This is a genomic window from Micromonospora sp. MH99, from assembly GCF_021442385.1.
GTDB lineage: Bacteria > Actinomycetota > Actinomycetes > Mycobacteriales > Micromonosporaceae > Micromonospora.
Window position 1 is genome coordinate 115,071 of record NZ_MUZA01000002.1, and the last position, 100,454, is coordinate 215,524.

Consider the following 100,454-nt stretch of genomic DNA (forward strand, 5'->3'; position numbering starts at 1 on the left):
GCTCACCTCGTACACCTTCATCGGCGTCGGATGGCTCCTGCACACGGTCTGGGACGTGCTGCACCACAGGCGCGGCACCCCGATCATCGCGTCGCTGCACGACTCGTCGTTCGGCTGCGCGCTCTGCGACCCGGTGATCGCGCTCTGGTGCTGCACCGGCGGCCTGTCGGTCCGAGACCTGTACGACCGGGTCGCGCGGCGCCCGGCCGGCACGCGCCCACCGGTCACCGCACAGCCCTGACTGGTTGAATTTCGCCATGCACACGGTGGCCGTGCTCGCCCTCGACAGCGTCGTCCCGTTCGACCTGTCCACCCCGATGGAGGTCTTCCAGCGCACCCGCCTGCCCGACGGCAGCGCCGGCTACCGCGTCCTCGTCTGCGCCGCCACACCGACGGTCACCGCGGGCGCGTTCAGCATCGCGGTGCCGTGGGGCCTGGACGTCCTGGCCGACGCCGACACCGTGATCGTGCCGGGTGTCTCCGACCCCGGCGCGGCGACGCCTCCCGCGGTCCTCGACTCGCTGCGCGCGGCCGCCGCGAACGGCGCCCGGATCGCCTCGATCTGCGGCGGCGCGTTCACCCTCGCCGCCACCGGCCTGCTCGACGGACACCGTGCCACGACGCACTGGGTCGCCACCGACCAGCTCGCCGCTCAGCATCCGCGGGTGCGGGTCGACCCCAACGTGCTCTACGTGGACAGCGGCCAGTTCCTGACCTCCGCCGGCGCCGCCGCAGGGCTCGACCTGTGCCTGCATCTGGTCCGCCGCGACCACGGCGCAGCCGTCGCCGCCGAGGTGGCGAGGTTGTCCGTCATGCCGCTGGAACGCGCGGGCGGACAGGCGCAGTTCATCACGCACGAACCACCGGCCCCCGAGGGGGCGACCCTGGAACCGCTGCTGGCCTGGATGCGCGACAACTCCCGGCGTGAGCTGACCCTCGCCGACATCGCCCGCCATGCCGGGATGAGTACCCGGACGTTGAACCGGCGGTTCCGCGACCAGACCGGGACCACGCCTCTGCGATGGCTGCACCGGGTCCGCGTCCACCGGGCGCAGCACCTCCTGGAGACCACCGCCCAACCCGTCGACCGGGTGGCGACGCAGGTCGGGTTCGGCTCCACCACCGCCTTTCGGGACCGCTTCAAGCGAATCACCGGCACCAGCCCGCAGGCGTACCGGCGTAGCTTTCGCGGTGGCTGACGGCGGCGCGCGGGATGGTCGAGGGTGCGCGAGAGACGAAAAAGACCCCGGCCTGGCAGAGATCTGCCACGTCGGGGTCTAGCTCGTTGGTGCGCCGCCAGGGACTCGAACCCCGAACCCGCGGATTAAGAGTCCGCTGCTCTGCCAGTTGAGCTAGCGGCGCTCGATCGGCAACGGAGAGAACATTAGCACCCCGCCAACCCGGGCTCCAATCCGGTTACCCGGCTCCCCCCTTCGGTCGAGCTTATTGGGCATATGGCCACAAACCGGCCGTCAGCCCCGGGACGGGGGCGTGGGTCGCGGCACTGATACGGCACGATGTCCGCCAGGTACGCGAGAACAGAGGTGGGGATGGCACGGTTCACGCGAGCCGGGGCGGTGGTGGGCGCTCTGACCCTGGCGGCGTCGCTGGCACTGACCGGGTGCGGCGACGAGCAGAAGAAGCCGGAATTCGTCGGCGGTACGTCGACAGACGCAAGTGCCGTACCCGAATCGGCCGCTCCGTCGACATCGGGCGCGTCGAGCGCGCCCAGCGGGCCGTCGCTGACGCTGAGCCCGGCCAACGGCACGAAGAACAAGCCCGTGAGCACGGAGATCAGCGCCAAGCTCCCGGACGGCGGCAAGGTGGCCTCGGTCACCCTGACCGCGGCCGGCGGGGGCTCGGTGGAGGGCAAGCTGCGCACCGACGGCTCCGCCTGGGTGCCGTCGGCTCCCCTGAAGTACGGCACCAACTACACCGCGACGGTGACGGCCACCGGGTCCGACGGCACGACGAGCCAGGGCACCAGCACCTTCACCACGATGGCCAAGCCGAAGTCGACAATCGGGTCGGGCCTCTACCTCTTCGACGACAAGAGCTACGGGGTCGCCATGCCGGTGGTCACCGAGTTCCACCCGGGCATCCCGAAGAAGGACCGGGCCGCCGTCCAGAAGCGGATGTTCGTCAAGACCGATCCGCCGCAGCCGGGCGCCTGGCACTGGGTCGACAACGGCACCCAGGCCTACTACCGCGCACCGGAGTACTGGCAGCCGGGCACCACCATCACCGTGCGGATCGCGCTGGCCGGCGTGCCGCTGAGCAACGGCAAGTACGGTGACATCGACCGCAAGGCCACCGCCAAGATCGGCCGGTCGTTCGTGATGAAGGTCGACAACGCCACGAAGAAGATGTCGGTGTACGAGAACGGTGCGCTGTCCCGGACCATCCCGGTGAGCCTGGGCAAGAAGAGCACCCCGTCGTCGAGCGGCACGATGGTCGTGATGGAGAAGAAGGAGTCCACGGTCTTCGACACCCGCGACGATCCGGACCCGGCCAACCGCTACGTCACCGAGATCGACTTCGCTCAGCGGCTCACCTGGGGTGGCGAGTACATCCACGCCGCGCCCTGGTCGGAGCATGTGCAGGGGCGGTCCAACGTCTCGCACGGCTGCGTGAACGTGTCGATGGCGAACGCCAGGTGGCTGTTCGACAAGACGCGGATCGGTGATCCGATCACGATCAAGGGCACCGAGCGCAAGGTCGTCGCCGGCAACGGCTGGACGGCGTGGAGCCTGAGCTGGTCGGAGTTCGTGAAGGGCAGCGCTCTGCCGGTGCCCAAGGGTGGCTCCGGCCCGATGCTCTGAGGGTTCGACTCCTGCGCGCCGGCCCCTGCCGTTGGCACGGGCCGGCGCGTACCCTTGCACTGCCCGCGCCGCGACGACGGCGGCGGCGACCCCTCAGTCCCCCGCAAAGGCGAGCCCGAATCACGAAACGCCGGATAGTAACAAAAATCCGGCATCCTGATCGGCGTGTTCCGGTTCACCCTCGGCAACCGGGGCCGGTTCTGGCGCGTCATTAGGAGACGATGGGTCAGGGACCACGACTGTGAGGACATCATGCGAGCTAGCCAGGACCAGCTGATCCGGCCCCGTGGGCGACGCCGCGTGCTCGCGGCGGGGCTGCTCGCCGTGGCGCTGGCCTTCACCTCCGCCTGCACCGACAGCGACGGCGGTAAGCCGTCGTCGTGGCAGGGCGGCGACGAGAGCCCGGCGCCCAAGGCCGCAGCCACCATCAGTGAGCCGGCGGCGGACGCCAAGGACGTGCCGGCGTCCACCAGCATCACCTTCAGCACGAAGGACGCCGAGGAGACCACTGTCGACCTCAAGGACGCGGCCGGCAAGGCGGTCGAGGGCACCCTCGCCAAGGATGGCAAGACGTGGCTTCCGAACGGGGCGCTGGAGTACGGCACCAGCTACACCGCCACGGTCACCGCCACCGGCGACGACGGCCGGCCGGCCACGGCGACCAGCAGCTTCACCACGATGGCCAAGCCCGACAAGCAGGTACGGGTGAGCAGCTTCCTCGGCGACAACCAGGTGGTCGGCGTCGGGATGCCGCTGATCGTGAAGTTCAGCCGTGCCGTCCCGGAGGACTACCGCGACGACGTCCAGCGCCGGATGACGGTGACCTCGACGCCGGCCCAGGAGGGCATCTGGCACTGGGTCAGCCCCACCGAGATCCGGTACCGGCCGAAGGAGTTCTGGAAGGCGAACACAAAGGTCTCCTACCGCGTTCAGGCCGGTGGCCTGCCGATGGGTGACGGCTACTACGGCCGCTCGGACCTCTCCGTGGACGTCAAGATCGGCTCATCGCTGATCATGACCGTGGACAACAAGACCAAGCGGATGACGGTGACCCGCAACGGCTCGGTGATCAAGACCATCCCGGTCAGCCTGGGCAAGAAGAGCACCCCCTCGTCCAGCGGGACGATGGTCGTGATCGAGAAACTGCGCAAGACCGTGTTCGACACGATGGAGGAGCTGGGCCCCGAGGAGGGCTACCGCACCAAGATTGACTTCGCGCAGCGACTCACCTGGGGTGGCGAGTTCATCCACGCGGCCCCCTGGTCCGAGGGGCAGCAGGGCAGCGTCAACGTCTCGCACGGCTGCGTGAACGTGTCGATGGCCAACGGCGACTGGCTATTCAAGAACACCCAGATCGGCGACCCGATCACGGTCAAGGGCACCGAGCGCAAGCTCCAGAACGGCAACGGCTGGACCGACTGGAACATGAGCTGGGACGAGTACGTCAAGGGCAGCGCCCTGCCGTACGAGCCGCCGGCCGACCCGGACGCCACGCCGACCCCGGACGGCGCCGGCACCCCGTCCGCCACGCCGACCGCCTGAGCCAGCCGTCCGAATCGACCCGAGTTCCAGGAAACCGGGGTATCCGACAAGCCCGGATACCCCGGTTTCCTGGAACGGGAGATGTACCAGCCAGTCCCGAAAACGACTCAGGCCCCCTCCGAGGAGGGGGCCTGACATGTGGGGTGACTGATGGGAATTGAACCCACGACAACCGGGACCACAACCCGGTGCTCTGCCAACTGAGCTACAGCCACCACGCCTCCGACGCCCGGTCGATCGCCCCGGGCGGGGTGCGGACCAATAATAGCCACACCACCGCTCACGGCGTCCAGCGGGTTCCCCGCCGACCGCGCGGCCCCGCTCTAGAGCTCGGCGGCGATGCCCTTGGCGGTCTCGACGTCCGGGCCGGGAAGCGGAACGAAGATGGTGCGCCGGTAGTACTCCAGCTCCCGGATGCTCTCGCGGATGTCGGCGAGCGCCCGGTGCGCCAGGCCCTTCTGCGGCTGACCGAAGTACACCCGGGGGTACCAGCGGCGGCAGAGTTCCTTGATCGACGACACGTCGATCATGCGGTAGTGCAGGTGCGCGTCGAGGCGGGGCATGTCCCGGGCGATGAAGCCACGGTCGGTGGCGATCGAGTTGCCGCACAGTGGCGCGGTGCGCGGGTCCTTGACGAAGGTGCTGACGTACTCCAGCACCCGGTCCTCGGCCTCGGCCAGGGTGACCGCCGAGCGGCGGACCTCCTCGGTGAGGCCGGACTTGGCGTGCATGGTCTGGACGATCTCCGGCATCGCCTCCAACGCGGCCTCGTCGGCGTGGATCACCACGTCGACACCATCACCCAGCACATTGAGGTCGGGGTCGGTGACCAGTGCCGCGACCTCGATCAGCTTGTCACTGCCAAGGTCCAACCCGGTCATCTCACAGTCGATCCAGACGAGGAGATCAGCCACCGGGACAGCCTACGCGCAGCCCACGCCCCACGGCTGCGCGCTCTCGGCCGGACGGACCGCTAGGGTTTCTCAGGTGCCAGTCAAACCCGTCGCACCGCCCGCCGTCACCGACGACGATCCCGGCGGCCGTACGGTCCGTCGGCTGGTCGCGATCGTGGCGCTGATCGCCGTGCTGCCGGCGCTCTACCTGCCCGGCCTGGTGCACAACTTCTTCGACCTGAAGATCTACATGTCGGCGATGGACTGGTGGACGGCCGGCCACCCGCTCTACGACTACGTCCAGCCGGACCGGGTGCAGGGTGAGCTGTACTTCACGTACCCACCGTTCAGCGCGCTGCTGCTGTGGCCGTTCGGGCTGATCCGGCTCGGCGCCACCGTGGTGATCTTCACGGTGCTCACTCTGGTGGCCGTGGTGGTGACCACCCGGTGGCTGGTGACGCCGGTGATCGCCCGGCACCACCTGCCGCGAACGTTCACCCTGACCGTGGCCGTCCTGCTGGTGCTGGCGGTGGAGAGCACCCGGGAGACGATCACGTTCGGGCAGATCAACATGCTGCTGGTCGTGCTGATCCTGGCCGACCTGCTGTTCGCCGTACCGCAGGCACGGCGCTGGGCGGGGGTCGGCGTGGGGCTGGCGACGGCGCTCAAGCTCTTCCCGGGCATCTTCATCGTGTACCTGCTGGCCACCCGACGGTGGCGGGCCGCCGCGGTGGCGAGCGCGACGGCGGCGGCGGCGACGCTGCTCGCGGCGGCGGTCGCGCCCCGGGACTCGTGGCGGTTCTGGACGCAGGAGCTGTGGGACAACGACCGGGTGGGTCGCACCGACTACACCGGCAACCAGTCGCTCTTCGGGCTGCTCAGCCGGTTCACCGCGCCGGAGAAGCCGGACCGGTTGCTGTGGCTGCTGGTGGTCGCGGTGGTGGCCGCTTACGGCCTGTGGCGGGCTGCCCGCGCCGCGCGTGCCGGTGACGCGCTGACCGGCCTGACCCTTACCGGCCTGGTCGGCGCTCTGGTCAGCCCGATCACCTGGACCCACCACATCTACTGGTTCGTGCCGGCGGTGGTGGTGCTCGCCGACGCCGCGTTGAGCGCGAACCGGCCGGAGGAGTTCCGTCGACGGCGGTGGCTCGCCGGGCTCGCCGTGGGCACCGCCGCGTTGATCATTTACGGTGTGGTGTCGTTCCACGACTGGGGGGTCGCGCCGGTCCGCACCGACGACCCGGTGGACTTCGTGGCGCGCAACGGCTATGTGCTGCTCAGCCTGCTGCTGCTGGTGGTCCTGCCGGTCCGCGTGGCCCGCCCGGTCCGGACTGTGGAAAAGTCGCACCAAATGGACACAACTCCCCAGTAGCGACCATCGGCGCTAATCTGGACTCACCTACCTCAAGCGTCGCTCGGGTAGCACCGATCCCCCGGTGAGAGTGGCCCTCCGCGTCGGCAGCGCGGAGGGCCACTCGCCGCTTCAGTCCGTCGGCATCGGCCGTGCCGTGGGTTCGGCGCCGGCGGGCGGCCACGCCAGGCTCAACGCCACCTCCGGCGGGCGGGGCAGCCGGGCCGGCACGTCCAGGTCGGCGAGGGTGACCGGCCGGGTCGGTTCGGCGCCGGACGCCGACCGGGGCCACCCGGCCGCGCCGGAGCCGACCGGGGCGAGCTGTCGCACCGCCGGCAACGGCGGGGCCGCACCGGAATTCCGGGAACTCAGGCCGCTGAGCGACGTGACCCCGAGCCGGCCGGCGAGCACCGGCACCTGGTCCGGTTCGACAACGAAGACCACCTCCCGCGGACGCGGCGGACGCAGCAGGAGCAGCACCGCGCACGCCACCAGCAGCACCCCCACCGCCAGCAGACCCCAGGTGACCGGACCGACCCAACCCGCGCTCAGTTCGGCGCGCAGATCCAGGCTCAGGTCGGCGCGGCCGTCCGGGCGCATCACCACCAGGCTCATCGACTCGCCGCTCAGCTCGTCGGCGCTCCACTGGAGGGTGCCGACACCCTCGCGTACCCAGAACGGGCGGCCGAGCGGGGTGACGGCCGCGCCGGCGGGCGGGGCCGCCGCCGGGACCGCCGGGTCCGTGCGGACCGGCAGCGGACCTCGGGCCAACGCCACCCGGCGGACCGAGGCGTACGGCACCGACTCCAGCCACCGACGCACCTCGGCGGTGGGCGCCAGCCCCACGAAGGCCGGGCCGTCGGGGGTACGGGCGTCGAGCCGGAGGCGGGTCTGCGCGGCGCGCGTGAAGGGCGCCTCCCGCCGCAGCAACCGGTCGAGGTCGGTGACCACTACCGCGTGGCCGGGGGTGCGGACCGTCTCGAACCGGGCGGTGAAGGTCCCACCGGGGTCGGCGTGCCGGGTGACGAGCCACAGCCCGCCGCCGGCGAACAGCGCCGGGATCCCGATGACCAACAGCAGCATTCCGGTGATCACCCGCACGAACCGCATTCGCAGCGTCCCCCTCCGTAGCCAGATACCCGGCCGACCTTACCGACGTAGACCGGCTGATCAGGGGATATCGACGGCACGGCCGGCTTCGGTCCGGCGAAAGCACGCTGGCCCGCCGGAATCCGGCGGGCCAGTGGTGAGCGACGGGTCAGGACTTCGCGACCGGGCTCCGGCGGGTCCGGGCGAACGCGAGACCGCCGAGCACCAGGCCGGCCAGGCCGGCGACGAGGCCGGCGATGCCGAGGCCGATCGCGGTGCCGTCGCTCTCGTCATCGTCATCGTCGTCGTCGGCCGCGGCGACTGCCGTAGCGGCCGGGGCGGCCGACGCCGACGGCCCCGCGGTGGTGAGGGTGAGCACCGGGGCGGGCTTCTCCGGCTCCTCGCCGCCCGGCTGCGGCTCGTCGATCCACCGCGAGATGTTGCCGTCCGAGTACGTCTGGAGGGTCTTGAAGACCATCGACTCGACCTTCGGCAGCGGCCCCATGGAGACGCCGAACTCCTGGAACTGGCCCGGCTTGACCGCCGCGTCACCGGTAGCCGTCCAGGTGATCTTGGAGACCGCCTCGGTGAGCTGGCTGCCGTGCACGTCGATCGGCGGGTCCACCTTGCGCTTCTCCGTCGTCACCGTCCAACCGGGCACCGGGATGGTCGACACCGAGCCGATCGGCGCGTTCTCCGGCAGCACGACCTCCAGCTTGGTGGTCGACGCGGTGTCACTCTCGTTGGGCACCCGGAACGCCACCCGGGCGTAGCCGCCCTGGGTCGCCTCCTTCGGATTCACCGTGACGTGGGCGGACGCCGGCCCGGCGAAGCCGAGCACGGCGGTGGCGACGGCGGTGAACGCCAGGGCGGCAGCGGCGGTTGCGGTACGCCGGAGACGGGTCATGGGCTTGGGGAACCTCTCTAACGGATCGGCACGGTGGCGGTCACCGTGGCCTGGTCGATGTCGGACGTACGAACGGTGATCTTCAACTGCCAGTCGCCGGCGGCCGGCAGGCTGATGTCGCCGTAGGAGTGGTTGTCGGTGAGCGGCAGCAGCGGCAGCTCGATCGGCTCGATCCCGGCCGAGGGCAGCGCGGCGGTCGCCCGCCACTCCGCCACCGGCTGCGGCTGGTTGTCCTTGGTGTACGCGTACAGGTGCACCGAGTTGTTGCCCCGCTCGGCCGGGTCCAGCTCGACCTGGAGGGTGAACAGCGAGCTGGTCAGCGTGGTGGAGAAGAGCCCGGCCTGGGTGCCGGACGGCCCGGCCACGGCGGTGCGGGCGGGCGTGGTCTGCACCAGCGTCGCCGACAGCCCCAGCACCACCACGGTGACTGCCAACTCCACCAGGACCGCCCGGCGCACCGGCGTCGGTCGCTGGGCCGCCGTGCGTCGACGGACCAACTGCCGGGAGTACGCGGCCACGGCGATCACGATCGCGAACAGCCCGATCTTGGCGAGCAGCAGACGCCCGTACGTGGTGGTGAACAGGGCGTCCGGCGTGGCCACCTCGATCAGCGCCTGGACGGTGCCCGCCAGCAGCAGGGCCGACACGGCGAGCGCCGCCCAGCGTGACCAGATCGGCAGGATCGCGCCCAACTCCCGCTCGTCGGCCTGGCGCAGCAGGAAGACGGCGAGCATCAGCAGGCCGCCCAGCCAGACCGCCATGCTGCCCAGGTGCACCGCGTCGACCACCACGGAGACCGCCGGCGCCGGGGAGGCCGCCGGGTGCCCGGCCAGCGGCCAGGTCAGCAGGGCCGCCCCACCGAGCACGGCCAGGATGATCGCGTCGGCCCGGCCGGCCGGGCGGGCCAGCAGCGGCCGCAGCAGGAACGCCGAGGCCGCCAGTAGGCCGAGTCGGACCAGGTGGGCGGCGCCGAAGGCACTGCCGAACACGCTGCCGAACCCCTCGCCGGTCACCTCGAAGAGGCCGCCACCGGCGGTGTAGGGCACCTGCAACCACAGGTCGGCCAGGGTGGCCACGGCCACCAGAGAGAGACCGACCCAGGCCAGCCGGGTGGGACCCCGGCGGGAGAGCCGGCGCGGCCACAGCGCGGCGAGCACCAGCGCCGGCCCGACCAGCAGCACCAGACCGGCGTAGCCGAGGAAGCGGGCCACCTTCACGGCGTTCTCCACCACCGGGTCGGCGCGGCTGTCGTTGCCGGAATCGACAGGCGGCGTGGAGGGGGCGCCCACCGAGTAGGTGAACGCGCCGGAGACCGGGTGGCTGTCGGCGGAGATCACCCGGAAGGTCACCAGGTAGGTGCCGCGCTGACCGGCCGGGTCCACCGGGATGGTGACGACGCCGCCCTCGAAGGACGGCTCGCCCCGGTCGGCCCGGGCGCCGTCCGGCGCGATGACCCGGATCTTGTCGGGCACCTTGCGGACCGACTCGCTGAACGTGAGCACCACCTCGGCCGGCCCGCTCGACACCACCGACGAGGCGGCCGGGCTGCTGCTCGACAGCACCGCGTGGGCGCTGGCCGGGGTGGCGGGCGCGATCAACAGGGCGACGACGGTGACCAGGAGGCCGGCGGCGGCGGCCAGCCGGGCGATCCAGCGGCGGGGTGCGACAGTCATGCCGGCCATGGTCGCCGACGGACCTGGATGTCGGCGACCCGAGGCGGGGGATCGGCTCACCTGTGGCCAGCCGCCAGCGCCGCGCACGAGAGGTCGCGTGTCATGAGCAGGTAGTCGGCTGGCGGCGGGGAAAAGTTCCCGACGTGGCGCAGACCATCCAAGGGCCGAAGGACCCTGACGTCACACCCGGCGGCGCGTAACCTGGTTTGTCGTGATCCCCGTCCCGCGTGACTCCGGTGCCGCCGGTGCGACAGGTGACGTCGCCCGGGACCCGGCGACCGAGTCGGCCCTGAGCGCGCGCGACGGCGACCCCGCGGCCCAGGCCGTGTTCGTCCGGCTGACCCAGGCCGAGGTGTGGCGCTTCGCGGCCGCCCTGGTGGGCCCGGAGAGCGCCGACGACCTCACCCAGGAGACGTACCTGCGGGCCTTTCGGGCCCTGCCGGCGTTCGAGGGCCGGTCCAGTGTCCGCACGTGGCTGCTCGGCATCGCCCGGCGGGCCTGCGCCGACCACCTGCGGACGGTGATCCGGCGTCGCCGTCTCGACGAGCGGCTGGCCGCGAACGCGTACACCGACCGGCCGCATCCCGACCCGGCCGGGCAGCTCGGCGTCGCCGACCTCGTGCGTCGGCTGAGCCCCGAGCGACGTGCGGCGTTCGTGCTCACCCAACTGCTCGGCCTGTCGTACGCCGAGGCCGCCGACGTCGAGGGCGTTCCGGTGGGCACCATCCGCTCCCGGGTCGCCCGGGCCCGCGACGAGCTGGTCGAGGCCGTCGGCGACGCCCTCACCGGTTGAGTCCGGAACTTCCGGCGCAGACGGGACGACAAATGAACGTGACCGCACCCCCCATCCGGGCCGGCAGTTGGGCGGCCCTCCGCCCCTGGCTCAGCACGGCCGCCCGCCTCGGCCTCGCCGCCGTGTGGTTGGTCGCCGGGGCGTCGAAGGTCGGTGACCTGGCCGCCTCCGGCCGGGCCGTGAACGCCTACCAGGTGCTGCCGTACGACGTGGCGACAGTGGTCGGCGCCGCGCTGCCGTTCGTCGAGCTGGCCTTGGGCGTGCTGCTGCTGCTCGGTCTGGCCACCCGGCTCAGCGCGGGTATCTCCGTCGCGCTGCTGCTGGTCTTCATCGCGGGGATCTCCTCGGCCTGGACGCGTGGCCTGGCCATCGACTGCGGCTGCTTCGGCAGCGGCGGGCAGCTCGCCGAGGGACAGGCCCCGAGTTACCTCCCGGAGATCCTGCGGGACCTGGGATTCTTGGTGTTGGCCGGATTTCTGGTGATCTGGCCGCGTACGCCCGTCTCGGTGGACGGGTGGCTGTCCGCCGAACCGGCCGTGGAGGACGAGGATGAGTAGTCGCAAGGGGCAGCGGGACGCGGCTCGGGTCGTCCGCGAGCAACTGGCCCGCGAACGACGACGCCGCCGCACGCTCTGGGTCTCCGCCGCCGCCGTCGCGGTGCTGGTCATCGCCGGTCTGATCGGCTGGAGCGTGTGGTCCAGCCAGCGCTCGGACGACTTCACCACCCCGCCCGGCGCCAACGAGCCCGGCACCGGCATCGTCGTCGGCGGCGGGCCGGTCACCGTCGACGTCTACGAGGACTTCCTCTGCCCGGTCTGCAAGCAGTTCGAGCAGAGCACCGGGGCGACGCTGGAGCAGCTCGTGTCCGAGAACAAGGCGAAGGTGGTCTACCACCCGGTCGCGTTCCTCAACCGCTTCTCCACCACCGAGTACTCCACGCGCTCCTCGGCCGCCTCCGGGTGCGCGGCGGCCGGCGGCAAGTTCCACGAGTACGCCAAGGCGCTCTTCGCCAAGCAGCCGCCCGAGGGCAGCGCCGGGCTCAGCGACGACGAGCTGATCGACATCGGCGTCGGCGTGGGACTGGACCGCGGCTCATTCGGCGGCTGCGTGTCCGATGGCACGTACAAGACGTGGACCGAGCACGTCACCGAGGAGGCCAGCCGCAGCGACGTCACCGGCACGCCCACCGTCCTGGTCAACGGCCAGCCACTCGCCGACCGCAGCCCGCAGGGCCTCACCGCTGCCGTGGCGGCGGCCGGCAAGTGATCCGTACCCTGCTGGCGCGCGCCACCCTGATCGCCGCCACCGCCTGCGCGGCGACAGTGCTCACCGCGGCGCCCGCCGCCGCGCACGGCGCGGACGCCCCGGACGGCTCCGACTACCGCACCCGCGTCACCGGCGTCACGCCGGCCCGGCCCGGCCTGACGGTACGGGTGATCGAGGCGGGCGCCCGACTGGAGCTGACCAACCGCACCGGCCGGGCCATCGAGGTGATCGGCTACTCCGGCGAGCCGTACCTGCGGGTCGGTCCGGACGGCGTGTACGAGAACAGCCGGTCCCCCGCCACCTACCTCAACCGCACCCTCGCCGGGGACACGGCGCTGCCAGCCGACGCCGACCCGGCCGCCCCGCCGTCCTGGCGACGCGTCGACGACGGGGTCAGCGTGCGCTGGCACGACCAGAGGGCCCTGTGGCAGGAGTCGGCACCACCGGACGTGGCACGCGCCGCGCCCGAGCGTGAGCACCGGGTCCGGGACTGGACGATCCCGCTGCGCGACGGCGCCGACCCCGCGCAGATAGCCGGCACGCTGGACTGGGTGCCACCGCCGGACGCGTACACCTGGTGGGCGGTGACCATCGTCGGCCTGCTCGCGGTGGGCGCGCTCGGCCTGCTCGCCGCCGCCCCCACGGCCGGCGCCCGGGCGCTGTCCGCGGTGGGCGCGCTGCTGGTCGTCGGCGGCGCGGTCGCCGTGCTCTACCCCGTGGGGCGGGAGCTGGACGCTGGCGCCCAAGGCGTCGGCGGGGTGCTCGCCGGGCTGCTGGGCGGTCAGGTCTGGGCACTGCTCACCGGTCTGGGCGCGCTCGCCGCCGGTGCCTACGCGCTGGCCCGCCGCCCGGCGGCCGACTTCGCGGTGGCGCTGGCCGGCGCCTGCCTGGCCCTCTTCGCGGGCGTGGCGAACGCCGCGGTGTTCGCCCGGTCGGTCGCCCCGGTGCCGTGGTCACCCGAGGTCGCCCGCGCCATGGTGGCCGCAGTCCTGATCACCGGCGCCGGCGCGACAGCCGCCGGAGTCCTCCGCCTGCACGCCGCCTCCCGCGCCGCAGCCTTAACTGCCCCCGGCAAGTGATCAGCGCGCGACTCTCCCACCAGACGAGGATGTGCGGGTCGCCCTTTGCTCTGCTTCAACCCACGCAACACTTACGCGCCGTAGGTGTTGCCTCGGTTGAAGCAGAGCAAAGCGGGCGACGGGGGGTCGGGCCCCCGTCCGCGGCTGCGGGGCTACGCCGGCGGGGTGAAGCCGTAGGGGAGTTCCAGGCGGTGGCGGGCCAGCAGGGGCTCGTTGCTCAGCAGGTCGTGGGTGGGTGCGTCGGCGACGATCCGGCCGGCGTCCAGGATCACCGAGCGTTCGCACAGCTCCGCCGCGTACGGCAGGTCGTGCGTGACCATCAGCAGGGTCACCGGCAGGTTGCGCAGGATCTCCGCCAGCTCACGCCGGGCCGCCGGGTCCAGGTTCGACGAGGGCTCGTCAAGCACCAGGATCTCCGGGTGCATGGCCAGCACGGTGGCCACCGCCACCCGTCGGCGCTGCCCGAACGAGAGGTGCTGCGGTGCCCGGGCCCGATGCTCGCTCATCCCGACGGCGGCCAGCGCCTCGTCCACCTGGGCGGCCAGCTCCGCGCCGCGCAGGCCCAGGTTGGCCGGCCCGAACGCCACATCCTCCGCCACCGTGGGCAGAAAGAGCTGGTCGTCCGGGTCCTGGAAGACGATGCCCACCCGGCGACGCACCTCGGCAAGGGTCGCCCGGTCCGGCGTGACGGTCAGCCCGCCGACGCTCACGCTGCCCTCGGTCGGGGTGAGGATGCCGTTGAGGTGCAGCACCAGTGTCGTCTTACCGGCGCCGTTGGGCCCGAGCAGCGCCACCCGGTCACCGCGCGGCACCGTCAGGTCCACCCCGTGCAGGGCCACGTGACCGTCCGGGTACGCGTACCGGACGCCACGAACGTCCAGCGAGAGGGCGGTCTGCACGACACCGATCATGTCAGCACGACGGCGGTCGCGGCGATGGAGGCCGCCACCACCGGCACGGTCGCCGCGACCAGCCACTGACCTGCGGTCGCCGCGCCGTCGCCCTGCCACACCGCGGGCATCCGCCCCGTGTAGCCCCGCGACAGCATCGCCAGGTAGACCCGCTCGCCGCGCTCGAAGGCGCGCAGGAACAGCGCCCCGATGCCGGCGGCGAAACCGCGCAGCTGCCACAGGAAGCGGGGATCGTCACCCCGCGAGATCCGCGCCACCCGCATCCGCCGCGCCTCGCCGACCAGCACGTCGAGATAGCGAAGCATGAACGTGGCGATCTGGGTGAGCACCTGCGGGCAGCGCAGCCGGTCCAACCCGACGATCAGGTCCCGGGTGGTGGTGGTCGCCGCGAGCAACAGCGAGGCGAGGACACCGAGACTGCCCTTGGCCAGGATGTTCCACGCCCCGTGCAGGCCGTCCTCGGACAGCCGCAGCCCCAGCACCTCGACCCGCTCGCCGGCACCCAGGAACGGCAGCGCCACCGCGAACAGCACGAACGGCAGCTCGATCAGCGCGCGACTGAGCAGCCAGCGCGGCCCCACCCGGGCCAGCGCCGCCACCCCGGCCACCAGCAGGGCGTACGCGCCGAAGGCCCAGAACGCCTCGCGCGGGGTGGCCACCACGGCGATCGTGAAGACCACCATCGCCACGATCTTGACCTCGGGCGGGAGCCGGTGCACCGGCGAGGTCGACTCGCGGTACAACACATGCCCGTGACCGGCACCCATCCGCGTACCTCCTGCTCAGCCGGCCGCGCCGGTGCGGCGCCCGGCGTCACTGGCGGTGACCGGGTCGCCGGTCGCGTCGGTAGTGGTCGCAGCGTCCGCCGTCGCGTCGCGGGTGGCCGGGCCGTCGCCGGTGGTGGACGTGGTGCCTCGCCGCCGCAGCAGCCAGAAGCCGCCGACGCCGATCGCGAAGGTCACCAGCACCCCGAGCACCCCGGAGAGGCCTGTCGAGACGAAGCTGTTCTCGATGCCCCGCACGCCGTAGTCGGCGAGCGGGCTGTCCCCCAGCTCGTGCTCGCGGGCCTGCTGCGCCGGGCAGCTGCCACCGACGATGTTGTCGTCGGCGTCGACGGTGCAGCCCTTGAGCAGGGAGGAGTCCAGGCCGTCCGGGTGCGACGAGGCGTAGTTGCTCACGACACCGGCGAGCAGCAGGGCGACCAGCAGACCGCCGGCCAGGAACGCCCAGGAACGGTTCTTCATCGGACACCTCCGGAGACCGGGACGGCGGGGCTGGCGGGGGTGGGCAGCGCGCGCAGCGCGTACACCAGGTCGGGGCGCACCTTCGCGACGGTAAGCACTGTGGTCGCGGTGATCAGGCCCTCGCCGATGCCGATCAGCAGGTGTACGCCGGCCATCGTGCCGGCCAGGCCGGCGAGGTTGCCGCCCAGGTCGGTGGTGCCGCCCAGCCAGTACTCGACGACGAAGCCCTGGGACGCGACCACCACGCTGACCAGCGCCGCGACGAACGCCGTGACGGCCAGGCCCGCCCGCGTGCGGGGCAGCACCCGCAACAGCACGGCGATCAGCAGGTACGCCGCGGCGGTGCCGAGCAGCGCCATGTTGGTGATGTTCAGGCCGAGCATCGCCACACCGCCGTCGCCGAAGATCAGCGCCTGCACGACGAGCACCACTGCCACGCACAGCGCGCCGACCCACGGCCCGACCAGCATCGCGGCGAGCGCGCCACCGAGCAGGTGACCGCTCACACCGGCCGTGAAGATCGGAAAGTTGAGCATCTGGACGGCGAAGATGAACGCCGCGACCAGCCCGGCCATCGGGGCGAGCCGGTCGTCCAGGTCCCGCCGGCCGCGCAGGACGCATCCGGTGAGCGCGGCGAGCGCCAGCGCCGCGAAGACCGCCGCGACGGGGCCGTCGATGATCCCGTTCGAGATGTGCATCGCCAGTGTTTCCACGCGACCTCCCACGCGTCAGCGGACCCGTCCGGGACCGGCCGGGTCAGCCTATTTCCTAGGAGTTGTTGTTGCCAGACTCTGGCAACAACGGATGGTCTTGATCACCTTTGGCGGGCCCCGACGTCGCGCGCCGGCCACTTCCCGTTCGCTTTGGCCGGCTCCGAGATCTTGGACAGTTTCCGTCGGCAGCTGACGGAAACTGTCCAAGATCTGCTCATGCCCCTGCCAGAGGAGGGCGTGCCGCCGACGCCGGCACCGGTACGCACGGCGGTAGGGTCGGGTCATGACCGCGCCCGACCGCCTCTCCCCCGGTGACCCCGCGCCCGAGTTCACCCTCCCCACCGACACCGGCGACCAGCTCTCCCTGGCCGACCTGCGGGGCCGCAAGGTCGTCCTGTACGCCTACCCGGCGGCGATGACCCCCGGCTGCACCAAGCAGGCGTGCGACTTTCGCGACTCGCTCGCCTCGCTCCAGGCGGCCGGCTACGAGGTGGTCGGCATCTCCCCGGACAAGCCGGAGAAGCTGGCGAAGTTCCGCGACCGCGACGCCATCACCTTCGCACTGGTGTCGGACGTGGACAGGTCGGTGCTCACCGCGTACGGGGCGTACGGCGAGAAGCAGCTGTACGGCAAGACCGTCACCGGCGTGATCCGCTCGACCTTCGTCATCGACGCCGACGGCAAGATCGAACGGGCGCTCTACAACGTCAAGGCCACCGGGCACGTCGCCAAGCTCCGCCGCGACCTCGGCCTGGACTGAACTGGCGCACGCTCAAAGCGCGGGGTGAGTCACGGCACGACCTTCACCATCCTGAGGAAGGCCGGGCTCAACACCGTCGAAGCCAGACGCTCTAGACTTTGCGATTACGCGGGAGTGGCGGAACGGCAGACGCGCAGGTCTTAGGAACCTGTATCCGGAAGGATGTGGGGGTTCGAATCCCCTCTCCCGCACCGATCAACAAACACCGCGTGCCGCGGGAGCTGACTGTCGGCCGCGTCACGATCACAGGCAGGGAGCCTGGCCACCGGGTCAGGATGGGCGCCGTGAGTCTGCGCTTCGTCCTTGATCCCGAGCTGACCCCACGGCTGCGCGCCGACATCGTCGCCCTGTGGGTGGACGTCAGCAACGCCGGTGGCGCGGTGGGTTTCGTACCGCCGGTCACCGCCACCGATGTCCGTACGATCGCCGACCCGACGTTCGCGGGCATCGCGGACGGGCCGGACCGGCTGCTGGTCGGGTACGACGGCGACCGGCTTGTCGCGGTGCTGATCTTCGCCGACAACCGGTTCGGCCTCAAGGCGCACTGGTGTGTGCTGAAGCGGGTGATGGTCCACCCGGACACCCAGGGTGCGGGGCACGGGTCGGCGCTGATGCGCGAGGCCGCGCGACTGGGTCGGGAGTTGGGCCACGAGGCGCTGCACGTGACGGTGCGCGACGGGTTGGGGCTGGACGCGTTCTACCGCGGCCTCGGGTACCGGGAGATCGGTCGGCTGCCGGGCGCGCTGCGGGTGGCGCCGGGTGACGACCGCGACGAGATCCTCATGTGGCTCGACCTGGCGCCGACCGGCTGAGCCGCCAGCCGCACCAGGCCGGTCAGCCGCACCAGCGGGCGGTTGCCCCGGCCGGTCGGGTGGAGGGCCGGTCGACGACCGGGGTGGCCGGGGCGTTCGCCTTCGCCACCTCGGCCGGTGGGCGTGCCGCTGTCGGCTCACCGCCGGGTCGGCCGGTCGGTGGGCGAGCCGTCGCGGACGGTCGCGAGGTCCTGGCCACGACGCCGCGCTCGTACATCCGCACCACAGTGGACTGCACCTGACCGGGCGCCATCCGGATGCCGGACACGGTGACCCGGTGTCCGTACACGTCGCTGACCCGCACGCTGTACGGGCCGGGGCCCGCGCCGGAGGCCAGCAGCCAGTAGTTGTAGTCCTGCCGGGCGGTTGCCCGCCACGGGCCGTCGGCGCCTTGGCGCACCTCGACGGAGCGCAGCGGATTGCCGTGGTTGCCGACGCGGACGGCGAACCAGAACTGCGACGCGCCCTCCTTGATCCGGAAGCTCAGCGGGCCGGGCAGTGGCGGGTTGACCACCGCGCGGTAGGTGACCTGGACGAGGCCCTGCACCGGGTCGGCGATCCGGGCGAACGCTTCGCGGGACAGGTCGAGGTGCCCCGGCTCGCACTCCGGGCACTGGTCCATGATCAGGACGCGCACGGTGCCCTTCGGGCCGGTGACGTCGAGGAAACCGCCGCAGGCGGCGCCTGCGGCGTACTCGCTGGGGCCGAGCGCGACGTAGAGCCGGTTGGCTGGCGCCGCCGGGTTCGAGCAGTTGCCGCCGGTGCCCTTCGAGTCGTAGAAGGTCGCCTTGCCGCTGTGGGTGGCGGTGCCGGTGGGTGGCGCGGCGGCGAGCGTCCGGCCGGCCGCGCAGGCCGGGGCGGAGCCGGAGCGCAGGGCCAGGGTGAGCCCGAGCACCGCCGCGAGCACGACGACGCCGGTGGCGACCAGCCAGGGCACCGGGCCGGACGGGGACGCCGACCGGTCGTCCGGAGCCGGGTCCAGGTCGAGTTCGATGTCGACGTCTCGGACGTCCACACCTCGGACGTCGCCGCCTCTGCTGTCGACGCCGCCGGGAGCGCTTCCGTCGGTCACGTCGGCGATGCTGCCGGACCGGCGCGGGACCGGACAAGCCGGCTAAGCCAAAGCTAAGACAGCATCGACGCACGGTGACGGGTGCGCTCCCGCAGCGGATCCACGAACCGGAACTGCCGCCGCGTCAGGCTTCGACGACGACCGGGTCGCCGATGCGCACCTCACCACTGTCGACGGGGACCACGTTCAGTCCGAAGAGGAGCTTCTGGCCGACGTTTCGGTAGCGGCCGAGCGTGCGCAGCGGTTCCTTCGCGCGTACCCCGGTCTCCTGGTCGGTCGTGGTGACCACGCAGCGGTCGCACGGTCCGGCGGCGCGCAGCCACAGGTCACCGATGCGCAGCGACCGGCCGGCCCAGCCGTCCTCGGCCCAGGCCGGGGCACCGTCGACGACCAGGTTGGGTCGGAACCGGGTCATCGGCACCGGCTCCTCTCCCGCGTCGGCGAGCCAGCCGTTGAGGGCGTCGAGGGATGCGGCGTTGGTCAGCAGCAGCGGGTAGGCGTCGGCGAAGCTGACCTGGTCGCCGGTGTCGTGTTCGCGCGTGCCGGCGGCCACGTGCCGGGCCGGGTTGGCCAACCAGACCAGCCGGACGGGCCGGCCGAGCAGCGCGCCGAGCCAGGCGTCGGCCGCCGCGCCGGCGGGCAGCGCCTCGACCCGGATCGTCCGGCTGCGGAAGGTGCGTACCGCCACGGGGTCGCCGCCGGCCGGCTCCGGCACGTCGAGGTCGGGCTGCCCGTCCGCGCGCAGCACCAGGCCGCCCGGGCGCACCATGGCGCGTAGGCCGACCAGCAGCGTGGTCTCCCGCTGGGTGACGCCGACGCCGTCGGCGTCCACCACCATCCAGCGTCGGTCGCCGGCCAGGCCCCACGGCTGCACGAACGCGCCGTCGTGGTCGAGGCGGTGACAACCCTTGACGGGGTACGTGTGGATCGAGGTCAGCCGCACCCGGCCACCATGCCATGCCGATGCCGTCGCCGGGGTACCGGTGGTCGGCGTCGCACCAGCGGCGGGCGAGGAACCGTCCACATGGCAGCATCCGGCGACTGTACGAGGGTACGCGGCGCGGAACGGCCTTCAGTAGCATCGCGCCCATGCCACATCGTGAACAGACCTCGGAGCCCGGGACGGAACCGAGCACCGGTGCCGCCGGGTCCCTGGAGCCCGCCGAGGGAGCAACGCCAGGCGGTCCGCGGCCGCGTCGCCGGTGGCGGCGGATCCTCCTGATCAGCCTGCTGGTGCTGGTGGTGCTGGGTGCCGGTGGTGCGGTGGCCGGGGGGCTCTACCTCCGGTCGGTCGAGTCGGACATCGAGCGGGTCGACGCCTTCGACGGGGTGCCGGAGGAGTCCCGCCCCCAGCCGGCCGTCACCGGGGCCACCAACATCATGATCCTGGGCAGCGATTCCCGGGACCCGGAGCGGACGAGCGGGTCGCGCACCGACACGATCATCCTGGCCCACCTGCCCAAGGACCGGTCGAGCGCGCAACTGATCTCGATTCCCCGGGACACCTGGGTGCCGGTGCCCAAGTCGAAGGACGGCAACCACGGCGGGCGGGACGCGAAGGTCAACGCGGCCTACGCCTGGGGTGGGATTCCGCTCATGGTGCAGACCGTGGAGTCGTTCACCGGGGTCCGGGTGGACCATGTGGCCGTGATCGACTTCGCCGGTTTCAAGGAGATCATCGACGCGCTGGGCGGCATCGAGATCGACTCCGAGAAGAGCTTCACCTCGATCCACGAGCCGTTCCGGACGTTCAAGCAGGGTGTGCAGCGGATGGACGGGGAGACCGCCCTGGACTACTCACGTCAGCGCAAGCAGTTCGCCGACGGCGACTTCGCCCGGATCCGCCACCAGCAGCAGGTGATCCGCGCGATCATCGACAAGGCGTCGTCCGGTGGCATCATCACCAACCCCGTCAAGCTCAACGACTTCCTCAAGGCCACCTCGAACTCCGTCTCGGTGGACCGGGACCTGTCCCTGTTGGACATGGCCACGCAGCTGCGCGGGGTCCGGGGCGGCAACATGACGTTCCTGACCAGCCCCACCAAGGGCACCGGTCAGGTCGGTTCGGAGAGCGTCGTGTTCGCCGACAAGCCGCGGGTGAAGACGTTCTACGACGCGGTCCGGCGGGACTCGGTCGGCGAGATCGTCAGCCTCGGCAGCAAGAAGTAGGACTGGCCTGGACGACGGACGGTGGCCGCGAGGCCGCCGCCCGTCGCCGTAGGGGCAGGTGCCAGCGACGGATCAGTACGCGCCCCTGCGCGCCAGCACGACGCTGACGGTCTTCCAGAGGATGGCCAGGTCGTACAACAGCGACCAGTTGTCCACGTAGTGCAGGTCCAGCCGGACCGCGTCGTCCCAGGTCAGGTCGGAGCGACCGGAGATCTGCCAGAGGCCGGTGATGCCCGGTCGCACCAGCAGCCGCCGTCGTACGTCACCGCGGTAGTCGTCGTCCTCGGTGGGCAGCGGGCGGGGGCCCACCAGCGACATCTGGCCCCGCAGCACATTGATCAGCTGGGGCAGTTCGTCCAGTGAGAGCGCCCGCAGGTGCCGGCCGATCGGGGTGACCCGAGGATCATCCTTGATCTTGAAGAGCAGCCCGTCGCTCTCGTTCCGGTCGCGCAGGGCCGCCAGCCGCTCCTCGGCGTCGATGTACATGGTCCGGAACTTCCAGACCTTGAACGCCCGGCCCTCGTGGCCGATGCGAGTCTGGCGGAACATCACCGGCCCCGGACCGCTGGCCTTGATGGCCACCGCGATGGCGATCAGCACCGGGCTCAGGACGACAAGTCCCACCAGCGCCGTGACCCGGTCGAGCACGTTCTTGGCCAGCAGCGACAGGCCCGAGATCGTCGGCTCGTCCACGTTGAGCAGTGGCAGACCCTCGATCGGCCGGACGTGGATGCGGGGACCGGTGACGTCGGTGACCTGCGGAACCACCACGAGGTTGAGGCCGGTGCCCTCCAACTGCCAGGCCAGCTTGCGCAGCTCGTACGACTCCAGGCTGGCGGGGCCGCAGACCGCTATCGTGTCCGCGCCGATCTGCTGGACCAACGGAACCAGGTCCCAGCCCACGTACACCGGCACCGGGGCCGTCACCCGCGCGCCCGGGCTCGGGTGACGGGGCAGGTGGATCGCGATCGGATGCAGCCCGGCACCGTAGTTGCGGGTCACCACCTCGTGCAGGGCGAGCGCGTCGGAGAGCCGACCGACAAGCAGCACCTTCTGTGCCGCCCGCCCGGTACGCCGGACCCGGCGCAGCACCACCCGGGCGGCGAACCGCGCCACCAGCGTGTACACCAGCAGGCAGATGATGATGGCGGCGACCGTCGCCCGGGACAGGTCCTTCTTGAAACCGAGCGCCAGGAAGGACACCATGGCGGCCATCGCGAGGTTGGCCCGCGCCACCCTCTTCAGCTCCTCGGTGCCCAGCCCGAGCGCCCGCCTGTCGTACGCCCCGGCCGCGACGAGCATGACCAGCCACCCCACCGGCACCCCGACGTTCGCCACCAGCGTGAACGAACTGATGTTGCCCAGGACCCGCTGGTCCCAGAAGCCGGCATCGGCCTCGTCGAGCAGGGCGACCACGGTCCGGCTGGCGGCCAGGGCGGCGAGCACGTCGAGCAGCACCAGCCAGGCCACGTACCGTCGACGCCAGTTGGCCCGCGGCGCCGGACGCGCGAACACGGTCCGGGCCATGCCGTTGGAGGGGGGTGTGATCACCCCCAGATCGGGGTCGAACCTCGGTGCTTGCTGCGGGGTGACAGCCGAGAGGAACTGGGTGTGCGCGGACACGATCTTCCTTTCACCGACGCATGTCGTCAACGCTCGGGGGGTCGGTGGCGCGGCGCCTGCGGCCACCGGGGGGGGGGTGGGCTCAGCCCGGGCCGGGGCCGGCTCCGGTGGGGGACGGAATCCGGCGGAGTTGGTCCATGAGGGCGACGTGGGCCGGTTTGGGGACCAGAGCCGCGTCGAAGATGCAGGCCGCACCGTAACCCGGGTGGTATCCCGGTATCCAGCTGCGGGCGTCGGTGAAGCCCCACACCGTGAATGAGACGCAGGCCGGCACGGCGAGGCAGGCCTGAAGCACCTGGCGGTAGAGCGCCGCCTGGCGTTCCCGCTTCGCGGCGGTCTCCGGCAGCGCGATGCGCACGTCGAGTTCGGTGATCGCCACCGAGACACCCAGCTTCGCGAAGCGCCGCAGATTGCCCACCATGTCCCGGGGCCGCTCGTCCCAGCGCAGGTGGCTCTGGAACCCGACCCCGTCCACCGGTACGCCGGCGCGACGCAGCTCGCGCACCAACTCCAGCAGCGCATCGGCCTTGCGGGTCCGGCCCTCGACGCCGTAGTCGTTGATGAACAGCCGCGCGCCGGGATCGGCCGCGTGCGCCCACCGGAACATCTCGCCTATGTAGCCGGGGCCCAGCTTGCGCAGCCACAGCGTGTCGCGCAGCGAGCCGTCCTCGTCCAGCGCCTCGTTGATCACGTCCCACGCCCATACCCGACCGCGGTAGCGGGACACCACCGCTGTCACGTGGTCCCGCAGCACCGCCCGGAGCTGATCCGCCGACCACTGCGGATCCACCCAGCGCGGCACGTCGGTCCGACCCAGCAGGGTGTGGCCGTACACCGACTGGTCGTGTTGCTCGGCGAAGCCGACCAGCTGATCCGCGCCGGCCCACGTGTAGACGTCCGGCGACGGCTCGAGGTTGGCCCACTTCATGGCGTTCTCGGGGGTGATCGCGTCGAACTCCGAGCCGAGCAGCTCGCGGTACCCGGCGTCCAGGCTCATCCCCCGGCCGTCCGCGGCCGAGCCGACCCGGACCGTCGGCGGCATCAGGTCGCGCAGGGCCGGCGGTCGCGACACCGTCGGCGCCGGCACGGTCGGGACGGCGGGCTGGGCGCGGTCCCCGGACGTGCGCTCGATCCCGTACGCCACCGCCAAGCCGGTGGCCAGAAGGGCGACGACCACGAGGACGAGCGCCACGGCCAGCACCGCGCGGCGCGGCCGCCTCGCCGCGGTCGGCGACGCCACGGCAGGCGGCAGGGGCGCGACCGGTGCCGGCGGGGTCGGCTCGCGCTCCTGCATGGACACCCGGCCGGTCACCCCGCGGTCGGATCCGCTGCGACACCGAGCGCCCACGGCGCCCGGGTGAAGTTCCACCGTGCCCGTTCGGCGAACTCCTCACGGGTGAGGCCGGGCACCGCGTCGTCGGTGAGCATGCCGGTCAGCACCCGGGTCACCTCGCCCGGATCCTCGGGCACCCGCCCGAGCCGCAGGGACGGCGGCTGGTCGATGTCGTCGAGAAAGTCGTCGCACTTCTGCTGGTACGGCACCAGCGCGAACGGCACACCCGCCAGGTAGGCGAAGACGGCGCCGTGCAGCCGCATGTGCAGCCCCAGGTCGCACCGCTTCATCTCGTCCCAGCAGGCCCGTACGCCGTCGCGCGCCGTCACCACACGTACGTCACAGGTGCCGGCCACCGCCGCGCGGAGCCGCTCGCTGACCTGCTCGTCGCCGTGCTCGGCGTGGGTGTTGAAGACGAAGACGGTGACGTCCACCGGTTCCTTGAGCACCAGCGCCCGCACACCCTCGATCAGTGCGGCCTCACGCCGCCGCACATCCGGCGCGGCAGCCTCGTAGTCCACGCCGAGCAGGGTCACCCCGAGGCGGGCCCGCGCGCCCGGCGCCGGGCGGGGCCGGCGGGGTGGGATCGGCTCCCCCAGCGCCTCGGGCAGGAGGCCGGCGAGGTCACCCGCCGGGATGAGCAGGCCGGGATAGCCGGCACTGCGCAGGACCTGCGCGGACGCGGCGTCGCGGACCCCGATGACGTCGATCCGCTTCAGCACCTCGACCAGGCGGCGCTCCGCGGCGGTGGACAGGAACGGGCCGATCGAGACGCCGACAGCTGCCATCGGATGCCCGGAGAATCGGCTGAACAGGCTGAACAGCTTCTTCTCGCTCAACGGGCCCATGTCGCGAAAGACCGAGCCGCCACCGAAGACCAGCATCGAGGAGCGGCTCAGGAGCGCCGCCTTGCTCAGCAGCGCGCCGGCCCGGTCCCTGGCCCCGCGGCCGCCGTACCACCGGGGGCTCATGCCCACGCTGGCCTCGGGCAGGTCGACCATCGGCGGAGCGGCGAAGACCGGCTGCGTGGCACCCCAGTAGGTGCGGGTCGCCCAGTCCAGGACGACGCAGAAGGCGTTGTCCCCGACGTTCTCCATGCCGTAGTACCCGACCACGAGGGGACGCCGAGCGGCGGCGCTCGGTTCAGGACGCACGCGGGGCCCCCCTCGTCAGTCGCTGGCGCAGATCGTGCCACGACGGCAGATCGGCGTCCCCGACGACCCGTCGGCGGACCGCGGTCCACAGCAGGACACAGAGGACGATCTCCGCCGCGACGGTGGCCGCCGCCGCACCCATGATGCCCCAGAGTGGCGTGGCGACGGCCAGGGCCACCAGGAACACGAGGGCGCCCACCCCCTGGTACGCAACCTTGCGCCGAAGCAAGCCACCGCTGGTGAGCAGCGAGGCCACCGCCGCGCCGGCGAACCGGAACGGAATGGCCAGGGCGAGCACCGCCAGGACTGCGGCGGACTCCCGGTACTCCGGACCGAGCAGGAACGGCAGGCCCGGCATCCCGCCCAGCGCCACCACCATCGCGATGAGCACACCCAGCGCGAACATCCCGGTGCCGCCGTAGCGGTACGCCATCAGGATCGCGCCCCGGTCGGTCTGCGACCAACGGTGCAGCTTGGCCAGGAAGTACTGCTGAAAGACCACCCGGGGTACGAGGTACACGGCGGTCAGCACGGACATCGGCACGGACAGCACGGCCGCCGCCTCGGGACCGCGTACCTCGGCCACGGTGACCGTGCCCAGGTACATGCCGATCAGGTAGAACACGTTGCCCAGCACGAACGGGGTGGCGGCCCGGGCGACAGCGGTCACCGGCACCGCCGGACCGGGCGGCCCGGTGGGGCCCGCGTGCCCCTCCAGCGGCATGTCGCCACGAACGAAAGGCCGCATGACGACGGCACAGGCCACCACTGTCAGCACCGCGACAACCGCGTAGCCGGCCGCCGCCACCACCACCGAGAGCCCGAACAGCCACACGGCCAGTACCACCAGCACCCGGCCCAGGTGCGGCGCGGCCTGCAGGGCGGACAGCCCGGCGTACGCGCCGCGCAGTTGCTGCACCGACGCCACGAGCGCGAGCCCCGCCTGCGCGACGACAACTGTGGCCAGCAGCGCACGCACCCCACCCTCGGCGGGATCGTGCATCTCGGCGCCGCTCCAGGCCAGCGTGCCGGCGACGAGCAGCACGCACGCGATCAGCACCAGACGCAGCGACGGGCGCACCCAGCGGTAGGCCCCCTCCCCCTCCTGCCCGAACCGCTGCAACCAGAGCTCGGAGACGCCGAAGACCGCCAACGGCGCGGTCAGCGACACCACGGCGAGGGCCGCGGTGAACGTCCCGAACGCGGCCTGGGGGAGGCTGCGGGCCAGCAGGATCTGGGTGGCGAAGGCCGCGACGGTGACGCCGACCTGGCTCAGACCCAGCATGCCCAGATGGACCAGGACCCGCCTCACCCGCCCGCGCGACGCCGCCGGGCGCACCGGGCTGCCGGAGTGGAGGTCAACGGATGCGGGTGACAAGCCACTTGCCCGTCTCGCTCAACGCCCGCAGGGCCTTCATGCTCAGGCCCACGCCGGGAAACCGCCACGGCCGGTACATGTCGATCAGTCGGAACCAGAAGACCAGGCCGCCGAGACGACCCCTGGTGACGTTGCCGTCATGGCGCTGGAACCGCACGATGGGGTGGTCCAGATGGCAGGGGTGCACACCGGACCGCAGCGCGCGCAGCACCAGCTCGATGTCCTCGAAGAGCCGGAAGGTCTCGTCGTACCCGCCGATCCGGTCGAGCACCTGCCGGTCGATCGTGGTGCCGGAGTGCTTGAACGGCAGGCGCGGACGGATCAGGACGCCGAGCAGCATCCGGTCCGCCGAGGCGTACTCGGGCAGCCGGATCGGGCGGTCCACACCCTGGGTGATCTCGGTGTAGTCGGCGTACACCCAGCTCCGCCCGGTGGTGGTGAGCAGGTGGTGCAGCCGCGCGAGCGCGTCCTCGGTGAGTTCGTCGTCGGAGTCGAGCACCGTCAGATACCGCCCGAGGGCGGCACGCAGGCCACGGTTGCGGGCCTCCGCGATGCCGGTGGGAGGTTGGCTCACCACCCTGATCCGACGGTCGGTGGTGAACCCGGCCTCATCGATCACCTGCCGGACCGGCACCTGGGAACCGTCGTCGACGATGACGAGTTCGAAGTCCTGGTAGGTGTTGGCCAGCACGCTGCGGACCGCGTTGACGAGCAGGGCGGCCCGGTCCCGTACGACGATGCAGACCGTGAAGGTCGGCCGGACGACAGGTGTGGTGGCCGCGTCCACCTCGGTCCGGTCGGCCTGTCGGGGCGGGTGGGGGTGCTCCGCACGAACGGCCGCGGGGATCGAGGGATTCGTCATGTCGGCCCGCCCGACGCCACCGACCCGCTGTCGTCGGACCGCAGCGACGGCCCCGGCCGCGTGTCGTCGGACTCCGCGTCGACGGCGAGCACCGCCAGCATGCCGAGGAAGAAGAGCCAGAGGAAGTACGGGTACGCCAGGGGCTTCTGGGTGAGCCCGAAGATGATGAGCGTGGCGAAGAGCACCAGCAACGGCAGTCGACCGGACGGGCCGAGCTGCGCGCGGACGAAGCGGTACAGCCCGACGATGATCGCACCGACCAGGACGATGCCGGTGATCCCCCAGATGACCATGATTCGGATCAGGTCGTTGTGCATGTCCCACGGCTCGTAGCCGAAGCCGAACAACCACACGTCGGCGGACGAGCGACCGAGGATGTCGGCCACGTCGTTCCAGATCGCGCCCCGGCCGTGCATGAAGGTGTCGGAGCGGACGTCGAGCGACCCCACCTCGGTGAGGGCGACCCGGACCCGCTCCCAGATGGCCCCGCCCCAGAGTCCGCCGGCAACGGCGGCGACCGCCGCGGCCCCGCCGCCCACCAGCAGCGCCGACCGCCGGTCGACCCGGCCACCGGCCCGCCGGGACGCGATCAGCTCACGGACCCGCCGCGCCTCGAATGCGGCCACGATCACGATCAGGCAGAGGATCGTGAAGCGGTGCAGGGACACGGCGCCGGTGGCCACGAAGAGGCCGATCAGCGCGTACCGCACGGCGGCCGGTACCCGGAGCCGATCGCCCAGGACGTAGATCAGGAAGACCGAGAAGATGAGCAGCCGGCCGAGCGACATCGGGTGGTAGTAGCCACCCGAGGCGCGTCCGATCTTCTGCCAGTTGGCCAGCTCGAAGTAGAACGAGTAGGGAATGACTCCGGCGACCTGGAGCCAGGCCAATACACAGTGGACGATCGCGCCCGACAGGACGACACCGGTGACCAGGACGAGTCGCCGCGAGGTGATGAGGGACCGCCGCATCAGCAGCAGGCCGAGCAGCGCGATCGGGGCGAAGCCGACGATCAGTCGCAGCGCTTCGGCGGGAATGGCCGAGCGGGGCTCCAGATGCGCGCCGTAGATCGGGTAGCGCCGCACGTCGAAGAGGTCGAGCAGGTCACCGCGGGCGCCCACGAGGAGGAAGCTGACCGCCGAGCTGACCAGGAGCAGCACCAGCGCGCCCGCCACCAGCAGCAGCGGCCTGGGCGGCAGCCGACGGGCGCCCAGGGCGACGAGCCCGTACGCGGCGATCATCAGCATCGCGCCGACGGCGGTGAGCACCACGCCGAGGTCGATGCCGCCGCTGGACTTCTTCTCACCGATGTCGAGCAGCGGCTTCACCGCGATGAGAGCCAGGGCGCCGATGGTCAGGTAGCCGGCGATCTGCTCGTGGCGGGGCGTCGGCCCGTCCCGGTGCCCCACCTCCGGCCGTGGTCCTGGGGCCGGAGTGGTCAAGGTTCCCATCGCGGGTGTGTCTCCTCATCAATGTCCGCCGTGGGCGTCGGCCGGCGCCGTGGGCGCGCGCCGTCGCTCCGGCCGATGCCGCCGACCCGTCGATCCGTGGCCGAGGGCAGCTGCCGATAGGCGCCGATTGAGCCGAATGTCGCAAAGGGACATCCACTGTGCTCAACCGCCGCCCGGCCTCAGAATCACGAGGACGATACCAGCGCCCGGCGATATTCCGGGGGCCGCGGCCATCGTCCGACACACCTGTCGAACTGCGATTCAACCGGGTTGGCCCGACATTTCCGATTCACCAATTCGGCCGTTTTCCCGACAGTCTTGCGAGGGCGAGGCCGTCTCCGGCAAGCTGGACCGCCGTGCGTCAACCCGGTCGGCGCGGCACAAGGCGCGACCTGCCCGACCACCGGCACGACCCGACCAGATTCCTCGACCACGGACGATGGGACCTTTCGATGATCTCTGTGGTGATCGCGGCCCACAACGAGGCGCGGGTCATCGGGGGTTGCCTCGACGCGCTGCTCGCCGACGCCGGCCCGGACGACCTGGACATCGTGGTCGTGGCCAACGGCTGCACCGACGACACGGCGGCGGTCGCGGCCCGGCGCCCGGAGGTACGGGTCATCGAGCTGCCCGAGGCGGGAAAGGCCAACGCGCTCAACGTGGGTGACGCTGCCGCCCGCGCCTTTCCCCGGATCTACCTCGACGCGGACGTCGTCCTGAGCCCGGGAGCGCTACGCCTGATGGCCGCGACGCTTACCGAGGGCGACTCCCCGCCGCTGGCGGTCATGCCCCGGCGGCAGATGGTGACCAGCGGCCGGCCGGTGGCGGTGCACGCGTACTACGCCATCAACACCAGGCTGCCGATTTTCGCGGACGCGTTGTTCGGTCGTGGTGCCATCGGCATCTCGGAGGCCGGCCGGCGGCGCTTCGACCAATTCCCGGAGCAGATCGCCGACGACCTTTTCCTGGATTCACAGTTCTCCGCAAAGGAGAAGCGGGAGGTCGGCGACGCGACGTCCTATGTGCAGGCACCCCGGCGCACCCGCGATCTGCTGCGCACCCTGGCGCGGGTGCGCGCCGGCAACACGATGCTGCGGGCCAGCCACGACGGGGTCCGCCCGTCCGTCCCGTCGTCCTGGCTGCGCGACGTGGTCCTGCCCCGACCGTGGCTCGTCCCGGCAGCCACGGTCTACGTGGCGATCACGGTCGCCGCCGCGCTGCGGGCCCGCCGACACCCGCGCGACGGGTGGGGGCGGGACCACTCCACCCGCTGACCGCCTGAGGGTGCCGGGCGGTCCGGTCAGTACCGGGGGCGACGGCGGACGAACACCACCACCAGCACGATCAGCCCGACCAGCAGCACGCCGCCGAGACCGGCGAGCAACGTCAGCAGGAGCCGGGGTGGGCCGTCCGACTCGCCGGCGAGCCGGGCGCGGTCCACGGCGTTCTGCCGGTACGCCTGCGCCAGGAGGTTGACCGGCGACGCCTGCGCGACGCGGTCGAAGCTGGCGATGGCATCGTCGTTGCGGCCGGCGAAGAACGCGTCCAACCCGTCCCGGTACACCCGGTCGGTGTCGGTGAGGCTGCTGCTGGTGCCACCCGCGCCGAGCAGCCCGGTGACCACCGAGACCGGCACCAGCGCCCGGTTGGGCGTACCACTGGCCGCCCGGTCGGTGTCCAGCACGCCGACCACCCGACCTGTGGTGTCCAGTGCGACGCCACCGGCGGAGTAGATCCCGACGTCGTCGTTGAGCCGGGAGATGCTGACCGAGCCCTGGTTGGCCGTGCCGGCGACCTGGGCCGGCTTGCTCTCCACGGTGTAGGTCGCGGCCCGGAAGTCCGCGTCGGTGGTGCGGTAGCCCATCACGAGCAGAGCGGCGCCCGGGCCGGGCACACCGCCGTCGGCCAGCTGCACCGCCGGGAGGCCGGGTTGGGTCAGCTTCACCAGGGCGAGGTTGCCGGCGTCGGGCTCGAGGACCCGGACGATCTGGCCGGGGATGGCGGGGCTGGCGGTGAGGTCGCCCCGGGCCACGTTGAACTGGGCGAAGACCTGGCTGACGGGTTCCGAGCCGGGCTCGGCCCCGGTGAACACGCTGCTGTTCAACTTGCTCCGGACGTACTCGTCCAGCTGGGGTGCGGTCAGTTTCTTCTGCTCGATCAGGATCCGACCGAGCGTGTAGAGAGCCCGCTCCCTGGCCGCGTCCACTGCCGGGCGTACGCACTGACCGTTGGTGACGATGTGGCCGTCCGCGTTCACCACGAAGCCGCTGCACCGCCGCTTGAAGGTGACCGGCGTCGCGCTCAGTGGAACGTTGGACTTCGCCTCCCGCAGGGTGCCGGTGAAGACGGCCTCGACGAACACCATGGACGGTGCGGCGATGGCGAGGGACCGTTCCTCGACGCTGTACGGCGCGGCCTGCGCCCAGGGCTTCAGCCCGGGGTTGATCGCCGGGGCGCTGGGGAAGGCAGCGGTGCCGGACGCCGTCGGCAGGGCCTCCGGGACTGTCGGCTTCTCGTCGCCGGCGAGCGCCCAGACGGTGGCTCCGGCGCCCACCGCCACCGCCAGGGCCGCGGCGGCGACCCCGACCCACAGGCCGGTGCGGCGCGGCGGTGGCGCCGACGGCCTGATCCGCCGGACCGGACCGGCGAACGGGTCGTCGGAGGACGGTCGGTCCGCTTCCGGGAAGACCGGGTCCACTGTGGACGTCTCCGCGCCGGCACCGGAGACCGGTTGTGGCGCGGCCGAGACCGGCTGAACGGAAATCGGGCCACCGTGCATCGCCCACGGCGCGTGCGGCGGCGCGGACACCTGCGGCACACCCGAGACGGACTGCGGCGGCCCGGAGACCTGCTGCGGGGGCGCGGAGACCTGCTGGGGCACCGCGGAGACCTGCCCAGGGGGCCCGGAGACCTGCTGCGGCACCGCGGAGACCTGCCCGGGCGGCCCGGAGACCTGCTGGGGCACCACGGCGGCCGGGCTCACGGGGCCGGCGGTCGACGGCACGGCGGCGACGGGCGGCGCGGCTTCGCCCGGAACGGGTTGGTAGTCCATGCCCAGCGCCCGGAAGAGCTTCTCCGCGCCCGGTCCCGCCTCGGCCGGGTAGGCGACCCACGGCGCGGCGGCGGCGAAGTCCGCGTAGACGAACTGTTGGCCGCCCTGCGTCTGCGCCATCGCGTTGGCGGTGGCGGAGAACGCCTCCCGCCAGGCGGGCGTGGCCGCCACGGCGGCGTCCAGGACGGCCACGGTCACCAGCCGGCCCTGCCCGTCGATGGCCGCCCACGCCTTCCCCACCTGGCATCCGCCCAGCACGTGGGTGAACCTGTACGGGCCATCCGGCTGCATCCGCACTCCTCCGCTCAACCGCCGTGCGGATACTACAGAGAGCGCGCCAGTCGTCTCACTTCCGGTGCGACGGGAAGACCCCGGACGGTTGCCCTCTGAAAGTTTTCATGCATAGAGTCACGGAGTGAATGAAGGAGCTGTCCAGGCGTCGGCCGAACAGGTGTTCCACCTGTTCGACGGCGTACGGCTCACCCCGACCCAGCGTCGGATCGCGCACTGTCTCGTGCAACACGCGCCGGCCGTGGCGTACCTCTCCGCGGCGGAGGTCGCCGAACTGGCCGGGGTCAGCCAGCCCTCGGTCACCCGGTTCGCCGTCGCGCTCGGCCATGACGGCTATCCGGCGCTGCGCCGCCGGCTGCGCGACCTCACCAGCACGACGCCCGGCGGGCCGACGGACGCCGGCAACGAGCTCCAGCAGGCGGTACGCGCCGAGATGGGCAACCTCGACCGGCTGGCCGGCCAGCTCGCCGACACCGACCGGATCGCCGAGACCGGCCGGCTGCTCGCGACCAGCCGGCCGCTGCCGGTGCTCGGCCTGCGCGCCGCCGCGCCGCTGGCCGCGTACTTCGCCTACTTCGCCGCCAAGGTGCACCCGGACGTACGGGTGCTCGACGACGGCGGCAGCCTGCTCACCGACCGCCTGGAGCAGGCCGCCGAGGCCGGGGCGTCCGCCGTTCTCGCCTTCGTGCTGCCCCGCTACCCCCGCGAGACCCTGGACGCGCTGCGCGACGCGCGTGCCGCCGGACTGACCGTCGTGGCGATCACCGACTCGCCGGTCAGCCCGGCCGCCGAGCACACCGACGTGCTGCTGCCGGCCGCCGTCGGCGCCCAGCTCGTCTTCGACCTGCACACCGCCCCGATGACCCTGGCCATGGTGCTGTTGCAGGCGATCTGCGACGCCGCGCCGGCCGACACCCAACGCCGTCTGGAGGCGTTCGAAGCCTCCGCGGCCCGCCGACAGTTGTTCCTCGGTTGACCGGAGGAGACCGCAGATGACCCAGCCCATCCGTGCCGCACGGGGCAGCCAGCTCACCACCCGCGGGTGGCAGCAGGAGGCCGCCCTGCGGATGCTGATGAACAACCTCGACCCGGAGGTGGCCGAACGCCCCGACGACCTGGTCGTCTACGGCGGCACCGGCAAGGCGGCGCGGGACTGGCCGTCGTACCACGCGTTGGTCCGTACGCTCACCGACCTGCGCGAGGACGAGACGATGCTGGTGCAGTCGGGCCGCCCGGTGGGGGTCATGCGCACCCACGAGTGGGCGCCCCGGGTGCTGCTGGCCAACTCTAACCTGGTCGGTGACTGGGCCACCTGGCCGGAGTTCCGCCGCCTCGAACAGCTCGGCCTGACCATGTACGGGCAGATGACCGCCGGCTCGTGGATCTACATCGGCACCCAGGGCATCCTCCAGGGCACCTACGAGACGTTCGCGGCGGTGGCCGCGAAGAGGTTCGGAAGCACCCTCGCCGGCACGCTGACGCTGACCGCCGGCTGCGGCGGAATGGGTGGCGCACAGCCCCTCGCGGTCACCATGAACGGCGGCGTCTGCCTGATCGTGGACGTGGACCGCACCCGGCTCGACCGTCGCGTGCACGACCGCTACCTCGACGAGGTGGCCGACTCCCTGGACGACGCCGTCGAGCGGGCCCTCGCGGCGAAGCGGGACCGGCGGGCGTTGAGCGTCGGCGTCGTCGGCAACGCCGCCGAGGTCTTTCCCGAGCTGCTCGACCGGGGCGTCGCCATCGACATCGTGACCGACCAGACCAGCGCGCACGACCCGCTGGCGTACCTGCCGGTGGGGGTCGAGCTGGCCGACGCCCGCGACTACGCCGCCGCGAAGCCGGCCGAGTTCACCGACCGGGCCCGTGCGTCGATGGCGAAGCACGTCGAGGCGATGGTCGGCTTCCTCGACGCCGGCGCCGAGGTGTTCGACTACGGCAACTCGATCCGGGGCGAGGCGCAGCTCGGCGGCTACCAGCGGGCCTTCGACTTCCCCGGTTTCGTGCCCGCGTACATCCGGCCGCTGTTCTGCGAGGGCCGGGGCCCGTTCCGGTGGGCGGCGCTCTCCGGCGACCCGGCCGACATCGCGGCCACCGACCGCGCGATCCTGGACCTGTTCCCGGAGAACGAGTCGCTGGCCCGATGGATCAAGCTGGCCGGCGAGCGGGTCGCCTTCCAGGGCCTGCCGGCCCGGATCTGCTGGCTCGGTCAGGGCGAACGGGACCGGGCGGGTGTGCGGTTCAACGACATGGTCGCGTCCGGTGAGCTCTCCGCCCCGGTGGTGATCGGTCGTGACCACCTGGACACCGGCAGCGTCGCCAGCCCGTACCGGGAGACCGAGGGCATGGCCGACGGCTCCGACGCGATCGCCGACTGGCCGCTGCTCAACGCCCTGGTCAACACGGCCAGCGGGGCGTCCTGGGTGTCGATCCACCACGGCGGTGGCGTGGGCATCGGGCGGTCGATCCACGCCGGGCAGGTCTGCGTGGCCGACGGCACCGCCCTCGCCGGGCAGAAGATCGAGCGGGTGCTCACCAACGACCCGGCGATGGGCGTCATCCGACACGTCGACGCCGGCTACGACAGCGCCCGCGAGGTGGCCGAACGCACCGGGGTCCGGGTGCCCATGACGGAAGGCGGACCCGCATGAGCGACGACCTTTCCGCCCGTTTCCGGGCCCTGTGGGACGAGATCGCGCCGGTCGGACGGGACTCCGGCAGCGGCGGCTACCTGCGCTACGCGTTGACCGAGCCGGAGCAGGAGCTACGGGCCTGGTTCCGTACGCAGGCGCAGCGGCGGGGCCTGCCGGTCACCGAGGACGGCAACGGCAACCTGTTCGCCCACTGGGGTGACCCGGAGGGCGCCGACGCGGTGCTGACCGGCAGCCACTTCGACTCGGTGCCGCACGGCGGGGCGTACGACGGGCCGCTCGGCATCGTCAGCGCGTTCCTGGCCGTGGACGAGCTGCGCGCCGCCGGCGTCACCCCCGTCCGGCCGCTGGTGCTGGGCGCGTTCGTCGAGGAGGAGGGTGCCCGTTTCGGCGTACCCTGTCTGGGCTCGCGGCTGCTCACCGGCGCGCTGGCGGCCGACCGCGCGGCCGGCCTGCGCGACGCGGCCGGGGTGAGCTTCGCCGACGCGCTCGGCGCGGCGCCGGCGGGCGCCCGGCCGGAGCTGCTGGGCCGGTTCGGCGCCTTCGTGGAGCTGCACGTCGAGCAGGGCCGCGCGCTCCTCGATACGGACGCGCCGGTCGGGGTGGCCAGCGCGATCTGGCCGCACGGCCGCTGGCGCTTCGACGTGGTCGGCGAGGGCAACCACGCGGGTACGACCCGGATGGCCGACCGCCGCGACCCGATGCTGACCTTCGCGTTCACCGTGCTGGCGGCCAACAAGGAGGCCCGGCTGCGCGGGGCGCACGCCACAGTGGGCCGGGTCGCGGTCGAGCCCAACGCCACCAACGCGATCCCGTCGAAGGTGACCGGTTGGCTGGACGCCCGCGCCGCCGACCCGGACACGCTGACCGGGCTTGTCGACGCGGTACGCGGCAAGCTCGCCGAGCGGGCCCGCCGCGACGGTACGGAGGTGACAGTCACCGAGGAGTCGGTGACCCCGCTTGTCGCCTTCGACGGTGGGTTGGCCAAACGCCTGGCCACGCTGCTCGACGCGCCGGTGCTGCCGACCGGTGCGGGGCACGACGCCGGGGTGCTCGCCGCGCACCTGCCCACCGCGATGCTCTTCGTGCGCAACCCGACCGGGGTGTCGCACTCCCCCGCCGAGGCCGCCACCGACGACGACTGCGCCGCCGGGGTGCGCGCACTGGCCCGCGTGCTCAAGGAGCTGACATGCCGGTGACCCCGACGCGCTGGCTCGCCGAGTACGCCTGGCTGCCCGATCTCGCCCAGCCCACGCCCGACGTGCTCATCGAGACCGACGCCGGGGTGATCACCGCGGTGACCGCGTTGGCCGCGCCCGGCCGGCCGAGCGCAGGTGTGGACGTGTACGCCGACGCCGTGCCGCTGCCCGGCCTGACCCTGCCCGGCCTCGCGAATGTGCACTCGCACGCCTTCCACCGGGCGCTGCGCGGGCGTACCCACGGCGGCCGGGGCGACTTCTTCAGCTGGCGGGACCGGATGTACGCGGTGGCGGACCGGCTGGACCCGGACACCTACCTGGCGCTGGCCCGCGCCGTGTACGCCGAGATGGCCCTCGCGGGGGTCACCTGCGTCGGCGAGTTCCACTACCTGCACCACCGACCCGACGGCGGCGCGTACGACGACCCGAACGCGATGGGGGCGGCGCTGGTCGAGGCCGCCGCGCACGCCGGCATCCGGCTCACCCTGCTGGACGCCTGCTACCTGAGCGCCGGAGTGGACGGCCGGCCGCTCGCCGGGCCGCAGCGGCGCTTCGGCGACGGCGACGCGGCCCGCTGGGCGCAGCGCGTGTCGGCGTTCGCACCGGCGGACCCGCACGTCCGGGTGGGCGCGGCCGTGCACTCGGTGCGGGCGGTCCCCGCCGAGCAGTTGCGCACGGTCGCCGAGTGGGCCCGGGAGCGAAGCGCGCCGCTGCACGTACACCTCTCCGAGCAGCCCGCCGAGAACGACGAGTGCCGGGCCGTGCACGGGCGTACGCCCACCGCGCTGCTCGCCGAGCACGGGGTGCTCGGGCCGGACACCACAGCCGTGCACGCCACCCACCCGACAAGCGGCGACCTGACGCTGCTCGGCGACAGCCGGACCGGGGTGTGCCTCTGCCCGACCACCGAACGCGACCTCGCCGACGGCATCGGCCCCGCCCGGCGGATGGCCGACGCGGGGATCCGGCTGAGCCTGGGCAGCGACAGCCACGCCGTGATCGACCTGTTCGAGGAGGGCCGGGCGGTGGAGCTGGACGAGCGGCTGCGCACCCGCCGCCGTGGCCACTTCACGCCGGCGGGCCTGCTGACCATGGCGACCGCCGCCGGGCACGCGGCGCTGGGCTGGGCCGACGCCGGGCGGATCGCCGTGGGCGTCCGCGCCGACCTGGTCACGGTACGACTGGACAGCGCCCGCACCGCCGGTGTGCCGCCGGTGGGGACGTTCTTCGCCGCCGGAGCGGCCGACGTCGACCAGGTGGTGGTGGACGGCCGCGTGGTGGTGGCCGAGGGCCGGCACCTGAGCGTCGACGTGCCTGCCGAGTTGTCGGCGGCCATCGAGGCGGTGATCCCCTCATGAGCAGTCTGCTGGTCGACAACATCGGGGAGCTGGTCACCAACGGCGTCGGCGAGGGCCCGCTGGGCATCCGCCGCAAGGCGGCCGTGCTGATCGAGGAGGGCCGGGTGGCCTGGGTCGGGCCGGCCGCGTACGCGCCGGCCGCCGACCGGCGGATCGACGCCGGTGGCGCCGCCGTGCTGCCCGGCTTCGTGGACAGCCACGCGCACCTGGTCTTCGCCGGGGACCGGGCCGCCGAGTTCGCCGCCCGGATGGCCGGCGAGCGCTACACCGGCGGTGGCATCCGCACCACTGTCGGCGCGACCCGGGCCGCCACCGACGACGAGCTGCGGGCCACCGTGCGCCGGCTGCGCGGGGAGGCGCTGCGCCAGGGCACCACGACCATCGAGATCAAGAGTGGGTACGGCCTGAGCGTCGCCGACGAGGCCCGCTCACTGCGGATCGCCGCCGAGAGCAGCAGCGAGACCACCTTCCTCGGCGCCCACGTGGTGCCCCCCGAGTACGCCGACCGCCCCGACGACTACGTCGGACTCGTCTGCGGACCGATGCTTGCCGCCGCCGCGCCGCACGCCAAGTGGATCGACGTGTTCTGTGAGCGGGGCGCCTTCGACGTGGACCACGCCCGCGCCATCCTCGCCTGCGGGCAGGCCGCCGGGCTGGGCGTACGGCTGCACGCCAACCAGCTCGGCCCCGGCCCGGGCGTGCGGCTCGGGGTGGAGCTGGACGCGGCAAGCGTGGACCACTGCACCCACCTGTCGGACGCCGACATCGACGCGCTGGCCGGCACGGCCCACAGCGACGGGTCGGGCACCCGCACGGTCGCCACCCTGCTGCCCGGCGCCGAGTTCTCCACCCGCTCGCCCTACCCGGACGCGCGCCGGCTGCTCGACGCCGGAGTCACCGTGGCCCTGGCGACGGACTGCAACCCGGGCTCGTCGTACACCTCGTCGATGCCGTTCTGCATCGCCCTCGCCGTCCGGGAGATGCGGATGACCCCGGCGGAGGCGCTGTGGGCGGCGACCGCCGGCGGCGCACGGGCCCTGCGCCGCGACGACGTCGGCGTGCTCATCCCCGGCGCGCGGGCCGACCTGGTCGTCCTGGACGCGCCGTCCTACCTGCACCTGGCCTACCGGCCCGGTGTCCCCCTGATCCACCAGGTAATACGCAACGGAGTTCCCCAGTGACGACCGTGATCATTCAACCCACCGGTATCACCGCCGACGACGTCCTCGCGGTCGCGCGCGGCACCGCCACGGTGTCCCTCGACCCGGCCACCCGGGACGCGATGGCGACCAGCCGCGCGATCGTGGACGGGATCGAGGCCGCCGGGCGGCCCGTGTACGGCGTGTCGACCGGGTTCGGCGCGCTCGCGAACACGTTCGTCGCGCCGGAGCGACGGGCCGAACTGCAACACGCGCTGATCCGCTCGCACGCCGCCGGGGTGGGCGCCCCGATGCCGCGCGAGGTGGTCCGGGCCATGATGCTGCTGCGGGTCCGCTCGCTCGCCCTGGGCCGCTCCGGGGTCCGCCCGCTGGTCGCCGAGGCGCTCGTCGACCTGCTCAACCACGACATCACCCCGTGGGTGCCGGAGCACGGTTCGCTGGGCGCGTCCGGCGACCTGGCGCCGCTGGCGCACTGCGCGCTCGCGCTGCTCGGTGAGGGCTGGGTGCTCGGCCCGGACGGCGAGCGGCGCGATGCCGCCGACGCGCTGACCGCCGCCGGGCTCAAGCCGATCGACCTGGCCGCCAAGGAGGGGCTGGCGCTGATCAACGGCACCGACGGCATGCTCGGCATGCTGTTGCTGGCCATCCACGACGCGGCGCACCTGTTCGCCATGGCGGACGTGACCGCCGCGCTGGCCATCGAGGCGATGCTCGGCTCGGAGCGGCCGTTCCTGCCCGAGCTGCACGCCATCCGTCCGCACCCCGGCCAGGCGGCGTCGGCGGCGAACATCCACCGGCTGTTGCAGGACTCCCGGGTCATGGACTCGCACCGCGACGACCTGGCGCACGCCGTGCAGGACGCGTACTCGATGCGCTGTGCGCCACAGGTGGCCGGCGCGGCCCGGGACACCCTGGACTTCGTCCGCACGGTCGCGGCACGGGAGCTCGTGTCGGTCGTGGACAACCCGGTGGTGCTGCCCGACGGCCGGGTCGAGTCCACCGGAAACTTCCACGGCGCGCCGCTGGGCTTCGCCGCCGACTTCCTCGCCATCGCCGCCGCCGAGGTGGGCGCGATCGCCGAGCGGCGGGTGGACCGCCTGCTGGACGTGGCCCGCAACCGGGAACTGCCCGCGTTCCTCTCCCCCGACGCCGGGGTCAACTCCGGCCTGATGATCGCCCAGTACACGGCGGCCGGGATCGTCGCGGAGAACCGCCGGCTCGCCGCCCCCGCCTCGGTGGACTCGCTGCCCACCAGCGGCATGCAGGAGGACCACGTCTCGATGGGCTGGGCGGCGGCCAAGAAGCTCCGCACGGTGCTGGACAACCTGACCAGCCTGCTCGCCGTCGAGCTGCTGGCCGGCGTACGCGGCCTGCAACTGCGCGCACCGCTGGTGCCGTCGCCGGCCGGCCGGGCCGCCGTCGCCGCCCTGGGCACGGCCGCCGGTGAACCCGGCCCGGACGTGTTCCTCGCCCCGGTGCTGGAGGCCGCCCGCGCGGTGCTGGCCGGGCCGGAGCTGCGCGCCGCCATCGAACGGGAGGTCGGCCCGCTGGGCTGACCTCCGCGGGTCGCTGTCGCCCGCCGCGGGTCAGGCGGCGGGCGGCAGCACCTCAACGATCGTCAGGCGGCGGGCGGCAGCACCTTCGCGACGAGCTTGGCCAGCTCGCGCAGCGCCTTGCCCCGGTGACTGATGGCGTCCTTCTCCGCCGGGGTCAGCTCCGCGTTGGTCCGGTCCTGTCCGTCGCCCAGGAAGATCGGGTCGTAGCCGAAGCCGCCGTCGCCGCGCGGCGCGCGCAGCACCCGGCCGGACTGCCGGCCGTCGACCAGGTGCTCCTTGCCGCCGGGCAGCACCAGCGCCACAGTGCAGACGAAGGACGCGGCCCGGTGCTCGTCCGGCACGTCGGCGATCTGGTCCAGCACCAGCTGAAGGTTGGCCCGGTCGTCGCCGTGCTGGCCGGACCAGCGGGCGCTGAACACCCCCGGCATGCCGTTGAGCGCGTCGACTGCGAGCCCGGAGTCGTCGGCGATGGTCGGCAGCCCGCTCTGCCGGCAGCCCTCCCGCGCCTTGATCAGCGCGTTCTCGCCGAAGGTCAGGCCGGTCTCCGGCAGCTCCGCGTACTGCTCGACGTCGTCCAGCCCGAGCAGGGCGATCCGGTGCGCGCCGAGCGCGCCGTCCAGGATCCGCTGAAGCTCCACCAGCTTCTTACGGTTACGGGTGGCGAGCAGGACCTTGTTCATGCGAGTGCCTTCCGCTGGGCTTCGGCCAGATCCGCGCACCCGGCCACGGCCAGGTCGAGCAGGCTGTCGAGCTGGTCGCGGGCGAACACGCCCGCCTCACCGGTGCCCTGCACCTCGACGAAGTCGCCCGCGCCGGTGCACACCACGTTCATGTCCACCTCGGCGGCCACGTCCTCCTCGTAGCAGAGGTCGAGCCGGGCCTCCCCCGCGATGATCCCCACGCTGACCGCCGCCACCGAACGGTGCATCACCTTCTCCGGCTTGCCAGCGAGGGCCTTGCGGGCGGCCAGCCAGCCCACCGCGTCGTGCAGCGCCACGTACGCGCCGGTGATCGCGGCCGTGCGCGTGCCACCGTCGGCCTGGAGCACGTCGCAGTCGAGCACTACCGAGTTCTCGCCGAGCGCCTTGAGGTCGATGCTGGCCCGCAGGCTGCGGCCGATCAGCCGGGAGATCTCGTGGGTACGCCCACCGACCCGCCCCTTGATGCTCTCCCGGTCCGAGCGGGTGTTGGTGGCCCGGGGCAGCATCGCGTACTCGGCGGTCACCCAGCCGAGCCCGGAGCCCTTGCGCCAGCGGGGCACGCCCTCGGTGACGCTCGCCGCGCAGAGCACCCGGGTGCCGCCGAACTCGACGAGCACCGAGCCCTCCGGATGGGTGCTCCAGCCCCGGGTCAGGGTCACCGGTCGGAGTTGAGAGGGCCCTCGCCCGTCAGGTCGCGCCATGCCCTGCACCCTATGCGGTGCGGCGATCCGCTTCGCCCTGGGTGTCCCGAGCAGTGTCCGCGTCGTGCACCCGCAGGAATCCGGCGACCGCCGCCGGCCAGCCGAACTCCTGTGCCCGGGCCCGGGCGGCCCGCCGCCGCGCGGCCTCCGGCCGGGCCACGAGGCGGGTCACGGCCTCGGCCATCGACGCCCCGGAGCCGTACGCGGCGATCCCGGCCGAGCCGACCACCTCGGGCAACGCGCTCGCGGCGTTCACCACCACCGGGGTGCCGCAGGCCAACGCCTCCAGCCCGGCGAGGCCGAAGGTCTCCACCGGGCCGGGCGCGAGCACCACGTCCGCGCTGGCGAGCAGCGCGGCCACCGCCGCCCGGTCGGGCAGGTGACCGGTGAACGTGACTGGCAGGCCGGCGGCCCGGCGGGCCAGCGACGCCCGCAACGGCCCGTCCCCGGCCAGCACCAGCACCGCCGGCACGCCCGAGCGGCGCAGCTCGGCGAGGGCTTCGACCGCCAGCTCCGGCCGCTTCTCCGGAGACAACCTGGCGCAGTGTACGAGCAGCAGTTCGGTCGGGTCGGCGTAGCGCTCCCGCATCGCCGGGTCGACCCGGTCGGGGTGGAAGGTGTCCAGGTCCACCCCGAGCGACACGAGATCCACGTTGTCGGCGCCGATGCGGTCGAACTCCTCGGCCGCCCACCGGGTCGTGCACACGATCCGGTCGTACGCCCGGCTGGTGGCCCGGTTGAGCCGGTCCGCGACCGGCCGCCGCAGCACGTCCGGCACACCCCACTGGCCGAGCAGCCCGGTCAGCGACTCGTGCGAGACCATCACCGACGGCACCCCGTGCGCCTTCGCCCAGTTCCCCGTCCAGCGCAGCGACGACCTGTCGGACACCTCCAGCCGGTCCGGCGCCAGCTCGGCGAGCACCCGGGCCAGCCGACGCCGACCAACCAGCAGCCGGTAGCCGCCGGTGCCGGGCAGCTCCACGCCGGGCAGGGTCACCACCCGACCCCACGGGTGCCACTCGTGTGCGTCGCGTCGACCGGGCACCACCAGCACCGGATCGTGCCCCGCCGCGCGGTAGCCCTCGCCGAGGTGGCGCAGCGCGGTGCGCAGGCCACCGGAGCGCGCGGTCACGAAGTTCGCGAGCCGGACGATCCGCAGCCCGCCGGCCGTCCCCGTCACGACGCGGCCGGCAGGCCCACGGTGGCACCCTGGGCGCGTACCGCCCGGTAGTGGCCGACCAGCTCGTCGCCGACGGCCGCCCAACTGCGTCGGCGGACCGCGGCCCGGGCGGCCACCCCGTACGCCCGCCGCCGGTCGGCGTCCCCGGTGAGCTCGGCTACCGCGGCGGCGAGGGCGTCGCCGTCGGCCGGCGGGACCAGCAGCCCGGTCGTTCCCGAGTCGACCAGATCGACCGGCCCGCCACTGGCCGGCGCGACCACCGGCACCCCGGAGGCCAGCGCCTCCTGGAGGGTCTGGCCGAAGGTCTCGTGCGGCCCGGTGTGCACGAACACGTCCAGGCTGGCGTAGAGCCGGGCCAGGTCCTCGCCGTGCTGCACCCCCAGGAAGTCCACCCCCGGCAGCGCCCGGGTCAGCTGGCGGCGGGCGGGGCCGTCGCCGGCCACCACGACCCGCACGCCCGGCAGCCGGGACGTCGCCGCGAGCAGCTCCACCCGCTTCTCCGGGGCCAGCCGGCCGACGTAGCCGACCAGCAGCTCCCCGCCGGGGGCCAGCCGACGCCGCAGGTCGTCGCACCGCTTGGCCGGATCGAACCGGACGGCGTCCACGCCCCGGCCCCACAGCCAGATCCGCTGCACCCCGTTGGCGATCAGGTCGGCGGCCGCCCGGGTCGACGGCGCGAGGGTCCGCTGCGCCAGATTGTGGATCTCCCGAAGTCGTCGCCACGCGGCGGCCTCACCCCAGCTCACCCGGTACGCCCTGGCGTAGGCCGCCACGTCGGTCTGGTACACCGCCACCATGGGCAGCCCGTACCGGCTGGCGAGGGTTGCCGCGCGGGCGCCGAGGATGAACGGACTGGCCAGGTGCACCACGTCGGGCGCGGCCGACAGCAACGCCCCCGCCAGCCGGGTGGTGGTCGGCACGCCCAGCCGGAAACCCTGGTAACGGGGCAACGGCACGCTCGGGATGCGCACCACCGGGTACGGCAACCCCTCGATGTCCCGCCCTGCCGCCCCGGGCGGTGCGGGTGCGATGACCACCGGTTCGTGGCCCCGGGCCAGCAGGTGCTCCGCCGTGCGCACCACGGAGTGCGCGACGCCGTTCACGTCCGGCGGGAACGACTCGGTCACGATGGCGATCCGCATGCCCACACCGTGCTGGTGCCACGGGTGCCCCAGGCGACCAGCCGCTGACCGGCCGGCGAACAGTACGGCACAACACCGCCGCGAGGCGGTCAGATGTCGTAGCTGGCGCCGGCCCGGACCACCTCGAGTGGGCCGGTGTACGCGGCGGCAGCCGACTCCAACGTGTGCGCCTCGCTGCCCCACGCCGCGACCAGGTGAGTGAGCAGCAGCCGCCCCACCACCGCCTTGGTCGCCGTCTCGCCCGCCTCCCGGCCGGTCAGGTGCAGGTCCGGAGGATTGTCCACGCCGTCGAGGTAGCTGGCCTCGCACAGGAACACGTCGGCGTTCTGGGCCAGGCGCAGCAACGCGTCGCAGGGCGCGGTGTCCGACGAGTAGCACAGCGACCGACCGCCGTGCTCCAACCGCACGCCGTACGTCTCGACGGGATGGTTGACCCGGTCGACGGTGACGGTGAACGGCCCGATCGGGAACGTGCCCGGCTGCAACGCGTAGAACTGGTAGACGTCCTCCACCGTGCCGTCGTCGCCGTAGGCGGCGCTGAGCCGGTCCGGTGCGCCGGAGGGCGCGTACACCGGCAACGGCGGGTAGGGGCCGTCCGGGGCGTACCGGCGGACCACCACGTACGACGCGGCGTCGAGGATGTGGTCACAGTGCAGGTGGGTCAGCAGGATCGCGTCGGGGGCGTGCAGCCCCACGTAGCGTTGGAGGCTGGACAGCGACCCCGAGCCGAAGTCGACCAGGAGGCGGAAGCCGTCCGCCTCGACGAGATAGGCGGAGCACGGCGACTCGGGGCCGGGGAAGCTACCGGCACACCCCAGGACAGTCAGTCGCATCGGGTCGTCTCGCTGTCACTGTCAGTAGCAGCCATGCCGGCGGTCGTCCCGGCAATGATCTCTACCGACGCGTACGCCACGCTGCGCAGCCTACGCTGGGGTGCCCGAGGACAAGAATCATCCGTTGGAAGTTGTCACGAACGTGACACCCGCTCACAGCCCAGGTGCGACAAACGGGCCATCGACGCGTACGCCGGCGGCCCGTTCGCGCAAGACCCCTGCGATCAGGCCCAGAGCTGACCCTCCAGCGCGTCCTCGGCATCCGCGAGGGTGCCGCCGTACGCGCCGGTGGACAGATACTTCCAGCCGCCGTCGCAGACCACGAACGCCACATCGGCACGCCGGCCGTCGCGGACCGCCTCGTGCGCCACCGCGAGCGCGGCGTGCAGGATCGCCCCCGTGGAGAAGCCGGCGAAGATGCCCTCCACCTCGACGAGCTGACGGGTACGCAGCACCGCGTCCCGGGTGCCGACCGAGAAGCGCCGGGACAGCACCGAAGCGTCGTACAGCTCCGGCACGTACCCCTCGTCGATGTTGCGCAGGCCGTAGACCAGCTCGCCGTAGCGCGGCTCGGCCGCCACGACCTGGATGCCCTCGACCTTCTCGCGCAGGTAGCGCCCGGTGCCCATCAGGGTGCCGGTGGTGCCCAACCCGGCCACGAAGTGCGTGATGGTGGGCAGGTCGTGCAGCAGTTCCGGACCTGTCGTCTCGTAGTGCGCCCGCGCGTTGGCCTCGTTGCCGTACTGGTAGAGCATCACCCAGTCCGGGTGCTCGGCGGCGATCTGCTTGGCCGTCGCGACGGCCTGGTTGGAGCCGCCCGCCGCCGCCGAGAAGATGATCTTCGCCCCGTACATCCGGAGCAGCTGGACCCGCTCGGTGGAGACGTTCTCGGGCATCACGCAGACCAGCCGGTACCCGCGCAGCTTGGCCACCATTGCCAACGAGATGCCGGTGTTGCCGCTGGTCGGCTCCAGGATGGTGTCACCCGCCCGGAGCCGGCCGGCCTCCTCCGCCGCGCGGACCATGAACAGCGCCGCGCGGTCCTTGATGCTGCCCGTCGGGTTCCGGTCCTCCAGCTTCGCCCAGAGCCGCACCGGCGGTGCGCCGTCGGGCACCGTCGGCGAGAGCCGGGGCAGACCGACGAGCGGCGTGCCACCACAGGCGTCGAGGAGGCTGTCGTACCGCGCCATGGCGGCCGCCCTCAGCGCGCGGCGACGGCGGTCGCGGCGCTGTGCGAGCTGATCGCCGCTGCCGCAGCGCTGTGCGAGCTGATCGCCGCTGCCGCAGCGAAACCGAACGCGCCGCCGGCCACGGCCGGCAGGATGGTGACGCTGTCACCGTCGGAGAGCTTCGCGTCGAGCGCGCCGAGGAAGCGGACGTCCTCGTCGTTGACGTAGACGTTCACGAAACGGTGTAGCGCGCCGGCCTCGGTGACCAGGCGGCCACGCAGCCCGGCGTGCCGGGAGTCCAGGTCGGTGAGCAGGTCCGCCAGCGTGTCGCCGGCGCCCTCGACGACCTTGGCGCCGCCGGTGTAGCTGCGCAGGATGGTGGGGATGCGAACCTCGATGGCCATGATGTCGTGCTCCTCAAACGGGTGTGCCAACGGTGACGGGACGGAGAACGGGTGCGAACGCTGACGGGTCAGCGGCCGGAACACTCGTAGTCGACCGTCGCCGGGCTCTGCCCGAACATGTAGGACTGCACGGCGTGCGGGTCGATTCCGGCCTCCACGATCTGGACCGGCTCCTCGGTCACCACGCCGTCGACGATCCGGAACGACCGGATCTCCTCCGAGTCGGGCTCACGGGTCGAGACGAGCAGGTAGTGCGCGCCCGGCTCGCCGGCGAAGGACACATCCGTCCGGGACGGGTACGCCTCGGTGGCGGTGTGCGAGTGGTAGATGACCACGGGCTCCTCGTCCCGGTCGTCCATCTCCCGCCACACCCGCAGATGCTCCATCGAGTCGAACTCGTAGAAGGTCATCGACCGGGCGGCATTGTCCATCGGGATGTGCCGGGTCGGGGTGTCGCTGCCGACGGCACCGGCGACGACGCCGCACGCCTCGTCGGGGTGGTCCCGGCGCGCGTGGGCGACGATCGCGTCAATGATCGACCGGTCGATGCTCAGCACGTGCACCAGCCTAACGCCTAGTGGGCGGGCCCTGAAGTGGTGCCGGTCACGCCTAGTCGATCAAGGCGTTTAGCAGCGACTCCTGTAGATACCCGAGATACGCGTAGACCGACAGCTGGAACACCCGGCTGGAACCGGGATCCTCGGTCACCGCGTCGTCCAGCTCCTCACCCAGATCCGTGCCGTCCTTGATCTCCAGCCGAACGCCCATCGCCAGCCGCGCGTCGTTGAGCGCCCGCAGCCACGCCTCGGCGGCCTCGGCGTCCAACCGCACCTCGCCGCCGGCCTCGTCGGGCAGCGCGGCCAGGATGGCCCCCGCCTGGTCGATCTTGGCAGTCTTCAGATCACCCTCGGTGTAGCGGCGGAACTCGGCGGTGCCGCTCGCATCCTCCGGGTAGACGGCCGGAAACAGCCGGCCCACGACCGGGTCCGTGTGGTCGAAGCCGTCGGTGAGCAGGCCGACCACCTCGGAGGCGACCTTGCGCAGCACCCGCACCTCGTCCACGGCGAAGGTGGCGACATAGCGGCCGGCCTGGCGCCGGAACATGCTCACGCCGCCAGCTCCGTTCGCGACCGTGCGGATCGCCGGCCCGGCACACTCGACGCGCTCACGAGCGGTCCACCGTCGCCCACAGCCCGTACGCGTGCAACTGCGACGCGTCGTGCTCCATCCGCTCCCGGGCCCCCGTGGAGACCACGGCGCGGCCCTTGTGGTGCACGTCCAGCATGAGCTGCTCCGCCCTCTCCCGGCTGTAGCCGAACAGCTTCTGGAAGACCCAGGTCACGTACGTCATCAGGTTGACCGGGTCGTCCCACACGATCGTCACCCATTGCCGGTCGGGCGCCGGCACCTCGTCAGTGGCCGGCGTCTCGACCGGTGCAACCTGTGGAGCCGCCATGCCCCCCATCGTGCCACCGGTTTCCCGGAACCGAGGAACCGGAACGCCGGGCGAACCAGGATCACCCGCCGTGGCCACCCCGAAGTCGGCCCGCACCCCGTCGGACGCGAGGCGCGGTGCGAGCCCGAGCCGGGAGATGGCCACGCCGTCAGGCGAGCAGGATGCCGTGGTCGACCGCATCGGAGAGCACCACGCCCAGCGAGAGACGGATCACCTCGAACCGTCGGGAGATCTCCCGGGAAAGCTCCAACTCGACCTCCCGCAACGCCCGCTGGGACCAGGCCCGCGCGGCGCTGTGGTCATCGTTGCCCGGGGTACGCCACTGCTGCCAGCACCCGCCGGAGAGCGCCACCGCGACCGGCGGAAGCACCTCGTCACGGGTCACCGTCGGGTAGCCGGCGAGCGCGTCGATCGCCTCCGTGCCGGTCAGTCCGGCCACACCCGCCGTACTCGTGATCAGCAGCACCCGGTCCAGGTCGCGCCCGGCGCGGTGATCCGCCAGGCCGTACTGGACGGCGGTGGCGATCCGGCGGCGGACGCCCTCCGCCGGTGTCCCGCCGAGCACCTGGGCGGCGGTGTCGGCCACGATGCCCCGCACCGCGTGGTCGCACTGGGCGGTGGCCAGCAGCGACAGCGCCGCCATCTCCCGGTCGAGCAGGTCCGGTAGGCCGGCGCAGCCGACCCCGAAGACGATCTCCTGGACGGCCCGGAGGTGGATGTTCGCCAACTCCAGCGCCAGGTGCTGGCGGATCCGCTGGGAGCAGGAGCGGATCTGCCGGTCGAGCCGCTCGGACCAGTCCCCCGGCTCGGCGGACACCGCCACCCGGTCGTGCTGCCCCGGCAGCACCGGCGGATCGGCGCTGGCCCGCTGCAACCCCTCGTTCGCCGACCAGCCCACCAGCGCCCGGCGCAGGTCGGCTGCGGAATCGGCGCCGTCGACCGGGAACCACCGCGAGCCCGCCAGCGAGGGGACCGCGGCCAGCAGCGCCGCCCGGTGTGCCTCGACGATCACCGCCACCGGGTCCACCTCCCCCGGCCGGCCGTCGGCCGGCGAGACGGACGCCCCCGCGTCCTCCGTCAGCGCCCCGCCGTCGGCCGGTGGCGCCCAACCCGCCGCACCCGGCGTCACCGCGAAGACGACCTCCACTGCAGCGGCCGCCACCTCGGCGAGCAGATTCAGCTCCTGGGCCGTGAACGCCTGGTCGGCCGCGATCACGAAGAGCAGCGCGCCGGCCCGGCCGACCGCCTCGCGCAGCACCCTGACGCCGGCCACGCCGAGCGCGCCCGTGTCCGGTGTGTCGATCAGGGTGAAGTGGCGCAGCAGGGGTTCGGGCACGCTCAGCTCGACCCGCCGCGGTGGCCGGGCCAACGCCGGGCCGGCGGCGTCCCGGTCCGCGCCGTACGAGTGCGGCTGGCGGTAGCCGGGGACGAAGGCCGCCCGCGTGGGCACCTGGGCGTGCCGGACCAGCAGCCAACTGCCCGCCGGCACGGTGAGCATCACCGGGTCGAGCCCGACGAGGCTGGCGAGGACCGCGCGCCGGTCCGCGCCGGCCGGGCCGACGGCGACCACGCCGAGCGGCTCGTCCGCGCGGGCACCCGGCACGCCGAGATCGGTGGGCAGCGGGGCGCAGCTCGGCGGGTCGGCTGAGCTGGCCATGTCGCCGGCCGAGTCGAGCGAGGGGAGAGGGCCCTGCTGCATCGGGTGGCCTCCCGGGGCAGGCGACCGGCACGCCGGTCGCGTGGAAATTCCGGTGACACTACCCGGATGCCGGAAGAGTACGTTCGGCCGGCCGACCAGGCGGAACACATCGGATACTCACCGGTAATTGTGCCACTACTCAACTTCGGTGCGTGACGATGCGGGCGCGGACGGAATTCGATGGATATGCTGCCCGGATGAGTCGATGGCAGTTCGTCGGCCGGACCGACGAGCTCAACCGCCTGCTGGCGGCGGTGACCGGCGAGGCCGGCCGAGGGCTCTTCTTCAGCGGCAGCGCTGGCATCGGCAAGAGCCGGCTGCTGCGCGAGGGGGTCAACACCCTGCCCACCGACAGGTACGCGATCTGGTCGATCGCGGCCAGCGCCACGACTGCCGCGCTGCCGTTCGGTGGGCTGGTGCAGGTCCTCCCGGCGGAGCAGCCCCAGGGCCTCTCCCCCGCCGGCATACTCCGCTGGGCGCTCGGCGTTCTGCAACAGCAGGCCGCCGGCCGCCGGATCGTGCTCGCCATCGACGACGCGCACCTGCTCGACCCACCCTCCGCGGCGCTGGTGCATCTGGTCGCCCGCGCCGACAACGCCACAGTCGTGGGCACCCTGCGCGACGGCGAACAGATCCCCCTGCCGATCCGGGCACTCTGGACCGACGACCTGGTCGAGCACGTCGAGCTGACCCCCATGCCACCGTCGGAGACCGCCGGCCTGCTGGCGGCGATCCTGGGCGGCCCGGTCGACGCCGGTTCCGCCGACCGGCTCGGCCGGCTGTCGGCAGGCAACCCGCTGCTGCTGCGCGAGCTGGTGCACGCCGCCAGCGGCAGCGAGGAGCTGAAGCGCACCTACGGGATCTGGAAGTGGACCGGGCGGCTGGAGCTGGCGCCCAGCCTCACCGACCTGATCGACACCCGCGTCGGGCAGCTCACCGACGGCGTTCGTACGGTCGTCGAGCTGGTCGCCTTCGGTGAGCCACTCGGCCTGCACCTGCTCAACCAGGCCGCCGAGCAGTCCGATGTGGAGTGCGCCGAGGAGCGCGGCCTGATCACCGTCATCCAGCACGACCGGCGGACCAACGTACGCCTGGCCCACCCGCTCTACGGCGAGGTGATGCGTCGCCGGTGCCCGGTCAGCCGCACCCGACGCCTCCAGGCGCACCTTGCCGAGCTGCTGGAACAGGTCGGCAAGCGCCGCCGCGACGACCTGCTGCGGGTGGCGGTCTGGCGGCTCGACTCGGGCACCGCACAGGACGCCGCCCTGCTCGTGGACGCCGCGATGCAGGCGTTCACCCGCTACGACGTACCGCTGGCGACCCGGCTGGCCCGGGCCGCGCTGAACGCCGACGGCGGCTCGGACGCGGCGGAGCTGCTGGCCACGATTCTGATGTTCGCCGACCGACCGGACGAGGCGATCACCGTTCTCGACGCGGTGACCCTGGAGCCCGGGGACGAGCGGCGGCTCTGCCGGTGGCTGACCGTGCGCGGCATGGTCAGCTACTGGGGGCTCAGTCGGGAGTCCACGGTGGAGGAGATCGCGAGCCGGGTCGAGCAGCTCGGCGACTCGGCCGACCGCGCCCGGGTGCACGCCTTCGAGGCGATCATGCGGCTGCACCGGCTCGACACGACCACCGCCGTACGGCTCAGTCAGCGGGTGCTCGATCGGCCCGCGGCCAGCATCGCCGCCCGTGAACTGGCGCGCAGCACGATCGCGTACGTCCAGGCCGCCCAGGGTCAGCTGACGCGCAGCGGTGCGGCCATCGCGCAGGTGCACTCCGCCGCGGCCAGCTGGCGCACCGACATGCCGTACCTGCAACTGGCCCTCGAGCTGGCCCGCGGCACCCGGCTCATGCTCACCGGCGACCTCGTCGGGATCGACGCGATCGTGGCGGACGAGTTCGCCGACCTGGCCGGTGCCGGCGACTTCCGACTCGGCACCGGATACCTGGCCATCCTCCAGGCGTACGCCGCGCGGCTGCGCGGGCAGAGCGACTCGGCGATGCGGACGTCGTTGGGCGCCTGCGCGGTGCTGGCGACCAGCCGGGTCTACGCCGGTCTGGCCCAGGCCGAGCGGGCCCAGGCGGCGGCGCTGCGTGGCGACGCGGCGCAGGCGGCCGAGGCGATGGCCGAGGCCGACCGCACCCACGCGCCGGGCATGGCGGTGCTCTACCCGTGGCTGGAGCAGGCCCGGGGCGCGGTGCTCGCCGCGTCGGGTGACCTGCCGGGCGCGGTGAAGCAGCTCAACGACCTGGCCGACCGGCTGCGGGCGGACGGTTTCGCCGGGCACGAGGTGCACGTTCTGCACGACCTGGTCCGGTTGGACCAGGCCGGCGCGGCGGTCGGGCCCACCTGTTCCGACGGCGGGCGGCGCACGGTGGCGCAGCGCCTCGCCGAGCTGTCCGAGCAGGTGGACGGGGTGCTCCCGCCGCTGCTGGCCCGGCACGCCCGGGCCGCGGTGACCGACTCCGCCGCGGATCTGCTCGCGGTCGCCGACGACTACGCCGCGCTGGAGCTGACGGTGTACGCCGCCGAGGCCACCGCCCAGGCGCTGCAGCGGCTACGCCAGCAACAGTCGGTGGCGGCCGGCGAGGCGCGCGAGCGTCTGGCCGGGCTGCTCGGCCGGTGCGACCTGATCCGCACGCCGGCGCTGCGGGCCGGGGCGCCGGTGCTCACCGAACGCGAGTGGCAGGTGGCCCGCCTCGCCGCGCACGGTGCGACCAGCAAGGCCATCGCCGAGCGGCTCTATCTTTCCGCCCGCACCGTGGAGAACCACCTGCAGCGGATCTACACCAAGCTCGGCGTGACCGGCCGGTCCGAGCTGTGGGCCGCGCTGCGGTCGATCCCGGGCCACGAAGGCGGCGGCGCGGGCTGAACCTTAGGCTGGGGCGGTGAGCACCCTGGGCCCCGCGCTGCTGACCGACCACTACGAGCTGACCATGGTCAGCGCCGCACTCAAGGACGGCACCGCCGACCGCCGCTGTGTCTTCGAGGTGTTCAGCCGTCGGCTGCCCAGCGGCCGGCGTTACGGCGTCGTCGCCGGCACCGCGCGCCTGATCGAGCTGATCCGCGATTTCCGGTTCGACCCGGCGGAGGTCGATTTCCTGCGCCGCACCGGAGTGGTCGACGAGGCGGCGGCGGCCTGGCTCACCGACTACCGCTTCACCGGCGACATCGACGGGTACGCCGAGGGTGAGCTGTTCTTCCCCGGCTCGCCCATCCTGACCGTCTCCGGCGGCTTCGCCGAGTGCGTGGTGCTGGAGACGGTGGCGCTCTCCGTGCTCAACCACGACTGCGCAGTGGCGGCCGCCGCGGCGCGGATGGTCACCGCTGCCCGGGGCCGGGCGCTGATCGAGATGGGATCGCGCCGGGCGCACGAGGAGGCCGCGGTGGCGGCGGCGCGGGCCGCATACCTGGCCGGTTTCCGGTTCACGTCCAACCTCGCCGCCGGCGAGCGCTACGGCATCCCGACGGCGGGCACCGCGGCACACGCGTTCACCCTGCTGCACGACGACGAGCGGGCCGCGTTCGCCTCGCAGGTGGCCACGCTGGGCAGGGACACCACGCTGCTGGTCGACACGTACGACATCAGCCAGGGCATCCGCAACGCGATAGCGGTCGCCGGGCCGGAGCTGCGGGCGATCCGGATCGACTCGGGTGACCTCGCGGTGATCGCGCAGCAGTCCCGGGAACTGCTGGACTCGCTGGGCGCCACCGAGACGAAGATCATTGTCTCGGGTGACCTGGACGAGTACTCGATCGCGGCGCTGGCCGCCGAGCCGGTCGACATGTACGGCGCGGGGACGGCAGTGGTCACCGGTTCCGGGGCGCCCACGGCGGGGCTGGTCTACAAGCTGGTCGAGGTCGAGGGCCGCCCGGTGGTGAAGCGCTCCGAGCACAAGGCGACCATCGGTGGGCGCAAGGTCGCGGTCCGCCGGCACAAGCCGACCGGCACCGCCACCGAGGAGATCATCGTCCCGCAGGGCGTGCCGGACCGGCAGGCCAACGACCGGATGCTCCAGCGCTCGTACGTGATCGACGGCGAGCCCGTGGGTCTGCCCACCCTCGACGAGTCCCGGGAGCACCTGCGCGAGTGCCTCATCTCCATCCCGTGGGAGGGGCTGAAGCTCTCGGCCGGCGACCCCGCGGTGCCGGTCACCGTCGTACCCGCCGGCTGAGCCCGCTGATCCGTTCTCGAAGGGACCCCCGATGGCCAACGCGCTGATCATCGTCGACGTGCAGAACGACTTCTGTGAGGGCGGCTCGCTGGCCGTCGCGGGCGGCGCCGGAGTGGCCGCCGGGATCTCCCGGCTGCTCGCCACCGAGCCGGACCGATGGGCGCACGTGGTCGCCACGAAGGACTATCACATCGACCCGGGCGCGCACTTCGGCGATCCGCCGGACTTCGTCGAGTCGTGGCCCCGGCACTGCGTGGTCGGCACCAGTGGCTCGGAGTTCCACCCGGACCTGGAGACCGGTCGGGTCGAGGCGATCTTCCACAAGGGCGAGCACGCGGCGGCGTACTCCGGGTTCGAGGGGCACGCCGACGACGGCGAGTGCCTGGCCGACTGGCTGCGTCGGCACGACGTGGACCGGGTCGACGTGGTCGGCATCGCCACCGACCACTGCGTCCGCGCCACCGCCCTCGACGCCGCCCGCGAGGGCTTCGCCACCACCGTCCTGCTGGAGCTGACCGCCGCTGTCGCTCCGGAGACCACCGACGTGGCGCTGCGGGCGATGGACGGCGCCGGCGTGATCCTGGACGGCGAGCCTGTGATCAGGGCCGCATGAGGCGCTAATTGGTTGGCCAATGGTCCCCCATCCGTCGAGGATGTCGCCGGAGGTACGGACCAACGTGAACATGAAGCCTTACCGCACAGCCCTCGCTCTGCCCGGCCTGCGGTCGCTGCTGCTGATCGCCGTCCTCGCTCGCATCCCGCTCACGGCGACCGGGGTCACGCTGACCTTCCACGTCGTGCTCGACCTCGACCGGGGCTACGGCGCGGCCGGCCTGGTGGGCGCCGCCATCACCGTGGGGGCGGCGATCGGTGGGCCGCTGCTCGGCCGTCTGGTCGACCGGCGTGGTCTGCGTCCGGTGTTGGTGCTCACCGGCATCGCCGAGGCGGTGTTCTGGACCACCGCGCCGTCGTTGCCGTACGCGCTGCTGCTGCCGACCGCCTTCGTGGCGGGTTCGCTGGCCCTGCCGATCTTCTCGGTGGTCCGCCAGTCGATCGCCGCGCTGGTTCCGGAAGATCAACGACGGCCGGCGTACGCCCTGGACTCCATGTCCGTCGAGCTGTCCTTCATGATCGGCCCGGCGCTGGCGGTGGCGCTGGTCACGGCCATCTCGGCGCAGACCACCATGTACCTCGTCGGTGGCGGCATCGTCGCCGCCGGGATCGCCCTGTGGCTGGTGAACCCGCCGATCCGCGGTGCCGCCGAACCCACCGGCCCACGTCGCCACGTGCCCCGCCGGGAGTGGCTGACGCCCCGCCTGCTCGCCGTCCTGGCGCTCAGCACCGCCGCCACCCTGGTGCTCGGCGGCACCGACGTCGCGGTGGTAGCCGTCCTGCGGGAGAGCGGCGACGTCGGCTGGACCGGCGTCGTGCTGGCCGGCTGGGCGATCGCCTCCCTGGCCGGCGGCTTCGCCTACGGGGCGGTGCACCGCTCGCTCTCTCCGCTGGCCCTCACCGCAGCGCTCGCGCTCTGCACCATCCCGGTCGGGTTGGGCGGCGCGCACTGGTGGCTGCTCTGCCTGGCGCTGATCCCGGCCGGCGCGCTGTGCGCGCCCACCATCGCGGCCTCCTCCGACGCCGTCAGCCGCCTCGCCCCGGCCGAGGTACGCGGCGAGGCGATGGGCCTGCACGGTTCGGCGGTCACCGTCGGCATCGCGGTCGGCGCACCGCTCGCCGGCGCGGTGATCGACAGCAGCGCGCCGCTCTGGGGCTTCGTGGTGACCGGGGCGCTCGGCGCACTGATCACCCTCGTGGTGCTGCCGATCGAGCTGCGCCGCCGCCGCAACGACGACGCGCTCGCCGCGCTTCCCGTCGAATCGGACCTCGCCTCCGCCACCCGCTGACAACCTGGCCGGGCACCTGCCCGGCCCGTGTGTCCGCCGGCCCGACCCCGCGCCCGCCCGGCCCGGTGCCCGCCCGACCCCGCGGCCTGCCCGGGCCGGTGCCCGCCCGACCCCGCGCCTGCCCGGCCCCGCGCATGCCGGGTCCCGCGCCTGCCCGGCCCAGGTTCCCCGATGAGCATGATGCCTGTGAGTCATCAAAATGACTCACAGGCATCACCGTCGCAAGCATGTGCGGGGGCACCGCCGATCCCGCAGGTCGCCGCGCGCTCTGAGTCGCCGGCCGGGGACGTTGCTCTGCCATCGACGCCTCGCGGTCAACGCGGCGAGCGGTCGGGCCACGCGCGACATGCAGTGCGCCGGACATGCGGTGCGCCGACATGCAGTGCGCCGACATGCAGTGGGCGGGCACAGCGACGGGCGCCGCTCCCGGTGGTCCCGGGGGCGGCGCCCGTCGTACAGCCGAACTGGTGGAGCGTCAGTTCCTGTCGATGTTGCTGGCGGTGTCCTCGCTGTAGCGAGCGCCGCCGTCCGACTCGCTGGTGAGCGGCTTGGAGCCACCCTCCGGCGGGCCGGCCAGGCTCTGGCCGGCGGCCAGCTCCGGGAACTTCGCGTCGAACGCCGGCCGCTCGGAGCGGATGCGGGGCATCCGGTCGAAGTTGCGCAGCGGCGGCGGGCTGCTGGTCGCCCACTCCAGCGAGTTGCCGTGGCCCCAGGGGTCGTTCACCTCGACCACCGGACCGGTCTTGTACGACTTCCAGCAGTTGTAGATGAACGGCAGCGTGGAGATACCGGTGATGAACGCGCCGACCGTGGAGATCGTGTTCAGCGTGGTGAAACCGTCACCGGGCAGGTAGTCGGCGTACCGGCGGGGCATGCCCTCGGCGCCGAGCCAGTGCTGCACCAGGAAGGTGGTGTGGAAGCCGATCATGGTGAGCCAGAAGTGCACCTTGCCCAGGCGCTCGTCGAGCATCCGGCCGAACATCTTCGGGAACCAGAAGTAGATGCCGGCGAAGACGGCGAACACGATGGTGCCGAAGAGCACGTAGTGGAAGTGCGCCACCACGAAGTACGAGTCCGACACGTGGAAGTCGAGCGGCGGGCTGGCCAGCAGCACACCGGTGAGACCACCGAAGAGGAAGGTGACCAGGAAGCCGACCGCCCACAACATGGGCGTCTCGAAGCTGATCTGGCCCCGCCACATGGTGCCGATCCAGTTGAAGAACTTCATGCCGGTCGGCACCGCGATCAGGTAGCTCAGGAAGCTGAAGAACGGCAGCAGCACCTGGCCGGTGGCGAACATGTGGTGCGCCCAGACGCTCATCGAGAGCGCGGCGATCGCGACCGTCGCGGCGACCAGACCCTTGTAGCCGAAGATCGGCTTGCGGGAGAACACCGGGATGATCTCGCTGATGATGCCGAAGAACGGCAACGCCACGATGTAGACCTCGGGATGCCCGAAGAACCAGAACAGGTGCTGCCAGAGCATTGGCCCACCGGTCGCCGGGTCGTACACATGGGCGCCGAGGATGCGGTCCGCGGCGAGCGCGAACAGCGCGGCGGCCAGCAGCGGGAAGACCAGGATCACCAGGAGGCTGGTGACCAGGATGTTCCACGTGAAGATCGGCATCCGGAACATCGTCATGCCGGGCGCACGCAGGGTGAGCACCGTGGTGATCATGTTCACTGCGCCGAGGATGGTGCCCAGGCCGGAGATGGCCAGACCCATGATCCACATGTTGGCGCCGACGCCGGGCGAGTGCTCGACACTGCTCAGCGGCGCGTACGCGAACCAGCCGAAGTCGGCGGCGCCGCCCGGGGTGAGGAAGCCGGCGGTCGCCATCGTGCCGCCGAACAGGTACAGCCAGTAGGCGAAGCTGTTCAGGCGGGGGAAGGAAACGTCAGGTGCGCCGATCTGGATCGGCACGATGTAGTTCGCGAAGGCGAACACGATAGGCGTCGCGAAGAACAGCAGCATGATCGTGCCGTGCATCGTGAAGAGCTGGTTGTACTGCTCCGGCGACAGGAACTGCAGCCCGGGGCGAGCCAGCTCAGCCCGCATGATCAGGGCCATCAGGCCGCCAACCATGAAGAACACGAACGCGGTGACCATGTACATGATCCCGATCTGCTTCGCGTCCGTGGTACGCAGCAGCCGCGCGATGGCCGACCCCTTGACCGGCTCCCGGACCGGCCAGGGCCGGGTCACGACCGGCTTGGGTGCGACGGTGGTCACGAGTGGCCTCCGGTTCTCGGTTGTCCCGCTCGGCACACGCTGATTATCTGCGGGCCGTCATCCGTAGGGAGGATAGTCCTCGGCAGGTCGCAGCGCCGCGTGGGGTGGCGTGACACGATCTACTACGGGCCTACAGCGGGCCGACGAGCAACCGGTAGTGCTCCCCGAAGATCCGTCCGCCACGTCCGCGCAGCAGCGGGTCGCGCAGCGCCGGCGGCACGTCCCTGGTCCGGTTGCGGTCGCGGGTCCGGTCGGCCACCCAGCGCGTACGGGGGCGACGACGACTCTCGTACGCCATCAGCGCCGCCTCGACGCTGCCGGCGGCGCGCAGCGACTCGGCCAGCACCACGGCGTCCTCCAGGGCCATCGCGGCACCCTGGGACAGGGTCGGCGCGGTGGCGTGCGCGGCGTCACCGACCAGCAGGACCCGCCCCCGGTACCAGCGGCCCAGCTCGACCTCGTCGGTGATCCCGGCGTGCACCCGGTCGAGCATCTCCAGCACCTCGGGCACGGGGCCCCGGTAGTCGGCGAAGAGTTCGCGCAGCCGGGCCAACGGGTCGGCGGGCGGCTCGGTGCCCGCCTCGTCGGCGTAGCAGTGCAGCCGCCCCTCCCCGATCGGCACCAGCAGCAGGCCGGAGCGCTGCCCGAGCAGGGCGGTCCAGTCGGTGACGGGCGGGCCGTCACGCAGGACGGCCCGGTAGACGACGTGCCCGGCCGGGCGGGGCGGCCCGCCGAGCGCGGCCAGTGCCCGAACCGAGGAACGCGGCCCGTCGGCGCCGATGACCAGGTCGTACTCGGTGCTGGTGCCGTCGGTGAAGGTGACCCCTACCGCGCGCGGGAGCAGATCGAGGGTGCGGACCTCGGCGCCGTGTCGGACGGCGCCGCCGGCGCCGCTGAGCAGCACCCGGTGCAGGTCCGCCCGGGGCAGCGCACGGCACTCGCCGACGTCGGCCCAGAGGGCGTCGAGGTCCACCTCGCAGAGGGGCAGCCCGGCGGCGTCGAAGAAGCGCTGCCGGTGGATCACCTGCCCGAGCGGTCGGACCGGATCGTGCAGGTCCAGCCGGCGCAGCGCGCGGGCGGCGTTGCCGGGCAGGTACAGGCCGGTCTCGGTGGACTCCCCCGGGGGCAGCTTGTCGGTGACGTCCGGCCGGAAGCCCGCCAGACGCAGGGCCCGGGCCACGGCCAGGCCGGCGATGCCCGCGCCAACGATGAGAATGCGCAGGGGGGAGCCACCCATGGTGGTGTACGCCTCCGGAGGGGGAGCGGCACGCGTCGGAGGCAACACGCTACTCGGAGCGATCGGCGCACACCAGAGCCCGATCGGCCCGCCGGATCCGCTCGTCGGCGGTCCGCGCCGCTTAGCTGGCCGCCTGTCGACCCCCGTTCGGTGCCACGATGGCAATCCTCACAATTCACCAGTTTGACGCGGGCGGTTGCGCCTCAGTTTCAGGCATGTAAATGTGTCGTTGAGCGTGGGAGCGCTCCCGCACCACCCCACCACATCCGGCGCCCGGCACGCGCCGAGTCAAGGAGCGTCATGAAACGTCAACTTCGAGCCCTGGCCGCCGCCGGGCTGCTGGTCGCCAGCTCACTCGTCGCCGTCGCCGTCAGCGGCAGCGCCTCCGCCGACACCCAGATCTGCGAACAGTACGGCTCGACAGTGATCCAGGGTCGCTACGTCGTGCAGAACAACCGCTGGGGCACCACCGCCCAGCAGTGCATCAACGCCACCAGCAACGGCTTCGAGATCACCACGCTGAACGGCAGCAGTCCCACCAACGGGGCGCCCACGGCGTACCCGTCGATCTTCTTCGGTTGCCACTACACCAACTGCTCCCCCGGCACGAACCTGCCGATCCAGGTGAGCCAGATCAGCAGCGCCACCAGCAGCATCGCCTACCGGTACGTCAGCGGCGCCACCTACAACGCGTCGTACGACATCTGGCTGGACCCGTCGCCCAAGCGGGACGGGGTGAACCAGATGGAGATCATGATCTGGCTCAATCGTCAGGGCCCGATCCAGCCCATCGGCTCGGTTGTCGGCACGGCCAACCTGGCCGGCCGGACCTGGGAGGTCTGGCGGGGCAGCAACGGCTCCAACAACGTCATCTCCTACGTCGCGCCGTCGCCGATCTCCAGCCTGAACTTCAGCGTGCTGGACTTCATCAACGACACCCGCAACCGGGGCGCGATCACCAACTCCTGGTACCTGACCAGCATCCAGGCCGGCTTCGAGCCGTGGCAGGGCGGCGTCGGTCTCGCGGTGACCTCGTTCTCGGCGAACGTCAACGGTGGCGGCAACCCCACCAACCCGCCGCCCACCACGCCGCCGCCGAGCGGTGGCGCGAGCTGCGCGGTGAAGTACACGGCCAACTCGTGGAACAACGGCTTCACCGCCGACGTGCAGATCACCAACACCGGATCCAGTGCGCTGAACGGCTGGACGCTCACCTACAGCCTGCCCGGCGGGCAGCAGGTCACCAACGCCTGGAACGCCACCGTGAGCCAGAGCGGGTCCACTGTCACCGCCCGCAACGTCAGCCACAACGGGTCGATCGCACCCGGCGGCACGGCCAGCTTCGGCTACCAGGGCACGCTGAGCGGGTCGTACTCGTCCCCGACCAGCTTCTCGCTCAACGGGGCCAACTGCTCCCGCGCCTGAGCGGTATCACCACCGACGGGAGGGGCGTGACCATCTGGTCACGCCCCTCGCGTTCAGCCCGCTGCGGCGGAGCTGACGGCTCCGGCCGATTCTCAGATGATCCTCAAGAAATGGCACCTCCACGGCCGCTGGCGGCGCGGCCGGTGTGTGCTGTCGCTACTGATCATCCCCCTTGTCCTGGAGCCGCCCTCATGATGGATAGACGAACGCCTGTCTTATCCGCCCTGCTCGCCACGGCACTCGTGGCGAGCGTCGCCCCCCCGGCCCACGCGTCCCCGACCAGCTCCGGCGCGGAGCGCTTCCAGCCGGGTGTCACCTACGACCTGTCGGTAACCGACGCCGAACGCGACGCGATCCACGCCGAAGTCGAGGCGTTGGCGGGACGCGTCAGCAGCGCGCGGGCGGGAGACGGCACCTACAACCCGCTCACTCTCGTCGGGGCGATGCTGGACGGGTCAAGCTACGACTCCATCTCCCGCGGCGGCACGGCCGCCACGGCGTACCCCTTCCCGGTCAGCAACACCGAAGCCAACCAGAACGAGTACGACCGCAAGGTCGCCAAGCTCGCCTGGGTGGTCAAGCTGGCCACCGACCTGGGTTTCCCGGTGGTCGTGCAGCGCCAGCCCGACAAGTACGTCTACGCGGAGATCGGTGACCCGGACGCCCCCGAGATGGTCATGGCGTTGAGTCACCTCGACTCGCCGACGTCTTCCGTTTCGCCCGCCCAGCTGGCGCGCTGGCGCGACGCCGACGGCAACCTCGGCACTCCTGGTGCCTACCACTCGCCCTACATCAAGGACGGCTGGGTCTACGGGGCCGGCATCCAGGACGACAGCGGCCCGACCCTGGCGACGCTGCTCGCGGCCAAGGCGCTGCTCGAGGCGGGGCTGCCCCTGGACCGACGCATCCGCATCGTCATGGGGATCTACGAGGACGGCGGTCCCGGCACGCCCACGGCAGCGAACACCGCGACCTTCCAGTCCATCCCGTACAACTCGAACCCGAGCTTCTACGACAACTGGGCCTACAAGAACCTCAACCGGGAGGAGACGCCGGTCGCCGGCTACACCTCCGACTCGCGGTTCCCGGTGATCGTCGGCAACTCCGGGTCGGTGACCCCGTCGGTGTCGATGAGCCTGTCCGCGGACAGCACCAAGGCCTTCCGGCTGACGGATGCGACGGCAGGCGTCACCCGGCGCGAAGGCGACCCGACGCTCAAGGACATCGCCTACGGCAGCACCACCCAGATCGCCTCGCGGGCCACTTTCACCCTCGATGTGGCGGGGGCGGGCTCCGTCGAGCGCGACAGGTTCGTGGCGGCGATCACCGCTGCCGCGACCACGAAGGGTTGGCTCCCGGCTGCTCCCCGGACCACGCCCAAGGTGCAGACCACGATCACCGGCGACTCGCTCACGCTGGAGATCAACACTGATGTGGCGATGGAGATGCCGACCCCGCAGTACGGCAAGAACGCCGTCGTGTGGGGCATGTTCCTCCTCTCCCAGGGACTTGGCGCCTTGGGAGGCACGACCGCCGACCTGCAGGTGAAGAAGGCAGCCGACGGCATCGCCGACCTGTTCTTCCGCGACGGGGTCGAAGGCGAGGCCTATATCGGCAGGTACATGGGCATCCCGGCGAACCTGTTGCGCAACCCGAGCAACGGCACGCCGAACCTGACCTTCGCCCTCATGGGAAACATCAACTCGGAGACCCCGACGAGCTTCTACACGGAGGCCACCGGCAACCTCAGCATGCCGTTGTACGTGCGCAGCATGCACGTCACCGCGACTGACTCCGGCCAGGCGACGGCGGCGGTCACTGCCGCCTTCGAGGGCAAGGGGTTCACCATCGGCACCCTCGGGTCGCCCATCGGCGCCGGGTTGTACGTCACCCACGACAACCCGCTGACGGCTCTTCAGTTCAAGAGCTACCAGGCCACGATCAACAACAGCCCGCAGGACTTCCCGGATCCCTATGCCCTCCGGGACGTGGTGTATCCGCAGGGCACGACCGGCGGCACTCTGGCCAGCAGCTTCCGCAACAAGATGACCGCCTTCGGCGCCGTCATCCCGGGTAACGAGCGCTGGTGGCACACGGCCAACGAGCGGATGAAGGTCGACTCGGCGGTGCAGATGACCAAGATGATGGCCGACGGCATGCTGGAGATGGCCCGGTACTCCGGGCCCGCTGGCGCCAAGTTCATGTGGGCGGACATGCCGGGGTTGAACGCCGACCGGGCGGACCTGGACCTGCTCGACGTCACGATCGGCACCTACCAGGACGCGTCGGGCGCTGTCGGCGCGAACCAGTTGGGCAACCAGGCCCTGCTCGGCGCCACCTCGTTCACCATCCCGATGTGGAACGGGCGCGGCAACTCGGCCCCGACGGCGGCGGCCTTCGCGCTGGGCCACGAGCCGGGAGGGGTCTACCTGCCCCTGACCGACCCCGAGTTCCAGAGCAGCACGTACGTGGCGCCGATGCGTCTGGAGTTCAAGGTGGAGCGCCCCGGCCACATGTCGGACGCGGCGTGGGCGAAGTTCGTCGCCGGCGGTTACGGAGACTTCCGGTTCAACATTCTCGTCGGCGACAAGGTTGTGCCGCTGGCCGTGCCTGCGGGGCAGAGCGCGGACAAGTACTTCTCCTCGCGCATCTCGGCCAACAACCCCAACGCGATCTACCTGTCGGTCAACCTCGCGATCACCGATGCCCCGTACACCGGGGTGCAGGCCAAGCTCGCGGACTCCAAGACGGACCTGTACAAGGTCAACCCGACGTACCTGGCCTCGAACCCGGATCCGTTCCCGGGGCGCGGGGCCACCGAACAGCGGGGCTTCTTCCAGTTCGGTGACGGGCAGAAGAACGCGGAGTTCTCCTCACCCGACGCGGTCTACGTGACCGTGGCCAATGCGGTCACCGATGCGAAGCCGTCGGCGGTGGTGAAGAAGCTGAAGGGCAACACGAACGAGTTGACCATCACGGTGAAGCAGACCCGTATCGACGGCAGCGAGTCGGCCGTGACGGGCACGTTCACCATCAACAACAACGCCGCCGGCACTTACACCGTCGGCGATTACCAGGTGTACGTCGACACCAAGGGCAACACCCAGGTGCGGTCGATCTCCATCGTGTGAGGTAGCTGCTGCGGTCGAAGCCACCCTCGTGATCCACTCGGATCCGTGGAATCGGGGCGTCCTTGCTGCCGATTTCGCGGAATCCGAGTGGATCACGCTACCGCCCCCGGGCTGTCCCGGGCGGCGGGACAGATCAGACCCGGGTGAGGCGTACGGCGTCGGCGATGACCAGGCCCGCCGCGCTGCTCCAGCGGCTCACCGCCACCCGGTTGGCGTCGCCGGCCGGCAGGGTGAACGTGCCGAGGACGCGCCACTGCCCGCCGGTCGCGCGCTGGTCCACGTACACCGTCCGGTTGCCGGTGGTGGTGGCGACGATGTACGGGGTGGCGCTGTTGTAGCCGCTGTTGGTCGGCCACCACGCCTCGACCCGGTAGGAGCCGGTCGCCGGCACGTTGAACCTGTACCAGGCCGGATCGCTGGCCGCGACCGGGTCGGCGTAGCGGTAGTCGGCGCCGTACCGCTGGCTGGAGAACGTCGACACACCCCAGTTGGCGCTGGCGGTGAACCGGCCGGAGGTCGTGTTGTCCACCGTGGACGACCACGCGGTTCCGCCGCCGGCCATCTTCGCGGCGACGTCGGCGCGCATCACGTTCAGATCGATGAAGGACGGGTCGATCTTGCCGGTGGTGCTGGTCTCCCGGTGGCCCCGGGCATAGCTGCTGTCCCGGCCGAGGCGGGTGAGCACGGCGGCGGTCGCGGCGATCGACGCGCTGTACTGCGCGGCGGTCATCTCCTGGTCGACGCCGTTGTAGTCGATCTCCCACCCGATCATCAGCGTGTTGCCGTCCCCGGCGGGGATGGGCCCGCTGCCCCCGCTGACGCCGGCGTGGTTGCAGCGGCCGGCGGAGATGACGTGGAAGACGCCGTTGTAGTCGACGAGCGCCTGACAGAGCGGGCCTGCCAGGTCGGAGCGGCCGTTGATGCAGATGCCGAGCGCCGGGTGCGGGTTGCTGGCACTGGAGGTCGAGGCGGTGTGGTGCCAGAGCACCCCGATCGGGTCGAAGGAGCCGGGCCGCATCCGGTTGAGCCAGTCACCCTCGACGACGACCTGGACCCCGGCGCCGCGCAGCACGTCGACGAGCCACGGAATCGTCGCCATCAGGAGTCCTTGAGCAGGTCGGCCAGGCACTCGGCCTTCGGCGCGGCGCTCGCCGGCGCGGGTCGGACGGCGAGTGTGGTCAGCGCGGCGGCCACCAGGGCGGGGATGCCGAGCACCCCACGACGGCGCAGACGGACGGACGGGGATCGGGCCATGGCGGTCCTCCAGCGGCGACGGGTTCACACGCATCGACGAGCGTGATGACGGCACGCTATACCGTCATGAGCGTCGATGTCGATACCCTTCACGGCCGGGCCGATCCTTGAAGGAATCCGCCGACTCAGGCGTCACCGAGTGCGTCGATGTCGCGCATCTCCTCCGCCGTCAACGAGAAGTGGAAGACGTCGAAGTTGGCGGTGATCCGCTCCGGGGTCACCGACTTCGGGATCACCACGATTTCGTGGTCGATGTGCCAGCGCAGCACCACCTGCGCCGGGGAGACGCCGTGCGCCGCGGCGATCCTGGTCAGCACCGGATCGCTGAGGTCACTGGTCTTGAAGGGGCTGTACCCCTCCAGCACCACGCCCCGGTCCCGGTGCTCGGCGTGCCGCTGCCGGTCGTACAGCGTGGGGCTCCACCGGATCTGGTTGACCGCCGGGTTCTCCTCCGTCGACTGGATCAACTCGTCGATCTCGCCGGTGCTGTAGTTGCTGACCCCGACGGCACGGGTCAGGTTCTCGTCCCGGGCGGCCAGCAACTCCCGCCACATCGGGATGCTGTCCGCCGGGGACGACGGCGGCCAGTGGATCAACCAGAGGTCCACCTGGTCGACGCCGAGCGCCTCCAGACTTGCCTCCAACGTCTCGCGCTCCCGGCCGACCCGGTCCGGCGGGAGCTTCGTGGTGATGAAGATGTCCTCGCGACGCAGCCCGCTCTCCCGCACCGCCCGGCCGACCTCCCGCTCGTTGCCGTACATGGTGGCGGTGTCGAGGTGCCGGTAGCCGGTGTCGAGCGCGGCCAGCACGGCGTCGTAGCCCGCCCGGCCGGTGGCCTGCCAGGTGCCGAAGCCGAGCAGGGGCATCCGCACGTCACCCGGGAGCAGGGCGGTGGGCTGGTCGCTGAGGTCCATGAGGTCCGTTCTACCCCGCCGCGCCCCCGGACGCCGAGCGAACCGGACACTCCGGCGTCCAGCGCAATGGCCCGGTTTGCCGGAGAATGCGGGTGTGACGGACCGGCTGCAGGAGTACCGACGCCGCCGCGACGCGGCCCGTACGCCCGAGCCGGTGCCAGAAGGCGCCCCCACGGGGACCAGACCCGACGAGGGCGCGGATCGCTTCGTCATCCAGCAGCACCACGCCCGCAGCCTGCACTGGGACCTGCGACTGGAACACGAGGGTGTGCTCGCGTCCTGGGCGGTGCCGCGCGGGCTGCCCCGCGACCCGGGCCGCAACCACCTCGCCGTGCACACCGAGGATCACCCGATGGAGTACCTCGACTTCTCCGGCGAGATCCCCGCTGGCGAGTACGGGGGCGGCCGGATGGTCATCCACGACCGGGGCACGTACCGCTGCGAGAAGTGGCGCGACGACGAGGTCATCGTGACCCTCTCCGGTGACCGCACCGCCGGGCGCTACGCGCTGTTCGCCACCGGCGGCAAGGATTGGATGATCCGGCGCACCGATCCCGCGCCGCCGGGTTGGACGAGCATGCCGGAGCTGGTCCGCCCGATGCACGCCACGCCCGCCGCCGGGCTGCCCCGCGACCGCGCCGACTGGGGATACGAGCTGCGCTGGGACGGGGTCCGCGCCATGGCGTACGTCTCCGGCGGCCGGCTGCGGCTGCTCGCCGAGACCGACGAGGAGATCACCGGCGGCTACCCGTGGCTGCGCGCGATGGCCGAGGCGCTGGCGCCCACCGAGGCGGTGCTCGACGGTGTGCTCGTCCGCATCGACGGCTCGGGCCGGGTGCGTCCCGCCCGTCCCGCCAGCGGTGGCCGGGTTCCGGCCGGCGCCCAGTTCCTGCTCGTCGACCTGCTGTGGTTGGAGGGCGTGAGCAGCGTCGACGTCCCGTACGCGCAACGCCGGGAACTGCTCGATGGGCTGGCGTTGGCCGGTACGCACTGGCAGACTCCGCCGTGGTTTCCCGGTGCCGGCGACGAGGCCCTGCGCACCGGGCGGGAGCAGGGGCTGCCGGGTGTGGTCGCCAAGCGGCTGGACTCGGTGTACGAGCCGGGCCGGCGCAGCCGACGGTGGCTGAGCATCGACGCGGCCTGACGGCGAGGAGCGACGTGTACCTGACCCATCTGGACTGCCCACGCTGTGGCCTGGAGTACGCCGCCGACAAGCCGCAGAACCTCTGCGAGTGCGGCTCGCCGCTACTGGCCCGATACGACCTGCCGGCGGTGGCGAAGGCGGTCACCCCGGAGCGTTTTCCGCTGCGCCCGGCCGACCTGTGGCGGTACCGGGAGCTGCTGCCCGTCGCCGATCCCCGGCACGTCACCACGCTCGGTGAGGGCTGGACGCCGCTGCTGCGGGCCCCGTCGTACGGTGCCGAGATCGGCATCGCGGACCTGATGGTCAAGGACGAGGGGTTGATCCCGACCGGTTCGTTCAAGGCACGCGGCGCCGCGGTGGGCGTGAGTCGGGCTCGCGAGTTGGGTGTCGAGCGGATCGCGATGCCCACCAACGGCAACGCCGGTTCGGCGTGGGCGACGTACGCGGCGCGCGCCGGGATGGGCGCCACGATCGTCATGCCGCTGGCGGCGCCGACCATCTGCCGGCGCGAGTGTGTGGCAGCGGGAGCCGATCTGCGTCTGGTGGACGGGCTGATCAGCGACGCGGGCCGCAAGGTGGCCGAGCTGATCGCGGAGTCGGACGGGACGATCTTCGACGCCGGCACGCTGCGCGAGCCCTACCGCCTGGAGGGCAAGAAGACGATGGGGTACGAGATCGTCGAGCAGCTCGGCTGGCAGGTGCCCGACGTGATCATTTACCCGACCGGTGGCGGGGTCGGCCTGATCGGCATCCACAAGGCGCTGCACGAGATGCGCGAGCTGGGCTGGGTCGGCGACAAGCTGCCCCGGCTGGTGGCGGTGCAGTCGACCGGCTGCGCGCCGATCGTGCGGGCCTTCGCCGCCGGCGAGGACCGGGCGCAGCCGTGGGAGGACGCGCACACTGTGGCGTTCGGCATCACCGTGCCGTCCCCGCTGGGTGACGAGCTGATCCTGGCCGCGCTGCGGGCGTCGGCCGGCACCGCGGTCGCCGTCGACGACGCCGAGATCCTGACCGACCTGCGGGACTTCGCCGCCCGCGAGGGGTTGCTGCTCTGCCCGGAGGGCGCGGCCTGCCTGACGGCGGCGCGGCAGCTGCGCGCCGGTGGCTGGATCCGGGCCGGGGAACGGGTGGTGGTGCTCAACACCGGCGCGGGGCTGAAGTATCCGGAGACGGTGGACGTCTCAGGCGTACCCGTCATGGCCTGAGCCGGCACCCCACCGACGGTGGGGTGCCGGCGGCCGGGCCTACTGGTAGGTGATGTCGGACGGTGTGTAGAAGCAGTTGACGCCGTCGGCGCCCTCGCCGATCTTGGTCGGCTCGCTGCCCTTGGGCACGCCCTTGTACTTGACACAGATCGAGGTCTCCCGGTCCGGGTCGCCGACGATGGTGATCCGGCTGAACCGGGCGGTGTCGCCCCAGTTGGTGTTGATGCCGGCCACCGCGTCGGTGTCCCGGACGACCACGTTGTCGATCACCACGTGCCGCTGGTACGACGAGGAGCAGTTGCCGCAGGCCCGGTAGAGTTTCCCGGCGTTCTCCACCCGGAAGTTCCTGATGTAGACGGTGCCCGGGCCGTTGTGCTGGAAGACCTTGTCGCTTGCGGATCGGGCACCGCCACCGTCGACGGTGTACGTGGTGCCGCCGAGGAAGGTGGCGGCGTCCTCGCCGACGTCCTCCCACCAGACGTTGATCAGGGTGCAGTTGCCGTTGCAGTGCACGCCGTCGCCGGCCGGCGCACCGATGATCACGTTACGCAGGGTCGCGCCGGCGGCCAGCTCGAACATCGGGTCCTGGCTCTCGCTCTGCCCGCCGTCGCCGATGCCGTAGTAGCGCTTGAGCCCGCCGTCGAAGGTGCCGGACACTCCGATTGTGGCGTCCACCTTCTGGCTGCCGGTGGGCGTCGGCCAACCCGACGGCGGTGGGGTGGTCGGGCCCGACGTGGTGGGCGGCGGGGTGCTCGGCGCCGCGGTGGTCGCCGGTGGCGTGGTCGGGGTGCCGCCGCCGGACGAGTCGACCACCACGTCGTCGAACCCGCCGCTGGCGTACGCGGTGACCAGGCCGATCCGGCCCGCGCTGGCCAGGCTGTTGCTGCCCGAGGCGATCTGGGTGCCGTTGACGAAGCCGCGGATGGTGCTGCCGCTCGCCTCGATGCGCAGGGTGTACCACGTGCCGGTGGCGACGCCGAGCGACGCGGAGCCGATCGCGGTGATGCTGCTGCCGTTGACGGCCTGCAACTCGGCCCGGCCGGAGCCGAGCAGGGCCAGCCGGTACATCTTCGTGCTGCTGGTGGACCGGGCGGCCAGGCCGACCAGGCCGCTGGACGAGCCGAAGCTCGCCGGCCGGACCCGGGCCTGTACGGAGTAGTTGGTCCAGCTGGTCTGACCGGCGAACTGCCGGGCCAGCTCGCTGCCGGCGTTCGACTGGTTGAGCACGCCCGAGCCGTCGACAGCCCAGGTGCCGCCGGACTTGGACCAGCCGGAGGCGTCACCGTCGTTGAAGGTGTCGGTGAAGATGGTGGCCGCGAAGGCCGACGTCATGCCGACGGTGAGCGCCGCCGCCGTCACGCCGGCGCCCACCGCCAGCACCAGTGGTCGTCGGCCGGGGTGTCGTCTCTTGTGCACGGTTGTCCTCCTTGACGCGTGTGGTGGCGATCCCTGGGTCTGGCCGCGCGGGGACGTGCCGGCACGGCGCGCTGCCGTGAGAGCGGGGATCGGTGTGCCCCGTCGGATGCCCGGCTCCGACAGTGGGATGAAGCGGGATGAAAGCCGTGGGAAAGGGCTTTCCCGTCTCTTCGAGGCTAGGACTGCGCACGCATCAGCGTCAATGCCTGACGCTTGCAGGTCTGTTGCAGGATTTCGGCGGCCCGGGTCAGAAGCTGTCCGGCTCGGTCAGCCGCCAGGCCGCGTTGATCAGCCCGATGTGGGACAACGCCTGCGGCGTGTTGCCCAGCTGCGCACCGGTGGTCAGGTCGATCTGCTCGCTGAACAGGCCCACGTCGTTGGCGTGACCCACCACGCGTTCGAACAGCTCCTCGGCCCGGCGCGGCTCACCCGCCATCACCAGGCACTCCACCAGCCAGAACGAGCACATCAGGAACCCGGCCGGGTCGGTCGTCCACCGCCGGACCAGCCCGTCGTCGGTTCCCAACTCCCGCTCCACCATCGCGATGGTCGACCGCATGCGGGGATCGGTCGCCGGCAGGAAGTGCGCCACCGGCAGTGCGAGCACCGAGGCGTCCAACTCCGCCGAACCGAACGAGCCGGTGAACGCCCCGATCCGGTCGTTCCACCCGTCGCGCAGCACCGCCGCGCGGATCTCGTCGCGTACGCCGGCCCACCGACGCGGGTCGGCCCGTTCACCGAGCCGGTCGGCGAGCCCCACCGCCCGATCCATGGCCAACCAGCAGGACACCTTCGAGGAGACGTAGTGCCGCTCCTCGTCCCGGGTCTCCCAGATGCCCCGGTCCGGCAGGTGCCAGGTCCCCGCCACCTGCTCGGTCAGCCCGAGCACCATCTCCCGCAACTCCCCCTCGAACGGTGTGCCGAGGTAGTCGCGCAGCCGCCACACCGCCGAGATCACCTCGCCCGGCACGTCGAGCTGCCGCTGCTTCCAGGCGTCGTTGCCGACCCGCACCGGGCGGCTGTCGCGGTATCCGCGCAGGTGATTGCAGTGGTGCTCGGAGATGTCGCGTTCGCCCTCCAACCCGAAGAGCACCGGCACCGGCTCGTCGCCGAACCGGCCGATCGACCGGGTCGCCCAGGCGAACAACCGCGACGCCTCGTCCGGACAGGCCGCCACCCAGAGCGCGCGCATGGTCAGTGAGAAGTCCCGCAGCCAGGAGTAGCGGTAGTCGTAGTTGCGGTCGCCGCCGATCTGCTCCGGCAACGAGCTGGTCAGCGCCGCGGCCACCGCGCCACTGCGGGCGTACGTGAGACCACCCAGCACTGTCGCGCTGTGCCGGACCAGCTTGGCGTACCGGCCGGAGTACCCGTGCGTCTGCCGGAACGCCTCCCACGCCCGCGTCGTCTCGGCGAGGGCGGCCAGCGGGTCCAGCCGGGCGGGCGGCGTCCCGTACGTCTGACCGAACGCCACGTCCATCGCGACGACCTGGCCGGTGGAGACCTCGAACTCGTGGGTCACCCGGTCCCCGCCGGCCCGCAGCGGCAGATCATCGGCGCGCAGCACCAGCACCACCGGGCCGGCCCCGGCCAGCACCCCACCCCCGGGCTGCTCGTGCAGATACGGCGTGAGCAGCCCGTACTCCGGGCGGGGAGCGAAGTCCAACGCCATCCGCACCCGCCCGGACAGGCCCTCGACCACCCGGATGAGCACAGCGGGTGAGTTCTTGCCCAGGTCGTGCGCGCGGGCGCCGATCTCGGCGGCGAGCGCGTCCGTCACCGCCACGCTGCCGTGCGGCGTGTGGTGCACCGTCCGCAGCACCAGCGTGTCCGGCCGGTACGCGCGCTCGACCCGGTACCCGGGGCCACCCACTCCGACCGGCGCCAAACGGAAGTACCCCCCGCTCGGGTCGAGCAGCCGCCCGAAGACCGAGGCGCCGTCGAACCGGTGGGGGCACCACCAGTCGATCGAGCCGTCCTTCCCGACCAGCGCGCCGGAACGGGCATCCGAGAGGAACCCGTAGTCGGAGATCGCCGGCTGCGTCACCCGCCGGGCGTACCCGGATCGGCCTGGTTCAGGCAGCCGTCACGACGTGGGCGGCTCGTCCTCGCCGGCCTCCTCGGCCTTGTCGGCCTCCTCCTTGGTGTGGTGCACGGCCTGGTCGGCGTGCTCCGGAGGGCCGTAGACGGTGTAGAGCACCAGCGGGTTGGGGCCGGTGTTGACGAAGTTGTGCTTCGTCCCGGACGGCACGACGACCAGGTCGCCCGCGACGACCTCCCGCTTCGCACCGGCGACCCGGGCCTCGCCGGTCCCGCTGACGAAGGTCAGGATCTGGTCGATCCCCTCGTGCACCTCCTCGCCGATCTCCCCGCCCGGCGGAATGGTCATGATCACCAGCTGGGTGTGCTCGCCGGTCCACAGCACCCGCCGGAAGTCCGGGCTCTTCTCGGCGACGGTCGCGATCGTGAAATGCTCCATGGCCCGCTCATACCCCGTTCGGCCGCGCGTCACGCCGGGACTGGCAGATGGTGGAATTCCCCACGGTCGGCAGGTTTGGATCCGCCCGGACCGGGGATCGACAACGCTGACCGGCGCGAACGGCCGGTCGAGCCAGGTCCCCGCTGGCGTACCGCCGAACGGCTGCGGTGGTGGGAGACGGCCAGAGCGCGGCGACGTTCCGACAACTGTCGAAACGGCGCCGCGCGCTCGTCTGCGCACCCCCTTCAGGCGTCGCGGTGCAGCCAGGCGACCAGGTCGGGCGGGGCCAGGGAGCGCACCCGTTGCTCGTAGCGGGCCAGACCGGCCGCGTCCAGCATGCCGCGCCCCTGCCCCGAGCCACCCCGGCGGAAGAACGCGCGGCGGTCCCGCAGCACGCCCAGCATGTCCGGGGCGAGCTGGTCGGCACGTTCCCGCATCCGGCCGAACGTCGCCGCCTCGACCAGCGCCGGCCAGCGCTCGACGGACACCGGGACACCCCACCGGTCGGCCAGGCGGCGCATCTGGCCGCCCAGGTCCGCCTGGAGGTCGTCGTAGTGCACCAGCTCGACGTTCGGCTCGTGTCGGCGGGCCCAGGCGTCGCTCAGGTGCCAGAGAACCCCGGGCAGCGAGTCCAGCTCCACGCGCGGGTCCACCTCGTGGTCGACCCAGCTCGACAACCACTGTCGCACCGACGGACGGGCCCGCGGCGGTCCCGCCGGCACTGGTTGGCCGGTCAGCTCGGCCATCCGGACCCGGTTCAGGTTGCCGGACTGGTGATAGAGGGACACCGCCATGTCCAGCGGATGCCGCGCCACCACCACGTAGTGCACCCGAGGGTCGAGCGGCACCCCGTCCAGCGGGGTGTGCGTCTTGATGAACCGGCGGTGCGGTTGGGCGGCCAGCCGCTGGTACACCGCGTCGCGCGGCTCGCCCAGCCAGTCCAGCCAGGGCGACAGCTCGGGCAGCGGCGCCGGCAGCTCGGCGGTGCCCAGCACCAGCAGCGCGCAGATCATCTGCATCCAGGTGGTGCCGCTCTTGGACCGGGTGCTGATCACGATGTCGCCGTCGCGGAACGGGAACCCGACCCAGCGGGCGCTGTCCTCGTCCAGGGAGCGGTAACGGTGGGGTGACGCGGACATCGGGCGAGCGTAGTCGCCGACACGACAGCCAGGCAGCGAATTTTCGGCCCGGAAGCTGTGAAGGCATGTGAATGCCTGACTAGATTGAAGTATGGTGCCCGCCGAGCGGGGCCGGGCGGCGGAACCGGTCTACCGCCCCATCCTCGCCAGCCGCCGACGCGGCGAGCTGGAAGCGTTGAACCACCTCGACCCCGCGGTCGCCCCGCTGCTCGCCCCGATCCTTGAGGTCAGCACCGTCGACCGCGCCACCAGGGACGCCCTGCGCCGCCTGCCGTCCGGCCTGCTGCCGGCCGTCGACGTCGCCGCCCTGCCCGACTCGGCCGACACCGAGCTGGCCCGGTGGGGCGTACCGCTGATGCCGGTCATCGGGCTCGCGGAGAGTGACCGGCGGCTGGTCGCGCACGGCACGGCGGCCCGGGCGTACGCGCGGCGGGCGCTGGTCCGGCTGCGCGCCGCGCACGACCGGGCGGGCCCGGACGCGGACACGACCGCCGTCGAGCGGATCTGGCGGCTCACCGGCCTCGTTCCGGAGGAGTGCGACCTGCTGGTGGACGCGGGCGACGTCTGCTGCCCGGCGGACGTGCGGGTGGCCGAGCCGCGGGTACGCCGGCTGCTGGACTGGGCCCGGCGGCACGCCTGGCGTTCGGCGACGGTGGCGGCCGGCGGTATGCCGCCGACGTTGTCCCGGCTGCCCACCGACGAGCCGGTCCGGCTGGAGCGGTGGGACTGGCAGCTCTGGCAGCGGCTGGCCGACGTCGGGGTGGACTACGGCGACTACGGGGTCGGTCCGGCGCTGTCCGACTCCGGCGATCCGGGCGACCGGACGCCCACCGTGCGGTACACCGCCGACGACGCCTGGTGGGTCTACCGCTGGTCGCGGCGCGGCGGCCGGGGGGACGACCGCTTCGCCGACCTGTGCCGCACGCTGGTGGCGGCACCGCACTGGTCGAGCGCCGGAGCGGCGTTCTCCTGGGGCGACCACGAGCTGCTGCGCCGCGCCCGTCGGGGCGCCGGCGCCGGGTCGGTCGCCAACTGGACGGCGTGGAGCACGTCGCACCACCTGGCGCACGTGCTCGCCACGTTGGCGCGACCGGACGACAGCACCGATCCCGGGTGGAACCCCCGGCCGGGCCCGCCGCAGCGCGGGCGACCGCTGCGGTGAGGTGCCGCCGGGAACGTGCCTGGACTGCCTGGTCCGGGTGCTACTGCTGCTCGGTGAAACCGAACTGGATGATGCCCTCGTCGTCGACTGTGGCGTCCACCGAGGCGTCGCCGAGCAGCTCGGCGGCGTCCGGGTCGAGGAAGATCCGGGCACCCTGGTTGTCGACGACGTGGTCGCCCTGCTCCGGCTCGGGCACCAGCTCCACGGTGAGCGATCCGGCGTCGGCGTCGGCGGCGATCCGCACACCGCCGTCCTCGGCCACGTCCTGCTGGTTGGCGAGGTCACGGATGACGAGCACGGCATTGTCGGTCATGGTGAGCATTTGCGGAACTCCTCGTGGATTCTCGGCTCGCGGTCGGTTGTCGCGCAGACCGGACAGGTGGCCCGCGTACGAGCACGCGTGGGAGGCGACGGGAGGGACGGTCATCGCCGTCGCGTCGAATCGGGGCAGCTGAGGGCCCCTTCCCTGCCCACGGTGCCCGCTGCCGACCGATCCGTCAAATAGAGCCGGATCAGTCGAGCACGGGGGTGGGGGCGAGCAACGAGCGAATCTCGGCGACCGCCGCGCGGCCCGCCCGGTTGGCGCCGATGGTGCTCGCCGAGGGGCCGTAGCCGATCAGGTGGACCCGTTCGTCGGCGACCACGCGGGTGCCGTCCATGACGATTCCACCGCCCGCCGCGCGCAGACCGAGAGGCGCCAGGTGGTCGAGCGCGGCGCGGAAACCGGTGCACCACAGGATGATGTCGGCGGGGACGAACCGCCCGTCGGTCCAGGCCACCCCGTCGGGTGTGATGCGGTCGAAGACGGGTAGCCGATCGAGCACGCCACGCTCGCGCAGCCGACGGATCTCGGGTGTGACAGGCAGTCCGGTCACACCCACGACGCTGCCCGGCGGGCGTCCGGCCCGTACCGCCGCGTCCACCCGAGCCACGGCGGCCCGGCCCAGCTCCGGGCCGAACTCGCCGTCGCTGAACTCCGGTGGCCGGCGGGTCACCCAGGTGGTGCTGGCCGCGACGGTCGAGACCTCCGCGAGGAGTTGCACGGCGGAGGTGCCGCCTCCGACCACCACCACCCGACGGCCGGCGAACTCGGCCGGCCCCTGGTAGTCGGCGGTGTGCAGCTGTCGCCCCTGGAACGACGAACGACCCGGGTAGTACGGCCAGAAGGGCCTGGTCCACGTGCCGGTCGCGTTGATCAGGGCCCGCGCGGTCCACCTGCCGTGGTCGGCGTCGACGTCGAGGCGGCCGTCCGGGCGCGGGCGTACGGCACGGACCCGCACCGGCCGGCGGACCGGCAGGTCGAAGGCGCGCTCGTACGCGGCGAAGTAGGCGCTTACCGCTTCGGCGGCCGGACGCTGCGGGTCGGCGGGCGGGAAGGGCATCCCGGGCAGGTCGTGGAAGCCGTGCACACGCTCCAGGCGCAGGGTGGGCCAGCGGTGCCGCCAGGCCCCACCCGGGCCGTCGTCACCGTCGAGGACGACGAAGCCGTCGCCGGGAGCGAACCCGGTGCGGCGCAGGTGGTACGCCGCGATCAGGCCCGCCTGGCCGGCACCGATGACCACGACGTCGACGGAGTGGGTGTTCACACGTTGTGCAACGCGATGTCCGGCTGCGCTGTGCCCGTCGCGGGTCGTCGCCCTGCTCACAGCGCCGATTCCCCGCCGATTCGCCCGAATTGTCCTTACGCTGGGTGAATGGATGACGCCCGTCGCGCCGCTGCCGAATTCCTCGGCACCCTGCTGCTGGTGTTCTTCGGCGTGGGTGCGTCCGTCGCCGCCCGGGTGCAGGGTGGCGTGGTGGTCGTCGCGCTGGCCTTCGGGTTCGTCATGCTGGCCCTCGTCTACACGATCGGTCCGCTCTCGGGCAGTCACGTCAACCCGGCGGTGACCCTCGGCGTGCTGCTGTCCGGCAAGATCTCGGCGATCGGCGCGGTGGCCTACTGGATCGCCCAGTTCGCCGGCGCGACAGTGGCCGGCTTCCTGCTCTGGGCGCTGACCCGCTGGGGTGACGTGGCGGACCAGACCGGAGCGCTCGGCTCGAACGGGTACGGCGCGCACATCAACCGGGGCGGCGCGGCCGTGCTGGAGATCGTGCTGACCTTCCTCTTCGTGCTGGTGGTCCTGGTCGTGACCAGTCGTAGCGAGAATCCGGGCACCGCCGGGGTGGCGATCGGGCTGGCCCTGGCGGCGACGCAACTGGTCGGCGTGACGCTGACCGGGGCCGCGGTCAACCCGGCCCGCGCCTTCGGTCCGGCCGTCTTCGAGGGCGGCACCGCACTGCGCCAGCTCTGGGTGTTCGTCGTCTTCCCGCTGCTCGGCGGGGCGCTCGCCGCGCTGGTGGCGCCGCTGGCCATGGGCGCGCAGCGACACTACTGGGGCGGTCACAAAAGGTCCGTGGGGGGACCGCCGGAACCCGAACGGCAATAACCTTCGCCCCAGGCCCTTTCCTGGCGATTACCTTCGTGACAGCATCGGCGCATGCATCGTCGTCTCTTTCCGCGCGCTGTCGCGCTGCTCGCGCTGGCCGTCACCACGGCCACCGTCGGCGCGTCCGGCGCCACCGCCGAGTCGCCCACTCCCGCGACGACCCGACTGCGCGCCACCATCGACACGATCCTCGCCGACAGTCGGCTGGCCGGCGCACAGACGTCGGTGGTCGTCGTCGACACCAGCACCGGGCAGACGCTCTACGACCGCAACGGCGACCGGCGACTGGTCCCGGCCTCCAACACCAAGTTGCTGACCTCGACCGCCGCCCTGGAACTGCTCGGCCCCGGGCACCACTTCAGCACCGACGTCCACACCACCGGCAAGCGCCGCGCCGGGCTGCTCTCCGGCAATCTGTACCTGCGGGGCGGCGGTGATCCGACCATGCTCGCGGCCGACTACGACGCCCTGGCCGCGCAGGTCGCCGCCGACGGCGTCCGGGTCGTGACCGGCAACCTGATCGCCGACGACACCCGCTACGACCGCACCCGGCTGGGCCCCGACTGGACCTGGGACGACGAGCCCTACTACTACGCCGCGCAGGTCTCCGCGCTGACCGTCGCGCCGGACACCGACTACGACGCGGGCACCGTGATCGTGCACGCCGCGCCCGCCGACCGGGCCGGCGCCCGGCCGGTGGTCACCACCACGCCGCCCACCGGCTACGTCCACATCGACAACCGCGCCGAGACGGTCACCGAGGGCGAGACCTCGATCTCCATCGAACGCGAACACGGCGGCAACACGATAGTGGTGACCGGTCAGATCGCCGTCGGCGACGAGCCCGCCAGCGACTGGGTGACCGTCTGGGAGCCCACCGGCTACGCGGCCGACGTCTTCCGGGCGGCGCTGCACCGGCACGGCGTACGGGTCCTCGGCCGGACGGTGCTCGGCCAGGCCACCCCGGAGACGGCCCACCCGGTGGCCCGACACGACTCGATGAGCCTCGGTGAGCTGATGACGCCGTTCCTCAAGCTCTCCAACAACGGGCACGCCGAGGTCCTGACCAAGGAGATCGGCCGGGTGCTCTCCGGCGCCGGCACCTGGTCCGCCGGCCTCACCGCGATCAGCGAGTACGTCGCCGACACCGGGATGGACACCGGGACGCTGCGCCAGCGCGACGGCTCCGGCCTGTCCCGGCGCAACCTGGTGCCGGCCACGGAGTTCGTCGACCTGCTGGCCGCCGTCCGGGCGGAGCCCTGGTTCCCCACCTGGTACGCGGCGCTGCCCATCGCCGGGCAGCCGGAACGGTTCGTCGGCGGCACGCTGCGCAGCCGCATGGCCGGCACTCCGGCGGCGGGCAACGTACACGCCAAGACCGGCAGCCTCACCGGCGTCTCCGGGCTGTCCGGCTACGTCACCAGCGCGGACGGCCACCTGCTGGCGTTCTCCATCCTGCTGAACAACTACCTGACGGCGTCGGTCAAGCCACTGGAGGACCAGATCGCCGTGGCGCTGGCCAGCCATCGGAATGACGGCGTGAGCGCGGCACGGGTCGCGCCGCCCGCGGTGCCGGAGACGCCGCGTACGCCCGAGGGCGTGGAGTGCTCCTGGGTCAAGCCGATCACCTGCTGACCCGGGGGGCCGGAAACCGGCGCAGCCCCGGCGGTGGGGTCAGGCCGGGCGGTTCGGTGTGGGGGGCACCGCCGCGGGGTCGCCGCGCTCGATGAGCGCGGCGATCTCGGCGGCCCGCAGGCCACGCAGCGCCAGCACCCGGGCGCCCCAACGGTGCAGCCGGCACGGGTGTGGGCTGGCGTCGTTGCGACAGACGACCCCGCCGGACCAGCGCCGGGGCGCGTGCACCACCACCGCGCGCACCGCGAACTGGGCGTCCTCGCCCGTCACGTACGGCGGCAGAGGAATGTCGCGGAGCACCTCGCCGGGCAGCTCATCGGCGCCAGAGGAAACGGCGGGACGGACGCGGTGGGCGGTACTGCTGCTCATCTGCGCTTACTCCACAGTGGAAGGTGAGACGGGGACAGCAGAAAGTTACGTCGCCGTCGACCGAGCGCGACGGACAAACTGTCCCGCCACCTCGAAGGCTCAGCGCAGCGCGACGGCCTGGAGGCCGACGTTGCCGCAGTGCTCGGTGAAGACCTTCTCGACGGTCCAGGTCAGCACCAACCGGGCGTTCTTCGGCAGCTCGAACCGGATGGTGAACTGGGCGCTCTGACTGGTGTACGGATCCTCCAGGCGTACGGTGCGGACCGGCCCACCGGTGGACAGGCGGGCGTCCAACCGACCCCGTGCCATCCAGATCCCGGCGTAGAGCTGCACGGTGCGCGGCGCCCCGCTGCCGGCGACCGTCAGGGTGAACCCGTTGCCCACGCCACAGGTGTAGACGCCGTCGGAACTGCCACGGTCCCACCGCTCGGGTGCGCCGTCGGACCAGCGGACGACCTCCTGGTTGCCGTCCCAGCCGACCCGGGCGCCCTTCCCACCACCGTCGACGATCTCCCCGGAGCCGGAGCGCTTGCGCACTGTCGACTTGCCGCCGCGCAGCCCCCAGTGCATCCAGTCGCGGGTGCCCACGGCGGTGAGGTCGACCTCGGCGGGGACCTCGGCGCGGCTCACCGACAGCAGCGACGCCTCCGGTTTCTTCGGCGGCGGAGCGGGCGCGCTCGTCGACGGCGGCGGCGGCTCGGGCGAGGGTGGACGCTCCCGGGGGCGCAGCCCGGGCAGCGCCGGCCCGGCATCGGTGGCACGCCCGTCGGCGGCCGGAAGGGCTGTCGGTCGGGTGGCTCCGGCGGGCACGCCCCCCGAGCCGCCGACCGGACCTTCGCCCGGCTCCGGGCCGGACCGGGTGCCGAGGTACGCGACGAGCATCGCGAGGCAGACGACCGCTCCAAGCCCTTCCAGCGCCCAGCGCCGCCGCTGTCGGGCACGGGCGAGCCGGCGCAGCGTCCGGTGGCTCAGCCCGAGGGCGAGGCTCCGCGGGCGGTGCGACGGCGGTCGGCCGGTCGACTCGTCCCCGGCCCGCGAATCCGCCCGCGTACGGTCCTCGTCCGCCACCGACCCCTCCAGTCCGCCGCCCGGCCACCACCGCACGCGACGGGATCGACCGTCCACTGTGGGTCGCTTCACGTTTGCACAGGCGTGGACGACACGCTAAATCGGGACAGGCTGGCGTGTCCAGTCCGGATCGGGACGGTATGGGACAGCCGGCGATCCCGCGGTCGATCGACCGGGAGCTACCCCGGGTCAGCCGATCCGGAAGCCGAGCGCCTGCGCGATGACGAGGGCCTGCTCGGCGTCCACGATGGCACCGGCCCGTTCGACGGACGTCGGATCCAGCGCCGTGAGGTCGCTGCGCCGCAGGTCGGCGCCGCCGAGACGGCAGTTGTGCAGCTGCGCCCCGGAGAGGTCGACCCCGGTCACCGTGGCACCGGTCAGGTTGGCCCCGGTGAGGTCGGCCTCGCGCATCCGTACGCCGCTCAGCCAGGCGGCGCGCAGGTCCGCCCCGGGCAGCGCGACGAACGACCAGTCGCCGCCGTCGACCCGCAACGGACGAAGCTCGCACTGGACGAAGCTGCTCCCGACCAGCTTGCAGCCGGTGAACTCGGCCTCGAAGAAGTTGCAGCGCCGAAAGACGCAGCGGGTGAACGCCGAGTCGAGATGTCGGGAAGCGTTGAACTGCACGTTGCCGAAGGTGCAGCCGGTGAAGACCGCTCCACGGGTGACCGCCTCGGTCAGGTCCACGTCGAAGAACTCGCACGCCACGAACTGGCGGTCGGTCAGCTCCTCGGCGTACCAGTCCTCGTGGCGGAAGGTCTTGTCCTCGGTCAACTCCGGCATCCGGCCAGGCTAGTGCCGCCCACCGACGCCCCGGAACGGCCCGGTGGGGGCAGCCCCTTCCGGTGGCGGAGTACCGGCGAGTAGGTTCGGCGACGTGAGTGTGGCGCGGAGCAAGGACCCCGATCAGATCGGCTTCGACCCGGCGCGGCTGTCGCGGATCGACGAGCACTTCGGCGGGTACGTCGACGACGGCCGGTTGGCGGGCTGGCAGGTGGTGGTCACCCGGCGCGGCGAGGTGGCGCACTCCTCGACGTACGGCCTGCGGGATCGCGAGTCGGGCGCCCCGGTCGAAGCGGACACGCTCTGGCGGATCTACTCGATGACCAAGCCCGTCACCTCGGTCGCGGCCATGATGCTGTGGGAGGAGGGCCGCTTCGAGCTGACCGACGAGATCAGCCGCTGGCTGCCCGAGTTCGCCGACGTGCGGGTCTACTCGAAGGGCTCGGCCCTCAAGCCGTACACCGTGCCGGCGACCGAGCCGATCCGGGTCTGGCACCTGCTCACCCACACCGCCGGCCTGACGTACGGCTTCATGCAGACCTCGGTGGTCGACGGGATCTACCGGGCGGCCGGCTACGACCTGTACCCGCCGGCGGACGTCGACCTGGCAGGCGCCTGCGCGGCCTTCGGCGAGCTGCCCCTGCTCTTTGAGCCCGGCACGGCCTGGGGCTACTCGGTCGCCACGGACGTGCTCGGCCGGCTGGTCGAGGTCGTCTCCGGGCAGAGCCTGGACGCCTTCTTCGCCGACCGGATCTTCGGCCCGCTGGGGATGACCGACACCCGCTGGTGGGTGGAGGGCGACGAGGCCGAGCGGCTGGCCGCGCTCTACGCACCGGATCCGCGGAGCGGGCGGGCGGTCCGCTACGACCGGCTCGGCACGCTCGCGCACCACAAGCCGGGCCTGCTCTCCGGCGGCGGTGGCCTGATCTCCAGCGCCGCCGACTACCACCGGTTCACGCAGATGCTGCTGCGCGGCGGGGAGCTTGGCGGCGTACGCCTGCTCGGGCCGCGCACGGTGCGTTTCATGACCCGTAACCATCTACCCGGCGGGCAGGATCTGGGCACCCTGTCCACCGGCGGCTTCGCCGAGACCACCCTCGACGGGATCGGCTTCGGCCTCGGCTTCGCGGTGGTCGAGGACCCGGTCCCGAGCCGGGTGCCGAGCAGCGTCGGCGAGTACTACTGGGGTGGGGTCGCCAGCACGGCGTTCTGGGTCGACCCGGCCGAGGAGATCACCGCGCTGCTGTTCACCCAGCTCATGCCGTCGAGCACGTACCCGCTGCGCTCCCAGCTGCGCCAGCTCGTCTACGCCGCTCTCGTCGACTGACCGGGATCGGCGTTCCGCCGACGGGCGGGCGGCCCGGTCCCTAGCCTGGGCTGGTGAGCACCATCGTCGTGTTTGGCGCGGGCGGCACCGCCGGGTCGCGGGTCACCGCCGAGGCGGCCGACCGTGGGCACCGGGTGATCGCCGCCGTCCGCCGCCCGGAGGCCACCTCGTACCTGCCGGCCGGGGTACGGACTGTCACCGGCGACGCCACCAGCGAGCGCAGTGTCCGGGAGTTGGCGCCGGAGGCGGACGCGCTGGTGGTGGCGATCGGCGGCGGCGAGCGCGGGCTGTGGCGCAGCGCCGCGGAGAACCTGGTGACCACCCTGCGGTCGATGCCGGCCGCACCCCGGATCATCCACCTGGGCGGCGGGTCGACGCTGCTCACGCCGCGTGGCACCCGCATCCTCGACGAGCCGGACTTCCCGGAGCAGTATCGGGACGCGGCGCTGGGCCAGGCCGACGCCCTGGACTACTACCGCACCGCCGCCGACGGGGTGAGCTGGACCTACGTCTCTCCGCCGCCGCTGGAGTTCCACCCCGGCGACCGCACCGGGCACTATCGCACCGGCACCGACGAACCGGTCACCGACGACCAGGGCCGGTCGGTGCTCACCTACGAGGACCTGGCGGTCGCGATCGTCGACGAGATCGAGCAGCCCCGGTACGTCAACACGCGCTTCACCGCCGCGTACTGACCGCCCGTCGAGACCGAGGAAGCTACCTCCCCTTCGCGCCCTGTCGAGCTGCCCCAGCTGTGGGGCAACCAACCGCAGAGGACAGCGCGCAGCCCGCCCCATATCTGGGGCAGCTCGACAGGACGCCAACCCACCCGCCGGGTACGGGCGCGCTCGGAGGTTCGGACGCCGGCGGACCTGGGGTGGCGGTCGCCGCCGCCTACCGGGAAGGCGCGGTCAGTCGGCGAGGCGGGCCGGGAAGCCGCCGGTGGCGATCGGGCCCCAGGCGTCGATGGTGACCCGGATCAGCGCCTTGCCCTGGCGCACCATTGCCGCCCGGTAGTCGTCCCAGTCCGGGTGCTCGCCGGAGATGCTGCGGAAGTACTCGACCAGCGGCTCCAGCGCCTCGGGCAGGTCCAGCACCTCGGCGGTGCCGTCGAGCTGCACCCAGGGGCCGTTCCAGTCGTCGGACAGCACGCAGGCCGAGACCCGGGGGTCACGGCGGATGTTGGTGACCTTCGCCCGCTCGGGGTAGGTGGACACGACGAGCCGACCCTGGCCGTCGATGCCGGCGGAGACCGGGGAGGACTGCGGACGGCCGTCGGCCCGGGTGGTCATCAGCACGACACGGTGCCGAGGCCGGAGGAAGTCGAGCAGGGCGTCCCGGTCGACCCGGGTGTTCTTCGCGATGCTGGGCGCCATCACTCAGTCCTACCAGGGCGGCCACGAACCAGCGGCGGCAGGGCGGCGGGTCAGCAGGGCGGGTCAGCCGGGGGCGGGTCAGCCGGGGGGCGGGTCAGCGGGGGCCGGTGGCGGCGCGGGGCACGGCCTGGGTGGGCACGCGGGGCCGGCCGGCCGGGCGCCAGGCCCGGCCGTTGGCATAGATCACCCGAAAGCCGAGGTACGAGGCCAGCGGCGCCCAGTGCGCGGAGCCCATCCGCAGCTCGGCGGCGTTGTGCCGCTGCCCGTTGGCCAGCACGTCGAGCAGGACGGTTTCGAAGGCCGCCGATTCGACCCAGTCGACGTCCCGGGTGAAACCGCAGATCAGGGCGGCCCCGGTGACCTCCAGGAACTCGCGCAGCACCGCGTCCGACGCGCGGAGGACCGAACAGCTGCCGAAATAGAGCCGGCGCCCCTCGCAGCGGCCGGCCATCAGCTCGGCCACCTCGTTCAGCTCCACCGACTGCCAGTCGGTGAGGCAGAGCCGGCTGGGCTCGCCGTGCATGGCGAAGAAGCCGACGCGGTGGTCGGCGTACTGCTTGAGCAGCCAGCGGTCCAGGAAGTAGAACAGCTCGTCGCGGGTGGCCGCGTCCTTGTGGATGAAGCGGATCTTGCCCAGCCGCTCCAGCAGTTCGAGGGTGGGCAGCACGGAACCGCGTTCGTTGAGGTCGCGGTGCCACTGACCCTCGACACAGAAGACGCCACCGCGTGCCACGTGCACCTCCGCCAGTCCGCAGCCCGGGGCTGACGTTACCGGCCCCCGCCGGGCGAGGAACATCACCCTGGGTGTGGCCGAATGCGACGTTCGGTGCAGTTCTTGCGCCACCGGGCCGATCGGGGGGAAATGGCTGTTTCACAAATCAGTCGAATTCACAGCCGATGCCCAGGAACAACGAATCGTGAGGACAATTCTCGTTAATTGCCGCCTAGCGCACCGATCAGTGCGAGGGTGGAAATCACGGGACGTCCCGGTCGATGTCCCGAAGCAACCCCATTCGCTCTCCTATCGGGAGGACTTCTGTGCGCGTAAACACCTTGAAGCGAGTTGCTGTCGCTTTCGCCCTGGCACTGCCCGGGGCAGCGATCGCGTCGGTGGTCGCCGCGCCGGCAGCGTACGCGGACGGCTGCTACACCTGGAACCGCAACCTCTACCAGGGGCGCTCCGGCGACGACGTCCGTCAGCTGCAGATCCGGGTCGCCGGCTGGGCCGGCTACCGGGACATCGTCGAGAACGACGGTCGCTACGGACCGAAGACCGCCGCCGCGGTCAAGCGGTTCCAGCAGGCGTACGGACTGCGCGCCGACGGCGTCGCGGGACCGCAGACCTACGCGAAGCTGTACCAACTCCAGGACAACGACTGCACGCCCGCGCACTTCACCTACAGCGAGTTGGACAACGGCTGCGGCGGCAGCGGCTGGAGCGGCGGCCCCCTGTCGGCGAACCAGACGAAGCAGAACGCGCTGCGCACCATGTGGAAATTGGAGGCGCTGCGCAAGAGCCTCGGCGACAAGCCGCTGAACGTGTCGAGTGGCTTCCGCAGTCGCGCCTGCAACAACCAGGTCGGTGGCGCCTCGGACAGCCAGCACCTGTACGGCAACGCCGCCGACGTCACCTCGCGGACGTCCTCGCTGTGCCGGGTGGCCAAGGACGCCCGTGACAACGGCTTCAGCGGGATCTACGGGCCGGGCTACCCCGACCACGACGACCACGTGCACGTCGACTCGCGGCGCGAGAACAACAGCGACCACAGCTCGAACACGACGAGCTGGTCCGCGCCGGACTGCGGCGTCGGCGCCGGTAACGACTGAACGAACCGGCCGGTGTGACGTCGGCCCGGCGCGGGTGGGGAATCTCCGCGTCGGGCCGACGTCGTGTCGCCCCGGACAGGGCGGGCGGGGGTAGCGCCGCTCAGCTGGCCCGGGGCCAGCGCGGCGCGGTGACGGGGGGAGTCACCGGCCGGCCGGCAGAGGCCTGTCGTACCCCCGCAGGGGTGACGCGCGCGGCCTGGTGTCGCGCCGGGAGCCCGGCGCGGCCGGGAGCCGGCGCCGGATAGCCGGCGGTCGCCGCCGGCCGGGCGCCGGTGGGACGCGCGGACGACGGCCCGGTCGCGGTGAACGGGAAGGGCACGTGCACGAAGGGGTTGCCGTGCTGGATCAACGCCTCGATCTGGCGCTCGTTGAGCCCGTGTGTCTCAAGAACCCGACGCCCCCACCGGTGCAGGCGGCACGGGTAGGAGGCGCCGTCGTTGCGACACAACGGCCCGGTCGGCCACTCCTCGGCGGTGTGCACGACCACCGCCCGGACCGCGAGCCGGACATCCTCGGGTGTCAGTTGTGCCGGCAGCGGCACCTCACCCAGCACCTGGTCGATGGGATCCGTCGACTGCTCACCAACACGCACGGCAGGCCTCCCGCAGTTCGGCAGCGGTACGGCGGACCCACCGCACCGACATCCTCGGGCAGTGGTACGGCCGGCATCTGACGAAAGTTCAATCCCCCGCCCCCTAACCGTCCCCCTAACGCGCGCTCAGACGAGGTCGGCGTCGTGCACCAGCAGGGCCACCTGGACCCGGTTGTTGAGATCGAGCCGGGTGAGCAGCCGGGAGACGTACGCCTTCACCGTCGCCACGCTCATGAACAGCTCCCCCGCGATCTCCGCGTTGGTGCGGCCCCGCCCCAGCGCGACCGCCACCTGACGCTCCCGCTCGCTGAGCCCGTCGAGCAGCCGCAGCGCCCGCTCGCGACGCGGATCCGGGCCGGCCAGACCCGGGGCGGCGGTCACGTGGTCGATCAGCGTGCGGGTCACCGTCGGGGAGAGCGTCGCCTCCCCCGCGGCCACCCGGCGTACCGCGTGCACGATGTCCGCCGGAGGGGTGTCCTTGAGCAGGAAACCGGCCGCGCCGGCGCGCAGCGCCCGCAGCACCTGCTCGTCGGCGTCGAAGGTGGTCAACACCAGCACCTCCGGCGGGTTCGGTCGCGCGCGCAGCGCCTCGGTGGCGGTGAGCCCGTCCACCCGGGGCATCCGGATGTCCATCAGGACCACGTCCGGTGCGTACGCGGCGACCGCCGCCGGAACCTCGCCGCCGTCGGCAGCCTCACCCACCACCCGCAGGTCCGCCAGGCCGCCGAGGATCATCGAGAGGCCCGCCCGGACCAGCGCGTCGTCGTCCACGATCAGCACCCGCACCGGCGCGGTGGCCTCCCCGGCCCCGCCGGACGGCCCGGTCACGCCGGCCACGGCAGCCAGGCGGCCAGCCGGAAGTCGCCGGCCTCGTCCCGCCCGTGCGCCAACCGGCCTCCGGCCAGGGTGACCCGCTCGGTGATACCGACCAGCCCGGTGCCGGCGCCCGGCAGTTCGCCCCCGGCCGGCGTGCCCAGCGGCCACCGGTTGGAGATCGCCACGGTCAGCCCGGCGCCCGGGCCACCGGCCACGTCCACGGTGACGGCCGCACCGGCCGCGTGCTTGCGGGCGTTGGTCAGGCCCTCCTGCACGATCCGGTACGCCGCCCGCCCCAGCGCCGCCGGCACGGCCCCGGGCGCGACGACGGTGTCGGTGAGGTTCACCCGCACCCCGGCCGCGCGTGACTCCTCGATCAGGGCGGGCAGGTCGGCGAGGGTGGGCTGCGGCGGCTCGGGGGCGTCGCCGGTGTTGTCGCCGTCGGCCCGGAGCACACCGATGACCTCCCGCAGGTCCTGCAGGGCGGCGTGGGCGCTGCCCCGGATCACCCCGGCGGCCCGGGCGACCTCGTCGGCCGGCGCGTCGGGGCGGAACTCCAGCGCGCCCGCGTGCAGGCTCAGCAGCGAGATCCGGTGGGCCAGCACGTCGTGCATCTCCCGGGCGATGCGGGTGCGTTCGAGGTGTCGGGCCTGGGCGACCCGCAACTGCTGCTCGGCCTCGGCCCGCTCGGCCCGCTCCCGCAGCGACACGATCAACTGTCGCCGGGCCCGGACGAACATCCCCCAGGCCAGCACGGCCAAGCTGAACACCATGCCCCAGGACACGGTGGCCCAGTACGGCATGCTCGGGTCCGGCCGCGTCCAACTGAAGATCAGGTTGGTGACGAGGCCGGCACCGGTGAACGCGATCGCGACGGCGGTGCGGCGGTGCACCACGACGGTGAAGTACAGAATCAGCAGCGGGACGGCCGCGGCCAACGAGAACGCGCTCAACGGCAGGGTGGCCACCGCCAACCCGAGCGGCCACCGCCGCCGCACCCAGAGCAGCCCGCAGGAGGCCAGCCCGAGCAGCGCGTCCACACCGACCATCCAGTCGTGCGGCAGCGGAATCGCCGTCTCCGGGGAGGGCGACAGGGCGTCCACGGTGGCGAACAACACCCAGAGCAGCCCGGCCAGGAACGCGAGGCTGTCCACGATCCAGTCGCGGGTGGTGCGGCGGGGGTGTGCCCGGTCACGTTCGCGTTCGCCCGGCACGACCAGCTCCCCTGGCAGCAGCCAGGGGTGTTCCGGGACGGCGAGGCTGGTCACGCGCCCATGCTAGGCAGCAACGGGCACCGGCAACCAGCTACCAAAGTATCGACCGGAGCGTCGACCAAGGTCGGTGCGGCACCGACCGGCGGCCGCAGCGGATGGCCGGGTGGCGCGGGCACGCTCGTCGGCATGATCACCGTGGAGAACCTCACCAAGCGATACGGGCCACACCCGGCGGTGGACGACGTGTCGTTCCAGTGCGAACCGGGCACGGTCACCGGCTTCCTCGGCCCCAACGGCGCCGGCAAGTCGACCACCATGCGGATGATCTGCGGCCTCACCGCGCCGACGGCCGGCCGGGCCACCGTCTCCGGGCGCCCCTACCGGGACCTGCCCAGCCCGGGGCGGGAGGTCGGGGTGCTGCTGGACGCCTCCGCCCAGCACGCCGGGCGCACCGGCCGCGAGGCGTTGACGCTGTCCGCGTACACCATGGGTCTGGACAAGCGCGAGGTCGCCGCGAAGCTCGACCTGGTCGGGTTGAACGCGGTGGCCGCGAAGCGTCGGGTCCGGGCGTACTCGCTGGGGATGCGCCAGCGGCTCGGCCTGGCGCAGGCGCTGCTCGGCGATCCCCGGGTGTTGATCCTCGACGAGCCGGCCAACGGCCTGGACCCGGAGGGGATCTTCTGGATGCGCGGCCTGCTGCGCGACTTCGCCGACCGGGGCGGCACCGTGCTGCTCTCCTCCCACCTGCTGCGCGAGGTGGAGGCGGTCGCGGACCGGCTGGTGGTGATCGGGGGCGGCCGGATCGTGGCCCAGGGCGACAAGAACGACCTGCTCGCCGGGGGCGGCTCGCTCGTGCGGGCCCGCGACGGCGCGGCGTTGCGCCGGGCACTGGACGCGGCGGGTCTCAGCGCAACCGACGGCACCGACGGTCTGCTCGTGCAGGCCGACGCCGAGACGGTCGGCCAGGCCGCCGCGGACGCGGGGGTCGCGCTGGCCGAGCTGCGTCCGGCCGGCAGCGGTGGCCTCGAACAACTCTTCCTCACCCTCACCGCCGGCGAGTCCACCAGGGAGGCCGTCCGATGACCACCACCACCGCGCCCGCCGCCGGCGCCGTCGCGCCCCGGCAGCACACGGCGGTACGCCGTCCGTCGCTGCTCCGGCTCACCGCCGTGGAACTGCGCAAGCTCGTCGACACCCGGGCCGGCCGTTGGCTGCTGATCACCATCGGCCTGGTCACCGCCGCGATCGTCACCCTCCAGCTGATCTACGCGAAGGTCGCCGACCAGACCTTCCTCGACTTCTTCGGCCCCTCGCTGCTGCCGGTGTCGGTGCTGCTGCCGGTGCTGGGCATCCTGTCGATCACCAGCGAGTGGTCGCAACGCACCGCCCTCACCACGTACGCCCTGGTGCCGCGCCGCGAGCGGGTGATCGGCGCGAAGCTGAACGCCGTCGTGCTCACCGCGCTCGCCTCGGTGCTGGCCAGCCTGGCCGTCGCCGCCGTCGGCACGCTCGTGGCGTCCGCCACCGGCGGCGCGGGCACCTGGCAGTTCGACTGGTCGCTGCTGCTGAACGCGGCGATCCTCCAGGTCGCCAGCGTGCTGATGGGTGCGGCCTTCGGTCTGTTGCTGCTCAATCCGCCGCTGGCGATCGTCGGTTATCTGCTGCTGCCCACCCTGTGGGCGGTGCTCGGCGAGATGGTCCGATCCCTGCGCGGCCCATCCGGCTGGCTGGACACCAACCGGACCATGGAGCCGCTGTTCAGCGGCGACGCGCTCACCGGTGGGCAGTGGGGCCGGCTGGCGGTGTCCCTGCTCGTCTGGATGGTCCTGCCCCTGGCCGTCGGCCTGGTCCGGACGCTGCGCCGCGAGGTGTCCTGACCATGGACCTGGCCGGTCACCGTCCGCGCACCACCGTCAGCGGCGGCCCGCTGGAACTGGCGGTCCTCTGGGGTGGTTTCCCGCTGCTCGGCGCGGGCGCCGGATGGCTCCTCGCCGCGACGACAGGCTGGCTCGCCCGGCTGCCCTGGGTGCCGTTCAGCGACCTGGTCGAGTGGCTGGACCGGCTGCCCGAGCCGCAGGCCACCGCCGGCACGATCGCCGTGGGCACCCTCGCCGGCCTGGTCCTCGCCGGGATCGGCACCGCCGAACGACTGATCGTCAGCGTCGACGCGGCGCAGGTCCGGCTGCGCCGCGCCGATCAGAACCGGAGCGTCGCGCGGGCCGACACCCGGGTCGTCTTCCTCGCCGACAAGCACCTGGTGCTGCTCGACGCCGACGGGGCAGAACTGGTGCGGGAGTCGACGGACCTGCCCGCCGCCCGGCTCGCCGCCGCGTTCCGGGCGCACGGCTGGGCCTGGGCGGACGACGATCCCCACCGGTCGGCGTACCGGCTGTGGGTGCCCGACCTGCCCGGTCTGCCCGCTGGCGCGGACGCGCTGCTGCGCGCCCGGGAGCGCGCGATCGAGCGGGACCGCCGCGACGACGCCCGGGAGCTGCGACGGGAGCTGGGACGACTCGGGGTGGTGCTGCGCGACGAGGGCAAACGCCAGTACTGGCGGACCGCCGTCCCCGGTGCGGGACAACCGACTTCGGCCGAGCGGGAGCCGAAGGGACGGTAGCGTCTGTCCCAGGAGATCCTGGGAGCGCGCGATGACCGAGCAGCAGCCGTACCGGGTGGTGTCCCGACACCCCGGCTTCGAGCTGCGCCGCTACCCGGCTCATCTGGTGGCCGAGATGCAGATCCAGGCGTCGTTCACCCGGGCCCCGATCGAGGCGTTCCGGCCGCTGGCCGCCTACCTCGGCGGCGCCAACCGGGCCCGGCACCCGATCGGCTCGGCCGGACCGCCGATATCGGCGGCCGGCGACTCGGAGAAGATCGCCATGACCGTGCCGGTGGTCCAGATCGAGGGCGAGCGGCCGGGGGCGTACCTGATCCAGTTCGTCATGCCGGCCACCTTCACCACCGCCACCCTGCCCGAGCCGGTGGACACCCGGGTGCGCGTCCACGAGGTCCCGGCACGCCTGGCGGCGGCGATGCGGTTCTCCGGGCGGTGGACCGAGCAGGCGTTCAGTCAGCGGGCCACCATGCTCGGCCGGTCGGTGACCGCGGCCGGGCTGCAACCGACCGGCGCGATCCGGTACGCGCGCTTCGACCCGCCGTGGAAGCCGTGGTTCCTGCGCCGCAACGAGGTAGTGCTGCCCGTCGTGGAGTAGCTAGCGGCGACGGTTGTCGACCGCCGGCCAGGCCAGCAGCAGCCCCATTCCCAGCCCGGCGAGCAGCCCGGCCAGCGAGAGCAGCAGGTCGGAGTCGGCGGAGTTGATCGGGCTGTTGCCGGCCAGCGCGGTGAACGTCGCGCCGACCGGGAGCAGCACCATCATGGCGACGGCCGCGGCCAGCAGCATCGGCACCGGGCCCACCAGCGCGGCGAGACCGGCGAGCGCGTGCTGCCGCCAGGCCGGTCGACCGCCCGGCCAGTCCCACGCCAGCAGGGTGACGCCGGTGAGCAGCACCGCGCCGAGCGCGATCATCGGCAGGATGCGCGGGCCGGGCGGGACCGCCCGGACCAGCGCGACACCGCCGATGGCGACCGCGCCGAGCCCGACGGCCAGCAGGCGGCGGCCCCGGGTGCGGGCCGGCGCCGCCGCCAGGGCGACGACGACGGTCAGGGCGACCAGGAGCACGCCGGTGGCGAAGGCCGCCGGCGTCAGCTCCGGCTCCCGGTCGGTAGGTGACTCGATGCCGGCCGCCACCACCGCCAGCACCCCGGCCACGCAGGCCGCGCCGGTCAACACCCGTCGGTCGGTGGTGGGGGGCCGGCCCCGATCCCGCCACACCAGGACGGCCGCCAGTACGCCGAGCACCGCCGCACCGTAGACGGCGAGCAGGACCGTCGACCCCGTGCCGGCCGGGTCCGCCCGGTCGATCGCCACGTCGGCCGCGATCCAGAGCCCACCGAGCACGACCGCCGGAGCGCCCCACCGGAGCTGCCCCCGGCCCGCCAGCAGCAACCCGAGCACGATCGCGACGATCGCCACGAACCGCAGATCCCGTGCCCAGTAGGCGTTGTTGCCCGGCAGCCGCTCCGACCACGGGCCGATCGGCTCGGTCAACGGTTGCCACACCGCCATGCCGACCGCCCAGATCAGCACGGCGGCGGCAGCCAGGAGCAGCCCGACCGGGCGCGCGAATCTCATCCGTCGACGGTAACGGCCCGACCGGTCACCCGGGGGCCGGGGACGCGGTCACCCGACGACGCCGACCGATGACCGCGCGGGACGACGACGCAGTGACCGCCACGTCGGCAACGCGCTCGCCAGCGCCGCGAGCAGCAGGCACAGCCCCACCACACCGGCGACCACCGACCACGGCACCACCAGGTCGACGGGGGCACCCACCTGTTCGGCGAGACCGGCGCGGATGCTGAGCAGACCGACGAACGCGACAGCCCCACCCAGCAGCGCGCCGATCAGGACCACCACCGCCGACTCGGCCGTGACCAGCCAGAGGACCTGCCGTCGGGTCGCCCCGGCCAACCGGATCAGCCGCAGGTCGGCGGCGCGGCCGGCAGCGGCCAACAGCAGCGTGTTGGCCACCGCGATGGCGCCGTAACCGGCGGACACCCCGATGAGCAGCAACGTGAAGAGCCAGACGAGACGGTCCTCGGCGGCGTCCGCCTCGGCCGCCCAGGTGGCGACGTCGACGACCCGCGCGCCGGCCGGAGGGTCGATCCGGTCCCGGACGTACACCGTGGACGTGAGCGCGGACGGGTCGTGCGTACGCACCACGGCCCGGGGCACCAGCAGGTCGCCGGGGATCGAGGTGTCGCTGACCACGGCGACGACGCGCAGCGACACCGACGTCCCGTCCGCGAAGACCACCGCGTACGCCTCGGACGGCCGCAGGTTCGCCGCTTCGGTGACCACCACCGTGTCGTCACCGCGCAGGTCGTCGAGCGAGCCGGCGACGACGGTGAGCGCCCGGTTCGCGGCGGCGAAGCCGGCCGGCTCCACGCCGAGCGCGGTCAGCGGCCGGTCCGCCGGCAATTCTCCGGGATCGGTGCGGTAGACGGTGGTGGGCAGGAGGGCGGTGCCACCTGTCGCGGCGACGGCCCGGTCCGACAGGCCGGGTGCCCGGTCGGGCACCAGGATCCAGCCGGCGTTGACGTTGTCGGCCCGACCTGCCGCGTAGGCGGCGGTGGTCGTGCGCACCATCCCGGACACCAGCACCGCGAACGCGACGGTGAGCAGCACCGGCGCGGCGATGGCGGCGGTCCGCCGGGTCGCGGTCAACGCCCCGCCCCGGACCAGCATTCCGATCGCGCCTCCGGGCCGCCGCAGCGGCGACCGCAGCAGCCGTACGACCGGCCCGACCACCGCCGGGGCGAGCACTGTGGCACCGGCCACCAGCGCCATCACCGCGTACAGGGCGTACTGCGCGGCGATCCGGGCCTCGTCGGCGGTCGCCGTTCCGACACTGAGGGCGAGCCCCGCCGCGACGAGGAGCGCCCCGACTGCGACGCGAACCCGCCCGATTGGGCGCTGTTCCACAGCGGCCTCGCGCAACGCCTCCAGCGGGCGGACCCGCGCCGCTCGGCGGGACGCCGACCAGACGGCCAGCAGCGCGATCACCGGCCCGGCGGCGAACGAGACCGCGACCGGCCAGAGTTCATAGCGGACCCGGAAGGTCGACGGCTCGTAGCCGACGTCGACGAGCAGCCGACCCAGCAGCGGGGCGAGCGCCGCGCCGACCAGCAGGCCGACGAGCCCGGCTGCGGCGCCGACGGCGAGCGCCTCCGCGTACACCATGCGGCGGACCTGACGTCCGGTCGCGCCGACGGCGCGCAGCAGGCCCAGCTCGCGGCGGCGCTGCGCGATGGTGAACGCGAAGGTGGAGGCGACCACGAACACCGTGACGAAGCCGGCGAGGGCCGCCGTGGCGGTGAGCACCTGCATGCCGATCCACCGGGTACGGGCGTCGCCGCGCGGTTCCAGCGCACCGCGAGCGGCACCGGTGAGCACCTGTCCGTCGCCGCCGACGACTCCGCGCGCCGCCGTGGCGACCCGCTCGGGGTCGGCCCCGGGCGCGAGCACCAGCCCGATGGTCCGGACACCGGGCGCGAGCGCGGCGGCGACCTCGTCCGCGACAAGGACGCCGGGCCCGTCGACCAGACCGGTGACGGTGTACGCCTCCGGGCCGGCGGCGGTCAGCAGGGTGACCGGTGCGCCGGTCCGCAGCCCGAGCGCGCGGTCGACGACGACCTCGCCGGGCCTCAGGGGCGGCTCGCCGGCCGTGCGGCGCAGCCCACCGAGCTGGGCGCTGGACCAGCCGTGCCCCTGGTGGGCGTCCTCCCGTCGGGTGTCGGCGGCCACGGGCCGACCGTCGACGAGCGGCTGGGCGTAGAAGGTCCGGTCCGGCACCACGGCGGCGACACCGGGCAGCGCTGCCAGCCGGCCGACGAGTCCCGCGGTCGCCGTGGCGGACCAGGGCCGGGTCGGCACGAAGGCGTCGGCCGACGCGCCCGCCTCGGGGCTCTGCACCACGACCGCCGCCCGCGCCAACCGGTCCGGCACCTGCGGACGCCCGGAGGCGAGGAGCAGGGTGGCCGCCGCGACGAGCGCGACTCCGATGGCGACGGCCACGAACGCGCTGGCCGACCGCCGGACGCTCACCACGACGACTCCGCCGGAACGGTTTCCCGCTCGGCGATCCGGGCAGCGACGGCAGCGGCGGTGATCGGGCCGGTCAGCTCGTCGACGACGCGACCGTCGGCGAGCAGGAGGACCCGATCGGCGTACGCGGCGGCGGCGGGATCGTGGGTCACCATCACCACTGTCTGCCCGTGGTCGTCGACGAGCGCGCGCAGCAGCCGGAGCACCTGCCGGGACGCCGAGCTGTCCAGCGCCCCGGTCGGCTCGTCGGCGAACACCACGGCCGGACGGGTGATCAACGCGCGGGCCACGGCGACGCGCTGCTGCTCCCCGCCGGACAGCTCACTCGGCCGGTGCCCGGCCCGGTCGGCGAGTCCGACCGCGTCGAGGGCGGCGGCGACGTCCGCGGCCGGCGGGCGGCGGCGGGCCAGGCGCGACGGCAGCTCGACGTTCTGCGCGGCGGTCAACGTGGACACCAGGTTGAACGCCTGGAACACGAAACCGATCCGGTCGCGCCGCAGCCGGGTCAGCTCGTCCTCGCCGAGGTCGTCGAGGCGGACGCCGTCGATCGTGACGACCCCCTCGGTCGCGCGGTCCAGCCCCGCCGCGCAGTGCAGCAGGGTGGACTTTCCCGAGCCCGAGGGGCCCATCACCGCCGTGAACGTGCCGCCCGCGAAGCTGGTGGTCACGCCGTCGAGCGCCGTCACCCGCCGGTCTCCGGTGCCGTACACCGTCCGCAGCCCCGTCAGGGTCACCGTGTCTGTGGTCATGACCGTCACGGTGCCGAACACGGGGGGTGCGGCGCGTCGTGCCGGGGCGGGCACTTTCCGGCCCTCCCCTGGGCGGATTCGACGGCGCGCGAACCCCACCGGGTCGTCCTCGGGGATGACCACCCACGGGTGGACGCGGCCGGGCCGCCCCGCCGATACGGTCTGACAGGTGACCGCTCTCCTGCTGACCCGGCGGCTGCGGCCGGTGGACCTGTACATCGTGGACGCCGTGCTCGCCGTGGCGGTCGGTGGGCTGCTCTGCCCGTACGCGGCGCTGGAGTCACCGCTGCACGGGGGCGTGGACGAACCGCTCTGGGTGTCGGTGCTCGTCGGGATGGCCATCGGGCTGCCGCTGGCCGCCCGGCGACGGTGGCCGATCCCCGTCGCCGTGGCGATCAGCGCGGTCACCACCGTCGCCCTGATCACTGGCGTGATCCCCAACTTCGCCGCCGCCGCGCCGGCAGTCGCCATCAGCCTGTCCTTCTACACGGTGGCCGTGTCGACCACCACGCGCCCGTCGCTGCTCTGCGCCGCCGGTTGTCTCGCTCTGGTGAGCGTCGCCCTGGTGCTGACCGCGGGTGACCTCTGGTCGCGGACCGGGGCGGTCGTCTACGCCACAGTCATGGTCGCGCCGGCCTGGGTGATCGGTTGGCTGATCCGGGAGCGACGCGCCCTCGCCACCCGGCAGAGCGACCAGCTGGTCCGTCAGGCCGCCACCGAGGAGCGGTTGCGGGTGGCGCGCGAGCTGCACGACGTGGTCGCGCACACGCTGAGTCTCATCGTGGTGAAGGCTGCCGTCGCCAACCACGTCGCCGAGGCCGACCCGCGCGAGGCGGGCGCCGCGCTCCGGGTCATCGAGGAGACCGGCCGCACCGCGCTGACCGATGTGCGTCGCGTGCTCGGCGTCCTGCGCGCGGACAGCCCGTACGCGCCGACGCCCGGGCTGGACGAGTTGCCGGTCCTCGCCCGGCAGGCGGCGATGGGCGGCGTCGACGTGCGGCTCGACGTGCGGCGGGAGGAGCCGGTCGGCGCGGTGCCGGAGTCGGTGGGCCTGGCGGTGTACCGGATCGTGCAGGAGGCGGTGACGAACGTGGTGAAACACGCGGCGCCGGCGGCGTGCCGGGCCACGGTTACCGTTCTGCCCGACGAGGTGCGGGTGGAGGTGACCGACGACGGCCAGCGTCCGGTCCTGCTCGGCGGGGAGGGGCACGGGTTGATCGGGATGCGGGAACGGGTGGCGTTGCACGGCGGGGAGTTCCGCGCCGGCCCACGCTCCGACGGTGGCTTCGCGGTGACGGCCAGCCTGCCCTACCGGGTGGCCGCGTGATCCGCGTCCTGATCGCCGACGACCAGGCGCTGCTGCGCGGCAGTTTCCGGCTGCTTGTCGACCTCAGCCCGGACTGCACCACGGTCGGCGAGGCGGGCACCGGCGTGCAGGCCGTCGCGCTGACCGGGCAGCACCTGCCGGACGTGGTGCTGATGGACGTCCGGATGCCGGAGATGGACGGCATCGAGGCGACCCGGCGGATCTGCGCCGACCCGGCGACGGCCGGCACCCGGGTCATCATCCTGACCACGTTCGACCTCGACGAGTACGTCTACGGGGCGCTGCGCGCCGGGGCCAGCGGGTTCCTGCTCAAGGACACCCCACCGGCGGACCTGCTGACCGGGATCCGGGTGGTCGCCGCCGGGGAGGGGCTGCTCGCGCCGACGGTGACCCGCCGGCTGATCGACGAGTTCGCCCGCCAGCCGGAGCCGACCCGGCCGCTGCCCCGACAGCTCGACGGGGTGACCGACCGGGAACGGGAGGTGCTGGCGCTGATCGCCCGGGGCCTGTCCAACGCGGAGTTGGCCGCGCACCTCAACCTCAGCCAGGCCACCGTCAAGACACACGTCGGGCGGCTGCTGACCAAGCTGGCGGTCCGTGACCGGGCGCAACTCGTCATCGTCGCGTACGAGACGGGACTGGTGGGGCCGGGCGGCCTACGCTGAGCCGGTCGGCCGTGCACCCAGGAGGAGACATGACCCGGTACGTCGCGCTGCTGCGCGGAGTCAACGTCGGCACCACCCGCCTGGCGATGGCCGACCTGCGCCGGATCGTCACCGACCTCGGGCACGAGGCGGTCGAGACGTACCTCCAGAGCGGCAACGTGGCCTTCGGCAGCACCGTGCGCGACGCGGAGAAGTTGGCCGCCGGCATCGAGCGGGCGCTCACCGACGAACTGGGGCTGACCGTGCCGGTGCTGGTACGCAGCGGCCGGGAGTTGGCGGCGGTGGCGGGTGGCAACCCGTACGCCGAGGTCGAGGACGATCCGAAGCTCCTGCTGGTGGCGTTCCTGGCGACCCCTCCGGCGAAGGCAGTGGTGGACGCGCTCGCCGTGCCCGGCGGTGAGAACGTGTCGTTCACGGTGACCGGCCGGGAGGTCTACCTGCACTTCCCCGACGGTGGTTACGGCCGGACGAAGTTCACCAACGCCTACCTGGAGAAGAAGCTCGGCGTGGTGGCGACCACCCGTAACTGGAAGTCGGTGCGCGCCCTGGCGGAGATGGCCGCCGGCTGACCGGGCGGGCGCGGACGCCCGCCCGGGACCGGTCAGAAGTGGTACGCGGTCTCGTACTCGGGGACCAGCACCCGGCTGCGCGGCGAGATCCGACGCACCGCCGCGATCATGGCGTCGAGCCGGTCGCGGTCGGCCGGCGCGACGACCGGCGGATTCTGCAACGGCGTCTCGAAGTTGTCCCAGTGCACCGGCACGACGACCTTCGGGTAGTCCAGACCGGCCAGCAGCCGGGGCAGGTAGTCGCCGGTGGTGGTGGCGCTCTGCATGGCCACCATCGCCACGTCCGGCGACAGGCCGGTGAGGTTGCGCTCGGCGACGTCGCTGGCTCCGGTGAAGTAGACCGACGGGCCGCGCTCGACCCGCAGCAGGTAGCCCAGCGTGTCGCCCTCCGGGAGGTCGGCGATGGTCGCCGGCTGCGCCGGCTGGCTCACCCGCACCCCGGGGAAGGCCACGGAGTACGACGCGTTGCGGCTGTGCAGCGAGCCGACGACCTCGATGCTGTGGTCGCCGAAGTCGAGCACCTCCCCGCCCTTGACGGCGCTGAGCTTCGTCGACGGCAGGCCGTAGGCCAACCCCAGGTGGTACGCGGTGAGCGTGCCGAACACCCGCGCGCCGGTACGCCCGGCGATGTACGGGACGTCCATGAAGTGGTCCCAGTGGGTGTGCGTGACCAGGATGGTCGTGGCCCGGTCGACGCGCGGGTCGATCACGTCGGTACGCACGGTCAACGGGGCGTCGGTCCGGAACGGGGGGTTGAACAGCCCGGTGTCGATCCGGCTGAGGAACGGGTCGACCAGGACGGTCCGGTCGGCGATGTCGATGCGCCAGCCGGCCGTACCCCACCAGCGGAAGCTGACCGCGCCGGTGCGGCCTCTGGCGGGCGTCGGCGCGGCGGCCGGCGGCGCGGCCTGGGCCGGGGTGGCCGCGGTGGCGGCGAGGCCGCCGGCCGAGACCAGGGCGGTGGTGGCGGCGGCGTCGCGCAGGAAGCGACGACGGTCGAGGTTGGACATGCGGATCTACTCCCCGTGCTCGGGTGATCGGTCAGCACGAGCCAACCAGCGCCACCGCGCCCCGGTCCAAGATCGAACGCCTTCAGCTCCGATACGTCACTGCATATCGTGCCTGCTCAGCAGCCACCCCTTCGGCGCTCGGACGCCCGGAAACTCACTCGCCGCGCAGCGCCTCGACGGCCGTCCGGGCGGCAGTTCCCATCGCCAGGTCCACGTCGATCCGGCGCGGGGTCAGCTCGTCGGCGCGGGCGAAGACGGCGATGGCGTACCGGCCGCCGTCGGGGTATTCGGCGACGCCAGCCTCCAGGTGCAGGCCGGGCAGGGTGCCGGTCTTGCCGGCGACCCGGACGCCGGGCGGGAACCCGGCGGCCAGCCGGGTCCAGAAGAGCTGCCGGGCCATCCAGGTGCGGACCATCGCGCAGGCCGCCGCCGGGCCGGCCTGGTCGCGCCAGATCAGGGTGAGCAGCCGGGTGATCTCCCGGGCGGTGCTGCTGGTGGTGTGCGCGGGATCGAAGACCCGCATGGCCTGGACGCGCGCCGCCGGCAGGGTCGGGAAGATCCGCGCGAACTCCGCCTCGGTCCGCGCCCCCACGTCGGCGAGCATCATCTCGACCAGTTCCCGAGGACCGCCGAGAACGCGGGTGCGGGTGAGGCCCAGCTCGGCGGCGAGCATCGGCAGCAGGTCCGGGCCGACCCGGCGCAGCAGCAGGTCGGCGGCCGTGTTGTCGCTCACCGACATGGCGAAGTACGCGAGGTCGCGCAGCGACACCTCGGCGTCGTCGACGCAGCCGGCCAGCCCCCACCCGCCGAGCCGGTCGGCGGCGGTGACCAGGACCCGTTCGGTGGGGTCGAGCTGGCCGGCGTCGACCTGCCGGGCGAACTCCAGCACCAGCAGGATCTTGAAGATCGACGCGATCACCACCTGCTCGTCGGCACGCACCCCGACCTGCCGGTCCATTCCGGCCGGGTCGACGGCGTCGACGTCCACCGCGTCCAGGTCGACGGCGTGCAGGCTGGCCGTCACCCCGACGCCCGCGAAGATGGCCTCGATCCGCTCCCCCACATCCACCCGGGCACGGTATCCAGTGGCGGTGGTCCGCCGCTGGCGTAGGGTCCGGCCGTGGACCTGCTCCGGCACCTGCGGCACTTCGTGGTGGTCGCCCACGAGCTGCACTTCGGGCGGGCGGCCGAACTGCTCGGAATGGCCCAGCCGCCGTTGAGCCAGTCGATCCAGCGCCTCGAACGGGAGCTGGAGGTCGAGCTGTTCGACCGTTCCCGCCGCCAGGTGCGGCTCACCACCGCCGGCGGTCTGCTGCTCGCCGAGGCGGAGGAACTCCTCGCCGGCGAGGGCCGGCTGCGCAACCTCATGGGGCAGGTCCGCGCGGGCGAGCTGGGCATCCTGCGGGCCGGAGTGCCGCCCGAGACCCCCGCGGTGACGCTGCGCGCGCTGCTCGACCAGCTCACCGGCCGAGCGCCCGGCCTGGACGTGGAGCTGCACGAGCTGACCACCGCCGAGCAGGTGCGGATGCTCACCGAGCGGAGGTTGGACGTGGGGCTCGTGCACCATCCGGTCGAGGCGGACGGGCTGCGCTTCGGGGCCCCGGTGGACGTACCACTGGGGGTGTTGCTGCCGCGGACGTCGCCGCTGGCCCGCGGCCGGGAGGTGCCGCTCGCGGCGCTCGCCGGCCTGGACCTGGTGGCCGCGCCCCGGGCCACCGCGCCGGGCTGGCACGACCACCTGCTCGCGGTGTGCCGGCGGCACGGGTGG

At 72.6% G+C, this 100,454-nt stretch carries 93 protein-coding genes and 3 tRNA genes (1 of these 96 only partly in view); 42 read left to right on the forward strand and 54 right to left on the reverse strand.

Going from position 1 to position 100,454, the window contains the following annotated elements; all coding sequences use genetic code 11:
• Together B0E54_RS01850 and B0E54_RS01855 are read left to right on the forward strand one after the other, a co-directional pair.
• A protein-coding gene (locus B0E54_RS01850) for a DUF6010 family protein (RefSeq protein ID WP_234581404.1) crosses the window boundary here: on the forward strand, positions 1-241 show its 3' portion. The gene continues 179 nt to the left of window position 1, outside the view; the window shows 241 of its 420 coding nt (coding positions 180-420); the start codon falls outside the window, past its left edge; its stop codon occupies positions 239-241.
• Positions 242-257: 16 nt separating this feature from the next.
• A complete protein-coding gene (locus B0E54_RS01855) occupies positions 258-1,199 on the forward strand; it encodes a GlxA family transcriptional regulator (RefSeq protein ID WP_234581405.1) in 942 nt (313 codons plus the stop codon).
• 87 nt (positions 1,200-1,286) lie between these two features.
• Here B0E54_RS01855 and B0E54_RS01860 read toward each other — a convergent pair.
• A tRNA-Lys gene (locus B0E54_RS01860) sits at positions 1,287-1,362 on the reverse strand.
• A gap of 188 nt (positions 1,363-1,550) precedes the next feature.
• On the opposite strand from B0E54_RS01860, the gene B0E54_RS01865 reads away from it, so the two are divergent.
• Together B0E54_RS01865 and B0E54_RS01870 are read left to right on the forward strand one after the other, a co-directional pair.
• Positions 1,551-2,822: an Ig-like domain-containing protein gene (locus B0E54_RS01865; protein ID WP_234581409.1), complete on the forward strand. Its 1,272-nt coding sequence runs from the start codon at positions 1,551-1,553 to the stop codon at positions 2,820-2,822.
• Between the two features lie 252 nt (positions 2,823-3,074).
• Positions 3,075-4,364, forward strand: coding sequence for an Ig-like domain-containing protein (locus B0E54_RS01870; RefSeq protein WP_234581413.1), 1,290 nt, complete (start codon positions 3,075-3,077; stop codon positions 4,362-4,364).
• A gap of 139 nt (positions 4,365-4,503) precedes the next feature.
• On the opposite strand, the gene B0E54_RS01875 is transcribed toward B0E54_RS01870, so the two are convergent.
• Positions 4,504-4,579: transfer RNA gene (locus B0E54_RS01875), tRNA-His, on the reverse strand.
• 108 nt (positions 4,580-4,687) lie between these two features.
• On the reverse strand, positions 4,688-5,278 hold the full coding sequence (gene orn, locus B0E54_RS01880; RefSeq protein WP_308195323.1) for an oligoribonuclease: 591 nt from the start codon (positions 5,276-5,278) through the stop codon (positions 4,688-4,690).
• Between the two features lie 73 nt (positions 5,279-5,351).
• On the opposite strand from orn, the gene B0E54_RS01885 reads away from it, so the two are divergent.
• Entirely contained in the window at positions 5,352-6,629 is a 1,278-nt protein-coding gene (locus B0E54_RS01885; RefSeq protein WP_234581417.1) for a glycosyltransferase 87 family protein, read from the forward strand.
• A 111-nt stretch (positions 6,630-6,740) separates the two neighbouring features.
• Here B0E54_RS01885 and B0E54_RS32880 read toward each other — a convergent pair whose 3' ends face one another.
• From B0E54_RS32880 to B0E54_RS01900, 3 genes are all read right to left on the reverse strand, one after another.
• Positions 6,741-7,718, reverse strand: a complete 978-nt coding sequence (locus B0E54_RS32880) for a hypothetical protein (protein WP_374109233.1) — start codon at positions 7,716-7,718, stop codon at positions 6,741-6,743.
• A gap of 148 nt (positions 7,719-7,866) precedes the next feature.
• Complete coding sequence (locus B0E54_RS01895; protein WP_234581419.1) at positions 7,867-8,604, reverse strand: YcnI family protein; 738 nt, start codon at positions 8,602-8,604, stop codon at positions 7,867-7,869.
• Between the two features lie 17 nt (positions 8,605-8,621).
• Positions 8,622-10,286 (reverse strand): copper resistance CopC/CopD family protein, encoded by a 1,665-nt coding sequence (locus B0E54_RS01900; protein WP_234581420.1) that lies wholly within the window; start codon positions 10,284-10,286, stop codon positions 8,622-8,624.
• Between the two features lie 202 nt (positions 10,287-10,488).
• Here B0E54_RS01900 and B0E54_RS01905 point away from each other — a divergent pair, with 202 nt between their 5' ends.
• The 4 genes from B0E54_RS01905 to B0E54_RS01920 are packed head-to-tail and all read left to right on the forward strand — an operon-like array spanning position 10,489 to position 13,415.
• Positions 10,489-11,070 (forward strand): sigma-70 family RNA polymerase sigma factor, encoded by a 582-nt coding sequence (locus tag B0E54_RS01905; protein WP_234581421.1) that lies wholly within the window; start codon positions 10,489-10,491, stop codon positions 11,068-11,070.
• Positions 11,071-11,102: 32 nt separating this feature from the next.
• On the forward strand, positions 11,103-11,627 hold the full coding sequence (locus B0E54_RS01910; RefSeq protein WP_234581424.1) for a MauE/DoxX family redox-associated membrane protein: 525 nt from the start codon (positions 11,103-11,105) through the stop codon (positions 11,625-11,627).
• A complete protein-coding gene (locus tag B0E54_RS01915; RefSeq protein ID WP_234581425.1) occupies positions 11,620-12,336 on the forward strand; it encodes a thioredoxin domain-containing protein in 717 nt (238 codons plus the stop codon). The genes B0E54_RS01910 and B0E54_RS01915 overlap by 8 nt, the downstream gene beginning before the upstream one ends.
• Complete coding sequence (locus B0E54_RS01920; protein ID WP_234581428.1) at positions 12,333-13,415, forward strand: hypothetical protein; 1,083 nt, start codon at positions 12,333-12,335, stop codon at positions 13,413-13,415. Before B0E54_RS01915 ends, B0E54_RS01920 begins: the two co-directional genes overlap by 4 nt.
• A 152-nt stretch (positions 13,416-13,567) precedes the next feature.
• Here the strand turns inward: B0E54_RS01920 and B0E54_RS01925 are convergent, their stop codons facing one another.
• The 4 genes from B0E54_RS01925 to B0E54_RS01940 are packed head-to-tail and all read right to left on the reverse strand — an operon-like array spanning position 13,568 to position 16,283.
• The gene (locus tag B0E54_RS01925) at positions 13,568-14,326 is read right to left on the reverse strand and encodes an energy-coupling factor ABC transporter ATP-binding protein (RefSeq protein ID WP_234581432.1); all 759 of its coding nucleotides are present in this window, start codon (positions 14,324-14,326) and stop codon (positions 13,568-13,570) included.
• Positions 14,323-15,093, reverse strand: coding sequence for a cobalt ECF transporter T component CbiQ (cbiQ, locus tag B0E54_RS01930; protein ID WP_234581435.1), 771 nt, complete (start codon positions 15,091-15,093; stop codon positions 14,323-14,325). Before cbiQ ends, B0E54_RS01925 begins: the two co-directional genes overlap by 4 nt.
• A gap of 15 nt (positions 15,094-15,108) precedes the next feature.
• Positions 15,109-15,570 (reverse strand): PDGLE domain-containing protein, encoded by a 462-nt coding sequence (locus B0E54_RS01935; protein WP_234581436.1) that lies wholly within the window; start codon positions 15,568-15,570, stop codon positions 15,109-15,111.
• On the reverse strand, positions 15,567-16,283 hold the full coding sequence (locus tag B0E54_RS01940) for an energy-coupling factor ABC transporter permease (protein WP_234581437.1): 717 nt from the start codon (positions 16,281-16,283) through the stop codon (positions 15,567-15,569). Before B0E54_RS01940 ends, B0E54_RS01935 begins: the two co-directional genes overlap by 4 nt.
• 283 nt (positions 16,284-16,566) lie before the next feature.
• Between B0E54_RS01940 and bcp the strand changes: the two genes are divergently transcribed.
• The 3 genes from bcp to B0E54_RS01955 all read left to right on the forward strand — a co-directional run bounded on the left by bcp (position 16,567) and on the right by B0E54_RS01955 (position 17,855).
• Positions 16,567-17,043 carry a thioredoxin-dependent thiol peroxidase gene (gene bcp / locus B0E54_RS01945; protein WP_234581438.1) on the forward strand — a complete coding sequence of 159 codons (477 nt, stop codon included), beginning with the start codon at positions 16,567-16,569 and terminating at the stop codon, positions 17,041-17,043.
• 108 nt (positions 17,044-17,151) lie between these two features.
• Positions 17,152-17,234 (forward strand) — tRNA-Leu (locus tag B0E54_RS01950).
• 93 nt (positions 17,235-17,327) lie between these two features.
• Positions 17,328-17,855, forward strand: a complete 528-nt coding sequence (locus B0E54_RS01955; protein ID WP_234581440.1) for a GNAT family N-acetyltransferase — start codon at positions 17,328-17,330, stop codon at positions 17,853-17,855.
• A 22-nt stretch (positions 17,856-17,877) separates the two neighbouring features.
• Here B0E54_RS01955 and B0E54_RS01960 read toward each other — a convergent pair whose 3' ends face one another.
• Both B0E54_RS01960 and B0E54_RS01965 read right to left on the reverse strand, forming a co-directional pair.
• Positions 17,878-18,927, reverse strand: a complete 1,050-nt coding sequence (locus B0E54_RS01960) for an expansin EXLX1 family cellulose-binding protein (RefSeq protein WP_234581442.1) — start codon at positions 18,925-18,927, stop codon at positions 17,878-17,880.
• Positions 18,928-19,051: 124 nt separating this feature from the next.
• Entirely contained in the window at positions 19,052-19,870 is an 819-nt protein-coding gene (locus tag B0E54_RS01965; RefSeq protein ID WP_234581447.1) for an MOSC domain-containing protein, read from the reverse strand.
• A 146-nt stretch (positions 19,871-20,016) separates the two neighbouring features.
• Between B0E54_RS01965 and B0E54_RS01970 the strand changes: the two genes are divergently transcribed.
• Positions 20,017-21,096 carry an LCP family protein gene (locus B0E54_RS01970; RefSeq protein ID WP_234581448.1) on the forward strand — a complete coding sequence of 360 codons (1,080 nt, stop codon included), beginning with the start codon at positions 20,017-20,019 and terminating at the stop codon, positions 21,094-21,096.
• Positions 21,097-21,168: 72 nt separating this feature from the next.
• Here the strand turns inward: B0E54_RS01970 and B0E54_RS01975 are convergent, their stop codons facing one another.
• From B0E54_RS01975 to B0E54_RS02000, 6 genes are all read right to left on the reverse strand, one after another.
• Entirely contained in the window at positions 21,169-22,623 is a 1,455-nt protein-coding gene (locus B0E54_RS01975) for a sugar transferase (RefSeq protein ID WP_234581560.1), read from the reverse strand.
• Positions 22,624-22,801: 178 nt separating this feature from the next.
• A complete protein-coding gene (locus B0E54_RS01980; protein ID WP_234581561.1) occupies positions 22,802-24,013 on the reverse strand; it encodes an endo-1,4-beta-xylanase in 1,212 nt (403 codons plus the stop codon).
• Between the two features lie 14 nt (positions 24,014-24,027).
• Positions 24,028-25,206, reverse strand: a complete 1,179-nt coding sequence (locus B0E54_RS01985) for a polysaccharide pyruvyl transferase family protein (RefSeq protein ID WP_234581454.1) — start codon at positions 25,204-25,206, stop codon at positions 24,028-24,030.
• Positions 25,196-26,491, reverse strand: coding sequence for a lipopolysaccharide biosynthesis protein (locus B0E54_RS01990; RefSeq protein WP_234581459.1), 1,296 nt, complete (start codon positions 26,489-26,491; stop codon positions 25,196-25,198). Before B0E54_RS01990 ends, B0E54_RS01985 begins: the two co-directional genes overlap by 11 nt.
• 73 nt (positions 26,492-26,564) lie before the next feature.
• Positions 26,565-27,446, reverse strand: coding sequence for a glycosyltransferase (locus B0E54_RS01995; RefSeq protein WP_234581468.1), 882 nt, complete (start codon positions 27,444-27,446; stop codon positions 26,565-26,567).
• Positions 27,443-28,897, reverse strand: a complete 1,455-nt coding sequence (locus B0E54_RS02000) for a hypothetical protein (protein WP_234581470.1) — start codon at positions 28,895-28,897, stop codon at positions 27,443-27,445. Before B0E54_RS02000 ends, B0E54_RS01995 begins: the two co-directional genes overlap by 4 nt.
• Positions 28,898-29,349: 452 nt before the next feature.
• Here B0E54_RS02000 and B0E54_RS02005 point away from each other — a divergent pair, with 452 nt between their 5' ends.
• A complete protein-coding gene (locus tag B0E54_RS02005) occupies positions 29,350-30,171 on the forward strand; it encodes a glycosyltransferase family 2 protein (protein ID WP_234581475.1) in 822 nt (273 codons plus the stop codon).
• 26 nt (positions 30,172-30,197) lie between these two features.
• Here B0E54_RS02005 and B0E54_RS02010 read toward each other — a convergent pair whose 3' ends face one another.
• Positions 30,198-32,240: a trypsin-like peptidase domain-containing protein gene (locus tag B0E54_RS02010; protein ID WP_234581476.1), complete on the reverse strand. Its 2,043-nt coding sequence runs from the start codon at positions 32,238-32,240 to the stop codon at positions 30,198-30,200.
• Between the two features lie 124 nt (positions 32,241-32,364).
• On the opposite strand from B0E54_RS02010, the gene B0E54_RS02015 reads away from it, so the two are divergent.
• The 6 genes from B0E54_RS02015 to hutH are packed head-to-tail and all read left to right on the forward strand — an operon-like array spanning position 32,365 to position 40,164.
• Positions 32,365-33,216: a MurR/RpiR family transcriptional regulator gene (locus B0E54_RS02015; protein WP_234581481.1), complete on the forward strand. Its 852-nt coding sequence runs from the start codon at positions 32,365-32,367 to the stop codon at positions 33,214-33,216.
• 16 nt (positions 33,217-33,232) lie between these two features.
• Entirely contained in the window at positions 33,233-34,891 is a 1,659-nt protein-coding gene (gene hutU / locus B0E54_RS02020) for a urocanate hydratase (protein WP_234581488.1), read from the forward strand.
• Complete coding sequence (locus tag B0E54_RS02025; RefSeq protein WP_234581489.1) at positions 34,888-36,090, forward strand: allantoate amidohydrolase; 1,203 nt, start codon at positions 34,888-34,890, stop codon at positions 36,088-36,090. Before hutU ends, B0E54_RS02025 begins: the two co-directional genes overlap by 4 nt.
• The gene (locus tag B0E54_RS02030; protein ID WP_234581491.1) at positions 36,081-37,448 is read left to right on the forward strand and encodes a formimidoylglutamate deiminase; all 1,368 of its coding nucleotides are present in this window, start codon (positions 36,081-36,083) and stop codon (positions 37,446-37,448) included. Before B0E54_RS02025 ends, B0E54_RS02030 begins: the two co-directional genes overlap by 10 nt.
• On the forward strand, positions 37,445-38,629 hold the full coding sequence (gene hutI, locus B0E54_RS02035; RefSeq protein ID WP_234581493.1) for an imidazolonepropionase: 1,185 nt from the start codon (positions 37,445-37,447) through the stop codon (positions 38,627-38,629). The genes B0E54_RS02030 and hutI overlap by 4 nt, the downstream gene beginning before the upstream one ends.
• A complete protein-coding gene (hutH, locus tag B0E54_RS02040; protein ID WP_234581498.1) occupies positions 38,626-40,164 on the forward strand; it encodes a histidine ammonia-lyase in 1,539 nt (512 codons plus the stop codon). Before hutI ends, hutH begins: the two co-directional genes overlap by 4 nt.
• A gap of 62 nt (positions 40,165-40,226) precedes the next feature.
• Here the strand turns inward: hutH and rdgB are convergent, their stop codons facing one another.
• The 11 genes from rdgB to B0E54_RS02095 all read right to left on the reverse strand — a co-directional run bounded on the left by rdgB (position 40,227) and on the right by B0E54_RS02095 (position 49,449).
• On the reverse strand, positions 40,227-40,844 hold the full coding sequence (gene rdgB, locus B0E54_RS02045) for an RdgB/HAM1 family non-canonical purine NTP pyrophosphatase (RefSeq protein ID WP_234581499.1): 618 nt from the start codon (positions 40,842-40,844) through the stop codon (positions 40,227-40,229).
• Positions 40,841-41,566: a ribonuclease PH gene (gene rph / locus B0E54_RS02050; RefSeq protein ID WP_234581500.1), complete on the reverse strand. Its 726-nt coding sequence runs from the start codon at positions 41,564-41,566 to the stop codon at positions 40,841-40,843. The genes rdgB and rph overlap by 4 nt, the downstream gene beginning before the upstream one ends.
• A 10-nt stretch (positions 41,567-41,576) precedes the next feature.
• On the reverse strand, positions 41,577-42,746 hold the full coding sequence (locus B0E54_RS02055; protein WP_234581501.1) for a glycosyltransferase: 1,170 nt from the start codon (positions 42,744-42,746) through the stop codon (positions 41,577-41,579).
• Positions 42,743-43,888: a glycosyltransferase family 1 protein gene (locus B0E54_RS02060; protein WP_234581502.1), complete on the reverse strand. Its 1,146-nt coding sequence runs from the start codon at positions 43,886-43,888 to the stop codon at positions 42,743-42,745. Before B0E54_RS02060 ends, B0E54_RS02055 begins: the two co-directional genes overlap by 4 nt.
• 89 nt (positions 43,889-43,977) lie before the next feature.
• Positions 43,978-44,721 carry an MBL fold metallo-hydrolase gene (locus B0E54_RS02065; RefSeq protein ID WP_234581503.1) on the reverse strand — a complete coding sequence of 248 codons (744 nt, stop codon included), beginning with the start codon at positions 44,719-44,721 and terminating at the stop codon, positions 43,978-43,980.
• Positions 44,722-44,945: 224 nt separating this feature from the next.
• On the reverse strand, positions 44,946-45,911 hold the full coding sequence (locus B0E54_RS02070) for a PLP-dependent cysteine synthase family protein (protein ID WP_234581504.1): 966 nt from the start codon (positions 45,909-45,911) through the stop codon (positions 44,946-44,948).
• Between the two features lie 11 nt (positions 45,912-45,922).
• Positions 45,923-46,294 carry a MoaD/ThiS family protein gene (locus tag B0E54_RS02075; RefSeq protein ID WP_234581505.1) on the reverse strand — a complete coding sequence of 124 codons (372 nt, stop codon included), beginning with the start codon at positions 46,292-46,294 and terminating at the stop codon, positions 45,923-45,925.
• Between the two features lie 68 nt (positions 46,295-46,362).
• Complete coding sequence (locus B0E54_RS02080; protein WP_308195324.1) at positions 46,363-46,851, reverse strand: M67 family metallopeptidase; 489 nt, start codon at positions 46,849-46,851, stop codon at positions 46,363-46,365.
• A gap of 52 nt (positions 46,852-46,903) precedes the next feature.
• The gene (locus tag B0E54_RS02085) at positions 46,904-47,398 is read right to left on the reverse strand and encodes a DUF2017 domain-containing protein (RefSeq protein ID WP_234581563.1); all 495 of its coding nucleotides are present in this window, start codon (positions 47,396-47,398) and stop codon (positions 46,904-46,906) included.
• Between the two features lie 61 nt (positions 47,399-47,459).
• Positions 47,460-47,750, reverse strand: a complete 291-nt coding sequence (gene clpS, locus B0E54_RS02090) for an ATP-dependent Clp protease adapter ClpS (RefSeq protein WP_234581506.1) — start codon at positions 47,748-47,750, stop codon at positions 47,460-47,462.
• 148 nt (positions 47,751-47,898) lie between these two features.
• The gene (locus B0E54_RS02095) at positions 47,899-49,449 is read right to left on the reverse strand and encodes a hypothetical protein (protein ID WP_234581507.1); all 1,551 of its coding nucleotides are present in this window, start codon (positions 49,447-49,449) and stop codon (positions 47,899-47,901) included.
• A 197-nt stretch (positions 49,450-49,646) separates the two neighbouring features.
• On the opposite strand from B0E54_RS02095, the gene B0E54_RS02100 reads away from it, so the two are divergent.
• Genes B0E54_RS02100 through B0E54_RS02115 form a run of 4 tightly spaced genes read left to right on the forward strand, consistent with a single transcriptional unit; the run spans position 49,647 to position 55,529 of the window.
• Positions 49,647-52,325 carry a LuxR C-terminal-related transcriptional regulator gene (locus B0E54_RS02100; RefSeq protein WP_234581508.1) on the forward strand — a complete coding sequence of 893 codons (2,679 nt, stop codon included), beginning with the start codon at positions 49,647-49,649 and terminating at the stop codon, positions 52,323-52,325.
• Positions 52,326-52,341: 16 nt separating this feature from the next.
• The gene (locus B0E54_RS02105) at positions 52,342-53,628 is read left to right on the forward strand and encodes a nicotinate phosphoribosyltransferase (protein WP_234581509.1); all 1,287 of its coding nucleotides are present in this window, start codon (positions 52,342-52,344) and stop codon (positions 53,626-53,628) included.
• 31 nt (positions 53,629-53,659) lie between these two features.
• Positions 53,660-54,241, forward strand: coding sequence for an isochorismatase family protein (locus B0E54_RS02110; RefSeq protein WP_234581510.1), 582 nt, complete (start codon positions 53,660-53,662; stop codon positions 54,239-54,241).
• Between the two features lie 40 nt (positions 54,242-54,281).
• Positions 54,282-55,529, forward strand: coding sequence for an MFS transporter (locus tag B0E54_RS02115; protein WP_234581511.1), 1,248 nt, complete (start codon positions 54,282-54,284; stop codon positions 55,527-55,529).
• A gap of 475 nt (positions 55,530-56,004) precedes the next feature.
• Here B0E54_RS02115 and ctaD read toward each other — a convergent pair whose 3' ends face one another.
• Positions 56,005-57,762, reverse strand: a complete 1,758-nt coding sequence (gene ctaD, locus B0E54_RS02120) for a cytochrome c oxidase subunit I (RefSeq protein ID WP_234581512.1) — start codon at positions 57,760-57,762, stop codon at positions 56,005-56,007.
• A gap of 130 nt (positions 57,763-57,892) precedes the next feature.
• Positions 57,893-58,999, reverse strand: coding sequence for an FAD-dependent monooxygenase (locus B0E54_RS02125; protein WP_234581513.1), 1,107 nt, complete (start codon positions 58,997-58,999; stop codon positions 57,893-57,895).
• A gap of 300 nt (positions 59,000-59,299) precedes the next feature.
• On the opposite strand from B0E54_RS02125, the gene B0E54_RS02130 reads away from it, so the two are divergent.
• Together B0E54_RS02130 and B0E54_RS02135 are read left to right on the forward strand one after the other, a co-directional pair.
• Positions 59,300-60,424: a cellulose binding domain-containing protein gene (locus tag B0E54_RS02130; protein ID WP_234581514.1), complete on the forward strand. Its 1,125-nt coding sequence runs from the start codon at positions 59,300-59,302 to the stop codon at positions 60,422-60,424.
• Between the two features lie 191 nt (positions 60,425-60,615).
• Entirely contained in the window at positions 60,616-63,555 is a 2,940-nt protein-coding gene (locus B0E54_RS02135; protein WP_234581515.1) for a M20/M25/M40 family metallo-hydrolase, read from the forward strand.
• A 133-nt stretch (positions 63,556-63,688) separates the two neighbouring features.
• On the opposite strand, the gene B0E54_RS02140 is transcribed toward B0E54_RS02135, so the two are convergent.
• From B0E54_RS02140 to B0E54_RS02150, 3 genes are all read right to left on the reverse strand, one after another.
• Positions 63,689-64,654, reverse strand: coding sequence for an N-acetylmuramoyl-L-alanine amidase (locus B0E54_RS02140; RefSeq protein ID WP_234581516.1), 966 nt, complete (start codon positions 64,652-64,654; stop codon positions 63,689-63,691).
• On the reverse strand, positions 64,654-64,809 hold the full coding sequence (locus B0E54_RS02145) for a hypothetical protein (RefSeq protein ID WP_234581517.1): 156 nt from the start codon (positions 64,807-64,809) through the stop codon (positions 64,654-64,656). The genes B0E54_RS02140 and B0E54_RS02145 overlap by 1 nt, the downstream gene beginning before the upstream one ends.
• Before the next feature lie 125 nt (positions 64,810-64,934).
• Complete coding sequence (locus B0E54_RS02150; protein ID WP_234581518.1) at positions 64,935-65,723, reverse strand: aldo/keto reductase; 789 nt, start codon at positions 65,721-65,723, stop codon at positions 64,935-64,937.
• Positions 65,724-65,817: 94 nt separating this feature from the next.
• On the opposite strand from B0E54_RS02150, the gene B0E54_RS02155 reads away from it, so the two are divergent.
• Both B0E54_RS02155 and B0E54_RS02160 read left to right on the forward strand, forming a co-directional pair.
• The gene (locus B0E54_RS02155) at positions 65,818-66,867 is read left to right on the forward strand and encodes a DNA polymerase ligase N-terminal domain-containing protein (RefSeq protein ID WP_234581519.1); all 1,050 of its coding nucleotides are present in this window, start codon (positions 65,818-65,820) and stop codon (positions 66,865-66,867) included.
• Between the two features lie 14 nt (positions 66,868-66,881).
• Positions 66,882-68,072 (forward strand): threonine synthase, encoded by a 1,191-nt coding sequence (locus B0E54_RS02160; protein ID WP_234581520.1) that lies wholly within the window; start codon positions 66,882-66,884, stop codon positions 68,070-68,072.
• A 39-nt stretch (positions 68,073-68,111) separates the two neighbouring features.
• On the opposite strand, the gene B0E54_RS02165 is transcribed toward B0E54_RS02160, so the two are convergent.
• From B0E54_RS02165 to B0E54_RS02180, 4 genes are all read right to left on the reverse strand, one after another.
• Positions 68,112-69,488 carry a pectate lyase gene (locus B0E54_RS02165; RefSeq protein ID WP_234581521.1) on the reverse strand — a complete coding sequence of 459 codons (1,377 nt, stop codon included), beginning with the start codon at positions 69,486-69,488 and terminating at the stop codon, positions 68,112-68,114.
• A gap of 247 nt (positions 69,489-69,735) precedes the next feature.
• Entirely contained in the window at positions 69,736-71,532 is a 1,797-nt protein-coding gene (locus tag B0E54_RS02170) for a glycoside hydrolase family 15 protein (RefSeq protein ID WP_234581522.1), read from the reverse strand.
• A gap of 39 nt (positions 71,533-71,571) precedes the next feature.
• Complete coding sequence (locus tag B0E54_RS02175) at positions 71,572-71,964, reverse strand: cupin domain-containing protein (RefSeq protein ID WP_234581523.1); 393 nt, start codon at positions 71,962-71,964, stop codon at positions 71,572-71,574.
• Between the two features lie 245 nt (positions 71,965-72,209).
• Complete coding sequence (locus B0E54_RS02180) at positions 72,210-73,103, reverse strand: sulfotransferase domain-containing protein (protein ID WP_234581524.1); 894 nt, start codon at positions 73,101-73,103, stop codon at positions 72,210-72,212.
• A gap of 91 nt (positions 73,104-73,194) precedes the next feature.
• Between B0E54_RS02180 and B0E54_RS02185 the strand changes: the two genes are divergently transcribed.
• Positions 73,195-74,265 (forward strand): beta family protein, encoded by a 1,071-nt coding sequence (locus tag B0E54_RS02185; protein WP_234581525.1) that lies wholly within the window; start codon positions 73,195-73,197, stop codon positions 74,263-74,265.
• A gap of 40 nt (positions 74,266-74,305) precedes the next feature.
• Here the strand turns inward: B0E54_RS02185 and B0E54_RS02190 are convergent, their stop codons facing one another.
• Both B0E54_RS02190 and B0E54_RS02195 read right to left on the reverse strand, forming a co-directional pair.
• Complete coding sequence (locus tag B0E54_RS02190; protein ID WP_007456076.1) at positions 74,306-74,587, reverse strand: adhesin; 282 nt, start codon at positions 74,585-74,587, stop codon at positions 74,306-74,308.
• 190 nt (positions 74,588-74,777) lie between these two features.
• Entirely contained in the window at positions 74,778-75,851 is a 1,074-nt protein-coding gene (locus B0E54_RS02195; protein ID WP_234581526.1) for an NAD(P)-binding domain-containing protein, read from the reverse strand.
• 108 nt (positions 75,852-75,959) lie between these two features.
• On the opposite strand from B0E54_RS02195, the gene B0E54_RS02200 reads away from it, so the two are divergent.
• Together B0E54_RS02200 and dacB are read left to right on the forward strand one after the other, a co-directional pair.
• Positions 75,960-76,691 (forward strand): MIP/aquaporin family protein, encoded by a 732-nt coding sequence (locus tag B0E54_RS02200; RefSeq protein ID WP_234581527.1) that lies wholly within the window; start codon positions 75,960-75,962, stop codon positions 76,689-76,691.
• A 51-nt stretch (positions 76,692-76,742) separates the two neighbouring features.
• Positions 76,743-78,326 (forward strand): D-alanyl-D-alanine carboxypeptidase/D-alanyl-D-alanine-endopeptidase, encoded by a 1,584-nt coding sequence (gene dacB, locus B0E54_RS02205; protein ID WP_234581528.1) that lies wholly within the window; start codon positions 76,743-76,745, stop codon positions 78,324-78,326.
• A gap of 39 nt (positions 78,327-78,365) precedes the next feature.
• On the opposite strand, the gene B0E54_RS02210 is transcribed toward dacB, so the two are convergent.
• The 3 genes from B0E54_RS02210 to B0E54_RS02220 all read right to left on the reverse strand — a co-directional run bounded on the left by B0E54_RS02210 (position 78,366) and on the right by B0E54_RS02220 (position 80,546).
• Positions 78,366-78,695 (reverse strand): hypothetical protein, encoded by a 330-nt coding sequence (locus B0E54_RS02210; RefSeq protein ID WP_234581529.1) that lies wholly within the window; start codon positions 78,693-78,695, stop codon positions 78,366-78,368.
• A gap of 99 nt (positions 78,696-78,794) precedes the next feature.
• The gene (locus B0E54_RS02215) at positions 78,795-79,763 is read right to left on the reverse strand and encodes a hypothetical protein (protein ID WP_234581530.1); all 969 of its coding nucleotides are present in this window, start codon (positions 79,761-79,763) and stop codon (positions 78,795-78,797) included.
• A 189-nt stretch (positions 79,764-79,952) separates the two neighbouring features.
• Positions 79,953-80,546 (reverse strand): pentapeptide repeat-containing protein, encoded by a 594-nt coding sequence (locus B0E54_RS02220; RefSeq protein WP_234581531.1) that lies wholly within the window; start codon positions 80,544-80,546, stop codon positions 79,953-79,955.
• Between the two features lie 94 nt (positions 80,547-80,640).
• Here B0E54_RS02220 and B0E54_RS02225 point away from each other — a divergent pair, with 94 nt between their 5' ends.
• Both B0E54_RS02225 and B0E54_RS02230 read left to right on the forward strand, forming a co-directional pair.
• A complete protein-coding gene (locus tag B0E54_RS02225) occupies positions 80,641-81,873 on the forward strand; it encodes a serine hydrolase (protein ID WP_234581532.1) in 1,233 nt (410 codons plus the stop codon).
• A gap of 53 nt (positions 81,874-81,926) precedes the next feature.
• Positions 81,927-82,568, forward strand: coding sequence for an NAD(P)-dependent oxidoreductase (locus B0E54_RS02230; RefSeq protein ID WP_234581533.1), 642 nt, complete (start codon positions 81,927-81,929; stop codon positions 82,566-82,568).
• A gap of 216 nt (positions 82,569-82,784) precedes the next feature.
• Here the strand turns inward: B0E54_RS02230 and B0E54_RS02235 are convergent, their stop codons facing one another.
• Entirely contained in the window at positions 82,785-83,249 is a 465-nt protein-coding gene (locus B0E54_RS02235) for a PPOX class F420-dependent oxidoreductase (protein WP_234581534.1), read from the reverse strand.
• A gap of 94 nt (positions 83,250-83,343) precedes the next feature.
• Positions 83,344-83,982, reverse strand: coding sequence for a DUF6642 family protein (locus B0E54_RS02240; protein ID WP_234581535.1), 639 nt, complete (start codon positions 83,980-83,982; stop codon positions 83,344-83,346).
• Positions 83,983-84,287: 305 nt separating this feature from the next.
• Here B0E54_RS02240 and B0E54_RS02245 point away from each other — a divergent pair, with 305 nt between their 5' ends.
• Positions 84,288-85,076 carry a D-Ala-D-Ala carboxypeptidase family metallohydrolase gene (locus B0E54_RS02245; RefSeq protein WP_234581536.1) on the forward strand — a complete coding sequence of 263 codons (789 nt, stop codon included), beginning with the start codon at positions 84,288-84,290 and terminating at the stop codon, positions 85,074-85,076.
• Positions 85,077-85,176: 100 nt separating this feature from the next.
• Here the strand turns inward: B0E54_RS02245 and B0E54_RS02250 are convergent, their stop codons facing one another.
• From B0E54_RS02250 to B0E54_RS02260, 3 genes are all read right to left on the reverse strand, one after another.
• A complete protein-coding gene (locus B0E54_RS02250; protein ID WP_234581537.1) occupies positions 85,177-85,668 on the reverse strand; it encodes a hypothetical protein in 492 nt (163 codons plus the stop codon).
• A gap of 126 nt (positions 85,669-85,794) precedes the next feature.
• Positions 85,795-86,514: a response regulator transcription factor gene (locus B0E54_RS02255; RefSeq protein ID WP_255786329.1), complete on the reverse strand. Its 720-nt coding sequence runs from the start codon at positions 86,512-86,514 to the stop codon at positions 85,795-85,797.
• Positions 86,493-87,752 (reverse strand): sensor histidine kinase, encoded by a 1,260-nt coding sequence (locus tag B0E54_RS02260; RefSeq protein WP_234581538.1) that lies wholly within the window; start codon positions 87,750-87,752, stop codon positions 86,493-86,495. The genes B0E54_RS02255 and B0E54_RS02260 overlap by 22 nt, the downstream gene beginning before the upstream one ends.
• Before the next feature lie 132 nt (positions 87,753-87,884).
• Here B0E54_RS02260 and B0E54_RS02265 point away from each other — a divergent pair, with 132 nt between their 5' ends.
• Genes B0E54_RS02265 through B0E54_RS02280 form a run of 4 tightly spaced genes read left to right on the forward strand, consistent with a single transcriptional unit; the run spans position 87,885 to position 90,910 of the window.
• Positions 87,885-88,781, forward strand: coding sequence for an ABC transporter ATP-binding protein (locus tag B0E54_RS02265; protein WP_234581539.1), 897 nt, complete (start codon positions 87,885-87,887; stop codon positions 88,779-88,781).
• On the forward strand, positions 88,778-89,575 hold the full coding sequence (locus B0E54_RS02270; protein WP_234581540.1) for an ABC transporter permease: 798 nt from the start codon (positions 88,778-88,780) through the stop codon (positions 89,573-89,575). Before B0E54_RS02265 ends, B0E54_RS02270 begins: the two co-directional genes overlap by 4 nt.
• A 2-nt stretch (positions 89,576-89,577) precedes the next feature.
• Positions 89,578-90,315 carry a hypothetical protein gene (locus B0E54_RS02275; RefSeq protein WP_234581541.1) on the forward strand — a complete coding sequence of 246 codons (738 nt, stop codon included), beginning with the start codon at positions 89,578-89,580 and terminating at the stop codon, positions 90,313-90,315.
• 31 nt (positions 90,316-90,346) lie between these two features.
• Positions 90,347-90,910, forward strand: a complete 564-nt coding sequence (locus B0E54_RS02280) for a heme-binding protein (RefSeq protein ID WP_234581542.1) — start codon at positions 90,347-90,349, stop codon at positions 90,908-90,910.
• Here the strand turns inward: B0E54_RS02280 and B0E54_RS02285 are convergent, their stop codons facing one another.
• From B0E54_RS02285 to B0E54_RS02295, 3 genes are read right to left on the reverse strand one after another with little or no spacing between them, the layout of a single operon-like run.
• Positions 90,911-91,891 (reverse strand): hypothetical protein, encoded by a 981-nt coding sequence (locus B0E54_RS02285; protein ID WP_234581543.1) that lies wholly within the window; start codon positions 91,889-91,891, stop codon positions 90,911-90,913.
• Between the two features lie 48 nt (positions 91,892-91,939).
• Positions 91,940-94,369 carry an ABC transporter permease gene (locus B0E54_RS02290; protein ID WP_234581544.1) on the reverse strand — a complete coding sequence of 810 codons (2,430 nt, stop codon included), beginning with the start codon at positions 94,367-94,369 and terminating at the stop codon, positions 91,940-91,942.
• Entirely contained in the window at positions 94,363-95,115 is a 753-nt protein-coding gene (locus B0E54_RS02295; protein WP_234581545.1) for an ABC transporter ATP-binding protein, read from the reverse strand. The genes B0E54_RS02290 and B0E54_RS02295 overlap by 7 nt, the downstream gene beginning before the upstream one ends.
• 169 nt (positions 95,116-95,284) lie before the next feature.
• Here B0E54_RS02295 and B0E54_RS02300 point away from each other — a divergent pair, with 169 nt between their 5' ends.
• Genes B0E54_RS02300 through B0E54_RS02310 form a run of 3 tightly spaced genes read left to right on the forward strand, consistent with a single transcriptional unit; the run spans position 95,285 to position 97,676 of the window.
• On the forward strand, positions 95,285-96,442 hold the full coding sequence (locus B0E54_RS02300; RefSeq protein WP_234581546.1) for a sensor histidine kinase: 1,158 nt from the start codon (positions 95,285-95,287) through the stop codon (positions 96,440-96,442).
• Positions 96,439-97,107, forward strand: coding sequence for a response regulator transcription factor (locus B0E54_RS02305; RefSeq protein ID WP_234581547.1), 669 nt, complete (start codon positions 96,439-96,441; stop codon positions 97,105-97,107). Before B0E54_RS02300 ends, B0E54_RS02305 begins: the two co-directional genes overlap by 4 nt.
• A gap of 29 nt (positions 97,108-97,136) precedes the next feature.
• Positions 97,137-97,676, forward strand: coding sequence for a DUF1697 domain-containing protein (locus tag B0E54_RS02310; protein ID WP_234581548.1), 540 nt, complete (start codon positions 97,137-97,139; stop codon positions 97,674-97,676).
• Between the two features lie 32 nt (positions 97,677-97,708).
• Here B0E54_RS02310 and B0E54_RS02315 read toward each other — a convergent pair whose 3' ends face one another.
• Entirely contained in the window at positions 97,709-98,686 is a 978-nt protein-coding gene (locus tag B0E54_RS02315) for an MBL fold metallo-hydrolase (protein WP_234581549.1), read from the reverse strand.
• A 154-nt stretch (positions 98,687-98,840) separates the two neighbouring features.
• A complete protein-coding gene (locus B0E54_RS02320; protein WP_234581550.1) occupies positions 98,841-99,755 on the reverse strand; it encodes a serine hydrolase in 915 nt (304 codons plus the stop codon).
• Between the two features lie 51 nt (positions 99,756-99,806).
• On the opposite strand from B0E54_RS02320, the gene B0E54_RS02325 reads away from it, so the two are divergent.
• Positions 99,807-100,454 (forward strand): LysR family transcriptional regulator (locus tag B0E54_RS02325; protein ID WP_234581551.1); only part of this gene is annotated, 648 nt, incomplete at its 3' end.

Bases quoted from the DNA above. Each gene is read 5' to 3' on its own strand.
- B0E54_RS01855 (WP_234581405.1), top strand. From the start codon at position 258: ATGCACACGGTGGCCGTGCTCGCCCTCGACAGCGTCGTCCCGTTCGAC.
- B0E54_RS01865 (WP_234581409.1), top strand. From the start codon at position 1,551: ATGGCACGGTTCACGCGAGCCGGGGCGGTGGTGGGCGCTCTGACCCTG.
- B0E54_RS01870 (WP_234581413.1), top strand. From the start codon at position 3,075: ATGCGAGCTAGCCAGGACCAGCTGATCCGGCCCCGTGGGCGACGCCGC.
- B0E54_RS32880 (WP_374109233.1), bottom strand. From the start codon at position 7,718: ATGCGGTTCGTGCGGGTGATCACCGGAATGCTGCTGTTGGTCATCGGG.
- B0E54_RS01895 (WP_234581419.1), bottom strand. From the start codon at position 8,604: ATGACCCGTCTCCGGCGTACCGCAACCGCCGCTGCCGCCCTGGCGTTC.
- B0E54_RS01900 (WP_234581420.1), bottom strand. From the start codon at position 10,286: ATGGCCGGCATGACTGTCGCACCCCGCCGCTGGATCGCCCGGCTGGCC.
- B0E54_RS01910 (WP_234581424.1), top strand. From the start codon at position 11,103: ATGAACGTGACCGCACCCCCCATCCGGGCCGGCAGTTGGGCGGCCCTC.
- B0E54_RS01915 (WP_234581425.1), top strand. From the start codon at position 11,620: ATGAGTAGTCGCAAGGGGCAGCGGGACGCGGCTCGGGTCGTCCGCGAG.
- B0E54_RS01925 (WP_234581432.1), bottom strand. From the start codon at position 14,326: ATGATCGGTGTCGTGCAGACCGCCCTCTCGCTGGACGTTCGTGGCGTC.
- cbiQ (WP_234581435.1), bottom strand. From the start codon at position 15,093: ATGGGTGCCGGTCACGGGCATGTGTTGTACCGCGAGTCGACCTCGCCG.
- B0E54_RS01935 (WP_234581436.1), bottom strand. From the start codon at position 15,570: ATGAAGAACCGTTCCTGGGCGTTCCTGGCCGGCGGTCTGCTGGTCGCC.
- bcp (WP_234581438.1), top strand. From the start codon at position 16,567: ATGACCGCGCCCGACCGCCTCTCCCCCGGTGACCCCGCGCCCGAGTTC.
- B0E54_RS01970 (WP_234581448.1), top strand. From the start codon at position 20,017: ATGCCACATCGTGAACAGACCTCGGAGCCCGGGACGGAACCGAGCACC.
- B0E54_RS01975 (WP_234581560.1), bottom strand. From the start codon at position 22,623: ATGGCCCGGACCGTGTTCGCGCGTCCGGCGCCGCGGGCCAACTGGCGT.
- B0E54_RS01980 (WP_234581561.1), bottom strand. From the start codon at position 24,013: ATGCAGGAGCGCGAGCCGACCCCGCCGGCACCGGTCGCGCCCCTGCCG.
- B0E54_RS01990 (WP_234581459.1), bottom strand. From the start codon at position 26,491: ATGCTGGGTCTGAGCCAGGTCGGCGTCACCGTCGCGGCCTTCGCCACC.
- B0E54_RS01995 (WP_234581468.1), bottom strand. From the start codon at position 27,446: ATGACGAATCCCTCGATCCCCGCGGCCGTTCGTGCGGAGCACCCCCAC.
- B0E54_RS02000 (WP_234581470.1), bottom strand. From the start codon at position 28,897: ATGGGAACCTTGACCACTCCGGCCCCAGGACCACGGCCGGAGGTGGGG.
- B0E54_RS02005 (WP_234581475.1), top strand. From the start codon at position 29,350: ATGATCTCTGTGGTGATCGCGGCCCACAACGAGGCGCGGGTCATCGGG.
- B0E54_RS02010 (WP_234581476.1), bottom strand. From the start codon at position 32,240: ATGCAGCCGGATGGCCCGTACAGGTTCACCCACGTGCTGGGCGGATGC.
- hutU (WP_234581488.1), top strand. From the start codon at position 33,233: ATGACCCAGCCCATCCGTGCCGCACGGGGCAGCCAGCTCACCACCCGC.
- B0E54_RS02025 (WP_234581489.1), top strand. From the start codon at position 34,888: ATGAGCGACGACCTTTCCGCCCGTTTCCGGGCCCTGTGGGACGAGATC.
- B0E54_RS02030 (WP_234581491.1), top strand. From the start codon at position 36,081: ATGCCGGTGACCCCGACGCGCTGGCTCGCCGAGTACGCCTGGCTGCCC.
- hutI (WP_234581493.1), top strand. From the start codon at position 37,445: ATGAGCAGTCTGCTGGTCGACAACATCGGGGAGCTGGTCACCAACGGC.
- rdgB (WP_234581499.1), bottom strand. From the start codon at position 40,844: ATGAACAAGGTCCTGCTCGCCACCCGTAACCGTAAGAAGCTGGTGGAG.
- rph (WP_234581500.1), bottom strand. From the start codon at position 41,566: ATGGCGCGACCTGACGGGCGAGGGCCCTCTCAACTCCGACCGGTGACC.
- B0E54_RS02060 (WP_234581502.1), bottom strand. From the start codon at position 43,888: ATGCGGATCGCCATCGTGACCGAGTCGTTCCCGCCGGACGTGAACGGC.
- B0E54_RS02065 (WP_234581503.1), bottom strand. From the start codon at position 44,721: ATGCGACTGACTGTCCTGGGGTGTGCCGGTAGCTTCCCCGGCCCCGAG.
- B0E54_RS02070 (WP_234581504.1), bottom strand. From the start codon at position 45,911: ATGGCGCGGTACGACAGCCTCCTCGACGCCTGTGGTGGCACGCCGCTC.
- B0E54_RS02075 (WP_234581505.1), bottom strand. From the start codon at position 46,294: ATGGCCATCGAGGTTCGCATCCCCACCATCCTGCGCAGCTACACCGGC.
- B0E54_RS02085 (WP_234581563.1), bottom strand. From the start codon at position 47,398: ATGTTCCGGCGCCAGGCCGGCCGCTATGTCGCCACCTTCGCCGTGGAC.
- clpS (WP_234581506.1), bottom strand. From the start codon at position 47,750: ATGGCGGCTCCACAGGTTGCACCGGTCGAGACGCCGGCCACTGACGAG.
- B0E54_RS02095 (WP_234581507.1), bottom strand. From the start codon at position 49,449: ATGCAGCAGGGCCCTCTCCCCTCGCTCGACTCGGCCGGCGACATGGCC.
- B0E54_RS02100 (WP_234581508.1), top strand. From the start codon at position 49,647: ATGAGTCGATGGCAGTTCGTCGGCCGGACCGACGAGCTCAACCGCCTG.
- B0E54_RS02110 (WP_234581510.1), top strand. From the start codon at position 53,660: ATGGCCAACGCGCTGATCATCGTCGACGTGCAGAACGACTTCTGTGAG.
- B0E54_RS02115 (WP_234581511.1), top strand. From the start codon at position 54,282: ATGTCGCCGGAGGTACGGACCAACGTGAACATGAAGCCTTACCGCACA.
- B0E54_RS02125 (WP_234581513.1), bottom strand. From the start codon at position 58,999: ATGGGTGGCTCCCCCCTGCGCATTCTCATCGTTGGCGCGGGCATCGCC.
- B0E54_RS02130 (WP_234581514.1), top strand. From the start codon at position 59,300: ATGAAACGTCAACTTCGAGCCCTGGCCGCCGCCGGGCTGCTGGTCGCC.
- B0E54_RS02135 (WP_234581515.1), top strand. From the start codon at position 60,616: ATGATGGATAGACGAACGCCTGTCTTATCCGCCCTGCTCGCCACGGCA.
- B0E54_RS02140 (WP_234581516.1), bottom strand. From the start codon at position 64,654: ATGGCGACGATTCCGTGGCTCGTCGACGTGCTGCGCGGCGCCGGGGTC.
- B0E54_RS02145 (WP_234581517.1), bottom strand. From the start codon at position 64,809: ATGGCCCGATCCCCGTCCGTCCGTCTGCGCCGTCGTGGGGTGCTCGGC.
- B0E54_RS02150 (WP_234581518.1), bottom strand. From the start codon at position 65,723: ATGGACCTCAGCGACCAGCCCACCGCCCTGCTCCCGGGTGACGTGCGG.
- B0E54_RS02175 (WP_234581523.1), bottom strand. From the start codon at position 71,964: ATGGAGCATTTCACGATCGCGACCGTCGCCGAGAAGAGCCCGGACTTC.
- B0E54_RS02180 (WP_234581524.1), bottom strand. From the start codon at position 73,103: ATGTCCGCGTCACCCCACCGTTACCGCTCCCTGGACGAGGACAGCGCC.
- B0E54_RS02185 (WP_234581525.1), top strand. From the start codon at position 73,195: ATGGTGCCCGCCGAGCGGGGCCGGGCGGCGGAACCGGTCTACCGCCCC.
- B0E54_RS02190 (WP_007456076.1), bottom strand. From the start codon at position 74,587: ATGCTCACCATGACCGACAATGCCGTGCTCGTCATCCGTGACCTCGCC.
- B0E54_RS02200 (WP_234581527.1), top strand. From the start codon at position 75,960: ATGGATGACGCCCGTCGCGCCGCTGCCGAATTCCTCGGCACCCTGCTG.
- dacB (WP_234581528.1), top strand. From the start codon at position 76,743: ATGCATCGTCGTCTCTTTCCGCGCGCTGTCGCGCTGCTCGCGCTGGCC.
- B0E54_RS02210 (WP_234581529.1), bottom strand. From the start codon at position 78,695: ATGAGCAGCAGTACCGCCCACCGCGTCCGTCCCGCCGTTTCCTCTGGC.
- B0E54_RS02220 (WP_234581531.1), bottom strand. From the start codon at position 80,546: ATGCCGGAGTTGACCGAGGACAAGACCTTCCGCCACGAGGACTGGTAC.
- B0E54_RS02235 (WP_234581534.1), bottom strand. From the start codon at position 83,249: ATGGCGCCCAGCATCGCGAAGAACACCCGGGTCGACCGGGACGCCCTG.
- B0E54_RS02265 (WP_234581539.1), top strand. From the start codon at position 87,885: ATGATCACCGTGGAGAACCTCACCAAGCGATACGGGCCACACCCGGCG.
- B0E54_RS02270 (WP_234581540.1), top strand. From the start codon at position 88,778: ATGACCACCACCACCGCGCCCGCCGCCGGCGCCGTCGCGCCCCGGCAG.
- B0E54_RS02275 (WP_234581541.1), top strand. From the start codon at position 89,578: ATGGACCTGGCCGGTCACCGTCCGCGCACCACCGTCAGCGGCGGCCCG.
- B0E54_RS02280 (WP_234581542.1), top strand. From the start codon at position 90,347: ATGACCGAGCAGCAGCCGTACCGGGTGGTGTCCCGACACCCCGGCTTC.
- B0E54_RS02285 (WP_234581543.1), bottom strand. From the start codon at position 91,891: ATGAGATTCGCGCGCCCGGTCGGGCTGCTCCTGGCTGCCGCCGCCGTG.
- B0E54_RS02295 (WP_234581545.1), bottom strand. From the start codon at position 95,115: ATGACCACAGACACGGTGACCCTGACGGGGCTGCGGACGGTGTACGGC.
- B0E54_RS02310 (WP_234581548.1), top strand. From the start codon at position 97,137: ATGACCCGGTACGTCGCGCTGCTGCGCGGAGTCAACGTCGGCACCACC.
- B0E54_RS02315 (WP_234581549.1), bottom strand. From the start codon at position 98,686: ATGTCCAACCTCGACCGTCGTCGCTTCCTGCGCGACGCCGCCGCCACC.